The 110,868-nt window shown below is 67.5% G+C and carries 105 protein-coding genes and 2 riboswitches (1 of these 107 cut by a window edge); of the genes, 50 read left to right on the top strand and 55 right to left on the bottom strand.

Annotation, left to right across the window (positions count from 1 at the left end):
- The 3 genes from ACIQC9_RS01270 to ACIQC9_RS01260 all read left to right on the top strand — a co-directional run.
- A protein-coding gene (locus ACIQC9_RS01270; RefSeq protein ID WP_400611800.1) for a serine hydrolase domain-containing protein crosses the window boundary here: on the top strand, positions 1-787 show its 3' portion. Its footprint begins 329 nt before the window's first position; only the last 787 of its 1,116 coding nucleotides appear in the window; the start codon falls outside the window, past its left edge; the stop codon is at positions 785-787.
- A gap of 35 nt (positions 788-822) precedes the next feature.
- Positions 823-1,629, top strand: coding sequence for an extensin family protein (locus ACIQC9_RS01265; protein WP_400611799.1), 807 nt, complete (start codon positions 823-825; stop codon positions 1,627-1,629).
- 159 nt (positions 1,630-1,788) lie between these two features.
- Positions 1,789-1,992 (top strand): cold-shock protein, encoded by a 204-nt coding sequence (locus ACIQC9_RS01260; protein WP_400611798.1) that lies wholly within the window; start codon positions 1,789-1,791, stop codon positions 1,990-1,992.
- A gap of 1 nt (position 1,993) precedes the next feature.
- Here ACIQC9_RS01260 and ACIQC9_RS01255 read toward each other — a convergent pair whose 3' ends face one another.
- Positions 1,994-2,962, bottom strand: coding sequence for a DMT family transporter (locus ACIQC9_RS01255; RefSeq protein ID WP_400611797.1), 969 nt, complete (start codon positions 2,960-2,962; stop codon positions 1,994-1,996).
- 50 nt (positions 2,963-3,012) lie between these two features.
- On the opposite strand from ACIQC9_RS01255, the gene hemF reads away from it, so the two are divergent.
- Positions 3,013-3,882 (top strand): oxygen-dependent coproporphyrinogen oxidase, encoded by an 870-nt coding sequence (gene hemF, locus ACIQC9_RS01250; RefSeq protein ID WP_400615339.1) that lies wholly within the window; start codon positions 3,013-3,015, stop codon positions 3,880-3,882.
- Here the strand turns inward: hemF and ACIQC9_RS01245 are convergent.
- Both ACIQC9_RS01245 and ACIQC9_RS01240 read right to left on the bottom strand, forming a co-directional pair.
- Complete coding sequence (locus tag ACIQC9_RS01245; RefSeq protein WP_400611796.1) at positions 3,879-4,610, bottom strand: type 1 glutamine amidotransferase; 732 nt, start codon at positions 4,608-4,610, stop codon at positions 3,879-3,881. The two genes, hemF and ACIQC9_RS01245, sit on opposite strands and share 4 nt — an antisense overlap.
- 49 nt (positions 4,611-4,659) lie before the next feature.
- Positions 4,660-7,164 carry an ATP-binding protein gene (locus tag ACIQC9_RS01240; protein ID WP_400611795.1) on the bottom strand — a complete coding sequence of 835 codons (2,505 nt, stop codon included), beginning with the start codon at positions 7,162-7,164 and terminating at the stop codon, positions 4,660-4,662.
- 98 nt (positions 7,165-7,262) lie between these two features.
- Between ACIQC9_RS01240 and ACIQC9_RS01235 the strand changes: the two genes are divergently transcribed.
- On the top strand, positions 7,263-7,562 hold the full coding sequence (locus tag ACIQC9_RS01235; RefSeq protein ID WP_400611794.1) for an antibiotic biosynthesis monooxygenase family protein: 300 nt from the start codon (positions 7,263-7,265) through the stop codon (positions 7,560-7,562).
- Here the strand turns inward: ACIQC9_RS01235 and rlmJ are convergent.
- Entirely contained in the window at positions 7,559-8,377 is an 819-nt protein-coding gene (gene rlmJ, locus ACIQC9_RS01230; protein ID WP_400611793.1) for a 23S rRNA (adenine(2030)-N(6))-methyltransferase RlmJ, read from the bottom strand. The genes ACIQC9_RS01235 and rlmJ overlap by 4 nt on opposite strands.
- Before the next feature lie 151 nt (positions 8,378-8,528).
- Between rlmJ and ACIQC9_RS01225 the strand changes: the two genes are divergently transcribed.
- The 3 genes from ACIQC9_RS01225 (at position 8,529) to ACIQC9_RS01215 (ending at position 10,562) form a co-directional block, all read left to right on the top strand.
- Positions 8,529-9,530: a DNA topoisomerase IB gene (locus tag ACIQC9_RS01225; protein ID WP_400611792.1), complete on the top strand. Its 1,002-nt coding sequence runs from the start codon at positions 8,529-8,531 to the stop codon at positions 9,528-9,530.
- 75 nt (positions 9,531-9,605) lie between these two features.
- Positions 9,606-10,112, top strand: coding sequence for a thermonuclease family protein (locus ACIQC9_RS01220; protein WP_400611791.1), 507 nt, complete (start codon positions 9,606-9,608; stop codon positions 10,110-10,112).
- A 99-nt stretch (positions 10,113-10,211) separates the two neighbouring features.
- On the top strand, positions 10,212-10,562 hold the full coding sequence (locus ACIQC9_RS01215; RefSeq protein ID WP_400611790.1) for a hypothetical protein: 351 nt from the start codon (positions 10,212-10,214) through the stop codon (positions 10,560-10,562).
- 6 nt (positions 10,563-10,568) lie between these two features.
- Here ACIQC9_RS01215 and tdh read toward each other — a convergent pair whose 3' ends face one another.
- A complete protein-coding gene (tdh, locus tag ACIQC9_RS01210) occupies positions 10,569-11,603 on the bottom strand; it encodes an L-threonine 3-dehydrogenase (RefSeq protein ID WP_400615338.1) in 1,035 nt (344 codons plus the stop codon).
- A gap of 362 nt (positions 11,604-11,965) precedes the next feature.
- Between tdh and ACIQC9_RS01205 the strand changes: the two genes are divergently transcribed.
- Positions 11,966-12,295 (top strand): hypothetical protein, encoded by a 330-nt coding sequence (locus ACIQC9_RS01205; protein WP_400611789.1) that lies wholly within the window; start codon positions 11,966-11,968, stop codon positions 12,293-12,295.
- Between the two features lie 9 nt (positions 12,296-12,304).
- Here the strand turns inward: ACIQC9_RS01205 and ACIQC9_RS01200 are convergent, their stop codons facing one another.
- From ACIQC9_RS01200 to ispH, 3 genes are all read right to left on the bottom strand, one after another.
- The gene (locus tag ACIQC9_RS01200) at positions 12,305-13,495 is read right to left on the bottom strand and encodes a glycine C-acetyltransferase (RefSeq protein ID WP_400611788.1); all 1,191 of its coding nucleotides are present in this window, start codon (positions 13,493-13,495) and stop codon (positions 12,305-12,307) included.
- Between the two features lie 64 nt (positions 13,496-13,559).
- A complete protein-coding gene (locus tag ACIQC9_RS01195; RefSeq protein WP_400611787.1) occupies positions 13,560-14,450 on the bottom strand; it encodes a DUF4232 domain-containing protein in 891 nt (296 codons plus the stop codon).
- Positions 14,451-14,504: 54 nt separating this feature from the next.
- Positions 14,505-15,470 (bottom strand): 4-hydroxy-3-methylbut-2-enyl diphosphate reductase, encoded by a 966-nt coding sequence (gene ispH / locus ACIQC9_RS01190; protein WP_400615336.1) that lies wholly within the window; start codon positions 15,468-15,470, stop codon positions 14,505-14,507.
- A gap of 153 nt (positions 15,471-15,623) precedes the next feature.
- Between ispH and ACIQC9_RS01185 the strand changes: the two genes are divergently transcribed.
- Genes ACIQC9_RS01185 through ACIQC9_RS01175 form a run of 3 tightly spaced genes read left to right on the top strand, consistent with a single transcriptional unit; the run spans position 15,624 to position 19,160 of the window.
- Positions 15,624-16,322 carry a Tat pathway signal sequence domain protein gene (locus tag ACIQC9_RS01185; RefSeq protein ID WP_400611786.1) on the top strand — a complete coding sequence of 233 codons (699 nt, stop codon included), beginning with the start codon at positions 15,624-15,626 and terminating at the stop codon, positions 16,320-16,322.
- A complete protein-coding gene (gene argS / locus ACIQC9_RS01180) occupies positions 16,322-18,124 on the top strand; it encodes an arginine--tRNA ligase (protein ID WP_400611785.1) in 1,803 nt (600 codons plus the stop codon). Before ACIQC9_RS01185 ends, argS begins: the two co-directional genes overlap by 1 nt.
- A gap of 31 nt (positions 18,125-18,155) precedes the next feature.
- Positions 18,156-19,160 (top strand): adenosine deaminase, encoded by a 1,005-nt coding sequence (locus ACIQC9_RS01175; RefSeq protein ID WP_400611784.1) that lies wholly within the window; start codon positions 18,156-18,158, stop codon positions 19,158-19,160.
- A gap of 50 nt (positions 19,161-19,210) precedes the next feature.
- Here the strand turns inward: ACIQC9_RS01175 and ACIQC9_RS01170 are convergent, their stop codons facing one another.
- A complete protein-coding gene (locus ACIQC9_RS01170) occupies positions 19,211-20,245 on the bottom strand; it encodes an alpha/beta hydrolase (protein ID WP_400611783.1) in 1,035 nt (344 codons plus the stop codon).
- 115 nt (positions 20,246-20,360) lie between these two features.
- Positions 20,361-20,456, top strand: a riboswitch (glycine riboswitch).
- 3 nt (positions 20,457-20,459) lie between these two features.
- A riboswitch (glycine riboswitch) is annotated at positions 20,460-20,542 on the top strand.
- Between the two features lie 54 nt (positions 20,543-20,596).
- On the opposite strand from ACIQC9_RS01170, the gene gcvT reads away from it, so the two are divergent.
- Genes gcvT through gcvPB form a run of 5 tightly spaced genes read left to right on the top strand, consistent with a single transcriptional unit; the run spans position 20,597 to position 25,533 of the window.
- Positions 20,597-21,715, top strand: a complete 1,119-nt coding sequence (gene gcvT / locus ACIQC9_RS01165) for a glycine cleavage system aminomethyltransferase GcvT (protein WP_400611782.1) — start codon at positions 20,597-20,599, stop codon at positions 21,713-21,715.
- A gap of 20 nt (positions 21,716-21,735) precedes the next feature.
- Positions 21,736-22,101 (top strand): glycine cleavage system protein GcvH, encoded by a 366-nt coding sequence (gene gcvH / locus ACIQC9_RS01160; RefSeq protein ID WP_400611781.1) that lies wholly within the window; start codon positions 21,736-21,738, stop codon positions 22,099-22,101.
- Positions 22,102-22,104: 3 nt separating this feature from the next.
- Positions 22,105-22,593: a hypothetical protein gene (locus ACIQC9_RS01155; RefSeq protein WP_400611780.1), complete on the top strand. Its 489-nt coding sequence runs from the start codon at positions 22,105-22,107 to the stop codon at positions 22,591-22,593.
- Position 22,594: 1 nt separating this feature from the next.
- Positions 22,595-23,941, top strand: a complete 1,347-nt coding sequence (gene gcvPA, locus ACIQC9_RS01150) for an aminomethyl-transferring glycine dehydrogenase subunit GcvPA (RefSeq protein ID WP_400611779.1) — start codon at positions 22,595-22,597, stop codon at positions 23,939-23,941.
- Between the two features lie 14 nt (positions 23,942-23,955).
- Complete coding sequence (gcvPB, locus tag ACIQC9_RS01145; protein ID WP_400611778.1) at positions 23,956-25,533, top strand: aminomethyl-transferring glycine dehydrogenase subunit GcvPB; 1,578 nt, start codon at positions 23,956-23,958, stop codon at positions 25,531-25,533.
- A gap of 6 nt (positions 25,534-25,539) precedes the next feature.
- On the opposite strand, the gene ACIQC9_RS01140 is transcribed toward gcvPB, so the two are convergent.
- The gene (locus ACIQC9_RS01140; protein WP_400611777.1) at positions 25,540-26,154 is read right to left on the bottom strand and encodes a TetR/AcrR family transcriptional regulator; all 615 of its coding nucleotides are present in this window, start codon (positions 26,152-26,154) and stop codon (positions 25,540-25,542) included.
- A gap of 80 nt (positions 26,155-26,234) precedes the next feature.
- Between ACIQC9_RS01140 and ACIQC9_RS01135 the strand changes: the two genes are divergently transcribed.
- The gene (locus ACIQC9_RS01135; protein ID WP_400611776.1) at positions 26,235-27,158 is read left to right on the top strand and encodes an SDR family oxidoreductase; all 924 of its coding nucleotides are present in this window, start codon (positions 26,235-26,237) and stop codon (positions 27,156-27,158) included.
- A gap of 6 nt (positions 27,159-27,164) precedes the next feature.
- On the opposite strand, the gene ACIQC9_RS01130 is transcribed toward ACIQC9_RS01135, so the two are convergent.
- Entirely contained in the window at positions 27,165-27,866 is a 702-nt protein-coding gene (locus ACIQC9_RS01130) for an FkbM family methyltransferase (RefSeq protein WP_400611775.1), read from the bottom strand.
- A gap of 161 nt (positions 27,867-28,027) precedes the next feature.
- Between ACIQC9_RS01130 and ACIQC9_RS01125 the strand changes: the two genes are divergently transcribed.
- A complete protein-coding gene (locus ACIQC9_RS01125; protein WP_400611774.1) occupies positions 28,028-28,489 on the top strand; it encodes a DUF6789 family protein in 462 nt (153 codons plus the stop codon).
- A 65-nt stretch (positions 28,490-28,554) separates the two neighbouring features.
- On the opposite strand, the gene ACIQC9_RS01120 is transcribed toward ACIQC9_RS01125, so the two are convergent.
- From ACIQC9_RS01120 to ACIQC9_RS01065, 12 genes are all read right to left on the bottom strand, one after another.
- A complete protein-coding gene (locus ACIQC9_RS01120; RefSeq protein ID WP_400611773.1) occupies positions 28,555-29,067 on the bottom strand; it encodes a F0F1 ATP synthase subunit B in 513 nt (170 codons plus the stop codon).
- The gene (locus tag ACIQC9_RS01115; protein WP_400615334.1) at positions 29,067-29,612 is read right to left on the bottom strand and encodes a hypothetical protein; all 546 of its coding nucleotides are present in this window, start codon (positions 29,610-29,612) and stop codon (positions 29,067-29,069) included. Before ACIQC9_RS01115 ends, ACIQC9_RS01120 begins: the two co-directional genes overlap by 1 nt.
- Positions 29,613-29,745: 133 nt before the next feature.
- Entirely contained in the window at positions 29,746-29,970 is a 225-nt protein-coding gene (locus ACIQC9_RS01110; RefSeq protein ID WP_400611772.1) for a F0F1 ATP synthase subunit C, read from the bottom strand.
- Between the two features lie 48 nt (positions 29,971-30,018).
- The gene (locus tag ACIQC9_RS01105; RefSeq protein WP_400611771.1) at positions 30,019-30,792 is read right to left on the bottom strand and encodes a F0F1 ATP synthase subunit A; all 774 of its coding nucleotides are present in this window, start codon (positions 30,790-30,792) and stop codon (positions 30,019-30,021) included.
- Between the two features lie 7 nt (positions 30,793-30,799).
- Entirely contained in the window at positions 30,800-31,159 is a 360-nt protein-coding gene (locus tag ACIQC9_RS01100) for an AtpZ/AtpI family protein (protein ID WP_400611770.1), read from the bottom strand.
- A gap of 170 nt (positions 31,160-31,329) precedes the next feature.
- Positions 31,330-31,776 carry a hypothetical protein gene (locus ACIQC9_RS01095; RefSeq protein WP_400611769.1) on the bottom strand — a complete coding sequence of 149 codons (447 nt, stop codon included), beginning with the start codon at positions 31,774-31,776 and terminating at the stop codon, positions 31,330-31,332.
- A gap of 58 nt (positions 31,777-31,834) precedes the next feature.
- Positions 31,835-33,745, bottom strand: a complete 1,911-nt coding sequence (gene dxs / locus ACIQC9_RS01090; RefSeq protein ID WP_400611768.1) for a 1-deoxy-D-xylulose-5-phosphate synthase — start codon at positions 33,743-33,745, stop codon at positions 31,835-31,837.
- 105 nt (positions 33,746-33,850) lie between these two features.
- A complete protein-coding gene (locus ACIQC9_RS01085; protein ID WP_400615331.1) occupies positions 33,851-34,720 on the bottom strand; it encodes a polyprenyl synthetase family protein in 870 nt (289 codons plus the stop codon).
- A gap of 38 nt (positions 34,721-34,758) precedes the next feature.
- On the bottom strand, positions 34,759-35,106 hold the full coding sequence (locus ACIQC9_RS01080; protein WP_400611767.1) for a tRNA-binding protein: 348 nt from the start codon (positions 35,104-35,106) through the stop codon (positions 34,759-34,761).
- Entirely contained in the window at positions 35,106-35,354 is a 249-nt protein-coding gene (locus ACIQC9_RS01075; RefSeq protein ID WP_400611766.1) for an exodeoxyribonuclease VII small subunit, read from the bottom strand. The genes ACIQC9_RS01080 and ACIQC9_RS01075 overlap by 1 nt, the downstream gene beginning before the upstream one ends.
- Positions 35,355-35,534: 180 nt before the next feature.
- The gene (locus ACIQC9_RS01070) at positions 35,535-36,188 is read right to left on the bottom strand and encodes a histidine phosphatase family protein (RefSeq protein ID WP_400611765.1); all 654 of its coding nucleotides are present in this window, start codon (positions 36,186-36,188) and stop codon (positions 35,535-35,537) included.
- A gap of 36 nt (positions 36,189-36,224) precedes the next feature.
- Positions 36,225-37,145: a histone deacetylase family protein gene (locus tag ACIQC9_RS01065; RefSeq protein WP_400611764.1), complete on the bottom strand. Its 921-nt coding sequence runs from the start codon at positions 37,143-37,145 to the stop codon at positions 36,225-36,227.
- Between the two features lie 63 nt (positions 37,146-37,208).
- Here ACIQC9_RS01065 and ACIQC9_RS01060 point away from each other — a divergent pair, with 63 nt between their 5' ends.
- From ACIQC9_RS01060 to ACIQC9_RS01050, 3 genes are read left to right on the top strand one after another with little or no spacing between them, the layout of a single operon-like run.
- On the top strand, positions 37,209-37,736 hold the full coding sequence (locus ACIQC9_RS01060; protein WP_400611763.1) for a GNAT family N-acetyltransferase: 528 nt from the start codon (positions 37,209-37,211) through the stop codon (positions 37,734-37,736).
- Between the two features lie 14 nt (positions 37,737-37,750).
- A complete protein-coding gene (locus tag ACIQC9_RS01055; protein ID WP_400611762.1) occupies positions 37,751-38,929 on the top strand; it encodes a VWA domain-containing protein in 1,179 nt (392 codons plus the stop codon).
- Between the two features lie 32 nt (positions 38,930-38,961).
- Entirely contained in the window at positions 38,962-39,459 is a 498-nt protein-coding gene (locus tag ACIQC9_RS01050; protein ID WP_400611761.1) for a hypothetical protein, read from the top strand.
- A gap of 57 nt (positions 39,460-39,516) precedes the next feature.
- Here the strand turns inward: ACIQC9_RS01050 and ACIQC9_RS01045 are convergent, their stop codons facing one another.
- From ACIQC9_RS01045 to ACIQC9_RS00985, 13 genes are all read right to left on the bottom strand, one after another.
- Positions 39,517-39,702: a CsbD family protein gene (locus ACIQC9_RS01045; protein WP_400611760.1), complete on the bottom strand. Its 186-nt coding sequence runs from the start codon at positions 39,700-39,702 to the stop codon at positions 39,517-39,519.
- 86 nt (positions 39,703-39,788) lie between these two features.
- A complete protein-coding gene (locus ACIQC9_RS01040; RefSeq protein ID WP_400615329.1) occupies positions 39,789-40,232 on the bottom strand; it encodes an NUDIX domain-containing protein in 444 nt (147 codons plus the stop codon).
- Between the two features lie 23 nt (positions 40,233-40,255).
- Positions 40,256-41,302, bottom strand: coding sequence for a sensor histidine kinase (locus ACIQC9_RS01035; protein ID WP_400611759.1), 1,047 nt, complete (start codon positions 41,300-41,302; stop codon positions 40,256-40,258).
- Positions 41,299-41,724, bottom strand: a complete 426-nt coding sequence (locus tag ACIQC9_RS01030; RefSeq protein WP_400611758.1) for a response regulator — start codon at positions 41,722-41,724, stop codon at positions 41,299-41,301. Before ACIQC9_RS01030 ends, ACIQC9_RS01035 begins: the two co-directional genes overlap by 4 nt.
- Positions 41,721-43,247, bottom strand: coding sequence for a CHASE3 domain-containing protein (locus ACIQC9_RS01025; protein ID WP_400611757.1), 1,527 nt, complete (start codon positions 43,245-43,247; stop codon positions 41,721-41,723). The genes ACIQC9_RS01030 and ACIQC9_RS01025 overlap by 4 nt, the downstream gene beginning before the upstream one ends.
- Before the next feature lie 573 nt (positions 43,248-43,820).
- The gene (gene flhA / locus ACIQC9_RS01020) at positions 43,821-45,911 is read right to left on the bottom strand and encodes a flagellar biosynthesis protein FlhA (protein WP_400615327.1); all 2,091 of its coding nucleotides are present in this window, start codon (positions 45,909-45,911) and stop codon (positions 43,821-43,823) included.
- 13 nt (positions 45,912-45,924) lie between these two features.
- Positions 45,925-46,839 (bottom strand): class A beta-lactamase, encoded by a 915-nt coding sequence (gene bla / locus ACIQC9_RS01015; protein WP_400611756.1) that lies wholly within the window; start codon positions 46,837-46,839, stop codon positions 45,925-45,927.
- 2 nt (positions 46,840-46,841) lie between these two features.
- Positions 46,842-48,236 (bottom strand): sigma-54-dependent transcriptional regulator, encoded by a 1,395-nt coding sequence (locus ACIQC9_RS01010; RefSeq protein ID WP_400611755.1) that lies wholly within the window; start codon positions 48,234-48,236, stop codon positions 46,842-46,844.
- Between the two features lie 37 nt (positions 48,237-48,273).
- The gene (gene fliN / locus ACIQC9_RS01005; protein WP_400615325.1) at positions 48,274-48,591 is read right to left on the bottom strand and encodes a flagellar motor switch protein FliN; all 318 of its coding nucleotides are present in this window, start codon (positions 48,589-48,591) and stop codon (positions 48,274-48,276) included.
- Positions 48,592-48,602: 11 nt separating this feature from the next.
- Complete coding sequence (locus tag ACIQC9_RS01000; RefSeq protein WP_400611754.1) at positions 48,603-49,244, bottom strand: flagellar assembly protein FlbE; 642 nt, start codon at positions 49,242-49,244, stop codon at positions 48,603-48,605.
- On the bottom strand, positions 49,244-50,278 hold the full coding sequence (fliG, locus tag ACIQC9_RS00995) for a flagellar motor switch protein FliG (protein ID WP_400611753.1): 1,035 nt from the start codon (positions 50,276-50,278) through the stop codon (positions 49,244-49,246). The genes ACIQC9_RS01000 and fliG overlap by 1 nt, the downstream gene beginning before the upstream one ends.
- Entirely contained in the window at positions 50,278-51,915 is a 1,638-nt protein-coding gene (gene fliF, locus ACIQC9_RS00990; protein ID WP_400611752.1) for a flagellar basal-body MS-ring/collar protein FliF, read from the bottom strand. Before fliF ends, fliG begins: the two co-directional genes overlap by 1 nt.
- A gap of 113 nt (positions 51,916-52,028) precedes the next feature.
- Positions 52,029-52,886, bottom strand: a complete 858-nt coding sequence (locus tag ACIQC9_RS00985) for a hypothetical protein (protein WP_400611751.1) — start codon at positions 52,884-52,886, stop codon at positions 52,029-52,031.
- 57 nt (positions 52,887-52,943) lie between these two features.
- On the opposite strand from ACIQC9_RS00985, the gene ACIQC9_RS00980 reads away from it, so the two are divergent.
- From ACIQC9_RS00980 to ACIQC9_RS00970, 3 genes are all read left to right on the top strand, one after another.
- Positions 52,944-53,294, top strand: a complete 351-nt coding sequence (locus ACIQC9_RS00980; RefSeq protein ID WP_400611750.1) for a DUF1491 family protein — start codon at positions 52,944-52,946, stop codon at positions 53,292-53,294.
- Positions 53,295-53,412: 118 nt separating this feature from the next.
- Positions 53,413-53,793: a hypothetical protein gene (locus ACIQC9_RS00975; protein WP_400611749.1), complete on the top strand. Its 381-nt coding sequence runs from the start codon at positions 53,413-53,415 to the stop codon at positions 53,791-53,793.
- Between the two features lie 68 nt (positions 53,794-53,861).
- The gene (locus ACIQC9_RS00970) at positions 53,862-55,433 is read left to right on the top strand and encodes a hypothetical protein (protein WP_400611748.1); all 1,572 of its coding nucleotides are present in this window, start codon (positions 53,862-53,864) and stop codon (positions 55,431-55,433) included.
- Here ACIQC9_RS00970 and ACIQC9_RS00965 read toward each other — a convergent pair.
- Positions 55,430-55,570: a hypothetical protein gene (locus ACIQC9_RS00965; protein ID WP_400611747.1), complete on the bottom strand. Its 141-nt coding sequence runs from the start codon at positions 55,568-55,570 to the stop codon at positions 55,430-55,432. The two genes, ACIQC9_RS00970 and ACIQC9_RS00965, sit on opposite strands and share 4 nt — an antisense overlap.
- Before the next feature lie 144 nt (positions 55,571-55,714).
- Between ACIQC9_RS00965 and ACIQC9_RS00960 the strand changes: the two genes are divergently transcribed.
- The 4 genes from ACIQC9_RS00960 to ACIQC9_RS00945 all read left to right on the top strand — a co-directional run bounded on the left by ACIQC9_RS00960 (position 55,715) and on the right by ACIQC9_RS00945 (position 60,673).
- Positions 55,715-57,346 (top strand): peptide chain release factor 3, encoded by a 1,632-nt coding sequence (locus ACIQC9_RS00960; RefSeq protein WP_400611746.1) that lies wholly within the window; start codon positions 55,715-55,717, stop codon positions 57,344-57,346.
- Positions 57,347-57,429: 83 nt separating this feature from the next.
- The gene (locus tag ACIQC9_RS00955) at positions 57,430-58,911 is read left to right on the top strand and encodes a DUF1570 domain-containing protein (protein WP_400611745.1); all 1,482 of its coding nucleotides are present in this window, start codon (positions 57,430-57,432) and stop codon (positions 58,909-58,911) included.
- 80 nt (positions 58,912-58,991) lie between these two features.
- Positions 58,992-59,333 (top strand): hypothetical protein, encoded by a 342-nt coding sequence (locus ACIQC9_RS00950; protein ID WP_400611744.1) that lies wholly within the window; start codon positions 58,992-58,994, stop codon positions 59,331-59,333.
- Between the two features lie 95 nt (positions 59,334-59,428).
- Positions 59,429-60,673, top strand: a complete 1,245-nt coding sequence (locus ACIQC9_RS00945) for a hypothetical protein (protein ID WP_400611743.1) — start codon at positions 59,429-59,431, stop codon at positions 60,671-60,673.
- Positions 60,674-60,677: 4 nt separating this feature from the next.
- Here the strand turns inward: ACIQC9_RS00945 and cysQ are convergent, their stop codons facing one another.
- Entirely contained in the window at positions 60,678-61,463 is a 786-nt protein-coding gene (gene cysQ / locus ACIQC9_RS00940) for a 3'(2'),5'-bisphosphate nucleotidase CysQ (protein ID WP_400611741.1), read from the bottom strand.
- Positions 61,464-61,553: 90 nt separating this feature from the next.
- Between cysQ and chpT the strand changes: the two genes are divergently transcribed.
- The 4 genes from chpT (at position 61,554) to ACIQC9_RS00920 (ending at position 65,445) form a co-directional block, all read left to right on the top strand.
- Positions 61,554-62,210, top strand: a complete 657-nt coding sequence (gene chpT / locus ACIQC9_RS00935) for a histidine phosphotransferase ChpT (RefSeq protein ID WP_400611739.1) — start codon at positions 61,554-61,556, stop codon at positions 62,208-62,210.
- A 106-nt stretch (positions 62,211-62,316) separates the two neighbouring features.
- Positions 62,317-62,688 carry a PleD family two-component system response regulator gene (locus ACIQC9_RS00930; protein WP_400611737.1) on the top strand — a complete coding sequence of 124 codons (372 nt, stop codon included), beginning with the start codon at positions 62,317-62,319 and terminating at the stop codon, positions 62,686-62,688.
- A gap of 3 nt (positions 62,689-62,691) precedes the next feature.
- Positions 62,692-63,507, top strand: coding sequence for a CheR family methyltransferase (locus ACIQC9_RS00925; RefSeq protein ID WP_400611735.1), 816 nt, complete (start codon positions 62,692-62,694; stop codon positions 63,505-63,507).
- A 69-nt stretch (positions 63,508-63,576) separates the two neighbouring features.
- Positions 63,577-65,445 (top strand): M28 family peptidase, encoded by a 1,869-nt coding sequence (locus ACIQC9_RS00920; RefSeq protein ID WP_400611733.1) that lies wholly within the window; start codon positions 63,577-63,579, stop codon positions 65,443-65,445.
- Here the strand turns inward: ACIQC9_RS00920 and ACIQC9_RS00915 are convergent.
- A complete protein-coding gene (locus ACIQC9_RS00915) occupies positions 65,442-66,434 on the bottom strand; it encodes a hypothetical protein (protein ID WP_400611731.1) in 993 nt (330 codons plus the stop codon). The two genes, ACIQC9_RS00920 and ACIQC9_RS00915, sit on opposite strands and share 4 nt — an antisense overlap.
- Positions 66,435-66,675: 241 nt before the next feature.
- On the opposite strand from ACIQC9_RS00915, the gene recA reads away from it, so the two are divergent.
- From recA to alaS, 3 genes are all read left to right on the top strand, one after another.
- The gene (gene recA / locus ACIQC9_RS00910; RefSeq protein ID WP_400615323.1) at positions 66,676-67,758 is read left to right on the top strand and encodes a recombinase RecA; all 1,083 of its coding nucleotides are present in this window, start codon (positions 66,676-66,678) and stop codon (positions 67,756-67,758) included.
- A gap of 212 nt (positions 67,759-67,970) precedes the next feature.
- A complete protein-coding gene (locus tag ACIQC9_RS00905) occupies positions 67,971-68,444 on the top strand; it encodes a hypothetical protein (protein ID WP_400611729.1) in 474 nt (157 codons plus the stop codon).
- Positions 68,445-68,520: 76 nt separating this feature from the next.
- On the top strand, positions 68,521-71,190 hold the full coding sequence (alaS, locus tag ACIQC9_RS00900; RefSeq protein WP_400615321.1) for an alanine--tRNA ligase: 2,670 nt from the start codon (positions 68,521-68,523) through the stop codon (positions 71,188-71,190).
- On the opposite strand, the gene ACIQC9_RS00895 is transcribed toward alaS, so the two are convergent.
- Together ACIQC9_RS00895 and ACIQC9_RS00890 are read right to left on the bottom strand one after the other, a co-directional pair.
- Positions 71,187-71,738: a DUF2939 domain-containing protein gene (locus ACIQC9_RS00895; protein ID WP_400611727.1), complete on the bottom strand. Its 552-nt coding sequence runs from the start codon at positions 71,736-71,738 to the stop codon at positions 71,187-71,189. The genes alaS and ACIQC9_RS00895 overlap by 4 nt on opposite strands.
- Before the next feature lie 120 nt (positions 71,739-71,858).
- A complete protein-coding gene (locus ACIQC9_RS00890) occupies positions 71,859-73,076 on the bottom strand; it encodes an NADP-dependent isocitrate dehydrogenase (RefSeq protein WP_400611725.1) in 1,218 nt (405 codons plus the stop codon).
- A 51-nt stretch (positions 73,077-73,127) separates the two neighbouring features.
- Here ACIQC9_RS00890 and ACIQC9_RS00885 point away from each other — a divergent pair, with 51 nt between their 5' ends.
- Genes ACIQC9_RS00885 through ACIQC9_RS00870 form a run of 4 tightly spaced genes read left to right on the top strand, consistent with a single transcriptional unit; the run spans position 73,128 to position 75,617 of the window.
- Positions 73,128-73,394, top strand: a complete 267-nt coding sequence (locus ACIQC9_RS00885) for a hypothetical protein (protein WP_400611723.1) — start codon at positions 73,128-73,130, stop codon at positions 73,392-73,394.
- Positions 73,391-73,603, top strand: coding sequence for a DUF2945 domain-containing protein (locus tag ACIQC9_RS00880; protein WP_400611721.1), 213 nt, complete (start codon positions 73,391-73,393; stop codon positions 73,601-73,603). Before ACIQC9_RS00885 ends, ACIQC9_RS00880 begins: the two co-directional genes overlap by 4 nt.
- A 2-nt stretch (positions 73,604-73,605) precedes the next feature.
- Entirely contained in the window at positions 73,606-74,706 is a 1,101-nt protein-coding gene (locus tag ACIQC9_RS00875) for a DUF1176 domain-containing protein (RefSeq protein ID WP_400611719.1), read from the top strand.
- Entirely contained in the window at positions 74,703-75,617 is a 915-nt protein-coding gene (locus ACIQC9_RS00870; protein ID WP_400611717.1) for an NAD(P)/FAD-dependent oxidoreductase, read from the top strand. The genes ACIQC9_RS00875 and ACIQC9_RS00870 overlap by 4 nt, the downstream gene beginning before the upstream one ends.
- A gap of 85 nt (positions 75,618-75,702) precedes the next feature.
- Here the strand turns inward: ACIQC9_RS00870 and ACIQC9_RS00865 are convergent, their stop codons facing one another.
- Complete coding sequence (locus ACIQC9_RS00865) at positions 75,703-75,858, bottom strand: hypothetical protein (protein WP_400611715.1); 156 nt, start codon at positions 75,856-75,858, stop codon at positions 75,703-75,705.
- A gap of 99 nt (positions 75,859-75,957) precedes the next feature.
- On the opposite strand from ACIQC9_RS00865, the gene ACIQC9_RS00860 reads away from it, so the two are divergent.
- The gene (locus ACIQC9_RS00860; RefSeq protein ID WP_400611713.1) at positions 75,958-76,869 is read left to right on the top strand and encodes a LysR substrate-binding domain-containing protein; all 912 of its coding nucleotides are present in this window, start codon (positions 75,958-75,960) and stop codon (positions 76,867-76,869) included.
- Here ACIQC9_RS00860 and ACIQC9_RS00855 read toward each other — a convergent pair.
- The 6 genes from ACIQC9_RS00855 to ACIQC9_RS00830 form a co-directional block, all read right to left on the bottom strand.
- A complete protein-coding gene (locus ACIQC9_RS00855) occupies positions 76,866-78,695 on the bottom strand; it encodes a M61 family metallopeptidase (RefSeq protein WP_400611711.1) in 1,830 nt (609 codons plus the stop codon). The genes ACIQC9_RS00860 and ACIQC9_RS00855 overlap by 4 nt on opposite strands.
- A 92-nt stretch (positions 78,696-78,787) precedes the next feature.
- Positions 78,788-80,842 carry a cell cycle histidine kinase CckA gene (gene cckA, locus ACIQC9_RS00850; protein WP_400611709.1) on the bottom strand — a complete coding sequence of 685 codons (2,055 nt, stop codon included), beginning with the start codon at positions 80,840-80,842 and terminating at the stop codon, positions 78,788-78,790.
- An 86-nt stretch (positions 80,843-80,928) separates the two neighbouring features.
- Entirely contained in the window at positions 80,929-82,020 is a 1,092-nt protein-coding gene (locus ACIQC9_RS00845; RefSeq protein ID WP_400615318.1) for a Glu/Leu/Phe/Val dehydrogenase, read from the bottom strand.
- Positions 82,021-82,307: 287 nt separating this feature from the next.
- The gene (locus tag ACIQC9_RS00840; protein WP_400611707.1) at positions 82,308-83,333 is read right to left on the bottom strand and encodes an alpha/beta fold hydrolase; all 1,026 of its coding nucleotides are present in this window, start codon (positions 83,331-83,333) and stop codon (positions 82,308-82,310) included.
- Positions 83,330-83,935, bottom strand: coding sequence for a uracil-DNA glycosylase family protein (locus tag ACIQC9_RS00835; protein WP_400611705.1), 606 nt, complete (start codon positions 83,933-83,935; stop codon positions 83,330-83,332). The genes ACIQC9_RS00840 and ACIQC9_RS00835 overlap by 4 nt, the downstream gene beginning before the upstream one ends.
- Entirely contained in the window at positions 83,919-84,239 is a 321-nt protein-coding gene (locus ACIQC9_RS00830) for a DUF3253 domain-containing protein (RefSeq protein WP_400611703.1), read from the bottom strand. Before ACIQC9_RS00830 ends, ACIQC9_RS00835 begins: the two co-directional genes overlap by 17 nt.
- Before the next feature lie 82 nt (positions 84,240-84,321).
- Here ACIQC9_RS00830 and ACIQC9_RS00825 point away from each other — a divergent pair, with 82 nt between their 5' ends.
- Complete coding sequence (locus ACIQC9_RS00825; RefSeq protein WP_400611701.1) at positions 84,322-84,753, top strand: PaaI family thioesterase; 432 nt, start codon at positions 84,322-84,324, stop codon at positions 84,751-84,753.
- On the opposite strand, the gene ACIQC9_RS00820 is transcribed toward ACIQC9_RS00825, so the two are convergent.
- A complete protein-coding gene (locus ACIQC9_RS00820) occupies positions 84,754-85,329 on the bottom strand; it encodes a TetR/AcrR family transcriptional regulator (RefSeq protein WP_400611699.1) in 576 nt (191 codons plus the stop codon). It lies immediately after the preceding gene.
- Positions 85,330-85,496: 167 nt separating this feature from the next.
- Here ACIQC9_RS00820 and ACIQC9_RS00815 point away from each other — a divergent pair, with 167 nt between their 5' ends.
- The 3 genes from ACIQC9_RS00815 to ACIQC9_RS00805 are packed head-to-tail and all read left to right on the top strand — an operon-like array spanning position 85,497 to position 91,376.
- Positions 85,497-86,690, top strand: a complete 1,194-nt coding sequence (locus tag ACIQC9_RS00815; RefSeq protein ID WP_400611697.1) for an efflux RND transporter periplasmic adaptor subunit — start codon at positions 85,497-85,499, stop codon at positions 86,688-86,690.
- 4 nt (positions 86,691-86,694) lie between these two features.
- A complete protein-coding gene (locus ACIQC9_RS00810) occupies positions 86,695-89,940 on the top strand; it encodes an efflux RND transporter permease subunit (RefSeq protein ID WP_400611695.1) in 3,246 nt (1,081 codons plus the stop codon).
- Complete coding sequence (locus tag ACIQC9_RS00805; protein ID WP_400611693.1) at positions 89,940-91,376, top strand: efflux transporter outer membrane subunit; 1,437 nt, start codon at positions 89,940-89,942, stop codon at positions 91,374-91,376. Before ACIQC9_RS00810 ends, ACIQC9_RS00805 begins: the two co-directional genes overlap by 1 nt.
- Here the strand turns inward: ACIQC9_RS00805 and ACIQC9_RS00800 are convergent, their stop codons facing one another.
- Complete coding sequence (locus ACIQC9_RS00800) at positions 91,377-93,224, bottom strand: hypothetical protein (RefSeq protein ID WP_400611691.1); 1,848 nt, start codon at positions 93,222-93,224, stop codon at positions 91,377-91,379. It abuts the gene before it with no gap.
- Positions 93,225-93,343: 119 nt separating this feature from the next.
- Positions 93,344-94,495, bottom strand: a complete 1,152-nt coding sequence (locus ACIQC9_RS00795; protein ID WP_400611689.1) for a glycoside hydrolase family 105 protein — start codon at positions 94,493-94,495, stop codon at positions 93,344-93,346.
- A 140-nt stretch (positions 94,496-94,635) separates the two neighbouring features.
- On the opposite strand from ACIQC9_RS00795, the gene ACIQC9_RS00790 reads away from it, so the two are divergent.
- Both ACIQC9_RS00790 and ACIQC9_RS00785 read left to right on the top strand, forming a co-directional pair.
- Positions 94,636-97,515 (top strand): TonB-dependent receptor, encoded by a 2,880-nt coding sequence (locus ACIQC9_RS00790; RefSeq protein WP_400611687.1) that lies wholly within the window; start codon positions 94,636-94,638, stop codon positions 97,513-97,515.
- 52 nt (positions 97,516-97,567) lie between these two features.
- A complete protein-coding gene (locus ACIQC9_RS00785) occupies positions 97,568-98,827 on the top strand; it encodes an alginate lyase family protein (protein ID WP_400611685.1) in 1,260 nt (419 codons plus the stop codon).
- A 4-nt stretch (positions 98,828-98,831) separates the two neighbouring features.
- Here ACIQC9_RS00785 and ACIQC9_RS00780 read toward each other — a convergent pair whose 3' ends face one another.
- Positions 98,832-99,593 carry a FadR/GntR family transcriptional regulator gene (locus ACIQC9_RS00780; RefSeq protein WP_400611683.1) on the bottom strand — a complete coding sequence of 254 codons (762 nt, stop codon included), beginning with the start codon at positions 99,591-99,593 and terminating at the stop codon, positions 98,832-98,834.
- Positions 99,594-99,673: 80 nt separating this feature from the next.
- On the opposite strand from ACIQC9_RS00780, the gene manD reads away from it, so the two are divergent.
- Together manD and ACIQC9_RS00770 are read left to right on the top strand one after the other, a co-directional pair.
- Positions 99,674-100,924, top strand: coding sequence for a D-mannonate dehydratase ManD (gene manD / locus ACIQC9_RS00775; RefSeq protein WP_400615316.1), 1,251 nt, complete (start codon positions 99,674-99,676; stop codon positions 100,922-100,924).
- A gap of 10 nt (positions 100,925-100,934) precedes the next feature.
- Positions 100,935-101,783: a DUF4861 family protein gene (locus ACIQC9_RS00770; RefSeq protein WP_400611681.1), complete on the top strand. Its 849-nt coding sequence runs from the start codon at positions 100,935-100,937 to the stop codon at positions 101,781-101,783.
- 60 nt (positions 101,784-101,843) lie between these two features.
- Here ACIQC9_RS00770 and ACIQC9_RS00765 read toward each other — a convergent pair whose 3' ends face one another.
- The 3 genes from ACIQC9_RS00765 to ACIQC9_RS00755 form a co-directional block, all read right to left on the bottom strand.
- Positions 101,844-105,647 carry a LamG-like jellyroll fold domain-containing protein gene (locus tag ACIQC9_RS00765; RefSeq protein WP_400611679.1) on the bottom strand — a complete coding sequence of 1,268 codons (3,804 nt, stop codon included), beginning with the start codon at positions 105,645-105,647 and terminating at the stop codon, positions 101,844-101,846.
- A 279-nt stretch (positions 105,648-105,926) separates the two neighbouring features.
- Positions 105,927-107,222, bottom strand: coding sequence for a cation:proton antiporter (locus ACIQC9_RS00760; RefSeq protein WP_400611677.1), 1,296 nt, complete (start codon positions 107,220-107,222; stop codon positions 105,927-105,929).
- Between the two features lie 153 nt (positions 107,223-107,375).
- Positions 107,376-108,962, bottom strand: a complete 1,587-nt coding sequence (locus ACIQC9_RS00755; protein WP_400611675.1) for a ShlB/FhaC/HecB family hemolysin secretion/activation protein — start codon at positions 108,960-108,962, stop codon at positions 107,376-107,378.
- A 146-nt stretch (positions 108,963-109,108) separates the two neighbouring features.
- Here ACIQC9_RS00755 and ACIQC9_RS00750 point away from each other — a divergent pair.
- The coding region (locus ACIQC9_RS00750) for a FecR domain-containing protein (RefSeq protein WP_400611673.1) at positions 109,109-110,868 on the top strand (1,760 nt) is incomplete at its 3' end.

Genomic DNA, 110,868 nt, shown 5'->3' with positions numbered 1-110,868 from the left:
GACACTGGCCGAGGTTTTCCCGGATCTGACTATCGATCCCGCGCTCCAGCCCGTGACCATCGACGACCTGCTGTGCCATCGCTCGGGGATTTCGGATCGCGATGTGATGACGCGCGAGGTCCTGATCGCCGGGCATCAGGACCAGCGCCCGACGCGTCAGCAGCGCATCGACTTCACCGCAATGGTGCTGGACAAGACCCCGACGGGAACGCGGGGAACCTTCAGCTATTCCAACGCCAACTACGTTCTGGCCGGCGCCGTCATCGAGCGGCTGATCGATCGCCCTTGGGAAGACGCCATCAAGGCCGAGGTGTTCGATCCGCTGGGCATGGCGTCTGTCGGTCATGGGGCGCCGCAGGGGGATCAGCCGTGGGGCCACCGCCTGATGGGCGAGACCATGGGCGCGGTCGACCCGGCGCGCGGCGCCGATAACCCGCCGGTCTTCGGGCCGGCGGGACGCATGCATATGACCGTCGCCGACTATGCGAGGTTCCTGCACCTCTATCTGACCCAGGGCGGCGGCCTGATCCGGCCCGAAGCCTTGGCGTATCTGACGACGCCGCCCGAGGGCGCGCCGCCGCCGTACGCCTATGGCTGGGGAGTACGAGCCGATCCGGCGCTCGGGGCCACACTCGGGCACGAGGGCTCCAACACCATGTGGCACGCGATCGCTCAGGTCGCGCCCGACAAGGGACTGGCCGTGCTGTGCATCGCCAACGAGCGCAGCAAGGGCGGCCCGGCCAATCAGGCGCTGGCCCGGAGTCTGATGACGCTCTACGCCGCCTGAGGGAGCGGATCGCGGCTCCAGGCTTTACCGTATGAATGAGCCGCGAAATCGCTGATCTCTGGAGTGGCGGCGTCAGCGTGGCGCTGGGCGCCTGCGCCGTGTTCGCCCTGATCGACGGGCTGGCTCCGCCCCAGGACCTGCCGTGGACGCCGCTGGACATCCGTCATCCGATCGGCGCCGCGACCGAAGCGCGCATCAGCAAGTTCGAGCTCTCGCGCGCCGAGAGGCCCGAGGTTGTCGAGGTCAGGACCGATGACTGCATGCGTCGCCTGCGGGAGGCCGGGGTCGAGGTCCAGCGCGCCGAAGACCTGAATGACGGCGGCTTCTGCATCGTTCAGGGCGCGGTCCGCATCGCCGGAGGGGACGTTACGCCCATCGCACCGGCCGACAGCCCCATGCAATGCCCGCTCGCGTTGCGATATGTGATCTGGGACCGACAGGTGCTGCGACCGGCAGCCCAGGCCATGGGATCGGAGCTTGCGTCGGTGCAGAGCTACGGCACCTATTCCTGCCGGCGCATCTATGGCTCGACCGAGAGCGCGGACCGGCCCAGCGAGCATGCCCGGGCCAATGCGCTGGATGTCGGATCGGTCACCCTGAAGGACGGCAGAACCATATCCGTGCTGGACGATTGGGATGGTCAAGGGCCCGGCGGCGCCCCGGCCGCCATCTTCCTGCGACAGGTGCGGGACGGCGCCTGCCGGCTGTTCTCGACGGTGCTGACGCCGGACTACAACGCCGCCCACGCCAACCACCTGCATCTGGATGGCGCGCCCCACAGCCTCTGCGCCATGGGACCTTCGCCCGAGGAGCGCCGGAGGCTGGAGGCGAAAGCGGGTTGACCGGTCCGGCTTTGCGGTGGAGAACTTCGTCCCGCAGTCCGGATTTCGCGCGGTCTCCACCCCCGTGCTCGCTGGTTCGATGAACGAGCTTGTCCAGATGGGCTGACGGATGACCCCGTCGGGGCGTCCGCCTGGAAAGCGCGTTTACGGAGACGCATTATGGCGACCGGCACGGTCAAGTGGTTCAACCCGACCAAGGGTTTCGGCTTCATCCAGCCTGATGGCGGCGGTCAGGACGTTTTCGTCCACATCACCGCTGTTCAAAAGGCAGGCCTCCAAGGCCTCGATGAAAACGCCAAGGTCGAATACGAGCTGGAATCCCAGCGCGGCAAGACGTCGGCGGTCGACCTGAAGGTTCTCTGACCTAAAGGTCCGCCTTCGCGGATACGACGGGCGCGGCGGCTTCGGCTTCCGCGCCCGTTTTGCGTCTGGAGGACCACTGGGCCAGAACGACGGCGGCCAGCACCACCGCGCCGCCGGCCAACTGGATCGGCGTCAGCGTCTCGCCGAAGATGCGCCAGCCCAACAGGCCCGCCACGACTGGCTGAACGAGAATGGTCACGGCCGTCAGCGCGGCCGGCAGCCGGCCCAGCGCCCAGGCCACGCCGCCCTGTCCGGCCACATGCACCAGTCCCAGTCCGATGCAGGCAGCCCACCCTGCCGCGCCCAGCGGAACGATCTGCTCGCGCATGATCAGGGCGGCCAGCAGCATCAGCGGAATGCCGGCCGCCGTGGACCACAGCATCACCTTCTGCGCCGTCGCCGCCCGGCGGGCGCGCTGGATGGCGAGGAAATAGCTGGCGTACCAGACCGTCACCGAAAGGGAGAGCATATCCCCCAGCAGGGTCCGGTCCCGCGCCGCGCCCTCGCTCGACGCCCCTAACGCCATCGCGGCGGCGCCCGCCATCGCCAGCACGAGCGCCAGCAGGAACAGGTTGCGCGGCCGCTCTTTCAGCACCAACCACGCGAAACCGGTGACCACCACAGGCGTCAGATTGCACAGCACCGTAGCGTTGGCGACCGAGGTCAGGACCAGCCCGTAGTGCCAGAAGCTCATGTCGAGCGCGAAGAACAGACCCGCCAGCAGCATCCAGGGACTGGGATGGCCGAAACCGCCCTCCCCTGCGGCGCCCGAGCGAGCGGCGAGGATGGTGAGCAGCGGCAGGGCGAACATCAGCCGCCACAGCCCCGCCGCCGCCGGTCCCGTCTCGGTCAGGCGCACCAGTATGGGCGCGAGACCCAGCACACTGGCGGCGGCGACGAGAACAAGCAGTGCGGTCAGACGCGAGGTCGGCATGACGCCGGTATAGGCCGCATCACCCCGCGGCGTCATCGGCGCTTCTCGCCTACGCGCCGAGGGATTAGAGGAGCCGCATGAGCGATGTGACCACCGATCCCCTTGCCCTGAAGCAGGCTGAGACCCGGGCCTGGTTCGAGACCCTGCGCGACCGCATCCACGCCGGTTTCGAGGCGCTTGAGGACGCGGCCCCCGCCGACCTGTTTCCCGGCGAACCCGGCCGCTTCGTCCGCACGCCATGGACGCGGCCCGAGGGCGGCGGCGGGGTCATGGGCATGATGCACGGCCGGCTGTTCGAAAAGGTCGGGGTGCACGTCTCCACCGTCCACGGCGCCTTCCCGACCGACTACGCCAAGTCGGTGCCCGGCGCGGCAGAAGATCCGCGCTTCCACGCCACCGGCATCAGCCTGATCTGCCATCCGGTCAGTCCGCGCGTGCCGGCGGTGCATATGAACACCCGCTTCATCTCGACGACCCGCAGCTGGTTTGGCGGCGGCGGCGACCTGACGCCCGTGCTGGATGTCGACCGTCGGCAGGACGCCCCGGACACCGTCGATTTCCACGCCGCCATGAAGGCCGCCTGCGACGCCCACGATCCGGACTGGCACGCGAAGTTCAAGGCCTGGTGCGACGAGTATTTCTTCCTGCCCCACCGCAACGAGCCGCGCGGGACCGGCGGCATCTTCTACGACCACCACGACAGCGGCGACTACACCCGCGACTTCGCGTTCACCCGCGACGTAGGGGAGGCCTTCCTGCGCGTCTATTCCGACATCGTCGCTCGCCGGATGGCCGAGCCATGGACAGCGGAAGAGCGTGAGGAGCAACTGGTGCGGCGCGGCCGATATGTCGAGTTCAATCTGCTCTACGACCGGGGCACGATGTTCGGGCTGAAGACCGGCGGCAACGTCGACTCGATCCTCAGCTCCATGCCGCCGGTCGTGAAGTGGCCCTAGATGCCTGAGCCCGCGGCTTCATCCGGCGGCGGGATCAGCCCGAGGAAGCGGCGAATCCAGACGGCCATCAGATCGCGATCATTGGGCCGGCGCAGGCTGTCGATGGCCTGATCGGCCAGCGTGTCCGGAATGCGCTTTCCCCGCCGCCCCTCGACCAGCGCGGCGGCGTAGGCGGGCTGGAACTCCGGATGACATTGGAAGCTCATCGCGTCGTCGCCCCACGCCAGACCGGCATAGGGGGTGAAGGCGCTGCAGGCGATGACGCGGGCGTCCGAAGGAACGTCCAGCACCTGATCCTGATGGGAAACGGGGATCGAAACCGTCCGCGCGCGCGGATGCATCCACGTCTCTTCGGACACGACATCGTAGGTGTGCAGACCCACGCCCCAGCCCTTGTCGGACTTCTCGACCCGCGCGCCAAAGGCATGGGCCATGATCTGGTGGCCGAAGCAGATGCCGATCAGTCGCGTCCGCCCGCGCGCCGCCTTCAGCCAGTCCGTCAGAGGTCTGATCCACGGCAGGTCGTCATAGACCCCCGCCGCCGAGCCGGTCACGATCACGCCTGCGAAGGATGCGGCGTCGGCCGGCAGCTGGCCCTCCTGCACATCGAACCGGACCGTCGCCACGCCCTCGCCGAGCAGCGCCCGAAACCGCGCCGGATAGTCGTCGAAGGCGTCGCGCAACGCCTCTGGCGGGCGGCCGGTCTCAAGGATGGCGATGCGGGTCATGCGGTCTCCTCTCCCCGACATAGGGGTCAAGGCCACCATGGAAAAGCGTTCAGGCCGCCTCGAGGTCCGTGTCCGCAGACAGGACCCGGCCGATCGCCGCCATCAACGTCGCCAGTGTGATCGGCTTGGACAGGTGCCCGTCCGCCCCTGCGGCGCGCCCCTGCTCGACATGTTCGGTCAGGGCGTTGGCGGTCAGCATGATGATCGGCGTGCGGGCCAGATCATGCTCGGCCTCGTGCGCGCGGATCGAGTGGGTGGCGGTCAGGCCGTCCATCACCGGCATCTGCATGTCCATCAGCACGACGTCATAACCACCGCCCCTGAAGGCGTTCAGGGCCTGCAGACCGTCCTCGACGGCTTCCAGCTCCATGTCCGTAGCGCCAAGCATGATCTCGACCACCTTGCGGTTGGCGGGGTGGTCGTCGGCAAGCAGAATCCGCAGCGGCCGGTCCTCGACCTCGGCCACGTCCGCGCTCTCGATCTCCGCCACCGCCGCGTCCGTGCGCGGGAGTGGGATGTCGAAGAAGAAGACCGACCCGGTCCCCGGCGCGCTCTCGCAGTCCAGTTCACCGCCCATCAGGGTGACCAGCGCCTGGGAGATGGCGAGCCCCAGTCCGGTGCCGCCGTAGCGACGGGTGATCGAGCCGTCGGCCTGCTGGAAGCGCTGGAAGATGCGCTTGCGCTGATCCTCGTCGAAGCCGACGCCCGTATCGCGCACCTCGAAGCGAACGCGGTCGTCGCCGACCGCGCGCACGATCAGGCTGACCGAACCCTTACTGGTGAACTTCAGCGCATTGCTGATCAGATTGGCCAGCACCTGACGCAGGCGGATTGCGTCGCCTTCGACGGCGCCGTCCAGTGCGGCGTCCATGTCTACGACCAGATCGACGCCCTTGTCGTCGGCCCGGGCGCGCCACAGGGCGCCGATGTCGTTCACCGCCTGACGCAGCACAAAGACCGTCGGCTCCAGACTGACCTGCCCCGCCTCGATCTTGGCGCTGTCCAGAATGTCGGAAAGCAGCCGCTCCAGCGTCGCACTGGAGGACCGGATCAGCTCGATCATCTCATGCTCCTGCGGCGCCAGATCCCGGCGCGCCAATGCATCCGCCATCGACACCACGCCGTTCAGGGGCGTGCGGATTTCGTGACTCATATTGGCGAGGAACTCGCTCTTGGCCCGGTTCGCCTCCTCGGCCTTGCGCTGGGCGAGCTTCAGCCGCCGGCCCTGCCGCATCTGCCACCAGACGACGCTGCCGGCGCACAGCAGGAAAATCACCCCGATGCCCATGATCGCGCCCTGCAGGCGGGTGTTGGCGCGGGCGGTCTCCAGCTGGGCGCGGCGCTGGTCCAGCTGCTGCTGCATGTCGCCGGTGACCTGATGGATGCCCGAGCTGAACCCGCGGGCGTCCGCGATCTGCTCCTCACGCATGTGAGACCGCAGAAGGCGGTAAGCCTCGCTTGCGCGACCTTCGGCGAACAGAATTTCCGCCTCGACATGAGCCACGTCCGAAGCCTGACCGACATTTCCGGCCAAGGCGCGATAGGCGGTCAGATCGCGACGGGCGCCCGCGAGGTCGCCGGTCTGTGCCCGCGCGATCGCCCGCAGCGGCAGGATGTCCATGGCCAGAAACGCCGCGTCGCCAAAGTCCTCGCCGAACGGCGCAAGGCAAGCCAACACCGCGCCCGGCATGGACCGGGCGTCCGCCACCATGGCGCACAGGCTGCTGTCATAGACCTTGAGCGACGGTAGATCCGACCGCCTCGCCGATCGGTGGTGAGCGGTCCAGAACGCCTGGGCGTGTTCCAGATCGCCGACCCGCACGGACATCTTGGTCAGATTGTACAGACTGTCGAAGTCGGGGCGCGGATAGGCGGGGTTGGAATAGTCGATCTCGAACTTGCGGAAGGCGGCGGTCGCGCCCTCGATGTCGTCCAGATCCTTCAGTCCCATGCCGACGACTTCCCAGATGCCGGCGCGCGCCGTGGCGGCGTAGGGATCGACGGCGGGAATGTCGGCCTGCGCCCGGGTGAGCATCTGCAGACCCTCGCCGACACGGCCCTGATCCATCAGGGACAGGGCCACCAGACGGGCGGCGTGGGCGCGCACGAACCAGTCGTGGTCATCGCCCAGATAGGTACGCATGTCGCGGGCGACGGCGACCTCGCCCTGATCGTAGCGAATGGTCAGGGTGTTCAGGCGCGCGATATCGGCATAACGCTTGTCGCCCTGCCGTGCGGCGCCCTCCGCCAGCCGCTGGTTCCAGATGGCGGAGTCCGCGAAGTCGCCCTGGTTCAGGACGGTCCAGGTCACGTGATAGAGCCGGTTCAGCCCCTCGCGATCCTTGCGGACCATGGCGGCCTCACCGAAGGCGCGTAGGTCGGCGAAGCTGGTCGCGGCGGCGCGCTGCTCGACGAAGCGCGCCAATTGCACGGCTTCGGCCGACGAAGGCGCGGCGGCGGCGGGATTGTGAACCGGCGGGGCCGCACTCACCGGGGCGGCGATGAGCATCACAAGGGCCGCCAGACCCGTAAGGACGAAACGTAACAACGACATGCAAAGCCCAACTTGAGCATTCGTCGTTACCCCAGAGATGTTGAACAAGGCTTAGCACGCGCGAGACGGCGTCATACGGATGCGCTACAGGGCCGCGCATGTCCGAAGATCCCGTCGTCCTGATTAACGTCTATCGATGCGAACCAGAGCGGCAGGCGCTGCTGATGGAACATCTCGCGGTCATGGTCCGCGCCCAGAAAGATCTGGACGGCTTCATTTCGGCCACGCTGCACCGGGGCCTGAACGGCAAGGTCGCGGCAGTGCATGCCGTCTGGGGGTCGCGGGACGAGTGGAAGGCGATGGCCCGCCATCCGTCGGTGGTTGAGGCGATGGAGCCGATCATGGCCATCGCCACCTTCGAGCCGCACCTCTACGAGCCCGGCGAGGTTATCGACTAGGTCGTCCAGACCTCGGCCCGGGCGCCGGCGTCGCCCAGCGTGTTCGCGACCCAGCCGCAGATTTCACTCGCTGCGGCCTCCGCGCCCGCAGGCGGGTTCAGCACCACCATCGTGCAGCCGTTCATCTTCATCGGATTGGCCAACGGCCGCAGCCGCGCCTCGGCCACCAGTGCGCCGTTCACGCCCGATTGCGACAGGCGGCGCAGGAAGCCGTCGAACGTTTCCATGTCCTTCAACGGCGTCCAGATGGCGACCGTGGCGCGGGCGTCCTGACGCGCGACGGCGGCCCCGACGTCTGCGGCGCGGATGTAATCGTCCGGGCGTTCGAATGGCGGATCGATCAGCACCAGTGCGCCCGGCGTCTTCCTCGCCTCGACCGCCGCCTGATCGAAGCCGTCGCCGCCGCGCGCCGCTGCGCCGGCGAAGGGCGCCAGCGCTTCGGTCAGCAGGTCCAGCACCGGCGGGTTCAGTTCGTAGCCGACATAGCGGTCCTCAGCTCTCAACCGGCCCGCGGCCAGCAGCGGCGACCCCGGATAGAGGGTGGTTGCACCCCGCGGGTTCAAGGTCCCGACCTCTTCCGCCAGCGCCTCGATAAGCGGTGGCCGTTCCGCGGCGCTCATCAGCCGCGCGATGCCGGCCTCGGCTTCACGCGACCGCGTCGCATCGCCGGTCAGGTCATAAACGCCGGCGCCCGCGTGAGTGTCGATCACCGTCACCGGTCCGGCCGCCTGTCGTCGCTCCAGCAGCCACAGCAGAAGGGCGTGTTTGACCAGATCGGCGAAGTTTCCCGCGTGGAAGCTGTGGCGATAGTTCATGAGGGTCGTGTCGCGGTGCGCGACGCGTCGGTCAAGCCCGTGGAACCTGCGTGGCGGCGGCGCCGTTGCCCAATCCCGACAGGAGCGCCGAATTGGTCTTTCACGACAAATGGAACGAAAGGTTGCGGATGACCCTCCGCGACGCCGGCGCTTGAGCGACGCTTCACTCTCCGACATTCCCAAGGGCCTGACATGGTGCAGCGACGAGCGGCCGGGTCTGAAGCGAACGGCGGCCAGGTCTGGCTTCACCTATCACGACCAGCACGGCGACCTGATCTGCGATGAGAAGGTGCTGGACCGCATCCGCATGCTGGCCATCCCGCCGGCGTGGACCGACGTCTGGATCTGTCCGCGCGCCTCAGGCCATATCCAGGCCACCGGCCGCGATGTGAAGGGCCGCAAGCAGTACCGCTATCACAACGACTGGAGCAGCCACGCGTCGGAGACCAAGTTCGAACGCCTGCCCGCCTTCGCCCGTGCTTTGCCGAAGCTCCGTCGCAAGGTCGAGGCCGACCTCGCCAAAAGGGGAGCGTCGAAAGAGAAGGTGCTGGCGACGGCGGTGAGGTTGCTGGAGCTGACGCTGATCCGGGTCGGCAATGCCGAGTACGCAAAACAGAACCGCTCCTACGGCCTGACCACGCTGAACAAGCGGCACCTCGAAGTGGACGGGGCGGCCCTGACCTTCGCCTTTCGCGGCAAGAGCGGCAAGGATCATGAGGTCAAGGTGCGCGACCGCCGGCTGGCGACCCTTGTGCGCAGCCTTCGTGAGTTGCCCGGTCAGCAACTCTTCAAATACCGCACGGCCGACGGGGATCTGTGCCCCATCACCTCGGACGATGTGAACGCCTACATCCGCGAGGCGATGGGCGATCAGTTCTCGGCCAAGGATTTCCGCACCTGGGCCGGCACGGTCTCGGCGGCGCGGGCGCTGCGCGAAATGGACGAGCCGACCTCCGCCACCGATGCGAAGCGAAAGATCACCGTTTGCGTGAAGGCGGTCTCCGGCCTGCTCGGCAATACGCCGACGGTATGCCGCGCCTCCTACGTCCATCCGGCGGTGTTCGAACTGTTCGAGGCTGGCAAGCTGAGGGCGGCCCTGCCGGGCGCCGAAACGGCCGGCTTCGAGAAGGCGCTGATCCGGCAGCTGGCCTGAAACCTGACGCGAACCTGACCGCGTCCGCACACGGATCATTCAGATATCAGCGTGCACAGTGCGGGGATGGCGCACGTGCTTCCATTTCCGCGCGAAGCTTTCCGGCTGGATATCAGCCGCCGGACGCAGGCCGTCGTCGTGGGCGTTATCGCCGTCGTCGCCCTGATCGCCCTGCGTCTGACCCTTTCGCCTCCCGTCCCCGCCATGGCCGCACCTCTGCCGGCCGCCTCGGTGGAAACCGTCGCGCCAGACCTGATCGGCCCCGCACGCGTTGTCGATGGAGACCGGCTCTGGATTGAGGGCGTCGAGGTTCGCCTCTCCGGCGTCAACGCCTTCGACCTGACCCAGACCTGCGGAGACGTGGAGTGTGGGGTCGAAGCTCGCCGCGCCCTGCACCGTATGATCGCCGACCGCACCGTCACCTGCCTTGAGGCCGACGCAGGGACGTTCACCTGTTCCGTGGACGGCGTGGACATCGGCGGCGCCCTGATCCGGGGAGGTCACGCCATGGCGGATGGTCCGATGTACCACAACGCCGAGATCGCCGCCCGCGCCGACCAGACCGGCGCTTGGGCCAGCTGACCTCGACTTCCGACGGCATCTGAGAGATAACGCCGGTCGTTCACGCAATCGGGGGGATTGTCGATGGGTGTTTCAAACGCATTTTTGCGCCTTGGCGTCGTGGCTCTGATCGTCGGGGTCGGTCTGGGCATGTGGATGGGCGCGAACGAGGACTTCACGCTCCGGCCGATCCACGCGCACATCAATCTGGTCGGCTGGGCGTCGATGATGTTGATGGGCTTCTTCTACCGGCTGCTGCCACAGGCGGCGGGGCGGCTGGCGTGGATCCAGCTGGCCGTCTTCACGCTCGGCTTTATCCTGATGATGACCGGCCTGTCGGCCATGCTGCTGGGCAATGAGGCCCTGCTGCCCCTGCTTCTGGCCGGCGAGCTGCTGACCGGGCTGGGCATTCTGATGTTCGCGGTGATCCTGTTCCGGGCGACCGGCGGACGCGAAGTCGCGCCCGCCTGATCCCGGTCAGGCGGCCCAGTCCAGCACGACCTTGCCAGACTTGCCGGCCTTCATGACCTCGAAGCCCTTCTCGAAGTCCTGATACGGCAGCTGGTGGGTGATCAGCGGCTGCAGGTCCAGCCCGGCCTTCAGCAGACCCAGCATCTTGCGCCAGGTCGTGAACATCTCGCGCCCGTAGACGCCCTTGATAGTCAGGGCCTTGAGGATGATCGCACCCCAGTCCGTTTCCATCGGCTTCGATGGAATGCCCAGCAGCGCCATGCCGCCGCCCATGATCAGCGTGTCGACGCATTGTTTGAAAGCGATCGGCGAGCCCGACATCTCCAGCGCCACGTCGAAGCCGACCTTCAGGCCCAGCTCGTGCATGACGTCCTTGAGGTCTTCCTTCGTGGTGTTCACCGTCCGAACGCCCGGCGCGACCTTCTGGGCCAACTCCAGACGGAAGTCGTTGATGTCCGTCAGAACGACGGTGCGCGCGCCCGCGTGACGGGCCACGGCGGCGGCCATCATGCCGATCGGCCCTGCGCCGGTGACCAGCACGTCTTCGCCAAGCAGGTCGAACTGCTGGGCCGTGTGCACGGCGTTGCCGAACGGATCGAGGATCGAGCCGATCTCATAGGGTACGTCGTCCGGCAGCTCGATGACGTTGAAGGCCGGCGCCACGACGTATTCCGCGAAGGCGCCCTGACGGTTCACGCCGATGCCGCGGGTATCCGGGTCGAGGTGAAAGTGCCCGGCGCGGGCGGCTTCGGAGTTCAGGTCGATGACATGCCCCTCGGCCGAGACGCGCTGGCCGACCTTCAGGCGGCGATCCACATCCTTGCCGATCTGGACGATCTCGCCCGAGAACTCGTGGCCGGTGATCATCGGCACGGGGACGTTCTTCCGAGACCACTCGTCCCAGTTCCAGATGTGGATGTCGGTCCCGCAGACGGCGGTCTTGTGAACCTTGATCAGGACGTCCTCGTCGCCCGGCGTCGGGATCGGCGCGTCGATCAGCTCCAGCCCTTCGGCGGGTTTCGTCTTGGCCAGGGCCTTCATCGTGTCGGTCATCGTTCGCTCCCGTCGAGGCGGGTGTCCCGCCGTTCGTTGGCGCACGGCATAGCGCACTACGGCCAGACCTCAAGCGTCACCTTCCGTGATGGGGGTGAACCGGCACCGCCGTCGAGGGTTAACGCCCCATGGCGCAGCCCCCATCTCCTGACTTCCCACGGCCCCTCGCCCTGCTGTGCGTCGCCGTGCTTTTGGCGGCCTGCGAGAATAGCGGAGAGGCGAGCGAGACAGCGGAAGGTCGGCCGTCTGAGGAACATGTAGCGGCCACCGCCCCGACACCGCCCGCCGAGGCTGCTCCACCATTATCCAAACCCGCGCCATCACAGCCCGCATCGACGGACGGACTGCCGTTGATACCGGGGGTCTATGTACTGACCGGCTCATCATGCGCCAGCCCCGCCAATGCAGGCTTCCGCGTCTTCGACGGGCGCGGCATCAGCGGCTCGGCGACGCGCGCGTGTCGTTCGACGGTCCGCTCCAGCGATGGAGAGGCCTACCGCGTAGACCAGTCCTGCGAGGACACCTACAGCGGTCAGCGCACTACGGCGGCGCAGACGATCCGCATCCCCGACCCGCAGTCTTTCACGCTTGTGGAGCAGGGCGAGACGGCAATGAGTTTCCGCCGGTGCCCCACGGGCGAAGCGCCCGACTATCTTGAGGAGATGGTCGCGGCCGACTGACGTCGCGTGTCAGATAACGCCCAGCTCCTTGCCGGCGGTCGTGAACGCAGCGACCGCTTGATCGATCTGTTCAAAGGTGTGCGCCGCAGACATCTGGGTGCGGATGCGCGCCTGACCGCGCGGCACCACAGGGAAGCTGAAGCCAATGACGTAGACGCCCAGCTCCAGCGCCCGCGCCGCGAAGTCCTGCGCCAGCCTGGCGTCGCCCAGCATGACCGGAATGATCGGATGCTCGCCCGGCAGCAGGTTGAAGCCGGCCTCCGTCATGGCGGTGCGGAAGCGGCGGGCATTGGCGAACAGCTGCGTCCGCAGGGCGTCGCCCTCTTCGCCCGAGGCGATGCGGATGGCCTCCAGCGATGAGCCGCAGACGGCCGGCGACAGGGCGTTGGAGAACAGGTACGGCCGCGCCCGCTGCTTCAGCAGTTGCACAACGGGTCCGGTGGCGCAGATAAAGCCGCCCATAGCCCCGCCCAGCGCCTTGCCGAAGGTGCCGGTCACAAAATCGACCTTGACCCCGCAATGCGAGAAGGAGCCCCGGCCCCGCTCGCCCATGAAGCCGGTGACGTGGCAATCGTCGACCATGATCAGGGCGTCATACTGGTCCGCCAGCGCCCGCACCTGATCCAGTTTCGCGACATAGCCGTCCATCGAGAAGGCGCCGTCGGTGGCGATGATGATGTCGCGCGCGCCGTCGGCCCGGGCCTGCTTCAGCTGGGCTTCCAGATCGGCCATGTCCGAGTTTGCGAACCGGTACCGCTTCGCCTTGCACAGCCGCACGCCGTCGATGATCGACGCATGGTTCAGGCTGTCCGAGATGATCGCGTCCTCGGCCCCGAACAGCGGCTCAAAGAGGCCGCCGTTGGCGTCGAAGGCGGCGGCGAACAGGATGGCGTCCTCGAAGCCGAGATAGTCGGCGATCCCACGCTCCAGCTCCTTGTGGATTTCCAGCGTGCCGCAGATGAAGCGAACCGAGGCCGTGCCCGCGCCCCACGTCTGTTGCGCTCTGATCCCCGCCTGCACGACGCGCTCGTCTCCGGCGAGACCGAGGTAGTTGTTGGCGCAGAAGTTCAGCACCTCGCGCCCGCCGACCTTGATCACCGGGCCCTGCCGGGAGGCAATGACCCGTTCGGGCTTTGTCAGGCCCTGGGCGTCGATGTCGGCGAGTTCCGCGGAGACGCGGTCATGAAATGTCGCTGTCATGGGCGCTCCGCTACGCGGTTTTCGCCCGCGTTTGAACCCCCGTCATCGTGGCCCGATCCCGTCATCAAGCCACAGGTTCGGGCGCCGCGACCTTCGGCTCGGCCTCCGACCGGAACGGCGTCACGTCCATGCGACCGCCGCAGGGCGTCAGCGCCTGATCCAGTAACAGCGGAGCGGTATCTCCCGGCGCGATCACGCGGATGCGGGTCGCGGAAGGGCAGACGCGCTCGCCCTCGCCTTCATGCGGCACGACGGTCCAGGCTACATCGAAGAAGGCCTTGCCCTGCGGCGCAAGCTCGACGGGCTGGGGCGACTGACCGGAGCGCAGGTAGGACCAGAGGGCCTGATCGGCGCGGATGGCGGTCAGGTCGCGCCCCTGCCGGTCCTGCAGGGTCACCTTGGGATAGCCCGTGAGGCTGCACGCCTGCGCGCCGAGGTTCTGGACGCCGACGATGGCGATGCGGTGCCCCATTCCGGCGTCCCCGCCTTCGGCCGAAAGGCGCAGCTGGGGCCCCTTGCACGGCGGGTTGACGGCGTTAGCGGCGGCGGCCGGCAACGGAGCGGGCTCCGGTTTGGCGGGGGCGACGTCGGGCGCGGGGCGGCTGCAACGTTGCAGCACCACCGGGTCGGCCTCAAGATTCTCCGGCACGCGGGCCAGCACCGCCGTCTCTTCGCCATTCCGGACCGCCGTGCGCCATTCCAGCTCGGTCCCGGCGTAGCGCGCGCCGGACGCAGTGGTCAGGGCGTCGAGCCGCTGGGTGCGGCCCTTGTAGGCGACTTCCGCCGTAGTGGCGTTGGGATAGGCCACGGCGATAATCGCCCCGCTTTCGCACGTATAACTGGCCTGAACAGCCGGCGCCGGCGTTGGCTCAGGTTGGGGCGGCGCCTCCGCCGGCCGATTGCAGGCGGCGAGGGCCAGGGTGCTCGCAACGATGACCTGAAGACGACGGCTCATGACTCACTCCCGCGACATCCTTCCTCAACGCCGGGATACGGCGAAGGTTCGCGGTCAGGCCGTCAGGACGCGCGGCAGCTTGAAGGTCACGGTCTCGCGCGCGCCGTCGTCCTCCACCACCTCGGCGTCAAAGCGGGCGCGAACGGCGTCGACCAGATCCTCGATCAACTGCTCGGGCGCAGAGGCCCCGGCAGTGATGCCCAGCGTCGAAACGCCGTCGAACCAGCTCCAGTCCACCTGCCCGGCGTCGTCCACCAGACGGGCGTCGCGAGCTCCGGCGCGCAGGGCCACCTCGACCAGACGCACCGAGTTGGACGAGTTCTTGGACCCGACCACCAGCACCAGATCGCAGCCTTCGCCCAGCCGCTTGACCGCTTCCTGTCGGTTGGTCGTCGCGTAGCAGATGTCTTCCTTGTGCGGGTCCGGCAGCTCCGGAAATCGGCGCTTCAGGGCCGCCAGAATGCCGGCGGTGTCGTCGACCGACAGCGTCGTCTGGGTGGCGTAGGCGAGAGGCGTGTCGCCCGGCCGCTCGAACACCTCGGCGTCCTCGATCGTCTCGATCAGGCTGATCGCGCCTTGCGGCAGCTGGCCCATCGTGCCGACGACCTCGGGGTGGCCGGCGTGGCCGATCAGAAGGATGTGGCGGCCCGCCGCGTGATGACGCTCCGCCTCCACATGGACCTTGGACACCAGCGGGCAGGTGGCGTCGAGGAACAGCATCTCCCGCGCCCGTGCCGTCGCGGGCACCGACTTGGGCACGCCGTGGGCCGAAAACACCACCGGCCGGTCGTCCGGACAGTCGTCCAGTTCCTTGACGAAAACCGCGCCCGCGGCCCGCAAGCGTTCGACCACATGGCGATTGTGCACGATCTCGTGGCGCACATAGACGGGGGCGCCATACTTCTCCAGCGCACGCTCGACGATCTGGATGGCGCGGTCGACCCCGGCGCAGAAGCCGCGCGGCGTGGCGAGGCGCACTTTCAGGGGCCGGCGCGGCGCGATGGGCTGGTGGATCGTCATCGCGCGCAATCTAGTCGTTCCGGCCGTCCGCCGCCACACGTCCGCGCGCGGAATGCCGGTTTGCCGCGCCTCGCTTTAGCCGCTATCAGCGGCGAGCGTTCGCGCGGCGTCGGGCTGGCGTCGCGCACCCCTGTCTTCTGGAAGAGCCTCTCGATGCGTCGCGTCCTCACGGTTTCCCTGGCCTCGGCCCTCGCCGCCCTGTCGATGGCGGCCTTCGCCGGCGACGCCGAGGCGCAGTCACAGCAGCGACGTCAGGACCCGTCCGGCCGGGGCGAGAACGCCGACGGCAGTCAGGCGAACGAACGCGAGCGCGCGCCCCGTTTCGCGCCGCTGCGCCGTCGCGCCAACGCCGGCCCCTGCCCCTATGTGAAGATCCTGTACGACGCCGCGCGCTACGTCGAACTGACCGGCGACCGGGTCAACGCCCAGAACGTGGGCTTCACCGGCGAGATCGAAGGCCTGACCTCGGACTGCGCCTACCAGTCCGACGATCCCATCACCGTCCAGACCCGCGTCCTGTTCAACCTCGGCCGCGGCCCGCTGGCCCAGGGCGACCAGCGCACCTATCGCTACTGGATCGCCGTGACCGAGCGGAACAAGGCCGTGCTGGCCAAGGAATATTTCGACCTGCCGGTGACCTTCGACGGCGCCCGCACGACGATGGTGACGCAAGACCAGACCATCGTGATACCGCGCGCTGAAGCCACCACCAGCGGCGACAACTTCGAAATCCTGGTCGGCTTCGACGTGACGCCCGAGATGGCCGCGTTCAACACGTCCGGCAGCCGCTTCCGCGTCAACGCCGGCACCACCGCCCCGGCCGCTGCCCCGGCCCAGCCCCCCGCGCAGTAATGACCGATCTGAGGACCGAACTGGGCGAAGCGGCCGCCGCCGCCTTCGCCGCCGAAGGCGTGGACCCGTCGCTGGCGCGCGTAACCGCGTCCGACCGGCCCGATCTGGCCGATTTCCAGTCCAACGGCGCTCTTGCCGCCGCCAAGGCGCTGAAGGCCAATCCGCGCGAGCTGGCGGGCAAGGTCGCCGCGCGGCTTGAGGGCGACCCGCGTCTGTCGTCGGTCGAGATCGCCGGGCCCGGCTTCATCAATCTGAAGGTCTCCGACGCCGCGCTGGCGAAGCGGGCGGCCGAGGTCGCGGAGGACGCGGATCATGCGGGTGCTGCCGTCGTCGCCGACCCCCGTAAGGTCGTCATCGACTACGCCGGCCCGAACGTGGCCAAACCTATGCACGTCGGCCACCTGCGCTCGTCCATCATCGGCGAGAGCCTGAAGCGACTGTACCGATTCCGCGGCGATCAGGTCTGGGGCGACGCCCACTTCGGCGACTGGGGCTTCCAGATGGGCCTGCTCATCGTCGCGCTCGCCGACGAAGGAACCGCCGACGCCTTCATGGCCGACGGCGACGGCCCCTTCCCGACCGAAAGCCCGGTCACGCTCGAGGACCTTGAGCGGCTCTATCCGACCGCCGCCGCGCGCGCCAAGGAAGACCCCGCCTTCCGCGACCGCGCCCGCAAGGCGACCGCCGAACTGCAAGCCGGCCGCGCCGGCTTTCGCGCCCTGTGGGCCCACTTCGTCACCGTCAGCCGGGGCGCGCTGCAACGCGAGTTCGGCGCACTGGGCGTCACATTCGACCTGTGGAACGGGGAATCAGACGCCGATCCCCTGATCCCCGGCATGGTCGAGGAACTGCGTGAGAAGGGCCTGCTGGTCGAGGATGACGGCGCACAGGTGATCCACGTCGCCCGCCCCGGCGAGACCCGCAAGAAGAAGCTGCCCAACGGCTCGGTCATCGAGGCGCCCAGCCCGCCGCCGCTTCTGGTCGTCTCGTCCGAGGGCTCGGCCATGTACGGCACGACCGATCTGGCCACGATCAAGCAGCGCCGCCGCGATCAGGATTTCGACCTCGTCCTCTACGTCGTCGACGAACGGCAGGCCGAGCATTTCGAACAGGTGTTCCGGGGCGCGTACCTCGCCGGCTACGCCGCGGAGGGCCAGCTGGACCATCTCGGCTTCGGCACCATGAACGGGCCCGACGGCAAGCCTTTCAAGACCCGCGCGGGCGGCGTGCTGAAGCTGCACGACCTGATCACCCAGGCGACCGACAAGGCGCGCGAACGCCTGCATGAGGCGAAGCTGGGCGAGGACCTGTCGCCTGAGCAATTCGAGGACATCGCGCAGAAGGTCGCCGTCGCCGCCCTCAAGTTCGCCGACCTGTCGAACAGCCGGACTACCAGCTACATCTTCGACCTCGACCGCTTCATGAGCTTCGAGGGCAAGACCGGCCCCTACCTGCTGTATCAGGCCGTCCGCATCAAATCCCTGCTGCGCCGCGCCGCCGAACAGGGCGTGACGCCGGGCCCGATCCTCATCGCCGAACCGGCCGAACGCGATCTGGCCCTGACGCTGGACGCCTTCTCGCAGGCCGTGACCGAGGCCTACGACAAGAAGATGCCGCACGTCGTGGCGGAGCACGCCTACCGCCTCGCCCAGTCGTTCTCGAAATTCTACGCCGCCTGCCCCGTGCTGGTCGCGCCGGATGAGGCGACCAAGGGATCGCGTCTGGCCCTTTCGAAGGCGGCGCTGGATCAGCTGGAGACCGCCCTGACCCTGCTGGGCATCGACACGCCGGAGCGGATGTAGGCTAGACTGGCGGCTCTTCCCGGAGCGCCTCATGTCCCTCGACGCCTACATCGCCGGCTTGCCCAAGGCCGAATTGCACCTTCACATCGAGGGCTCGCTCGAGCCGGAGTTGATGTTCGAGCTGGCGCAACGCAACGGCGTCGCCATTCCGTTCGACAGCGTCGAGGCGGTCCGCGCCGCTTACGACTTTTCGAACCTGCAGGACTTCCTCGACATCTATTACGCGGGCGCCAACGTCCTGCTGACGCGGCAGGATTTCGAGGATCTGGCCTTCGCCTATTTCCAGCGCGCTGCAGCGGACAACGTGCGCCACGCTGAAATCTTCTTCGACCCACAGACCCACACCGATCGCGGCGTGCCCTTCGGCGTGGTCGTCGAGGGCCTGATCGCCGGCATGGACCGCGCGAAGGCCGAACTGGGCGTCACCAGCGGCCTGATCCTCAGCTTCCTGCGCCACCTGACCGAGGAGGAGGCCTTCGCCACCCTGGAGATGGCCAAACCGTATCTGCACCACTTCATCGGCGTCGGGCTGGACTCGTCCGAGGTCGGGCATCCCCCGTCGAAGTTCGTCCGCGTCTTCGGCGCCGCCCGAGAGCTGGGCCTGAAACTCTGCGCCCACGCTGGCGAAGAGGGACCGCCGGCCTATGTGCACGAGGCGCTGGACCTGCTGCATATCGACCGCGTGGACCACGGCAATCGCTCCATGGAAGACGAGAGCCTGATCGAGCGTCTGGCCGCCGAGCAGATGACCCTGACGGTCTGCCCTCTGTCGAACCTGAAGCTCTGCGTCGTCGACGACCTCAAGGACCACCCGGTCCCCGAGATGCTGCGCCGCGGCCTGCACGTCACCCTGAACTCGGACGATCCCGCCTATTTCGGCGGCTATGTGAACGCCAACTACGCAAAGCTGGCCGAGGCCGTGGGCCTGACCCGCGAGCAGGTGACCCAGATCGCGATCAACAGCTTCGAGGGCAGCTTCCTCGGCGACGCCGACAAGGCCGCCCGCATCGCTGAGGTTAAGGCGTACGCGACATAGAAAAGGGGCTCGCCCGAAGACGCGCCCCTTCCTTCGCTTCTAACCCGGACTCAGATCGGCAGGATCGCCGTCCCGAACGCGCGCTTCAGCTCATGCGCCGCAAAGGTCTGCGCCGCCGCGGCGTCTGGCACCACCAGACCCATGCCGAAGAACTCGTGCGTCGAGCCGTTGAAGGTCTTGTGCCGCACGTCCACGCCGGCGGCTTCCAGCCTCTCGGCCAGTTGCTCGCCCTCGGTGCGCAGCGGATCGATCTCGGCCAGAATGACCGTTGACGACGGCAGGCCCGCCAGATTGGCCGCGCCCACCACGTTCACGCGCGGGTCGGCCGTCTCGCTCTGGTCGTTGAAGGTGTGCTTCACGAACCATTCGATCATCGGCTTGTTCAACGGCTTGGCGTTGGCGTTCTCGATATAGCTTTCATTGTTCAGGTCATTGCCGACCAGCGGATAGACCAGCACCTGATGCATCGGCGCCTGCAGACCCTGATCGCGCGCCGCGATCGAGACGTTGATGGCCAGATTGCCGCCCGCGCTCTCGCCCATCACCGCCACCTTGCGGGGGTCGCCGCCGATCGACTGGGCGTTGGCCAAGGCCCACTTCCAGGCTGCGACCGCGTCATCGTGGGCGGCAGGGAATTTGTTCTCGGGCGCCTGACGGTAGTGAACTGACAGCACCACCACATTGGCGAAGCGCGATACGCCCCGCGGGCCGCCGTCATAGACGTCCAGATCGGCGATCACAAAGCCGCCCCCATGGAAGTAGACGACCAGCGGCTTCAGGTCGTCGCTGTCGAGGTTCGGGCTGTAGATGCGCGCCTGCAGCGGGCCAGCCGCGCCGTCGATGATGATGTCACGGGTCTGGATGCCCAGCGTCGGGTCTTCGTCCTTGACCGTGTCGCGCAGGATCTTCTGCACGGCGTCGGTCGGCGTCGGCTGGTGACGCGCTTCCTCTGGCGACAGCGTCTCGATCGGCTTGCCGCCTAGCCCGGCCAAGGTGTCCAGCACCTTCTGCATCATCATGTCGGGCTTGCCCGGCGTTGTGCGCGGCTGGTCGTCGTTGCCGAAGATCTTGTCGAGGATAGACATGGAAGAGGTCTTTCGTTTTCAGGGAGTTGTCACGAACTGCCCAAAGAACCGCATCGCCCGGCCCTTGTTCCGTACGCCACAGCTTGACTTGGAGAGGGAGTCGGGGCCTTTGGGCCTCGCTCTCGCGGGAGAGATCGGGCCGTTCCGGCGGTCCGGAGCCGAAGGCGCAACCGCCCCGGAAACGCTCAGGCAAAAGGACCGCGAAGCACTCGGACGCTGGAAAGCAGGCTTCGGCCTCGCCGACGGAGCAAGGCGCCTCGAAAGGGTCGCCGAAATCTCTCAGGCTTCAGGACAGCGGGGGCGCGAGGACGGCGGAGCTTTCCGCATCAACACGCGACTGCGAGAGTCTGAATGGCCGACGAACAACTGAAGACCACCCCGCTCAACGCCGCGCATCGCGCGCTGGGCGCCCGCATGGTCGGCTTCGGCGGCTATGACATGCCGGTCCAGTACGAGGGCGTGCTGGCAGAGCATCGCTGGACCCGCGAACACGCCGGCCTGTTTGACGTCTCCCACATGGGCCAGTGCAAGATCACCGGCAAGGACGCCATCGCCCAGTTCGAGCGCTTCGTGCCGGGCGACTATGCGATCCTGAAGGAGGGCAAGCAGAAGTATTCGCTGCTGCTGAACGCCGAGGGCGGCATCCTCGACGACCTGATGGCGGGCAAGCCCGACCACGACGGCCTGTTCGTCGTCGTCAACGCCGGCAACAAGGAGGCCGACTTCGCCTTCCTGCAGGCCAGCCTCGAAGGCGACGCGAAGCTGACCGTTCTGGACGACCGCGCCCTGATCGCCATTCAGGGGCCGGAAGCCGCCGAGGTCATCGCGACGCATGACGACATCCTGCTGGAACTCGGCTTCATGGACGTCGCCCGGGTGAGGCTGTTCGGCGTCGACTGCTACATCTCCCGCTCGGGCTACACCGGCGAAGACGGCTTTGAGATCTCGGTGCCGGCCGCCGACGCCGAGCGCATCTGGAACACCCTGCTGGAAGACGCCCGCGTCAAGCCGATCGGCCTCGGCGCCCGCGACAGCCTGCGCCTCGAGGCCGGTCTGCCGCTGCACGGCCACGACATTGATCCCGACACCAGCCCGGTAGAGGGGGCGCTCAACTTCGCCCTGTCGAAGTCGCGCAAGGAGCGTGCTGACTTCAACGGCGCCGACCGCATCCTGAAGGAACTGGCCGACGGCCCGTCGCGTGTTCGCATCGGCCTGCACGTCAAGGAAGGCGCCCCGGCCCGTGAAGGCGCCGAGATCGCCGACGCGGACGGAAACGTCATCGGCAAGGTCACCTCGGGCGGTCCGTCCCCCACGCTGGGCCACAACATCGCCATGGGCTACGTCCCGCCCGCATTCGCAGCGCTGGGCACGGATCTGAAGGTCATCGTGCGCGGCAAGCCCGCCGCCGCCGAGGTCGTCGCCATGCCCTTCGTCGCCCAACGCTATTACCGCAAACCCAAGGCCGCCTGACGGCTTCCCGGAGAACTGAGATGCGCTTCACCAAGGATCACGAGTGGGTAAAGGTCGACGGCGACATCGCCACCGTCGGCATCAGCAAGCACGCCGCCGATGCGCTGGGCGACGTGGTGTTCGTCGAGACGCCGGAAGCCGGCAAGACCGTCTCGAAGGGCGACAGCTTCGCCGTGGTTGAGAGCGTCAAGGCGGCCTCGGATGTCTACGCCCCGGTCGCCGGTGAGGTGGTTGAAGGCAACGCCGCCCTCGCCTCTGCTCCCGAAACCGTCAACGCCGATCCCCAAGGCGAAGGCTGGTTCGCGAAGATCAAGGTCAGCGACGCCAGCGAGATCGAGGCCCTGATGGATCAGGCCGCCTACGACCAGTACCTCACCACGCTCTGAGCCATGGCGCGCTTCGCCCTGTGGAAGTCGGACCTGTCTCCGCCTGCGGACCACTTCGAGGCCGCGGTGCGGGAGGTCGTGGCCGATTTCGGGGCAACCTGGCTGGAAGACGACGAGGACTTCGACCTGCGTCTTCGCGACGGCACGGGCATCGAGGTGTGGTTCCATGGAGATGACGATGGCGTCGACATCGTGCTGGCCGCGCCTCATGAGGGCGCCTTGGAGTTGATCCATGCCGTCGCGGATCGGACCTGCTGTTTCACGGTCGGAGATCGTAGTTCTTCCGCGCGTAGCCTGACGTCGACCGGCGGCGTTCGGCCCGAAGACCACGCGGACCTTACGGATATGGACCCGCCTGTGGACCGCAGGGCGTTCATCGAGTGGATGCGAGCTGAAATGACCGGGAAATCTCCGGCGCCGCAAGCTGGCGGCCGTAGCAAGAGTTCACCATGGCAGCGGCTGTCCGACGCCCTGTTCGGAAAAGAGATGTAAGATGCGCTACCTCCCCCTGACCCCTGACGACCGCGCGGCGATGCTCGCCGCCATCGGTGCGAAATCGATCGACGACCTGTTTGTGGACGTGCCGCAGGCGGCGCGCCGTGACGGCTTCGTCGACCTGCCTCGCGTGGCAGGCGAGCTGGAGGTCGAGCGCGCGCTCGGCGCCATGGCGACCAAGAACGCGGCCGCCGGTTCGGTGCCCTTCTTCTGCGGCGCGGGCGCCTACAAGCATCACGTCCCGGCAACGGTCGACCACATCATCCAGCGGTCCGAGTTCCTGACGAGCTACACGCCCTACCAGCCGGAAATCGCCCAAGGGACGCTGCAGTATCTCTACGAGTTCCAGACGCAGGTCGCGAACCTGACCGGCATGCCGGTGGCCAACGCCAGTCTCTATGACGGTTCGACCGCCATGGCCGAGGGCGTGCTGATGGCGACCCGCGTGACCCGCCGGAACAAGGCGGTCATCTCGGGCGGCGTACATCCCCACTACGTCCGCGCCACCGAGACCGTGGTCCATGCCGTCGGCGTCGAGACCGAAGCCCTGCCGGCTGCCGTGGACGCCGAGGCTGACGTGATCGCGAAGATCGGTCCGGACACCGCCTGCGTGGTCGTCCAGACCCCGAACGTCTTCGGAACAGCCACCGACGTGACGAAGATCGCCGAGGCGGCGCACGCCGCCGGCGCCCTGCTGATCGTCGTGGTGACCGAGGCCGTATCGATGGGCCTGCTGAAGTCGCCGGGCGAGATGGGCGCAGACATCGTCGCGGCGGAGGGCCAGTCGATCGGCAACGCGCTCAACTTCGGCGGTCCCTATGTCGGCCTGTTCGCCTGCCGCGAAAAGCTGATCCGCCAGATGCCGGGCCGCCTGACGGGCGAGACCGTGGACGCCGACGGCGAGCGGGGCTTCGTCCTGACCCTGTCGACGCGCGAGCAGCACATCCGGCGCGACAAGGCGACGTCGAACATCTGCACCAACTCGGGCCTCTGCACCCTGGCCTTCACCATCCACATGAGCCTGCTGGGCGAGACGGGGTTGCGCAAACTGGCCCTGCTGAACCACGAGAAGGCGCTGGCGACCCGCGACGCGCTCGCCGCCATTCCGGGCGTCGAGGTCCTGACCCCGCGCTTCTTCAACGAGTTCGCTGTGCGGCTGCCGAAGAACGCGGCCGAGGTCGTCGACACCCTCGCCGGCCATCACATCCTCGCGGGCGTGCCCTACAGCCGCCTCGCGCCGGAAGCCGGCATGGACGACGTCCTGCTGGTCGCGGCGACCGAGACCACACTGGATCACGACATCAAGTTCCTGGCGGCCGTGCTCGCCAAGGTTCTGGCGGCCTGAGCGGAGACGAGACCATGAGCACCATGAACACCGTCGGCCGTCCCACCGCCCCCAATGCCGTGGACCACGACTACAAACACCCGACCCTGACCGGCGGCCGCGGCCTGCTGCAGAACGAGCATCTGATCTTCGAGAGCGACGGCTGGGGCAAGACCGGCGTCGACCTGCCGGAGCCGAAGTCTGACGGCGGCGATCTGGGCGATCTGGTCCGCAAGGATCCGATTGGCCTGCCCGGCCTCAGCGAACCCGAGGCCATGCGCCACTATGTGCGGCTGTCGCAGAAGAACCACGCCATCGATCTGGCCATCTATCCGCTGGGATCGTGCACGATGAAGCACAACCCGCGCCTGAACGAGAAGATGGCCCGCCTACCGGGCTTCTCGGACATCCACCCGCTGCAGCCGATCTCGACCGTTCAGGGCGCGCTGGAGCTGATGGACACCCTGGCCCACTGGCTGAAGACCCTGACCGGCATGCCCGCCGTCGCCCTGTCGCCCAAGGCCGGCGCGCACGGCGAGCTGTGTGGCCTGATGGCCATCCGCGCCGCCCACGAAGCGTCGGGCCAGCATGAGAAGCGCCGCAAGGTGCTGGTGCCGACCAGCGCCCACGGCACCAACCCGGCCACCGCCGCCTTCGTCGGCTACACCGTCGTGGAAGTGGCCCAGACCGACGACGGCCGCGTGGACGTGGCCGATCTGGCCGCCAAGCTGGGCGACGACGTCGCCGCCATCATGGTGACCAACCCGAACACCTGCGGCCTGTTCGAGCGCGACATCCTCGAGATCAGCCGCCTGACCCACGAGGCGGGCGCCTATTTCTACTGCGACGGGGCCAACTTCAACGCCATCGTCGGCCGGGTCCGCCCCGGCGACCTCGGCGTCGACGCCATGCACATCAACCTGCACAAGACCTTCTCCACGCCCCACGGCGGCGGCGGTCCGGGCGCGGGTCCGGTGGTGCTGTCGGAAGCGCTCGCGCCCTTCGCCCCGGCTCCGTGGGTCGTGCATGACGACAACGGCTACCGGCTGGTCGAACGCGAGGAAGACGAGGCCGCCCAGGCCTTCGGCCGCCTGTGCGCCTTCCAGGGCCAGATGGGCATGTACGTCCGTGCGCTCAGCTACATGATGAGCCACGGCTCCGACGGCCTGCGTCAGGTCGCCGAGGACGCCGTCCTGAACGCCAACTACATCAAGGCCCGCCTGTCGGACCTGATGAGCCCCGCCTTCCCCGACGGCCCCTGCATGCACGAGGCCCTGTTCGACGACGAATGGCTGAAGGGCACGGACATCACCACGCTCGACTTCGCCAAGGCGATGATCGACGAGGGCTTCCACCCGATGACCATGTATTTCCCGCTGGTCGTCCACGGCGCCATGCTGATCGAGCCGACCGAGACGGAGTCGAAGCAGGAACTGGATCGCTTCATCGAGGCGATGCGGGCTCTGGCCGGCGCGGCCAAGGCTGGCGATGTCGACCGCTTCAAGGGCGCCCCGTTCCACGCTCCCCTGCGTCGTCTGGACGAGACCCGCGCCGCCCGGTCGCCCATCCTGCGCTGGACCGCGCCGGAAGGCTCGAACATCGCCGCGGAATAGGAAGGGTCAGGCCTTCTGACCCGCCACCTCGCGCAGGGTGGCGAAAGCCGCCCTGCCGAACACCTCCGGCGCCTCATCGCCGCTGGTCAACCAGGCCTCAGTGCTGAGCTTCAGAATGCCGATGGCGGCTGACGCGGCGACGCGGCAGGCCAGATCGGTCTCGGGCAAGCCCTTCCGGCGACACAGCGCGGCCGCCAGCACCCGCTCGACCTTTTCGTACTTGGCCTGATCGCCGGCGGCGAGCGCCGGCGTGTCCTTGATCAGCCGGGCCAGCGCCCTCGCCTGCGGATCGCGATGATCGCGCGCCATATCGAGGAAGGCGTTTTCCACCATCAGTAACAGCGGCTCGTCCGCAGGGCGGCCCTCGATCGCCGCAGCAACGAGATCCGGAAAGTCGGCCTTGGTGGAAAAGACGATCTCTTCTTTGGACTCGAAATAGTGGAACAGGCTGCGACGCGAGACACCGGCCGCCCCGGCGATCTCGTCCAGCGTTGTCGCCTCGAAGCCCTGCCTCAGGAACAGGCTGATCGCCTCGGACTGGATCCGCGCATGGGTCTCCGCGCGTTTGCGCTCACGCAGGCCCGCCGATCCGAAAGAAATCTTTTCTTGCACGTCTTGCATATTTGCATTGAGTGCAGATATTGCAACTCAAGCCCTCTCCACGCCGACGCCCGGCGATGACTCAGCAAAGGATACCGGACATGGCGAACTGGACCACAACAGATATTCCCGACCAGTCGGGCAAGCTGGCCGTCGTGACCGGGGCGACCGGCGGGCTGGGTCTGGAGACCGCGCTGGCGTTGGCGGGAGCCAGCGCCGAGGTGATCCTCGCGGCGCGGAATCCTGACAAGGGTCGCGACGCCCTTGCACTGATCCAGCGCCGCCACCCGCAAGCGAACGTCCGGTTCGAGGGTCTCGATCTGGCCAGCCTCGCCTCAATCCACGCCTTCGCTGAGCGGATGCTTGCGACGGGGCGGCCCATCGACATCCTGATCAACAACGCCGGCGTCATGGCCCTGCCGAAACGGCGGACGACGGCGGACGGGCACGAGATGCAGTTCGGGACCAACTACCTGTCGCACTTCGCCCTTACGGCGCGCCTTCTGCCGCTGCTGAGCGCCGCGAGAGCTCGCGTGGTGCAACTCTCCAGCATCGCCCACAAGGAGGGCCGCATCCGCCTCGACGACCTGAACTATGAGAATGGCTACCTTGCATGGCCGGTCTATGCCCAATCCAAGCTGGCCATGCTGATGTTCGCCCTTGAACTGCAAAGGCGCAGCGACGCCAATGGATGGGGCCTGACCAGTGTTGCCGCCCACCCGGGCGTTTCCCGCACGGACCTCGTCTCGAACGGCTATGTGCTGGATGGAGGCGGCCTTTCCGCATGGGCCAGCCGCACCCTGGTGAACCTGCTCGGCCAGTCGGCGGCCGACGGCGCCCTGCCCATCCTGATGGCGGCGACCCTGCCTGATGCGAAACCGGGCGAATACTACGGCCCGCAGGGCTGGCAGGACCTGAAGGGCCCGCCCGGACCGGCATCCATGCGGTCTCAGGCGCGGGACGCCGACGTTGCGGCCAGACTCTGGACCGCCTCGGAACGGCTCACGGGCGTCGCCTTCGCCTGACGGTCGTCAGGTCGGCGTGAACAGGAAGTTGTTGCTGTAGCCGGGTTCCTTCCAGAACCGCTCGCCCGTCGCGTTCTGGTGCACAGCGAGGTCGAACTCCGACACTGGTCTCAGCGTCTTGCCGACGATGAACTGGCCGGCGTAGCCCCGCGCCTCCAGATGCCGGAAGCAGTCGAACACCGAGCCGGTCCGCAGATGGCGCTGCTCGCATTCGAACAGGATCACCGGCCGATCTTGCGTCAGAATGCGCTCGGCCCCCTTGAACACATCCAGCTCCGCGCCCTCGACGTCGACCTTGAGCATTCTCAACCGGTCCGACGGAGCGAAATACTCATCCAGCGACACGACCGGGATCTCGACCGTCTGCGCGCCGTCGATGGGCCGCAGGCTGGCCTCGGGCGAGTTGGTGGACGGCAAGTAGAACTTCAGGACGCCCGTGTGGTCCGACACGCCCGTCTGTTCGATGATGACGTTCTTCATCGGCACGGCCGCGACCGCGGTGCGCAGATAGTCCGCCAACCCCGTCTGCGGCTCGAAGGCCACGACCCGGCGGGCCCAGCGCGACATCCAGTATAGATAGCTGCCCTTGTTGGCCCCCACGTCGCAGGCCAGATCATCGGGACGGGTGTGCCGCCGGATCAGGGCCAGCTCAGCGGCCTGATCGGCCAGACGCGCCCGGTGGGCCCGCCAGAGGAAACGCGCTTTCATCGGCCTTCTTATACAGGCCCCGACCCGGCTCGCCAGACGGCCCTTTTGGCGGCCTCCCAACGCCGCGCACGTCAATGTGAACCGCGGCTCGCGTAACAGGCGTATGCTCCTGCCTGCGTAATCAAGAACCGAAACAGGCGTTGGGAGGCGCTTTGGTCATGATGTCACGCGTACAAAAGGGCCTCGTCGCCGGGTTCGCCGCAACCGCGGTGGTCTCCGTCATCGAGGCGGTAAACATGATGGTCGGCCATTGGGCGGTCGCTTTTCCCCAACTGCTCGCCGTCATTCTTCAGAACCCCGACAACCTCGTCCTTGGCTGGGCCGCGCACATCGTCGCCGGCATGGGTCTGGGCGCCGCGTTCGGGGTGCTTTGTCCAAGACTGCCGACGGACACGCCTGAATCGAAGGGCATCCTGTTCGCCGTCGGGGCCTTCATCCTGATGGGCCTGATCGTCGCGCCGATTGGCGGGGCGGGCATGTTCTTCATGCGGGCCGGCTTCGGCACACTCGCCTGGATGATCGCCAGCCACGCGATCTTCGGAATCGTGCTGGGCAACGTCTATGGACGGCTTGTTCAACGGGACAAGCATCACCACCCGATCGGGGCGGCTCCGGCCCACTGATCGACCACGAAAAAGGGCCCCAGGCGAGATGCCGGGGCCCTGTTCGATTTCAATCTCACGCCTGATCAGTTCAGGCGCGTTCCCAACTGGCTGATCGCGGCGTCCAGAAGCGGATCGCTGGACTGACTGGCCGTACGGGCGGTCAGGATGGCCTGGGCGTGCTGCGCGGCCAGATCGGCGGCGGCGGCCTTCACCTCGGCGGCGGCTTGCGCCTCGGCCTGGGCGATGCGGCGTTCAGCCAGCGCCTGACGGCGAGCCAGCGACTCTTCCAGCTTGGCCTTGGACTCTTCCTCCATCCGGCGTGCATCGGCCTCGGCGGCCTTCAGCATCTCGGCGGCCTGAGCCTCGGCGTCGGCCTTCTCCTGACGGATCTGGGCCAGCAGCGCTTCGGCCTCGGCGCGCAGACGGGCGGCCTCATCCAGATCGCCCTGGATCTTGGCGGCCTTGGCGTCGAGCGCGCCGCCGACCATTTTCAGGGCGCCCGAGGCCACGACGATCACGAAGAAGGCGATCAGACCGACGGCGACCCAGAGCTCCGGGTTTGCCGCGTCATAGAGGTGGGGATTGAAGAATTCCATCAGGCGACGCCCTTCAGTTCAGCGGCGGTCGGGGCCTTGCCCGTCAGGCGCTCGACCATGGCGGATGCCGTGTCGGATGCGATGGAGGAGACGTTCGACATCGCCGCATCGCGGGTCTTGCCGATCGCTGCCTCAGCCTGTTCGATCCGGGCGTTGACGACGGCTTCCTCGGCCGCAGCGCGGGCGTTGGCCTGTTCGGTGACGCGCGCCTTGGCGGCCTCGGCGGTCGCGCGGGACGAAGCGCGGGCGTCCGCGACTTCCTTCTTGGCGGCCTCGGCCTGGTTCGCGGCTTCCGCCTGAACCTGACGCGCGGCCTCGACCGCGCCGGAGATGGTCTGCTCGCGCTCGTCGAACACCCGGCGCATGCGCGGAGCGAAGATCTTGGCGATCAGGAAGTACAGAACCGCGAACAGGAAGACCAGGTAGACGATCTGGCCCGCCCAGTGTTCGAACTGGAACTGCGGAAGACCGCCGGATTCGTGCTCGCCGCCGTGCGCGACTTCAGTCGTCGCGTGCGCGGCTTCAGCCGGGGTCTCCCCCAGCATGGGCTCGGTCGAGCCTGCAGGAATCGGAACGGAAGGCGTGTGGGTGGCCATGAGGTCGGTCGCTGTTCGTTGTGAGCTGCGAACGGCGGGCGGAACGTCCGGGGACGCCCGCGCCGCCGTCAGCGGATCGGGATTACGAGATCCAGATCAGGATGCCCATGACGAAGGCCAGGATGCCCAGGGCTTCGGCGAGGGCGGCGCCAACGAACAGGTTACCGACCTGCGAGGCGGCGGCCGACGGGTTGCGCAGGGCGCCCGCGACGAAGTTGCCGAAGATGTTGCCGACGCCGATGCCGGCGCCGATCATGCCGGTCATTGCGATGCCGGCGCCGATGAGCTTGGCGGCTTCTGCTTCCATGGTTCTAAGTCCTAGTTGGTGTGGGTTGGAAGGGTGATCAGGTCGGGCCTAGTGGCCATGACCCAGATTAACGACGTCGTTCAGGTAGATGCAGGTCAGAACGGCGAAGACGAAGGCCTGAAGGAAGGCCACAAGGAATTCCAGCGCCGTCAGGCCGACAGTCATGCCCATCGACAGCGGGAAGATCAGGACGCCGAACCAGCCGGCGCCGCCGATGACCGCCGTGGCCACGAAGCCGGCGAAGACCTTCAGCGCGATGTGTCCGCCCATCATGTTGCCGAACAGACGAAGCATCAGGGTGATGGGGCGCAGCAGGAACGAGAAGAACTCGATCAGGCCCACGACCGGGCGCATGACCAGCGGCGCGCCGGTCGGCCAGAACAGCGAGAAGAAGCCCAAACCGTTCTTCACGAAGCCGACGATCAGCACCAGACCGAAGGTCAGGACCGCGAACGTGGCGGTGACCGCCAGTTGCGAGGTCGCCGTGAAGCTCAGGAACATGCCGAGGATGTTCATTCCGAGAATGAACATGAAGATCGTGAAGACGAACGGGAAATACTTGCGACCGTCGTGACCGATGATCGAGTCCGTCATGTTGTCGATCATGCCGAACAGGGTCTCGCCGACGGCCTGCATACGACCCGGAACGACCTTGGCGCCCGAGGTGACCAGCGTCAGGAAGCCGACGACCAGCACGAAGCCGATCGTCATCGCCAGATGCGAATTGGTGAAGGCGAGATCGACCGGCCCGAGGCCCGGCAGGGTCACATCGGGAAGGTCCACGATCTTCTGGATCTGGAACTGATGAAGCGGATCGGCCATCGAACCCTTAGGTGTCTTCGTCTTCGTCGAAGGGCACAGCCTGCGGCTGGACCCCGGATTTTTGCGCCTCGGCCATGATGCGTTGCGCCGTGCGCCACGCCATCCAGACAGAGAGGGCGAAGCCCAGCAGGACGCCGCCGATAGTGCCCACCGGCGTGGTGCCGGCGAAATAGTCGATCCCGAAGCCGATCGCGAGGCCTACGAGAACACCGCCGAACAGGTCGGCGATGATCCTCCAGGCCTGACCGGCCGCCTTCTGTCCCGCCAGCTCCTGAGCCAGCTGGGACTGATTGCGCGCCTCCAGATCGGATGCACTGCGATTGAGACGAGTGATCGCCTCTTCGCGCGATTCCGGTGGCAGGGACATGGCGGCCTCAGCGCTCCGACACGAATGTCAGAGGGGGTCTGAATTCGGCGCGGAACCTATAGGCGCGACCCCCGAAGGTCAAGGCGCGCAGGACAACTCTCAGACCGTTGATTCAGAAGGAAAAATCAACGCATCCAGACAGATGCGGCAATACGGCCCCAAGTGAGTCGTCAGGAGCCCGGCGCAAGCGGCGCGGTCTGCACCGCCGGGGCGGGGGCCGCCGTAGCCGGAAGCGCCGCTTCCTGCGCGTCCTGACAGCGGTGTCCGGCGTAGAGGCCGTTCAGATAGTACCAGCGATTCTCCACCGCCTTGGCCTCCGCCTCCTTGCGCTCGCGCTCAGGCGCGGTCAGGGCGTCGCCGGCCGCGGTGGCCAGTCCGACGCCCGGAATGATCATCGCGGCGCCGGCGCGGGCGACACCGCCCAGACGGCCGAACACCGAGCCGGCGGGCTCCCGGCCCATGGTCTGGCTCAGCTGGGCCGCCTCGTCGGAAATCTGGACGCAGGTCAGGGCGGCGTCGGTGTCACGCATGACGCCGGCCGGCGAATTGGCTTCCTGCGAAAAGGCGGGAAGAGCCATGGCCGCAAGGGCCAGGGCGAGCGGGATTGAAGACTTCATAGATCTACCTCCTCCCCACCGTCGGGGTGGAAACGAGGATGGAGCGGATAGGGTTGCTTCAGGCCCTGACGGCGCGGCTCGCCTCGACTCCGAGCGCCTGCAGCGCGGCGGCGGCGATATGGTCGGCGTTCAGGCCGGCCGTGGCGTACATCTTCTCGGGGCTGTCCTGATCCTGGAAGATATCCGGCAGATGCAGGGTGCGGATCTTCAGGCCCGCATCCAGCGCGCCCTTTTCCGCCAGCATCTGAAGCACGAAGGCGCCGAAGCCGCCCATGGCGCCCTCCTCCACCGTGATCAGGCATTCGTGCTCGCGGGCCAGACGCAGGATCATGTCCTCGTCCAGCGGCTTGGCGAAGCGGGCGTCGGCGACGGTGGCCGAAACCCCGCGCGCGGCCAGCGTCTCGGCCGCCTTCAGCGATTCCTGCAGGCGCGTACCCAGCGACAGGATGGCGACCGCCGTCCCTTCGCGCACGATCCGGCCCTTGCCGATCTCCAGCGGGACGGCCAGTTCCGGGATCTCCACGCCCACGCCATCGCCGCGCGGATAGCGGAAGGCGCTGGGGCGGTCGTCGATCTCCAGCGAGGTCGCGATCATTGCGGCCAGATCCGCTTCATCTGCGGCGGCCATCAGCACCATGTGCGGCAGGGCGCCCATGTAGCCGATGTCGAACGACCCGGCGTGCGTGGCGCCGTCGGCCCCGACCAGACCGGCGCGGTCCATGGCGAAGCGCACCGGCAGCTTCTGGATCGCCACATCGTGGACGACCTGGTCGTAGCCGCGCTGAAGGAAGGTCGAATAGATGGCGCAGACCGGCTTCATCCCGTCCGCCGCCAGACCGGCGGCGAAGGTCACGGCATGCTGCTCGGCGATGCCGACGTCATAGGTGCGGTCCGGGAACGCCTGACCGAACAGGTCCAGCCCGGTGCCCGACGGCATGGCGGCGGTGATGGCGACGACCTTGGGGTCCAGCCCGGCCCGCTTGATCAGCTCTGTCCCGAACACCTTGGTGTAGCTGGGCGCGTTCGAGACGGCCTTGGACTGCTTGCCCGAGATGACATCGAACTTGGCGACCGCGTGAAGCTTGTCCGCGCTGGATTCGGCAGGCGCGTAGCCCTTGCCCTTCTGGGTCACGACGTGGACCAGCACCGGGCGATCGGTGATGGCGGCGGCGTTCTTCAGAATGGGGACCAGATTGTCCATGTCGTGCCCGTCGACCGGCCCGACGTAATAGAAGCCCAGCTCTTCGAAGAAGGTGCCACCGACGATCATGCCGCGGGCGTATTCCTCGGCCTTGCGCGCCGCGTTGCGGAACGGGCGGGGCATGTGTTCGGCGATGGTCTTGCCCAGCTTGCGTACGCTGCGATAAGCGCCGCCCGAGACCTGTTTGGCCAGATAGGCGCTCATGCCGCCCACCGGCGGGGCGATCGACATGTCGTTGTCGTTCAGGATCACGGTCAGCTGGCCATTGGTGGCCTCGACCGCATTGTTCATCGCCTCATAGGCCATGCCGGCCGACATCGAGCCGTCGCCGATCACGGCCACGACGCGGTTGGTCTCGCGCTTCTGGTCGCGCGCGGCGGCGAAGCCGAGGGCGGCGCTGATCGAGGTCGACGCGTGGGCCGCGCCGAACGGGTCGTATTCGCTTTCGGACCGCTTGGTGAAGCCTGACAGCCCCCCGCCCTGACGCAGGGTGCGGATGCGATCGCGCCGCCCGGTCAGGATCTTGTGCGGATAGCACTGGTGGCCGACGTCCCAGATCAGGATGTCCTTCGGCGTCTCGAACACATGATGCAGCGCCACAGTCAGCTCGACCACACCCAGACCCGCGCCGAGGTGGCCGCCCGTCTGGCTGACCGCGTCGATCGTCTCGGCCCGCAGTTCCTCGGCCAACTGCTTCAGCTGGGCGATGTCGAAGCCCCGCATGTCGGCGGGCAGCTTCACCTGATCGAGAAGAGGGGTCTGGGGCATACGGGGATTTAGAACCTAAGCCTTTGGTCTTCCAACACGCTCTAGACCATTTCGCTGCATCGCGGGTCGGCGGTCAGTGGAGGGGCGATCCAGTTTCGGTGCAGATCAGGAGCGGCGCTCTAGCACATAATCCACACTGGCCCGGAGGATTTCCGCATCCGGACCGAAGGGATCCAGATGCGCCCGGGCCTGATCGGCCAGATGCGCGACCCTCTGCCGCGCCTGATCGACCCCCAGCAGGGTGACCAAGGTCGTCTTGCCTTGGGCCGCGTCCTTCCCGGACGCCTTGCCAAGAACCTCCGCGTCGCCCTCGGCGTCCAGCAGGTCGTCGACGATCTGGTAGGCCAGACCGATATCGTGGGCGAAGCTGGTCAGGGCCTGACGATGGCTTTCGCGGGCGTCGGCGATGATCAGCGGGATCTCGAAGGCGTAGTTGAACAGCGCGCCGGTCTTCAGCCGCTGCATCCGCGCCACGCCGCCCAGATCGTCGCGCACGCCCAACAGGTCGATCATCTGGCCGCCCGCCATGCCCCGCGCGCCCGACGCCATCGACAGCCGCGCCGCCAGCTCGCAGCGCACCGCCGGATCGTCGTGGGTGTCCGGGTGCAGCACGATGTCGAAGGCCGCCGTCTGTAGCGCGTCTCCCGCCAGAATGGCCGTCGCCTCGTCATAGGCGCGATGCAGGGTCGGCCGGCCCCGCCGCATGTCGTCATTGTCCATCGCCGGCAGGTCGTCGTGCACCAGACTGTAGGCGTGCACGCACTCCAGCGCACAGGCGGCCCGCAGCACGGTGCGCTCGTCGATATCGAACAGATTGGCCGCTTCCAGCGCGAAGAACGGCCGCAGCCGCTTCCCCGGCCCCAGCGCGGCATAACGCATGGCCTCGGTCAGCCGCGATTCCGGCCCGTCCGCGCGCGGCAACAGTTCATCCAGCGCCACGGTGACCAGATCGGCCACCTCGGCCACCCGATCGATGACGCCCTGCTCAGGCGAGTTGGCGGCGAGCGGCTGGGTCAGAACAGCCTCCCGCCGATGGGCAGGTCGCGGTCCACGCCGACCAGCACGACCTCGCCGTTCTCGTCGGGAAAGCCAAGTGTCAGCACCTCGGACCTCACCGGCCCGATCTGGCGCGGCGGGAAGTTGACCACGGCCGCCACCTTACGTCCCACCAGCTCTTCCAGCGTGTAGTGGACGGTGATCTGGGCCGACGACTTCTTCACCCCGATCTCCGGGCCGAAGTCGATGGTCAGCTTGTAGGCGGGCTTGCGCGCCTCGGGGAACGGCTCGGCCTTGACCACCTGCCCGACCCGGATATCGACCTTCATGAAGTCGTCGAAGCCGATCTGGTCGGCGACGGTCATCAGGTGAATTCCGCCGGCTCGACGCCCCGCGCCGCGCCGTCGGGGCCGACGACAATCTTCTCGACCCGCAGCTGGGCGGCCTTCAGCCGCTCTTCGCAATGCGCCTTCAGCCGCGCGCCCTCTTCGTACAGGGCGATCGATTCCTCGAGCGGCGCCTGCCCGGATTCCAGCTTCTGGACGATCTGCTCCAGACGCTGCAGGGCGTCTTCAAAGCTCAGGTCGGCGGGGATTGTGGCGGTATCGGTCATGGCGCGCGACCCTAGAGGGGGTGCGAACTCGCTTCAACGGGGAACCGACGCCCGCCTCGCCGTCATCCTCGGACTTGATTCGACGATCAGAGGTTCCGACGCTCGGTCTTCATCGTTTCGCAGCCAGCTTCCGCTGCGTCTGATCCTCCGGTCAAGCCGGAGGATGACGAATGGAGGGCGCTACCGCTTCTCGTAGCGGCGCTGGCTCCAGTATCTGAAGCCCTGATTGTGAACCAGCTTCCAGCCGTCGGCCTTCAGACGCCGGCCGACCATGTGGTTGAAGTAGCCGTGCGCCAGAACCAGCACGTCCTGCCCGCTCTCGGCCCGGGCGATCAGCGACTGGGCGGCCTTTTCAGCGCGAGCCTCAGCCTGAATCCGGGTTTCCTGCCCTTCATGGTGGTTGAAGGCATGCCACCAGAAGCGGGCCACGGCGCCCCAGTATTTCGGCGGCAGCTTGAACCACGAGGGGAAGTGCGGCGGTGGCAGGGGCGCCTCGATGAACAGGGCGTCCGACACGACCTCGCGTCCGGCGGCGGCGGCGGCGGCCGTCTCCATCGCGCGGGGGCGGGTCGAGGAATAGATGGCCCCAGCGCCGGCGGCGGTGGCCAGCAACTCGGGCGGCGGGGTCTGGCCGGCGCGCAGACCCCCGACCTCATACTTCGCCCACCAGTCGCGATACTGGTCCGACGTCAGCACGCATTTGCGCGACAGGGCCGGCTCGCCATGGCGCGCCAGCACGATCGCGCCGGGACGCGTGGCGACAACCGCCGAAGCGCGCGAAATCGGCGCGGCGGCAGGCTCATCAGACAGGGATTCGCGGGCAGGCGACGACATCAGCGACGAGGCGGAAAAACCATTCTGGTCCAGCCTCTAGTCCTCCCCCAAAGCCTTCACGTGGGCGGCCGCCGAACGGCCGAGCCCCTCTAGGTCGTAGCCGCCCTCGAGCGACGACACAACCTTGCCGCCGCAGCACGATCGCGCGACCTCGATCACCGCCCGGGTGGCCCAGGCGAAATCCTCGGCCTCCAGCGACTGGTGCGCCAGCGGATCGCGACGGTGGGCGTCGAAGCCGGACGAGATCAGGATCAGGTCCGGATCGAAGGCCTGCAACGCCGGCATCAGGCCGCCGGAGAAGGTCGCCCTCCATGCTTCCCGCGCCGCGTGGGGTGGCACGGGCGCATTGACGATATTGCCCACGCCGATCTCCGACGCCGCGCCCGTGCCGGGATAGAGCGGCATCTGATGGATCGACCCGAGGAAAAGGCTGCCGTCGGCCTCGAACGCCGCCTGGGTGCCATTGCCGTGGTGCACGTCGAAGTCGATGACGGCGACCCGCGCCATGCCCTCCGCCTGCGCCACCCGGGCGGCCACGGCGACATTGGAGAACAGGCAGAAGCCCATCGCCTGATCCGGTTCGGCATGATGCCCCGGCGGACGCACCGCCGCGAACGCCCGCGCCGTCTCGCCCCGCGCCACCGCCCGCACCGAATCCACCACCGCTCCGGCCGCCAGCCTCGCCGCGCGGACGCTTCCGGGCGACAGGACGGTGTCGGCGTCCAGTTGGTTGAACCCGCTCGCCGGTGCGGCGGCGAGCAGTCGGGCCACATATTGTTGCGGGTGCAGCCGCTCCAGATCCTCGACCGTCGCCTCGGTCGCGGCGCGTCGGTCCAGATCCAGCCCGGCGTCCTCCAGCGCATCGAGCACGGCCTTCAGACGCTCGGGGCTTTCCGGATGGCCGAGACCGGGCTGGTGGGCCAGCATGTCGGGATGGGTGAACAGGGCGACGCTCATGCCCACAGACTAGGGCCCGTCCGGTCTCTTGTCGCGCCCCGACGCACGGCCTAGGTGCGGAGAATGACCGACGTGCTGATCCGCCCCGCGACCGCAGACGACGCCACCGCCCTGGGAGAGCTGGGCCGCCAGACCTTCGTCGATACCTTCGTGGCGGGGTTCGCCATCCCGTATCCGGCCGACGACCTCGCCGCCTTCCTCGACGCCAGCTTCAGCCCCGAAGCCACCGCCAAGAAGCTGAAGGAGCCGGGCGCCGCATGGTGGGTCGCCGAACGCGAGGGCCGCCTGCTGGCCTTCGCCAACGCCGGCCCCAACACCCTGCCCCACCCAGACGGCCGCGCCAGCCATGCCGAGTTGCGTCGGCTGTACGTGTCACAAGACGCTCAGGGGCTGGGTTTGGGCACGAAGCTGCTGGCCCTGTCTCTCGACTGGATGGAGGCCCACACCGACGGCCCACTGTGGATCGGCGTCTGGAGCGGCAATCACAAGGCGCAGAAACTCTACGCCGCCCACGGCTTCGAGAAGGCCGGAGAATACCAGTACCCGGTCGGCCGCTGGCTGGACGACGAATTCATCCTGCGGCGCGGATAGGATAGCCTCGGGCCATGCTCCTTCCCTTCTTCACCGCACTGCGCGACGCCCGGGTGCCGGTGTCGATGAAGGAATGGCTCCACCTGATGGAGGCCATGGACAAGGACGTCGCCGGCCGGCGGGTCGATGATTTCTACCACCTGTCCCGCGCGGTTCTGGTCAAGGACGAGAAGCACTACGACCGCTTCGATCAGGTGTTCGGCAAGGTATTCGCGGGCGTCGAGACCATAGGCGCGGGCGAGGACCTGACCACCGACCTGCCCGAAGACTGGCTCCGCCTGCTGACCGAGAAGTACCTGACCGACGAGGAGAAGGCCCAGATTGAGGCGCTGGGCGGGTTCGACAAGCTGATGGAGACGCTGAAACAGCGTCTGGAGGAGCAGGAGGGGCGGCACAGCGGCGGGAACAAGTGGATCGGCACCGGCGGGACCAGTCCCTTCGGTCACGGCGGCTACAATCCCGAAGGCGTTCGCATCGGCGGCCCCGGCAAGCATGGACGGGCGGTGAAGGTCTGGGAGAAGCGCGAATACCGGAACCTCGACGATCAGGTCGAGCTGGGCACCCGCAACATCAAGGTCGCCCTGCGCCGCCTGCGCCGGTTCGCGCGACAGGGTGCGGCCGACGAACTGGACATGGACGCCACCATCGACGGCACGGCGCGTCAGGGCTGGCTGGACATCCACATGCGGCCCGAGCGGCGCAATACGATCAAGGTGCTGCTGTTCCTCGACATCGGCGGCTCGATGGATGCCCATGTGAAGATGTGCGAGGAGCTGTTCTCGGCCGCCCGCACCGAGTTCAAACACCTTGAGTTCTTCTACTTCCACAACTGCCTCTACGAGGGCGTCTGGAAGGACAATCGCCGCCGTCACACCGAGCGCACCCCGACGTGGGAGGTGTTGAACAAATACCCGGCCGACTGGCGCGCGATCTTCGTGGGCGATGCGACCATGTCCCCCTATGAGGTGACCATGCCCGGCGGATCCGTCGAGCACTGGAACGAGGAAGCCGGCGCGGTCTGGCTGAAGCGAGCGACGCAGCAGTGGGACCGCGTGGCGTGGCTGAACCCCTCGCCGGAGCGGTACTGGAGCTATTCCGCGTCGGTGGGGCTGGTCCGCGAGCTGGTCGACGAGCGGATGTATCCGTTGACGCTCGAAGGACTTGAGAAGGCGATGCGGGCTCTGGCGAAGTAGGCTAGGGTCAACCCTGCCGAGGAGGGCCCCTCATGCTGACCGCCGTCTTGTTCTCAGTATTTCTCCAGCAGACGCCGCCGGCGATCGTCTGGAGCACGCCCGTGGAGCCGGTGGCTGAGGCGCCCGCCGCTCCGCCGCCGGTGATCCCGGAATGGGCGCGCAGCGATCCTTTCGGCTATGAGCGGTCCGAATGCAGCCCGCTGATCCGCAAGTCTGATGAAAGTCTGGAGGCCTGCCAGTCACGCGTGCGCGTCGCTCTGGCGGCCAATCTCGGCACGTCGACGCCCGATGGACTGAGGCCGCAGGATGCGTCCGATCAGTGTCGACAGGTGACGACGGATGGGCGTTTCGGGATGGACTGCGCCGCCGCCGTGCGTCGCGCGCCGTCTCCGAGCATGCCGCAAGAGCGGCGCTGCGAAAGTCGCCCCGTCGTTCTGCCCGGCGGTGGAACAGCCTTCAACGAAGTCTGCGAACGCCGCCCGACGGACGAACCGGAAGGCCTCCGCTTCCGGCTTGGGGGTCAGGATTGACATGCAAACGCCGCGCCCCTTGCAGGACGCGGCGCTCGGCAGTCACGTGATCGTCGACTAGTCGCGCTTGTCGCCGCGCAGGGTATCCTTGATGCCGCCGACGGTGTTTTGCACCTTGCCTTCGACCTGATCGGCGCGGCCTTCGGCTTTCAGTTTTTCATCGCCGGTGACCTTGCCGGCGGCTTCCTTGATCTTGCCGCCCATGTTTTTGGCGGCGCCTTCGATGCGATCGTTGTCGGGCATGAGATGCTCCTTCGATGGCGACGCCGGGACGGCGACGCTTCGGGAGAGAAGCGAACGGGCAAGGCCCCGCGTTCCGTATGGTGAAGCTACGGCGTGCGCCGGAGCCACGCCGCGACCGCCCAGGCGTGGGCGTCATGGCGAAGTTCGTTCAGCGCCGTGTGAGGATGCAGCCAGACCAGCTCATGATCCGCCTCGACCTTCGAACCGGGATCGATCGACAGCATCTCCGCGATCCAGAAGCCGCCGCGATTGTTGATCGCCTGACCGTCGGACTTGCGGAAAAACTGGGCCGCCTCGGCGATGCGGGTGAAGGGCCGCACCGTCATGCCCGTCTCCTCGACGAACTCGCGGGCGACCGCCTGCTCCTCGGTCTCGTCGCCGTCGATCGCCCCGCCGGGCAGGTCGTAATAGCTGGCGTCCCCACGATCGACGCGCACGCAGGCGATCTTGCCGTCATGGAACACCAGTCCGAACGCGGTCGGACGGTCCTTGTAGGTCAGGGTCGGATCGGGAAGGCCGAACTGCAGCATGGGGACGATAACGCGCAAGCGGCCTAGAGGTCGAAGGCCAGCCGGGCGCGCACGCCCTTGTGGCCCTGATCGAACTCGACGGCCGAGCGCAGGCCCGAAGCCATGGCCGAGATGATCTTGCCGCCCAGACCGGTGCCCTTGACGGAGCCGTCGCCCATGCCGGGCCCATCGTCCTCGACGGTCAGAAGCGCACGGCCGTTTTCGTCGGGCTGCAGGATCACGCGGATCTCTCCGCCCTGACCGGGGGCATAGGCGTATTTCACAGCATTGGTCACCAGCTCGGTCACCACCACGCCCAACGACACCGCCTGATCGGTCGAGACGAACATCGGCTGGACCTGCAGGTTGATGCGCGGCGATCCGGCGTCCGGACCGACGGACTTGCCCAGCTCGTCGATCAGACCTTCAAGATATTCGTCCATCGCGACGGTCGACATGTCGCTGGAGGTGTAGAGCCGGCGGTGCACATGGGCGACGGCCTCGATCCGGGCCTGCGCTTCTTTCAGGGCCGCGCGCGCGCCGTCGTCCGTCAGATGTCGCTGCTGCAACGACATGAAGCTGGACACCAGCTGCAGCGAATTGCCCACGCGGTGGTTGACCTCGCGCAGCATGGCCTCGGCCCGGTCACGGGCCAGACGGACCTGCTCCTGCGCTTCCGCATTCGCCTTCTCCAGCCGGCGGCGATGCAGGGCGTCTTCCAGCGCGTTGCGCAGCAGGGCGGTGAAGTCCTCGCTGACGTCCTTGATAACATAGTCGGCCGCGCCGGCTCTCAGCGCCGCCACCGCGATCCGGCCTTCCTGCGCGCCGGTCACATAGACGACGGGCGGGGCGTCCGGCAGGGCCTGAATGTCGGGCAGAACGTCCAGACCGTCCCGGCCCGGCATATAGTGGTCCAGCGCCACGACATCGAAATCGGCCGCGCGCTGGGTGAGAATCTCCAGCCCCGCGTCGCCGTCCGGCGCGCAGGTGACGGCGTAGCCGTGACGCCCCAGCTCCTTCTCGACCAGCCGCGACAGGCCGCGGTCATCGTCGACGTAGAGCAGGCGAATGCCGCCTCCGGTTTGGCTCACTCGATCTCCGGCGCCTGCATGACCGACAGGAAGAGACCCAGCTGGCGAATGGCGCCCGCGAAGCTCTCATAGTCGACCGGCTTGGTGATGTAGACGTTGCAGCCCAGATCGTAGCAGCGCTGGATCTCGACCTTGTCGTCCGTGGTGGTCAGCACCACCACCGGCGCGCGGCGCAGGCGCTCGTCGCCCTTCACCTTGGCCAGAATGTCGGTGCCCGACATGTCCGGCAGGTTCAGATCCAGCAGGATCAGCAAAGGCCCGTTGGCCTTGACCTCGTCGCTGAACAGATAGTCCAGCGCGCTGGATCCGTCGGCGAAATGGGCGATGTCGTTGGCGATGTTGGCGCGGCGGATGTTCTTCTCGATCAGGCGCGCATGGCCCAGATCATCCTCGACCATCACGATCTTTACGGCGCTACTCATTCAGACTCTCCGGCGACGGCCTCGACGCTGAGGCGTGTGGGGAATTCCAGTATGAATGTCGAGCCCTTGCCGAGTTCTGACTCGACCGAAATCTCTCCAGCCAGCCGGCGCACGCTGTTGCGCACGAACGCCAGACCCAGACCCTCGCCCGGCCGGTCCTGACGGCCCGAGCGGCGGAACAGCTCGAAGATGCGCTCATGGTCACGGTCGGAGATGCCGCGGCCGTTGTCGGCGATGCGATAGACGACCCGATCCTCGACCACCCTGCCGGACACCGTCACCCGGCCCGGCCGCGCGGGGTCCAGATATTTGACGGCGTTGTCGACCAGATTGCCGAAGATCTGCTCCATCGACAGGCGGTCGCTCTCCACCTCGGGCAGGCTCTCGACGACGATCTCCGCGCCCTGCGCGTCGGTCTGGTGGTGCACGCTGTCGGCGATGCCCTGAACCATGGCGGAGACGTCCAGCCTCTCGGCGACCAGATTGCGCCGGCCCTCCCGGGACAGCTTCAGGATGGCGTTGATCAGCCGGTCCATCTTCTCGGTCGAGGCGCGGATGAAGCCGATGGCCTCGGGCATGTCCTCGCGCACGGCGGTGATCACCTCGGCGTCGACTTCCCTGCTCTTCTCGGCATCCCGGATCGCGGCGTCCACCACCCGACCCGCGGCCTCCAGCTCGGAGGTGTAGCCCATGACGTTGACCAGCGGCGCGCGCAGGTCATGGCTGACGATGTAGGCGAAGCGCTGGATTTCCTCGTTCGCGCGCGACAACTGGGCCGTTCGGCCGCGGACCTCGTCCTCCAGCCCGGCGTTCATGCGATCCAGCGCCATCCGCGCCGTCTGGATCTCGCCGACGTAGCGCCGGACCACGATGATGCTGATGCCAGCGAGCACCAGAATCAGCAGCCCCGCGATGCCGTTGGACACGACGGTGATGGTTGCGGTTCGCTCCGACTCGCGCGTCCGGAACTCCAGTCGCTGGCCTTCCACGGCCTCGATCGCCGCGACTTCTTCCCGCACCGTGTCCATCAGGCCCTTGCCCCGGCCGGCGCGGACCAGTTGCACGGCCTCGCCGATGCGGCCCATCCGGGTCAGGTCGATCGTCCGCTGCAGCTCGGCGTTTTTCTCTCGCGCCGCCGCGGTCAGCCGGGCCACGTGAGGCGACAGCTCCGGATCCGCCGCCGCCAGCATCTCCAGCTCCCTGATGTGTTCCGGCGCCTCCGCCACGGCCTCGGTGTAAGGGCGCAGGAAGTCCAGACGGGACGACAGCAGGAAGCCCCGCTGTCCAGTCTCCGCGTCCAGCAGAGAGATCAGCACCGTCCGTGACGCCCGCCGAATGGCCTGCGAATGCTCCACCCGGTCGTTGAAGGCGGCCGTCCGCTGCATCATCACGAAGGTGGTCAGATTGATCGCCAGCAGCAGTGCGATCGCCACCGCCATGATCGCCACCACCGACCGCCCCAGCGTCGGCGTGCGCACGAAGTGCATGAAGGCCGAGAAAGAGGGTCTGAACACGCGAGGCATCGCGGCGAAGCTTTAGCGTGGCCCGCGCGCGTGTCCAGCGAACTCGCCGAACGTCGCGATCAGACCGAGCCGATCGTACTCTGCGCGAACGTTTTCGCCTCGACGCGCACACCCTTGTCGAATCTTCATCGCATCAGCGAACCCACCGGCCAAATCGCGAGTCAGGATGTCAGATCAGATATCGAGGGGGCTTCCTATGCGCATAGCTTTCGTATCGTTGGTCGCGGCCATGATGGCCGTTAGCGCGGCTTCAGCACAATCGCCGGGCGCGCCGCCGCAGCGGATGTCCCCGCCGCCCCTTACCAACCCTATGGGCAACATCAATACGGAGATGGCGCGACAGCAGTCCTTCCGGGAAGACCAGACTGGCGCCGACTTGCGGGCCCGCCGTCAGCAACAGGAACGCGACCGGGTCTCTATGGAGCGCGCCGAACGACTGGCGGCTCTGGTCAATGCTGGCCGATGTGACGAGGCTCACCGGACCGCCTTGGCTGAGCAGGACACGGCTATGGCCCGGCGCATCGCTACGGTTTGTAGTGGCGGCGAATAAGGGGCGAACCCTCGAGCGTTGGCCTACACCGAGCCGATCGTCCGCAGCCGCGCCTTCGGATGCACCTCGTTCTGGCTCATGACCACCGTCTGGCCGCGGAAGCGTTCGATGATCGAGCGGACATATGGCCGGATCTGCGGGCCGGTCAGCAGCACGGCCGTTTCGCCGGACATGGCCGCGCGTTCGAACACGTCGCGGACGGCGCGGATGAAGTCCTGCAGTCGCGACGGCGCCATGGCCAGCTGCTTGTCCTCGCCCTGCCCGACAAGGCTCTCGGCGAAGGCCGATTCCCACTCCGGGGACAGGGTGACGATCGGCAGGGCGCCGTCCTCGCCCTTGTGCTGCCAGCACAGCTGACGGGCCAGACGGGCGCGGACATGTTCGACCAGCGTGGTCACCGACGTCGTATGCGGGGCGGCCTCGGCCAGACCTTCCAGAATCGCGCCCAGATCGCGGATCGACACCTTCTCGCGCAGCAGGGTCTGCAGCACCCGTTGCAGGGTCGTGACGGTGACCACCGACGGCACCAGTTCGTCGACCAGCTTCTTCTCTTCCGGCCCCAGTTCCTTCAGCAGCTTCTGCACCTCGGCATAGGACAGCAGCTCGGCCATGTTCTCCTTAAGGATCTCGGTCAGGTGCGTGGTCAGCACCGTCGACGGATCCACCAGCGTGTAGCCGCGGAAGGTCGCCTCCTCGCGCAGGCCGTCGTCGATCCAGGTCGCCGGCAGGCCGAAGGCGGGCTCGCGCACATGTTCGCCCGGCAGCTCGACCTGACGGCCGGCCGGGTCCATGGCCATCAGCCCGCCCAGACGCACCTCGCCCTGCCCGGCCTCCATCTCCTTGATCCGGATGGCGTAGGACTGGGTGCCCAGACGCATGTTGTCGAGGATGCGCACCGACGGCATGACGAAGCCGTACTCCTGCGCCAGCGACCGGCGCAGCGCGCGCACCTGATCGGTCAGGCGACGGCCCTCCAGATCGTTGATCAGCGACAGCAGGGAATAGCCCAGCTCGATCTTGACCTCGTCGATGGTCAGAGCGGTCGAGATCGGCTCCTCGACATCTTCCTTCGGCCCGCTGGCCGTCTGCGCCAGTTCGGCCTCGGTCGGCTTGGGCCGCAGCCGCTCGCGACCCAGCTTCCACGCCATGAAGGCTGCCCCGACCGACAGGGCCGCGAACGGGATCAGCGGCATGCCCGGAATCAGGCCGATCAGGGCCGAGGCCGCCGCGACGACGCCCAGGCTGACCGGGTTGGTGGCCAGCTGCGCCACCAACGCCTTGTCCGCCGTGCCCTCGACGCCCGCCTTCGACACCAGGAAGCCCGCGGCGATCGACACGATCAGGGCCGGGACCTGCGTCACCAGACCGTCGCCGACGGTCAACAGCACATAGGTGTTGGCCGCCTCGCCGACCGGCAGACCGTGCTGGATCACGCCGATCAGGATGCCGCCGATCACGTTGATGAAGGTGATGATCAGGCCCGCCACGGCGTCGCCGCGCACGAATTTGGACGCACCGTCCATGGCCCCGAAGAAGGTGGATTCCTGCTCCAGCTCCTTGCGACGGAGCTTGGCGGTGTCCTCGTCGATCAGGCCGGCGGACAGGTCCGCGTCGATCGCCATCTGCTTGCCCGGCATGGAGTCCAGGGTGAAGCGGGCGCTGACCTCGGCGATCCGGGTCGAGCCCTTGGTAATGACGACGAAGTTCACCACCAGCAGGATGGCGAAGATGATGATGCCGATGATGAAGCTGCCGCTCATCATCAGGGTGCCGAAGGCCTGGATCACCTGACCAGCGGCGTCGTGTCCCTCGTGGCCATGGCTCAGAATCAGGCGCGTCGACGCCAGGTTCAGGCCCAGACGATACAGGGTCGCGACCAGCAGGACGGTCGGGAAGATGGCGAAGTCCAGCGGGCGCTTCATCATCAGCGCCGTCATCAGGATCAGCACGCTGCCGGTGATCGAGATCGCCAGCAGCATGTCCAGCAGGAACGACGGGACCGGCACGATCAGCAGCAGAACGATGCCGATCACGCCGATCGCCATGAAGACTTCGCCGCGCGCCAGCCAGCCGCGCATGTCCGACGCGGTCGGCCGCGCCATGCCGTCCTTCATCAGGATCGGGGCGTCAGTCATGGCCCAGCGCCTTCAGAGACGCGCGGGTCGCCTCGGCGATGACGGCGTCATTCGCCTCCTCGCTGGTCGCGCGGGTCGCATGATAATAGGCGGCGACGACCACGGGCTTGCCCGCGGGCGGGTACAGGATGCCGATGTCGTTGGTCGGGCCATAGCCGCCGGTGCCGGTCTTGTGCGCCACGCGCCAGCCGGCAGGCACGCCGGCCTTCAGGCGGTTCGCGCCGGTCGGCGAGGCGAACATCCAGCCCAGCACCTTGTCCTTCGACGCCGCCGTAAGGGGCGAGTCCGTGTTCAGGAACAGGCGCTGCAGGTTCTTCACGGACTGCGCGGGCAGGATGGTGTCCTTGTCCCCGTCCAGACGGTTCATCTCGGGCTCGAACCGGTCGACGCGCGTCGTGTCGTCGCCCAGCGAGCGGTAGAAGTCCTGCATCGCACCCAGCCCGCCGCCGGCTTTCAGCAGCAGGTTGGCGCCGGGGTTGTCGCTGACCTCGACGATGGCCTGCATCAGGCGATCGACGCTGAGGCTCGACCCCACCGCCGGCTCGGTCACCGGAGCATGGTTAATCATGTCGGCCCGGGTAATCGGGACCATCCGGTCCGCCTGTTCCTGTCCCGCCTGAATGCGGATCAGGGTGGCGGCGGCCAGATACATCTTGAAGGTCGAGCAGTAGACGAAACGCTCGCCACCGCGCCACTCGACGCTGCGTCCTGTCGCGGTGTTCAGCGCCACGAAGCCCAACCGCCCGCCGTTACGCGCCTCGATGCCCGAAAAGTCGATCGGATCGGCGGCCACCGTCGGGCGCGCCGGCTGTTCGGCCGGCTTCGGCGGCGTTTGCGGCGAGCAGCCCATGACGCCCAAGGCGCCGAGGCTGGTCAGGACGCTTCTGCGGTCCAGTCCGGATGTCATGTTCAGGCCGCATATCCCGAGGCGGCGACGCCGGACTGCGGGGCCGGGATGCTGGTTCCCTCGTCGGCGTATTCGTTCAGCTTGTTACGCAGGGTGCGGATCGAGATGCCCAGAATGTTCGCCGCATGGGTTCGATTGCCCAGGCAGTGGTTCAGGGTGTCGAGGATCAGTGTCTTTTCCATCTGCGCCACCGTCTGGCCTACGTGGGCGCGGGTGACGACATCCGCGACATGAGCCGCCCGGCCGGCGAAGCCGGTGTCCGCCGCCGCCACGCCGTGCGAGCCCGCGCCCAGCGGCTGACCATCCGGCAGGCGGATGGCCTCGACGTCGATCTCGGGTCCTATCGCCAGCAGCACCGCGCGGTGCATCGCGTTTTCCAGCTCGCGCACGTTGCCGTTCCAGCGATGCGAGACCAGCGCGCGGCGGGCCTCGGCCGAGATCGGCCGCACCGGCACGCCGTTGGCGGCGGCGTATTTCTTGACGAAATGCTCGGCCAGCACGGCGATGTCTCCCGGCCGCTCGCGCAGGCTGGGCAGGCGCAGGTTCACGACGTTCAGGCGGTACAGCAGGTCTTCGCGGAACGAGCCTTCGGCCACCGACTTGGCCAGATCGCGGTTGGAGGTGGCGATGATGCGGATGTTGACCGGCACCGGCTTGTTGCCGCCGACGCGATCGATCACCCGTTCCTGAATGGCGCGCAGCAGCTTGGCCTGCAGGCGGACGTCCATTTCGGAGATTTCATCCAGCAGCAGGGTGCCGCCGTCGGCCTCCTCGAACTTGCCGATGCGGCGCGCCATTGCGCCGGTGAAGGCGCCCTTCTCGTGACCGAACAGCTCGGATTCCAGCAGGTTGTCGGGAATGGCGGCGCAATTGACGCTGATGAACGGACGGTCCGCGCGCTTGGAGCCCGCGTGCAGATAGCGCGCCATGACTTCCTTGCCGACGCCGCTTTCGCCGGTGATCAGGATCGAGGCCTCCGAACGCGCGACCTGATCGGCCAGCTGGATCACCGCCTTCATCGACGGATCGGCCGAGATCATCGGACGCTCGTCATCGGCGACCGCCGACAGCACCGCCGCGATCAGGTCCGCCTCCGGCGGCAGGGGGATGAATTCCTTTGCCCCCGCCCGGATGGCGTTGGCGGCGTCCGTGGCGTCGGCGTCGACCCCGCAGGCCACCACCGGCACGTGGATATGCTCGTTCTCGTTCGAGGCGATCAGGGCGGCGATGTCGACGCGATAGTCGACCATCAGCAGGTCCGCGCCCTGTCCCCGGCGCAGTTGCTCCGTCGCCTGATCGCCGCGCTCGACGTGATGCACCTTGGCGCCGTGCGCCATGGCCATCTTCACCGCCGTCGCCAGCTGTCCGCTGAGCCTGCCAACCACCAGAAGCCGCATGGGTCTTCTCCTCTAATCTCTTACAGACGGTCGCCGGTCAGGCGCCCTTGTCCTCGGTCTTGATGATTTCCGTCATGGTCACGCCCAGCCGGTCCTCGACGACGACGACCTCGCCGCGGGCGACCAGCCGGTTGTTGACGAAGATGTCGATCGCCTCGCCCACCTTGCGGTCCAGCTCCAGCACGCTGCCGCTCTGCAGCTTCAGCAACTGGGCCACCGTCATGTGCGACTTGCCCAGAACGGCCGAGATATTGACCGGCACGTCGAACACCGTGGCCAGATCACCGGCCGACTTCTCCCCGCCCTCGTCGCCCGGACCCGTCGGGTTGGAGTCCTGAAATTCCTCCAGAGCCATGGTGTCGGACATCAGACGGTCCCTTCGTTAAGCGGTTCGGCGTGGCCGGCCTCGGACGCGAGGGCGGATCGCAGGGCGTCGTTCATGCGAGTGAAGGCCTCGTCCGCATCGAAGGCGGCGCGGCCATCGGCCCACTCCAGCTGGAAGGCGGACAGGGGACGGTTCGGCTCCTCGCGGAAGGCGACCACGCCGGAAAAGCCGGCGTCGGCGCACAGCCGTTCGAGGCGAGCGCGGCTTTCGTCGGTCAGGTCGCTGGTCCGGATGACGAGCCGAGGCGAGGCGTCGATCTCCTGCCCCAGCGCTTCCAGCGCCGTGCGCAGCGGTCCCTCGGGAAAGCGTTCCAGCGCGGCGCCGGCGACGACACGCGCGGCGGTCAGGGCCAGTTCGGCGGACTGTTCGCGATGCTGATGCGCCACCTGCGTCAGTGTCGGGATGGCCGAAGCCACCGCCTGACTGATGGATGACAGAGCCATCGCCTGCACGCTCTCGATCTCGGCCAGGGTCGCCGCGCGGGTCTCGACGCGGGCCTCGGCCACCATCGCCTCGACCTCTCCGGGCGAGTAGGCGCGCTTCATCGGACGGAATTCGACCGACCGCACCACCCCTCCGGCGGCGTCGAACTCGGTGTCGAAGGCGAAAGGACGACTGTTCATCAGTAGATCAACTCGTCATCGCCGCCCTGGCCGACCAGCATGATCTCGCCCTTGGCGGCGAGGTCCTTGGCGACCTGGACCATGGCCATCTGCGACTGGTCGACGTCCTTCAGACGGACCGGGCCCATGCCCTCCATGTCCTCGCGCATGATCTTGGCTGCGCGCTCGGACATGTTGGAGAAGAACATTTCGCGCAGGCTCTCCGAAGCTCCCTTCAACGCCAGACCCAGCTGGTCCTTCTCGACCGCGCGCAACAGGGTTTGCACCCCGCCCGGATCCAGCTTGGACAGGTCCTCGAAGACGAACATCAGCGCCCGGATGCGTTCGGCCGATTCGCGGTTGCGCTCTTCCAGCGCGCCGATGAAGCGGGCCTCGGTCTGGCGGTCGAAGCTGTTGAAGATGTCCGCCATCATCTCGTGGCTGTCGCGCTTGGACGTGCGCGCCAGATTGGACATGAATTCGTTGCGCAGGGTCTGCTCGATCTTGTCCAGAATCTCGCGCTGGACCGGCTCCATGCGCAGCATCCGCTGCACGCATTCCAGCGCGAAGTCCTCGGGCAGGCTGGTCAGCACGCGGGCGGCGTGGTCCGACTTGATCTTGGACAGCACCACCGCGACCGTCTGCGGGTATTCGTTCTTCAGATAGTTGGCGAGCACGGCCTCGTTCACGTTGCCGAGCTTGTCCCACATGGTGCGACCCGCCGGACCACGGATCTCCTCCATCATGCCTTCGACGCGGTCGGACGGCAGGAAGGCGGCCAGCAGTTTCTGGGTCTGTTCGAAGCTGCCCATGACCGAGCCCGAGCCGCTCATGCCCGAAACGAACTCGACCATCACGTCCTCGACGACCTGCGAGGTCACCGTGCCCAGCGCGGCCATGGCCTGCGAGACTTCCTTGATTTCTTCCTCGTCCAGCCCCTGCCAGAGCTTGGCGTGGTCCTCGCCGAGCGAAAGCAGAATAACGGCGGCCTTTTCAGGCCCCGTCAGCTTCTTGGCGTCCTCAACCGCCGCCTTCTTGTTCAGCAGCCTCGCCATCAGCCTTCATGCACCCAGCTGCGCAGGATGGCGGTCGACTCGTCCGGATGCTTCTCGACGAACTCTGCGACCTTGCGGACCGAGGAGGCCTTCACCTGTCCCTCGATGCGGGCGATGTCGAGCCGCTGGTCCATCTCCGAAGGCGGCAGCATCAGGTTCGAGCCGCCCATGGGATCGGCGCCGGCGACCATGCTGGTCTGCAGATGCGTCACCGGTACGCCGCCGGCGCCGGCCAGCTGCGGCGACCCGCCGCCCGACGCCGTCTTCAGCAGCGGACGCAGCACGAAGAAGATCAGCAGGATGCCCGTGATCAGAAGCACCAGCAGCTCGACGCCGCGCATGATGTCGTTCTTGGTGAAGTCGAACAGCGACGACTTGGCTTCCTCGCCGCCGACCACCGAGGCGTCGCGATTGAAGCGCATGGCCGTCACCTGCACCGTGTCGCCCCGATCCGCATTGAAGCCGATGGCCGCCTTGACCAGCGCGTCGATCTTGGCGCGATCCTCTTCCGAAACGGGCGCATAGGTCGGCTCGCCATTGCCGCTGGCGGGCGGGGTGTATTTGCCGTCGACCACCACCGCCACGGCCAGCTTCTTGATCTCTCCGGCTTCCTTCACCGTGGTCGTGGTGGTGTTCGAGATCTCGTAGTTGGTCGTCTCTGTATTCTGGGTATCGCGCGAGCCCTGCGGCGTGGCGTTGGGCGCCTGGCCGCCGGGGATGTTGTTCGTCGCGGTCGCCCCACCGTCCGGCACGCTGGTCGTGTCGGAGCTTTCCGAGCCGTTGGTCGAGGTCGAGCGGACGACTTGCCCGTCCGGATCGAACTGCTGCTGCTGGGTGGTCTGGCGGCTGTGGTCGATTTCGGCGGTGACCTGCACGCGGGCCGCGCCCACGCCGACCACGCCCTCGACGATGTCCTTGATGCGAGCCTGCAGCTGGGCCTCGGTCTGGCCGCGCGCTTCCTCCGCCGAGGCGGCGCTGAAGCCGTCGCCGTCGGTGCCGGCCGCCAGCGTGCGGTTCGAGGTATCGGTCAGGGTGACCTTCTCGGGTTTCATGCCCGGCACCGAAGAGGCGATGACGTTGCGGATGGCCTGAACCTGCGCGCCCGACAGCTGTCCACCCGTGACGCCCACCACGACGGCGGCCGTCGGTTCGGCCGAGGCCGTCTGGAACAGCTGACGCTCGGGCATGGCGATCATGACCCGCGCGGAGTTGATGCCGCGCATCGACTGGATGGTCCGCGCCAGCTCGCCCTCAAGCGCCCGCTTGGCGTTCATGTTCTGCTGGAACTCGGTCTGGCCCAGCACCGACTGGTTGTCGAAGATTTCGTAGCCGACGCCGCCCGAGGTCACGAGCCCCTTGCCGGCCACCAGCATGCGCGCCTCGCCGACCTGATCGCGGCTGACGAAGATGGTCGAGCCGTCGCCGCGCGAGGAATATTTGATGCCCGCCTGATCCAGCGCGGCGGTGACTTCACCGGCCTCGCGCAGATCGAGGTTGGAATAGAGCAGGGCGTCGGGCGCCTCGCCGATACGCAGCATGACGGCGACCAGCACCGCCGCGACGCCGGCGGCTACGCCCAGCACCACGGTCAGACGACCGATCCCGAACCTCTGCAACGCCGCCGTAAAGCCGCCCACGCGTTCCCGCCCCAAAGCACGCGGGAACACTGAACCGGCCCGCTAGGCAGAAACTGCCGCCTGCGTGGTAAACGGGTCGTTAAGGAGCATCTTAAGAAGCGGACTTCAGGGCTTTAAAGCATGCCCATCGCGAGGAAGGCCCGCCCGGCTGCGAAGTCTCCGGCCTCGAACCGGGCCGTGGCCACGGTGCCGTCGCGGAACAGGAACTCGACCGCGAACGCCTCGCGCGGGTCCAGATGCTCAAGCCGCGTCGCCGCCTCGACCGGGAACCGCCACGCCTCGCCGGCGCGCCGCCCTTCGGCCAGAAGGGACAGGTCGGCGGAACGCTGGCCCGTCGACCAGACGCTGGTCCGCAGGCTTTCCGGCGCCGTTGCGTCGCGCGACAGCCACGGCCGCGGCGACCGGGCGCGATCGCGCATCACCAGTCGAGCCGCATAGGGCCGGGGCCTGCCGACGAACGACACCACCGCCGTCAGCTCCGACGCGGCGCCCTGTCCGGCATATCCAAACGAGACCGGCGAAGCGCCGACCACCGTATTCTGCACCAGCCGCCAGCTGGCGTTCTCGCGACCGGCCCGGTCCGCCAGCCACGACTTGTCCTGCCCGGGGAAGGTCATGCGCGACGTGCGCGACCAGCCCGAGAACGCCTGTTCCACCCGACCGCGCACCACCTGCAGGTCCGCGCTGTCGCAGGCCACGGACCGCGCCCGCGCGCGGGCGCGCGCCGCAGTCTGGCTGAGCGTCGCCATGCTGGCGCCCCCGCGCAGCTGGGCGCCGCGCGCCTGCGCCGTCGCCGCGTTCAGCGCCGAGGCCAGCTCGGGCCGGAACAGGTTGCAGCGCTGGTTGGCCGCCACCACGAAGGCGCGCTCGTAATAGGCGTCGGCGTTCGCCCACGACAGCGTCGGCGCGGCCAGCAGGCCGATCGCCAGCAACATTGCCTGGGTCTTTCGAAGCGTTGCGCCTATCCTCATGCGCATCACTCATAGCCGCGACCCGTTCCGGTCCGGTTTCCGAGCAGGGTTACTGATTTGCTTCTCTCCAGCGACCTGTGGGTCTCGGCCCTGATCCGCCGGGCGGAGCTCGGCGGCGCCTTCGCCACCGTCTCGCGCAAGGGCGACGCCCGCGGCGGCACTGTCATCGTCAAGGCCTTCGACACCTCCACCCGGCAGGCCCGCATCTATACTGAGGCCTTCGGTCCGGACGGCGAGCGTCTGTGGCTGCAACCTGTCGAGAACGACATGGAGAGCGAGCTCGACGCCTATATACAGCGCCAGATCGGCTACGACCCCGACCTGTGGGTGGTCGAGATCGAGGATCGGCAGGGCCGACACTTCATCACCGAGAAGGTCGCCGGCCAATCTGCGTCATCGGAGGGTTAACGGCCGCGCCGCCGGTCGTGAATCCTTAACGACGTTCGGGAACGGAACCTCAAGCGCCTCGCGATAGTGTCCATGACAACGGGCCGACATGAGCCCGCGTGATGGTGGGTGTTCGTCGATGCTGTTTCTTCTCAACGACGTCGTGTTCGATCTGGCCGAGACCTGCCCGGTCCCGGCTCATGACGCACGCCGTTTCGAGAAGCTGGGCTTCGACTATGTGATGGAGCTGGGCTGCCAGCTCTTCTCCGAAGACCCGATGCTGCACCAGAACGATCCGGAACGCGCCCGCCGTCTGGCCTGGCTGATCCATGATCGCTCGCCGGACGTGAACGCCGCCCTGTTCGCCGCGCCGGAGCCCGGTTGCAATCCCGATCTGGTCGAGCCGCAGTTCTGCGCCCTGCCCGCGCCGATCATGAAACAGCTGAAAACCCGCGCCTCTCGCGGCAAGCTGGACGCCGTCGCCGCCGACAAGGCCGTATGGATGCGCATGGCGGCCTGACCGCTCGCAGACTCTTGCCCATCGAACGATGACCACTCTAGGCTGTCTCCTCTCAGGAGGGCGCAGCCATGATCCATCGATTCTTCAGAACGGCTGCGGCCGCGCTCGTGGCGGCTGTCGTCCTTCCGGCGACGCCCGTGCTCGCCGAGTGGAAGCGGGCCGAGAGCCAAAACTTCGTCGTCTATTTCCAGTCCAATGAGACCGAGCTGCGCCGCTATGTGCGCAATCTCGAGTTCTACGACTATTTCCTGCGCCGCCAGCTGGGCTTCTCGGACGGCGCCCAGCCTCGCCGCAAACTGCCGATCTATCTGGTCAGAAACCTCTCCGGCCTGAGACAGGTGCGCGACAGCGGCCCCTACGTCCGCGGCACCTACTTCCCCGCCGGCGAGGATATCTTCGCCACCGCTATCCAGACCCGCGAGCAGGACTTCCTGCTGCACGAGTATTTCCACCACTTCAGCTTCCAGTTCGGCGCCGGCGCCGCCTATCCGCCATGGCTGATCGAGGGCGTCGCCGAATATTATATGACGGCCGAGCTGGGCGACGACACCGTCGTCATCGGCGGCGCCAACGAGGACCGGGTCAGCACCCTGTTCAACATCGAATGGCTGCCGCTCGAGGACCTGATCACCAAGCGGTACAATGAGCTGCCGGACGTCCGGAAGGCCAGCTATTATCCCGTCGCGTGGTTGATGACCCACTGGTTCTTCAGCACCCCCGAGCGTCGCGCCCAGCTCAATCAGTACCTCACTGCGATCCAGTCCGGAGAACCGCCGGCCGCGGCCATGGAACGCGCGACCGGCATGACGCTGGGCCAGCTTCGCGCGCGGCTCGCCGACTATCGCACGCTCAACCGCATGACCTACACCGTGCCGTTCGAGGATCCGCAGATCACCATCACCACCCTGCCCCGGTCCGCGGACGACCTGCTGCTGCTCGGGCAGAGGCTTAAGGTCGGGGTCACGGCGGAGCAACGAGCTCCTCTGGCCGCACAGATCCGGCGGCTGGCCGCCCGCCATCCCGACGATCCCTTCGCCATGCTCCAGCTCGGCCACGCCGAACTGCATTTCGGGAACGCCGAGGCCGGCGAGGCCGCCCTGACCCGCCTGCTGGAAATCCAGCCGGACAACGTCGAAGCCCTGCAATATATGGCCGCACGATATGTGCAGCTGGCCGAGGAGCGGCCGGACGAGCAGATCGCCCTGCTGCGCCGTGCGCGCGAATATCTGACCCGCGCCTACGCCGTCGATGAAAACGCCTACCGGACGCTGGAACTGCTGGCCCAGTCGCGTCAGGCGGCGCCGAACTATCCGAGCGAGAACGATCTGGTCACCTGGGACCGCGCCTTCGTGCTGGCGCCGCAACTGGCGGCCATCCGCCTCGGCTATTCCAGCGCCCTGATGCGGGCGGGCGAGTTCGATGAGGCTGTGCTCAAGCTGACGCCGCTGGCCAATGCGCCCCACGGCGGACCGGCTGCCGAGGCGGCCCAGACGCTGCTGGAGCGGGCGCGCCAGAACCTGCCGCCCCTTTCGGATGCGGAACTGGAAGCGGCGGCCGAAGGCTCTGAGGCGCCGCCCGAGCCCGGGCCGGGCGAGGGCGAGGGCGAGGGGTCAGCCCCTCCGCCCCAGCCGGCGACCTAGACCAGGGTGTTGAACACCAGGTGCACGGCGATCGCCGCGGCAGTGATCACCCCGAAGCCGGCGATCAGATAGAGGCAGGGATGAAGACTGCCCTCTGTACGGGGGGCGTCGGACCGATGGGGGTCGAGAAGGGCCATGACCGTTCCTTGTGTTTCCAAGGCGGCGCCCGATTGCGTGACCGGTCGTCTCGCCTGAAAGGACGATGACTCCAAAACCCCTTCTTGGCGAGGGGATATTCGCACGGGTGACTTTCGCGGGCTGAACCGCTAATCGCCGCCGCCATGTCGAAGCTCACCGTCGAACAGGAGGCCCTGCGCCGCAGGACCTTCGCCATCATCGCCCACCCCGATGCGGGCAAGACCACCCTGACCGAGCACATCCTGCTGGCGGGCGGCGCCATTCGCGCGGCCGGCGCGGTTCGGGCGCGGGGCGAGAACCGCCGCACCCGCTCGGACTGGATGAAGATCGAGAAGGAGCGCGGCATCTCCGTTTCCGCGTCGGTCATGACGTTCGAGCACGACGGCAAGATGTTCAACCTGCTCGACACCCCGGGCCACGAGGACTTCTCGGAAGACACCTACCGCACCCTGACCGCCGCGGACTGCGCCATCATGGTGCTGGACGCCGCCAAGGGCATCGAGCCGCAGACACTGAAGCTGTTCGAGGTCTGCCGCCTTCGCGACATCCCGATCATCACCTTCATCAACAAGCTGGACCGCGAGGCACAGGACCCGATGGCCCTGCTGGACGACATCGCCTCCCGCCTGCAGCTGGATCCCTCGCCCGTCTGGTGGCCCGCCGAAAGCGGCAACCGCCTGCGCGGCATGGCCGAGATCGGCACCGGGCGCTTTCAGCCCTACACCCGCAAGGTCGCCGGCTCCGATGAAGACCCGGATCATCCCGCCCCCTTGCCCCTGTCCGACGCCGCCGCCTTCTTCGAGGGCGCCGAGCATGCCGACATGAGCGACGCGCTTGAATTGGTCGAGGGCGGCTACAAGCCGTTTGACCATCAGGCCTTCCTCGAAGGGCACATGACGCCCGTGCTGTGGGGCTCGGCCCTGCGCCACTTCGGCATCGACGAACTGCTGAAGGCCATCGGCGACTGGGCCCCGCCGCCCAAGGTCATGAAGGCCCAGAAGGCTGCGCCGCCCGAGACCCGCAACGCGCCCGAACCGGTCGATCAGGTGGTCGAGCCGGGCTCGAACGAGGTCACCGGCTTCGTCTTCAAGGTCCAGGCCAACATGGATCCCAACCACCGCGACCGCATCGCCATGTTCCGCATGGCCTCTGGCAGCTTCAAGCGCGGCATGAAGCTGAAGGTCCAGAACACCGGCAAGTCGCTGTCGGTGAATGCCCCGATCATGTTCTTCGCCTCCGACCGGGAACTGGCCGAGGACGCCTTCGCCGGTGACGTGATCGGCATTCCGAACCACGGCGTCCTGCGCGTCGGCGACAGCCTGTCGGAAAGCGGCATGATCCGCTTCGCCGGCCTGCCCAACTTCGCGCCGGAAATCCTGCAGCGGGTTCGGGTCAAGGATCCGCTCAAGGCCAAGCACCTGAAAAAGGCCCTGGACGGTCTGGCCGAGGAAGGCGTCACCCAGCTGTTCCGCCCCGAACTGGGCTCTGACTTCATTGTCGGCGCCGTCGGCCAGCTGCAGTTCGAGGTCATGGCCGACCGTCTGGGCGAGGAATACGGGCTCGAGGTCATCTTCGAGGCCTCGCCCTACGCCGAGGCCCGCTGGATCAGCGGCGACAAGGCCGACATCGAGGACTTCATGGGCAAATACCGCGGCCAGATGGCCTCGGACATCGACAGCGACCCGGTGTTCCTGGCCAAGTCCAGCTGGGAGACGGGCTACGTGGGTGAACGCTTCCCGAAGGTGCGCTTCCTGAAGACCAAGGAACGCGGCTGAATCAGGTTTGGACGGATTTCGCTCTGGCGAACCGTCACGGAAAGTCGCTACCAAAGGTCTGTTCAACCTGAGGGCTTTGCGTGTTGCGTACCGTTCTGCTTGCCGGCGTTCTGGCGTCGATGTTCGCAACCCCGGCGCTCGCCGACTGGCGCAAGGCCGAGACACAGCATCTCGTCGTTTACGGCGACGGGTTCGAACGGGATTTGCGCGACTACGCGGTCCGGCTTGAGCGGTTCGACCATCTGCTGCGGACGCAGCTCTCTGTCCCGAACACGCCGGGCGAGATGAAGCTGCCGGTCTATCTGGTGTCCAGCCGACGAGAGCTCGAGCAGGTGAATGGAGGCCTCCCGACAAACGCGGCAGGCTTTTACAGCGCAAATTTCCGCGACGTTCGCGCCGTCGCGATCGCCGGAGAGTGGGACGCGGCGCTGTTCCACGAGTACGCGCACCATTTCATGCTGCGGAATGCACCGGGCTGGTACCCGTCGTGGCTCGTCGAGGGCTTTGCTGACTTCTTTATGACCGCAAGCCTGGACGAGCGCGGGCAGGCCGAGATCGGCAAGCCTGAGCGAGCCCGCATCATGGCCCTCCACAATGTTCGCTGGCTGCCGATGGAACGTGTCCTGTCGCCATGGTCGCCGTCCAACATTGGTCCGGATGACCGGCACGCCGCCTACGGACAGGCATGGCTGTTCACCCACTGGCTCATCACCAGCCCCGAGCGGTTCGGCCGGTTGAACGGCTATCTGCGCGACACCAGCGCGGGAATGAATGTCGCCGAGGCCGTGCAGGCCAACTTCGGCATGTCGACCGACCAGTTGGAACGCGCCCTAAAGACCTATCTGAACGCCGGCATCCGGCACGCGGAGATCACCATTCCGGGCGTCGCGCCGGACGTGACCGTGTCGAGCCTGCCCGACAGCGCAGACGACGCCCTGCTGCTCTACGTCAACCTCAGGGACGGGGCGCCGCGCGCCGAAGGGGCGACGCTGCTGACCCGGGCGCGAGCGCTCTCCGCCCGCCGGCCGAATGACCCCTTCACCCGCCTGACGCTGGCCCGGGCCGAAATCCTCTTCGGCGATCCCTCCGCCGGCGAAGCGGCGCTGACGCCCGACCTCGAAGCGAACCCAAACGACGTCGAGCGCCTGCTTCTGATCTCGGACGCCCGGATCACGGCCGGGGAGAAGTTCGAGGACCCAGCCGAGCGCGAACGCCTGTATCGGCAGGCCCGCGGCTTCCTGCAACGCGCCTATGCCGCTGATCCCAACGATCATCGGGTCTATCAGACCATCGCCCACAGCCGCCGGTTCTCACCCGACTATCCGACGGAGAACGATGTCGAGCTCTGGCGCCGCGCGGTGGCCATTGCACCGCAGATCGCATCCAACCGTCCGGTGGCGGCCGAAGCCCTGCTGAAACACGGGCGCTACGAGGAAGCCGACGCCATCATCCGACCGCTGGCCAGCAACCCTCATGGCGTCGAGACGCCGGATCGGCTCCAGCGAATTCTCGACGACATCGCCGCCCAGCGCAACGCCGCTTCGACAGCCCCGCCCACCTCCTGACGCACGACGGTCTTTCCCCTGTCGCGCGAGCGTGGTTTGGTAGGGATCGAACGACGCGGGGGCGTGTCGTGGAGACTTCTATGCTGTGGATGGCCCTCATGGCCGTGATGCTTGGGGACGCGCAGACCGCGCGGCCCGAGCCGCTGCCCTATGAGGAAACCGTCCGGTGCGCCGGCCTGACCCAGGCGGCCTCCGAACTGGAGGGCGGCGAAAGCGCCGAAGGACGGGCCCTGTCCGACGCGGCTCTGTACTGGTCCCTGACCGCCGCGCAGGCCGGCGTATCGGTTGGCCGGACGGCGACGATGGCCGAGGCGGACCAGACCCGCGCCCGCATCCGGGCCGTCCGTGAACTGACGGCCAACGACGAAGCCGCCCGCGCCAACCTGCAACGCTGCCGCGCCCGCACGCCGCATCTCGGTTGATCCACAGCAAAGTCGAACCACCCGGGCGGCCCCGCGTTTGCTTCCTCGGGAGCAGGGACGCATCTTCGTCCCCAACCGGGACGGAGTCGGCGCCCATGTTCGAGTTTGGTCGTGATCTGAGAAAGCTGTTCGAGCGGGCGCGCGAAAGCGACGACCTCGGCTGGCTTGAACTCGTCGCCGCCAACCTCGTCGAAACCGAAGCCCGGAGCCTGTCGATCGACGCCGGGCGGGTGTCCTGCGCCAAACCCTTCGATGGCTGGATGCGCGCCTCGACCCTGTGGCGCGAACACGCCCGCCGCACAGGCTTTCGCACCAGTCTGGACCGCGCGGCGGGCTCGGCGTCCGACGCCGGTCGTCACGCCTCCACGCCCGATCAGAGAGCCGCCGCTGCGCTCGAGGCGCTGGAACTCCGGCTGCTGACTTTCGACCTGTTCGGCGGTCCGGAGCGGCTACGCACCGCCGAGATCGATCTGTCGGGAATCGAACCGCAGCGGCAGCCCACGCGGGCATGGGCGGGTTCGCTCAAGGGCCGGTTGACCGCGCGTCAGGCCCGCCTGAACGGCGACCCCGCCGCCCTACGCGACGCTGCGGCCGTCCTTGATGACGCTGTCGCCCATTCGCGCGGACTGTCCCGGACCATGGTCAGCGACCTGCGGCTGGAACGGGCGGCGCTGTCGCTCGAGATCGGCCTCATGCATCGGGACGTCGCCCTGCTCGATCGCGCCGGCCGCGACCTGCGCGCGATGGTCGAGGACGCCGCGCCTGAGCAACGTCCCCTGACCCGCGCCCGCGCCCTGACGCTGGCCGCCGCCGGTCTCAGCGCGCTCGCCACGCTCGCCGGAGACGATGGCGCCGTGCTGAACGGCCGCGCCCTGTTCGACGCCGCCGCAGACCAGTTCACCCCGGACCACAGCCCGCTCGACTGGGTCGCGATCCAGCTTGCCCGCGCCGAGGACGGCCACACGGCCCTGTCCGTCATGATCCAGAGCGAGGCCCTGACCCTCGAGTCCGGCCTGATCCTCGGCGCGCTCGCCCGCGAACGGCGCACCAGCATCGAGGTCGCGCTCGCCGAGGCGACCCGCGACATCCAGGGTCTGGCCACCCTCGCCGTCATGATCAAGGCGCGCCTGCTGCATCCGTCGATCGCACCGATCGACTGGGCCGGCGAGCAGATCGGCCTGATCCGCATCGCCCGCGCCCGCGCCCGCCTGACCGGCGTCGAGCCGGCCGCGATCGGACTGATGGCCGCCGAGGCCGCCCTGACCGCACGCGAGCAGGGCGCGATCCTGCTGGCGGAAAAAGCCGAGAGCGCCGTTCTGGAACAGCACGCCTCCGCTTGAGGCCCTAGCCGCCCAGAGCCACGAACGCGCCGTTGGCGAAGCACGACTTGCCATAGGCCAACGGCTTGCCGTCCTCGGCGAGGACGCGACCGCCTGCGGCCTCAAGCACCGCCTGCCCGGCCGCCGTGTCCCACTCCGAGGTCGGTCCCGAGCGCGGATAGGCGTCGAACCGCCCCTCGGCGATCAGGCAAAACTTCAGCGACGAGTCCGTCCCCTGCCACTGCACGCAGCCGTGCCGTGAGGCCAGTCGTCTGGCCTCCTCGTCGCTCATGCTGTGGCTCAGCAGGGCGGTGGGCGCATCCGGCCGCTGACGCACCCGGATCGTCTGCCAGCTCTCGCCAAACCGACGGCGCTCGGCGCCCTTGCCCGGCGCGACGCTCCGCCAGGTCGTCGCCGTCGCCGGGGCCACGACCACTCCCGCCACCGGCGCGCCGTCATGGATAAGGGCGATGTTGACGGTGTAGCTCTCGCGCCCCTCGACGAAGCCGCGCGTGCCGTCCAGCGGATCGATCAGCCAGAACCAGTCCGCCGCCTGGGCTGGCAACCCGTCCGCCGAGGCCGCCTCTTCCGCCACCGCCTGAATGTCGGGATACGCCGCCGCCAGTCGCTCGAGGATCAGCGCCTCCGCCTCGCGGTCCGCCTGCGTCACCGGACTGTCGTCGCCCTTGCGCTCGGCCACCACGCCCGAGCGCCAGTAGGGCAGGATCACCCGCGCCGCGTCCTCGGCGATGTCTGCCAGAGCTTCGGTCAGGGCGCCCGAGGCGAGGTCGGCGGTCAGTCTGTTGCTCATCCGGGTGCGGATAGACCATCCGCACGGTTTCACGAACCGGCAAATCAGGTCACCGTTAACCCGCGCATCGACTGTGACCCGCAAGGCCCAATGACCGACACCGTTCCTTCTTCCGACCTGCCCGACGGCCAGGCGCTGGCCGCCCTCGTCGCCGGCAAGCTGTGCCACGACTTCATCAGCCCGGCGGGCGCCATCTCGTCCGGTCTGGACCTGCTCAGGGACCCGACGGCGCAGGACATGCGCGATGACGCCATGGGCCTGATCGAGGCCAGTTCGAAGAAGATGATCGCCTTGGTCAGCTTCGCCCGCGTGGCCTTCGGCGCCGCGACTTCGGCCGAACGTTTCAGCGGCGCTGAGCTCAAGGTTCTGGTTGAAGGCATGACCGAGGGCGGCCGCGCCGTCGTTGACTGGCGCGTTGACGAGGCTGACTATTCCAAGCCGCAGGCCCGCGCCCTTGTGAACCTCGCCTATCTGACCGCCTCGGCCCTGCCGATGGGGGGAACCGCCGTCGTCTCCAGCCGCCGCGAGCACGACCATCTGGTTTTCGAAGGTCTGGCGGAAGGCGCCCGGGCGCGTCTCAAGGGCGAGGCGATCTCGGGCCTTTCCGGCAAGCCGCTGGAAGAGGGCCTGCCGGGCCAGTGGATCCAACCCTACTGGCTCTGGCTGACCGTCGACGATGCGGGCGGAACCCTGACCACCCAGGTCGAGGACGGACGGGTCTCCCTGACGGCGAGGATGCCTAACTAAAGTTAGGCCGGTTTCAAAAGGCCTCGTTAACCGGACTGCCGCCATTATTACAGAACGCGAATGCAAATGCCGATTGTGAACGCGCACTCGTGAGTGGAACCCAGAGTTGACCCCCAGAACCTGCCTGATCGTCGATGACAGCCGGATCATCCGGAAGGTCGCGCGCCGCATCGTCGAGGGCCTGGGCTTCGAGGTGGACGAGGCCGCCGACGGCGCCGAGGCCCTGTCGTTCTGCGCCGGCGTCATGCCCGAGGTCATTCTGCTGGACTGGTCGATGCCTGTCATGGACGGCATGACCTTCCTGCGGCGCCTGCGCGAGTTCCCCGGCGGCATGGCCCCCAAGGTTCTGTTCTGCACCATCGAGACCCGCGCCGATCGCATCGCCGAGGCGCTCGAGGCGGGCGCGGACGATTACGTCATGAAGCCGTTCGACGGCGAGATCCTGCAATCCAAATTCGCTGAAGTGGGGGCCGTCTGAGCCATGTCCCCGGACGATTTCGATCGCCTGCAGTCGCTGATGTCCTCCCGTACGGGGGTCCGGCTGACGCGCGACCGGATGAAGCTGGCTGAACATCGTCTCGGCCCCGTGGCGCGCCGTGAGGGTTTCACCTCCGTCGACGCCATGCTGACCGCCCTCTGGGCCAAGCCTGTCGCGTCGCTCGGCTGGGGCGTCATCGAGGCGCTGTTGAACCCGGACACCTGGTTCCGTCGCGATCGCGTCAGTTTCGACACCTTCAGCCGCGAGCTGCTTCCCGCCCTGTCGACCGCCCGCAAGGGCGCGCCGGTCGCGGTCTGGTCCGCCGGCTGTTCGACCGGTCAGGAGGCCTGGTCCCTCGCCATCGCCGCGCTGGAGGCCGGCGTCCCGGCAGAGGTCACCGGCACCGACCTGTCCCAGCGCGCGTTGGAGAAGGCCCGCTCCGCCACCTACACCGGCTTCGAGATCCAGCGTGGGCTGAAGGCCGAGACCATGCTCCGCTGGTTCGACCAGAGCGAGGACTCCTGGACCGCCAAGCCCGAGGTGCGCAGCGCTGTCCGCTTCGCCCGCGCCAACCTGCTGGACGCGCCGACCGACGATTTCCGCTTCGACGTCATCTTCTGCCGCCACGTCCTGCCGGACCTGGAGCCGGCCCGTCGGGCGTCGGTGCTGGAGAACCTCGAACGCCGGCTGCTCGACGACGGCTGCCTGTTCCTCGGTCCGGACGAAACGCTGGACGGCGACAGCATCGCCTTCCGGCCCGTCGCCGGCCGCAAGGGCCTGTTCGTCAAATCCCCATCGGCCATCCGCCGCGCGGCCTGACGGCCTTCGTCAGTCAGGTGACGGCCGCCCGCTGACGCGATAGCCTCCCGCCAGCATCAGGGGGCGCTTATGCGGTTGATCGGGCTGTTGGTCTCTCTGGCGATGGCTCTGGCCCTCGCCGCCCTCGCACTGCAGTCGCCGGCGCCGCGCCCGACTGACGCCCCGGCCACCGCCTTTTCGGCGCAGCGGGCCATGGCCGACATCCGTGCGATCGCCCAACGCCCCCACCCCGTCGGCTCGCCCGACCACGCGCGCGTCCAGAGCCATCTGCTCGAACGAATGCGGGCGCTGGGCCTGCAGGTCTCGACCCAGACCGGTCCCCTGTCGCCGGGCGCGGTCCAGCGCCTGACCGAGGCGGACGGAGACCCGCAGGCGGCGGCGTTCAGCGCGACCAATCTGATCGGCGTCCTGCCCGGCCGCAGGCCCCGGCTGCCTGCCGTCATGCTGACCGCCCATTACGACACCACCACCCGTTCGCCCGGCGCGGCGGACGACTCCACCGGCGTCGCGGCGGTGCTGGAGGCGGTCAGAGCCATCCGCGCTCGCGGCCCGGCCGACCGAACCCTCGTGGTCCTGCTCAGCGACGCCGAAGAGTTGAACCTCGACGGCGCCCGCATTTTCTGGAGCGACCATCCCCTGCGCGACCGCATCGGCGCCGTGGTCAATCTGGAGGCCCGGGGCGGTGGCGGGCGCGCCATGATGTTCGAGACCGGTCGCGGCAACAGCGAGACCGTCGCCCTGTTCGCCGATCGCGCCGGCCGCATGGACGGCGGCGTCACGTCCAATGCGCTGGCTGTTTTCGTCTATGAGCACATGCCCAACGGCACCGACTTCACCGTGCCCAAGGAACGCGGCGTTCAGGGCCTGAACTTCGCCTTCATCGGCCGACCGGATCAGTATCACAGCCCCGCCTCGACCGTGGCCGCCCTCGATATCGGCAGCGTCCAGCATATCGGGAGTCAGGCGCTGGAAAGCGCCGACGCCCTGCTGCGGGCCGATGCCCTCCCCGCCGCCGGCGCGGACACCGTCTATTCCGACCTCTTCGGCCGCGTGATCGTCAGCCATGCGCCGGCCGCCGGCTGGCTGATCCTGATCGCCGCGCTGGGGCTGCTGGCCGCCGCCGGCTGGCGCGCACGTCGCCTCGCCGGACTGACCTTCGCCGACGCCGGTCGCGGCATGATCGACGGCGTCTGGTTCCTGACCACCGGACTGGTCGCGGCGCTCGGCGTCCGCCTGCTGGGAGGTCCGCTCCCCGCCCGTAACGGCGCGGAATACTACGCCCTGCTCGGACGCCTGCCGTGGCTCGAGATCGCCGTCGGCCTCGCGGTGCTGGGCGTCCTTCTGGCGCTGCTGGCCGGACGCACGCGACCGCACCGGATCGTTCAGGCCGGAGCGATCGCCCTGCTGACGCTGACGACCCAGATCCTCGGCCCCATAGACGTCGTCATAATCGGCGCTGGCGTCATCGCTGCGGGCCTGTCGCTGTTCCCCGCCCTGTCGGCCCGCTCGACGTGGGGTGGATGGAGCGGCGCGATCCTGCTGATCCTTCTGTTCGGCCTGCTGGCCCAGACGTTCGCGCCCCAGACCGCCTTCCTCTTCTTGTGGCCGGCCCTGCTGGCGTCGCTCATCGCGGCCGTGGCCGCCTGGCTTGATCCGGGCCTGACCCGCCGCGGCGCGATCATCCCTATCGCGGTCGGGGTGCTGCTCGGCGTCGGCTGGCTGCTGACGCTGGCCCATCCGGTCTTCCTCGGCATCGGCATGGACATCCCGGGCGCGCTGGCCCTTCTGGGCCTGATCGGCCTCGGCTTCGTCCGCCCGCTCAGCCCGGAGCGCGCCTTTGCCCGCCCCGTGCTGATGGCGTCGCTGGCGCTTCTGGTTCTGGGCGGCGCGATCGCGATGTGGAGCCAGATGGCGGTTCCGGTCGTGACCCTGGGCTAGCGCCGCACGCTGGTGATCGCCTGCACGATGCCGGCGTTGTACCCCCGGTAAGCATCCCGGACGAGGCCTTCCCAGACCGGCAGATCGACCACGACCGCGTCCCCTCGCGCCCGCTGCACCGCCTGATAGTTGGCGTCGACCGTAGTGGAGAACGAAGGCCCCGCACGGACCGCCGCCCCGCCCTCGACCACCTGCGCGAACGGGGTGTTCGAGAACACGTCCGCCCGCGGCGCGAAGCTGCCGGGCGTTCCCAGCCCGACCCGCGTCGTCCTGTAGGCCATGACCGGCGAGGTGCTCAGGACGCCGAGCGCCACATTGCCGCTGGCCCGCGCCGCGCCCCCGAACATCCCGCCCCGCGCCGCCTCCATGCGCGCGAAGTCGATGGTCAACGAGGGCGCCAGCACGACGCCGTTGACCGTCTCGGGCCGCCGGTTGAACGGCTGGATCGCGGTGATCGCGCCGATCTGTCCGGATATCCCCATCGTCGACCGCAGGGTGCGGAAGGCGTTCAGCGCCGGCGCCGCCTGCGGCCCGACGGTGACCCAGCCCTTGCGAACGCTGGATCCGATGGTGATCCCCGGCCCGATGCCGCTGACTTCCATATTGCCCGGGATTTCCTCGAAGCCCGCCGCCTGCGTCATGGCGCGGGTCTCCTCGATCGACATCAGCGACAGGCCCGCCGCCTCCATCTGCCCGCGCAGATCGGCGTAGGCCTCGTCCGCCAGCCGCCGCAGCGTCGCCTCGTCCACCCCCTCCAGCACCATGGCCAGCCGCGTCCGCGCGCCGATACTGACGACCGAGGTCGCCTGCTGCGAGGTGATGAAGTTCACATGATAGGTCGGGATCGCGTACCGCTCGCCCACGACCACGCCACGATGCTGGCCCGTCATCTGGATGGTCAGCGGTTCAGCCAGCGCCGCGTTCAGCGGCGCGGCCGCCAGAAACAGGGCGAGCGCGGATGCGGCAAGCGCGCGGCGGGTCATCGTCATGTCAGGATCCTCCCCAGATCAGGAGAACAATGGTCGTTCAAGCCGCTGACACGCACTGACGGAAGCTGACGCGGCCCGCCTACGTCAAAAACGGTCGTATCGCGGACGAATGTTCTGTTTGGATGACGAGAACATATTGGCAACCGGAACAAACCGTGCACATATCCCGTCTCACAGGGAGCGGGTCCAGGCGGGTCTCTCCCGGAAGCTGATGGGAATCATGGCAAGGGAGAGTGGCAAGGTGGCAGCGCAGGCGGCATTGAAATTGGTAGGCAAGGAAGACGGCGACAAGCAACGCGCCCTCGAGGCGGCGATCGCCCAGATTGATCGCGCCTTCGGCAAGGGCTCGGTGATGAAGCTCGGCAAGGGCGGGGTCGCCGATGTGATCCCCTCGGTCTCGACCGGTTCGCTGGGCCTCGACATGGCCCTCGGCATCGGCGGCCTGCCGCGTGGTCGGGTGATCGAGGTCTTCGGGCCGGAAAGCTCCGGCAAGACGACCCTGGCCCTGCACACCGTGGCCGAGATCCAGAAGGCCGGCGGCACCGCCGCCTTCGTGGACGCCGAACACGCGCTTGACCCGGGCTACGCCCAGAAGCTGGGCGTCAATCTGGATGACCTGCTGGTCTCCCAGCCCGACACCGGCGAACAGGCGCTCGAGATCGTCGATACTCTGGTGCGCTCCGGCGCCGTGGACATCGTGGTGGTCGACTCCGTCGCGGCGCTGACGCCCCGCGCCGAAATCGAGGGCGAGATGGGCGACAGCCTTCCGGGCCTTCAGGCCCGCCTGATGTCGCAGGCCCTGCGCAAGCTGACCGGCTCGATCAACAAGTCGCAGTGCATCGTCCTGTTCATCAACCAGATCCGTCACAAGATCGGCGTCATGTACGGCTCGCCCGAAACGACGACGGGCGGCAATGCGCTCAAGTTCTACGCCTCGGTCCGTCTCGATATCCGCCGCACCGGCGCGATCAAGGATCGGGACGAAGTGGTCGGCAACACCACCCGCGTGAAGGTCGTCAAGAACAAGGTCGCCCCGCCGTTCCGCGAGGTCATCTTCGACATCATGTACGGCGAAGGCATCTCCAAGCTGGGCGAGATCATCGACCTCGGCGTCAAGGCCGGCATCGTCGAGAAGTCGGGCAGCTGGTTCTCCTACGACAGCCAGCGCATCGGTCAGGGCCGCGAGAACGTCCGCAACTTCCTCAAGGAAAACCCGGACATCGCCGCCTCGATCGAAAAGGCCGTCCGCGCCTCGACGACCAAGATCGCCGACGAACTTCTGGGCACGCCAGAGCCTGACGAAGGTCAGGACCTCGAAGGCTGATCCGGACGATCCGGACGCATCGGACGCTTCGGACGGTGTATTCGCCGTCCTGACCGTCGCCCCCTTCTCCGGCCGGGTCCGCGCGACCCGCCATCCGACCCCCGCGCGGGCCGGGCCGGAGCGGCCGCCTGACCTCCCCCGGTCAGGCGGCCCTTTTCGTTCTGACTTGCCCTCAGGGCTGCAAGGGACGAGCGTGATTTCCGGAGAATCTCATGACCCGACCACCGAACGGATTTCTGTCCACGGCCCTGCTGGCCGGTGTCGTCGCCGGCGCACTGGATATCGCCGCAGCGGTTATCCAGAATGGTCAGGTGACGGCCCAGGTCGTCTTCCAGTCCGTCGCTTCCGGCTGGCTCGGCGCCGAGGCCTATCGTGGCGGCTGGTCCACGGCCTGGCTCGGGCTCGCGTCCCACTTCGCCATGATGTTCGGCATCGCGGCCATTTACGTCTTGCTGGCCATGATGCTGCCCTTCCTCCGCCGCCACTGGCTGGTCTCGGCGGCGCTCTGGGGCGTGCTGGTCTGGGTCGTGATGACCTGGGTCGTGGTCCCGCTGTCCGCATCCCCCCTGCCCTCTCCGGATATCGCGGCGGCGATCAGGGGCGTCCTCACCCACGTCTTCGCCGTCGGCCTGCCCATGGCGGCGATCGTTCGCTGGCGCATGGGCGGCGGCCACGAGTCCGTGTGATCACGGCCGGGTGATGCATTGGGGTCAAAAGCCCTATATGACGCCGGGTCTCCCCCAAGCCTGAATGCGTCCGACCATGGCCAGCCTGAACGACATCCGCTCGACCTTCCTGAACTACTTCGCGGCCGACGGGCACGAGAAGGTCCACTCGGCTCCGCTGGTGCCGCAGAACGACCCGACCCTGCTGTTCGTCAACGCGGGCATGGTGCCGTTCAAGGACTACTTCACAGGCGCCTCGACCCCGCCCTACCCGCGCGCCACCAGTTCGCAGAAATGCGTCCGCGCCGGCGGCAAGCACAACGATCTCGACAACGTCGGCTACACGGCCCGCCACCTGACCTTCTTCGAGATGCTGGGCAACTTCTCGTTCGGGGACTACTTCAAGGAACACGCCATCGATCGCGCGTGGAACCTCGTGACGAAGGACTTCGGCCTCGACCCGAAACGCCTGCTGGTCACCGTCTACATCGACGACGACGAGGCCTTCGACATCTGGAAGAAGGTCACCGGCTTCAGCGACGACAAGATCATCCGCATCGCCGGCTCGGACAACTTCTGGGCCATGGGCGACAGCGGTCCCTGCGGCCCCTGCACCGAGATCTTCTGGGACTACGGCGACCACGTCCCCGGCGGCCCTCCCGGCTCGCCCGATGAAGACGGCGACCGCTATGTGGAGATCTGGAACAACGTCTTCATGCAGTTCGAGAAAGAGAACGACGAGATCGTTCGCAAGCTGCCCAAGCCCTCGGTCGACACCGGCATGGGTCTGGAGCGGATGACCTCGGTGCTACAGGGCAAGAACTCGGTCTTCGACACCGACCTGTTCCAGACCCTGATCGCCGCCTCCGAAGACGCCACCTCGACCAAGGCCGAGGGTGACCGCGCCCCCAGCCATCGCGTCATCGCCGACCACCTGCGCTCGTCCGCCTTCCTCATCGCCGACGGCGTCACCCCGTCCAACGAAGGCCGCGGCTACGTCCTGCGCCGCATCATGCGCCGCGCCATGCGCCACGCCCACCTGCTGGGCGCTACCGATCCCCTGATGCACCGCCTCGTGCCGACGCTCGTCAACGAGATGGGTCAGGCCTACCCCGAACTGAAGCGCGCCCAGGCCTTCGTCGAGGATACGCTGAAGCAGGAAGAGATCCGCTTCCGCACCACGCTGGGCCGCGGCATGAGCCTGTTCGATCAGGCGACCCAGGGTTTCGAGGCGGGCGCAATGCTGGACGGCCAGACCGCCTTCACCCTCTACGACACCTACGGCTTCCCGCTGGACCTGACGCAGGACGAGGCCCGCCGTCGCGGCTTTTCCGTCAACGTCGACGGCTTCGAGGACGCGATGTCCCAACAGCGCGAGCGGGGCAAGGCCAACTGGAAGGGCTCGGGCCAGACCGCCAACGCCGGCGAATGGCTGTCCCTGCGCGACCGCCTCGGCCCGACCGTCTTCACCGGCTATGACGCCATCGAAGGCTCGGGCGAGGTTTTGGCCATCGTGCGCGCCGGCGAGTCTGTCGACGCGCTTGAGCCGGGCGACACCGCAGAAGTCCTGTTCGACCAGACCCCCTTCTATGGCGAAGGCGGCGGCCAGACCGGCGATCGCGGCGAGGTCGAGTGGACTGACGCTTCCGGCCAGCAGGGCTTCGGTATTGTGCTGGACGTCCAGAAGCACGCCGGCGGCGACCTCTACGCCCACAAGATCGAGATCGAGTCGGGGACCCTGACCATCGGGGCCCGCACCCAATTGCGCGCCCACGCCGAACAGCGCCTGACAACCCGCGCCAACCACTCCGCCGCACACCTCGTGCACGCCGCGCTGAAGAATGTACTCGGCTCGCACGTCGCCCAGAAGGGCCAGCTGGTCGACGCCGATCGCATGCGCTTCGACTTCAGCCACAACGCCCCGGTGACTGAGGACGAACTGGCCGCCATCGAGGCCGAGGTGAACGCGATCATCCGCCAGAACGTCCCGGTGACGACCCAGCTGATGAAGCCGCAGGAAGCCATCGAGGCCGGCGCCGTCGCCCTGTTCGGCGAGAAGTACGGCGACGAGGTCCGCGTGGTCACGCTCGGCCGCGCGCTGACGGGCGACAACAACGCTCCTTACTCTGTCGAACTTTGCGGCGGCACTCATGTGGCTCGCACCGGCGACATCGCCCTGTTCAAGGTCACGGCCGAGACCGGCATCGCTGCCGGCGTTCGCCGCATCGAGGCCCTGACCGGCGAGGCCGCACGCCAGTATCTGCTGGGTCAGGCCAGCGTCGCGAAGACGCTGGCGCAGGCCTTCAAGGTCCAGCCGTTGGACGTCCCCGCCCGCGTCGAAGCCCTCACCGCCGAGCGCAAGGCGCTGGAGAAGCAAGTCGCCGATCTGAAGAAGCAGCTCGCCCTGGGCGGAACTTCGGGCGGCTCGGCGGCTCCGGAAGAGATCAACGGCGTCAAGCTGATCGCCCGCGTGCTTGACGGCGTCGACGGCAAGGGCCTGCGCGGCGTGGCGGAGGACTTCCGCAAGTCTGTGGGCTCCGGCGTGGTGGCCCTGATCGGCGTCACCGAAGGCAAGGCGGCGGTCACCGTCGCCGTGACCTCGGACATGACCGGCAAGGTCAATGCCGCCGACCTCGCCCGCGCCGCTGTTCTGGCGATGGGCGGTCAGGGCGCCGGCGGCAAGCCGGACTTCGCCCAGGGCGGAGCGCCGGATGGCTCGAAGGCGGAAGACGGCCTCGCCGCCATCCGCGCCGCGCTGGCGGGCTAGTCCGCCAGCGTCAGGTCCACCGCAGCCAGCTTCCAGGCGAACAGCCCGCGCCGTTCCAGAATAAGCGCCAGCCGCTGATCGGGCTGGTCGCGGTCCGTCAGGGTGACGGCGAAGGCGTTCAGGCTGCGATAGCCCCAGGCCTGATGGATGTCGCTGCTGTCGCGGGCGTCGTCGGGTTCCGGCGGATCGGGCCGCGTTGGATCGGGCGCCTCGGCGGTCGTGACCATCATGGCCACGCCCTGTGGAGTGACCACCGTGTCCACTGCGCCCTCCAGCAGGCTCGGCGCCAGCATCATCGCCAGTCCGCCCAGATTATTGTCCTGGATGCGCGGGTCGCGCCGCATGCGAGTGATCAGCTCGGCGTTCAACTCGTCCTTCATGCTGGCCCGCAGCGCCGGGAAGTCGACCAGTTGCTCGATCCTGGCCACGTCCCTCGCCTTCGCGGCCTTGATCAGGGCCTGCGCCGTCAGGATCGGGGCCGCGCCCCACGCCAACACGATACAAGCGGCGACGGCCATGGCCGCGCCGAGCACAAGTTTCTTCTTCATCCGTCCCTCTGGCGTCGTAACGCCTTCCCGGGAAGAACGTGCCTCAATCCCCACGCCTTGTCGCCAACGAAAAGGGCCCGCCGGACGACCGACGGGCCCTTCGATCGCACGGCGGGGCGCCTAGGCGGCGGCCATTTCCTTCGTCAGGTTCTCGGCCACCTTGTCGAGGAAGCCCTCGGTGGTCAGCCAGCCCTGCTTGTCGCCGACCAGCAGCGCCAGATCCTTCGTCATGTGACCGGCCTCGACAGTGTCGACAACGACTTTCTCCAGCGTCTCGGCGAAGGTGGCCAGCTCGGCGTTGCCGTCCAGCTTGGCGCGATGCTTGAAGCCCCGGGTCCAGGCGAAGATCGAGGCGATCGAGTTGGTCGAGGTGGCCTCGCCCTTCTGGTGCTGGCGATAGTGACGGGTCACGGTGCCGTGCGCGGCCTCGGTCTCCATCACCTTGCCGTCCGGCGTCATCAGAACCGAGGTCATCAGCCCCAGCGAGCCGAAGCCCTGCGCCACCACGTCTGACTGCACGTCGCCGTCGTAGTTCTTGCACGCCCAGACGAAGCCGCCCGACCACTTGATGGCCGCCGCCACCATGTCGTCGATCAGGCGGTGCTCATAGGTCAGGCCTGCGGCCTTGAACTTGTCGGCGTACTCGGCGTCGAACACCTCTTGGAAGATGTCCTTGAACCGGCCGTCATACGCCTTGAGGATCGTGTTCTTGGTCGACAGATAGACCGGATAGTTGCGGTTCAGGCCGTAGCTGAAGGAGGCGTGGGCGAAGTCGCGGATCGAGTCGTCCAGATTGTACATGCCCATGGCGACGCCGGCGCCCGGCGACTTGAACACCTCGTGCTCGATCACGGCGCCGTCGTCGCCGACGAACTTGATCGACAGCGTGCCCGCGCCCGGCATCAGGAAGTCGGTGGCCTTGTACTGGTCGCCGAAGGCGTGGCGACCGACAACGATAGGCTGGGTCCAGCCGGGAACAAGGCGCGGCACGTTCGAGCAGATGATCGGCTCGCGGAAGACCACGCCGCCAAGGATGTTGCGGATCGTGCCATTCGGCGACTTCCACATCTTCTTCAGGCCGAACTCCTTCACCCGGGCTTCGTCCGGCGTGATGGTGGCGCACTTCACGCCGACGCCATGCTTCTGGATCGCCTTGGCCGCGTCGATCGTCACCTGATCGTCGGTGGCGTCGCGGTGTTCCATGCCCAAGTCGTAGTAGTCGAGTTCCAGGTCGAGGAACGGGAAGACCAGCTTGTCCTTGATCATCTGCCAGATGATCCGGGTCATCTCGTCGCCGTCGATGTCCACGATGGGGTTGGCGACCTTGATCTTGGCCATGCGTTTGCAGCCTTCTGTCCGGAGTGGGGAGTTGCGCGGGGTATAGCCGCCGTGAGCGCGCCGGAAAACCCCGCCCCGCCGATCGTTCACCATGCCCCGAAAAAGTCACGCACGGTGAAGCTGAACGCCTCTGTGCGGGTGTCGTTGAGAACCAGCATGTCGGGGATCATCAAGAAGACTGAAACCGGGGACGAGGAGCTTTTGCACCTGACTGATCGCTGGATCCTCGCCTTCTGCGAGACGCCGGTTCTGCTCGACGCGGAACTGATGCGCCGCGTGCTCGCTGATGCCGAAAGGCGCAGCGAGAGAGACCGATGACGGACAAGACCTTCAGGGCCGGCGAAACGGTAAAATGGGACCACAGTCAGGGCACGACGACCGGCAAGGTGGTGCGCAAACTGACCAGTCCGACAAAGATCAAGTCTCACAAGGTGGCTGCGTCGAAGGAGAATCCGGAGTATCTGGTCGAGAGCAAGAAGACGGGTGCGAGGGCCGCGCACAAGCCGTCGGAGCTTCGAAAGGCCTGATCATGATTCCTGGATTCGCCCGGTTGCTCGCCGCAGCCCTGACCCTTGGCGCAAGCGACCCCGCCGGGGCGTCGACCGCCGCCTCCGTCTCTGCGCCAGAGGTGCGTGAGTTCGGCGAGTGGCGGGCGGCTTGCGATAACGGGGGCCGATGCTTCGCCTGGACGGGATCGGACGCCGGCGCCTGGCTGATGGTCCGCCGCGATGCGGGCCCCGGCGGTCGGCCGGAAGTCCTTGCCGGCTTCGGTCCGGCATTCGACGAAACTTCGCCCGACGACATCGCCCTGCTGATCGACGGCCGCGAACAGCGTCTGGAATCGAGTGGTGAGAGAGGAGCCGCCCGCATGCCCGCCGCCGACACCCTTTCCGCCCTCGTCAGCATCGCAGCGTCGCGGGGCATGTCCCTGTCCGTGATGGACGAGGGCCCGGCGCTGCCGACGCGCGGCGCAACGGCCGCCCTGGTCTGGATTGACGAACAGCAGGGGCGTCTCGGCTCGACCACCGCCCTGGTCCGTCGCGGCGACCGTGGGCCGTCGACCGTGCCCGCGGCCCCGGCGCTGCCCGCTGTGAGCCCGGCCCGGCCCGTCGATCAAGGCCCTCTGGCCCGAGCCGCCGATCCGATGAACGGCGACGAGGCTACGACCATCCGCCTGCCCGAGGCCCTGGAAGCGCTCGCGACCGTGAAGGCCTGCCGGGCGGAAACAGCCGACAACGGGTATCTGCAGAAGGCCGTGCTGGCCGCACGTCTGGGCGACGACGTCCAGCTGTGGGGCGTGCCCTGCTTCAGCGGAGCCTATAACGCGGGCTATGATCTCTATCTGACCGACGGGCAGGGTCGGTCGCCGCGTCTGGCCGTATTCCCCGACTCGCAGGGCCGGCCGCCCGAAAGCGATAATTTCGGCGGCGAGGGGCTGGTCAATCCGGCGTACGACGCCCGCACCAACACCATCAGCCACTTCCCGCGCGCCCGTGGCATCGGCGATTGCGGGACCCGCCAGACATGGGCGTGGACAGGGGCAGCCTTCGCGCTGGTGGAAGAAAAGATCATGGGCGATTGCTGGGGCATCAATTCGGACCTGTGGCCCACGCGATGGCGCACGAGATGACGGACCCGGAGATCCTGATCGTCGGCGCTGGCCCGGCCGGGTTAACCGCCGCCAGCTATCTGGCGCGGTTCCGGCGACGGGTGCTGGTGGCCGACGGCGGAGCGCCCCGCGCCTGCTGGATACCGGTCAGCCACAACATGCCCGGCTTTCCCACCGGCATCACCGGCGACGCGATCCTCAAGCGGATGACAGAGCAGGCGGAGGAATATGGCGCCGTCATCGAAGCGGGACGGGTCGAGGCGATCACGCCGGACGGTCACGGTTTCCGGGCGCGCCTGAACGGGCGTGACCTGCATGTCCGGGCCGTACTTCTGGCAGTCGGGGTCGAGGACAACCACCCGCCCCTGCCCGGCGTCGAACGCGCGATCGAGCATGCGATCGTGCGCATCTGTCCGATCTGCGATGGCTATGAGGCGACCGACCGGAAGGTCGCGGTGATCGGCAAGGATCATGTGGGCGTGCGCGAGGCCGCATTCCTGAAGACCTACACGGACGCGGTGACACTGATCCACGTAGGGCCGCCGGACGCACTTGATGAGGCGTCGAAGGCGGAGGCCGCGCGGCTGGCTATCCCGGTGGAAATGGCGGATATCGAGGATGTCCGTCTGGAGGAGAACCGCGTCGTCGCCCTGTGCTGGGGCGGAGAGGATCGCAGCTTCGATCTCGTCTATTCGGCGCTCGGTACGCGGCCCAACATCGAACTGGCTCACGCGCTCGGAGCAGAGCTTGCGCCCGAGGATGGCCGACTGACGGTGGACGATCATCAGGCGACCAGCGTGCCTGGCGTCTATGCGGCCGGCGACGTCGTGCGGGGTCTGAACCAGATCGCGGTAGCCACAGCCGAGGCGGCGGTGGCGGCGACGGCCATCCACAACGCCCTGCGCGAGGCGGACGGCCGCACCGTGCGTTGAACGCACGGAACCCGGACTCGCGGCAGGAGGCGCCGGGGATCCGGGTCGGCTGATCCCGCAAGGGGATCGGGACCGCCGATTGGGGTCAGGCGGTCCGGTCGTCGCAGGGGCGGGCGGCCCAGGCGGTCACAACAGGCGCGTCGGGACGCAAGCGGCGACGCGCACGGGTGCGCCGCCACTGATCGAGGGCGGCCACCCAACCCCACGCGGTTTCCTTATGCTGGTGATGCACTTCTTCCATCTCGATCTCCTTTCTTCGGGCTTGCCGACACTGGAGAAGATGGGCTTGATAGCGGGCGGTCTCAAATCAGATCGCCGCGCTGTATCATAAGGCTTGCTTATGTCCGATCCGCTGGCCGGAATTCCCTTGGCTTCAATCCGGGTGTTCGAGGCGGCCGCGCGTCTGCGCAGCTTCACCCGCGCGGCCGAAGAGCTGGGCATGACGCAGGCGGCGGTCAGCTGGCAGATCAAGGCGCTGGAGGGACGGATGGGTCAGAGCCTGTTTCGCCGCCTGCCTCGCGAGGTCGTGCCGACCGAGGCCGGTGAGCGGCTGTCCAGCGCGGCGACCGAGGCCATGACCTTGCTGCGCCGGGCCATCAACGATGTGCTGGAGGCTGATGAGGGCGTCTTGTCGATCACCACACTGGCGACGCTGGCGACCCAGTGGCTGGCGCCGAAACTGGGGGCCTTCCAGCTGGCCAATCCGGATCTGGCCGTGAGGCTGGATACGGCGCCGCATCTGGTCGATCTGGCGCGCGAGAACTTCGACGTCGGCCTGCGCTCCGGCTCGGGCGACTGGCCCGGATTGGAGAGCGTGCGGCTGATGCCGAGCCTGTTCACCCCGCTGTGCAGCCCGGAAATGGCCGAGCGGCTGAAGCTGAAGGCGCCCTGCGATCTGGTCGACGCGCCGCGCATCGGCATGGAGAAGGAATGGGCGGCGTGGTTCGCGGCGGCGGATGTCGCCTCCGCTTCGTCGCGCCCGGCGTCGCGACTGACCGCCGACTATCAGGCGCTGGAGGTGGCGGCGGCGCTGGGCGATCAGGGCGTGGCGCTGGCCTCGCCTATCCTTTTCGCGCGGGAGATCGCCAAGGGACTGCTGGTCCAGCCCTTCGCCCAGACTGTCGAACTGAGCGCCGGCTACTGGCTGGTCTGGCCGCACGACCGGCGGCGGTCCCGCAAGATCGTGCGCTTCCGCGACTGGCTGGTCGCCGCGGCCAACGACGACCCGGCGATACAGGCGGCGCTGGCCTAGTCGCGGCCCAGCCAGGCTTCGCGGAAGGTGCGCTGGGCCCGGGTCAGCGTACCGCCGGCAGCCTCCACGCGCACGATCTCCAGCGTCGGATCGGCGACGGGCTTGAGGGTCGCGCGGCGTTCCTGACCGTTCTGGATGAAGACCAGCTCGACCTCGTCGCCCGGCTTCTGACGCTGCAGGGCCTGTGTCCAGTCGCCCTCGCTGTTGATGGGCGTGCGGCCGAGGCTGACGATCTCGTCGCCCCGCTCCAGACCCGTGGCGTAGAGCGGCGTCTCGGGCGTGGGCACGCTGGTCAGGGTGACGACCGGGCCCGAGGCCTGCACGGACGTCTGCCCCACCCATGCCCGCGAAGGCGAGCGCGGGCGCAGGATCAGGCCGGCCTTGGCCAGCAGGGGCGCGAAGTCAGGCAGGTCGCTGCCATTGACCGAGCTGGCGAAGAAGGCCTGCGCGAAAGCCTCATCACCCGACACCTCGGCCAGGGCGGCCCGCAGGTCGTCCGGCGTATAGGGTTTCTCGGTGATCCCATGCACCTTCCATAGCTGGCGCATGTAGTCGTCCAGCGTGGCGTCGAACCGGTCCCTCAGGGTCAGGTCCAGTGCGAGGGCGAGGACCGCCCCGTAGGTGTAATACGAGACGAAGACATTCGGATTGGTCGGGTCGATCGAGGTCGCGGCGTCGACGAACGGCGCCCGCAGGCTCATCTCCTGAGGCGAGCCATAGCGGCGGGCCGGCGAGTTCACCACGCCGTTCACATTCCCTGCCAGTTGCGCGAGGAAGGCGTCCGTCGTGGACTCGCCCGCGCGACGGATGGCCAACGGGCCAAAGTACTGGGTGAAACCCTCGGCCAGCCACAGCGACGGCGTCGGGTTGGCGCGCGTGAAATCGAACGGCTCCAGCTCCGCCGGGCGGATACGCTCAACGTTCCAGGCGTGGAAGAACTCGTGGCTCAGGGTGTTCAGCTGGCTGAAGTCGGCGGCGTACAGCGAGCGCGAGCCGCTGATGATGGTGGAGTTGCGATGCTCCATGCCGTCGCCGCTGGACTGGGGCATGTAGTCGGCGATGAAGGTGTAGGTCCCGAAATCGAAGTCGGGCACGTCGCCGAAGATGGCGATCTGCTGGTCGACGATCTTCTTGGCCTTCTCGGTGAAGCGATCCATGTCTTCGGCCGTGCCGGGATGGTGGACAGCCAGGCGGATGGTACGGGCCTGACCGCTGTCATCGACCTGCCATTCGCGCACGTCGTGGGCGCTGAGTTCGGTCGGGCTGTCCATCAGATACTGGAAGTTGGGCGCCGAGAAACTCATGGCGTCAGCGCCGGGCTTCAGCTGGGTCGCGACCTTCCAGTCAGGCGAAAACGGCTTGAAGCGTAGCTCGACCGGGCGGTCATCCAGCCCCCTCGCCCACATCAGGGTGGCCGGCATGTTCAGGTGGGCATGGGTCTCGTCGATCTGGGCGTAGGTGCCGTCCGTACGATCGCCGAACAGGGTGTAGGAAACGGTCACCGTCCCATCGTGGCCGGGGATCGTCCAGCCGTAGGGATCGGTGCGATCGATCGCGAGCGGACGACCCGCGCCATCAGCGGCTGAGACCGAATAGACGTTCTTGGCGAACTCATGGATCGCATAGCGGCCGGGCGAGGAGCGCGACATCTCCACCCGCAGCGGCTCCGACCCGACGCCGGTCCAGGTCGCGGTGATGCGCGCCTCATGGTGCACGGCGTTGTCGAAGCTGAGCTCGTAGCGGACCGGCGCCGCCTCCTGCGCGAAGGCCGGAGACGCGAGGGCCGCCAGCGCAACGCCCGCCAGAACCAGATTCCTCTTACGCATACCCGCTCCCTTTCGCCGGACTTTCCCGCTGGATCGACCCTTATCGAAATCCGTGCGTCCGCGTGCGGGGAGCGAGATTAAAAATCGGACATCTATTCCGGGCGAAGCTGCTGCTTGACCCGTTCGGCGAGGGTCTTGATGTCCAGCGGCTTGGGCAAGAAGGACACGCCGACCTCGTCCTGAAGCAGGTCGGAGAAGTCGCTTTCGGCATAGCCCGAGATGAACATCACCGGCGCATCGCCAAGGAAGGGCCGGGCCTTCTTGAGCAGCGAAGGGCCGTCCAGACCGGGCATGATCACGTCCGAGATCATCATGTCGATCTGGCCGGCGTGAAGCTCGGCCAACTCCAGAGCCTGCTCGCCGTCCTCCGCCTCGATCACCTCATAGCCGCGCTGGCGCAGCAGCTTGGCCGCGATACCGCGTACGGCGGCCTCGTCCTCGACGAACAGGATGCGGCCGGCGCCGGACAGGTCGCGGGGCGCCTTGACCACCTTCTCGATCACCGGAGTCTCGGCCAGTTCCGCCTCGCCCGCCTCGGGCAGGAAGATGCGGAAGGCGGCGCCCGAGCCTTCAAGATTGGCGACATTGATGTGGCCGCCCGCCTGTTCGACGATACCGTAGACGGTGGCCAGCCCCATGCCGGTGCCCTCGTTCACCGCCTTGGTCGTGAAGAAGGGCTCGAAGATCTTGGCCAGCAGTTCGGGCGGCACGCCCGGGCCGGTGTCCGACACCTCGATCAGGGCGACCGCGTCGGTTGGTGAACTGGCCCAGCCCATCTGCCGCGCCTCGTCGGCGGACAGGCGTCGGGTCTTGATGGTGACCACGCCCGAGCCCGGCTCGACCACGCCGCGCATGGCGTCGCGGGCGTTGACGGCCAGGTTCATGACCGCGGTCTCGAGCTGGCTCTTGTCCGCCAGCACAACAGGCAGATCGCGGCCGTAGTCGGTCTCGAGCCGTACATCCTCGCGCAACAGGCGACGCAGCAGGATGGCGAACTCGCCCACCAGTTCGCCGAGATCCAGACGCTCGCGCCGCACCGTCGATTTGCGCGAGAAGGCCAGCAGCTTGCGCACCAGATCGGCGGCGCGGATGGCGGTCTGGCGGATCTCGTTGAGGCCCTCGTAGGAGGGATCCCCCACCGGATGACGCTCCAGCAGGCCCGAGAGCTGCAGCTGGATGGCCGTCAGCAGATTGTTGAAGTCGTGCGCCACGCCGCCGGCCAGCTGGCCCACGGCCTGCATCTTCTGGGCCTGCGAGAGCTGCAGCTCCATGGACTTCTGCGCCGAGACGTCGAACAGCCAGATGCGGCGGGCCTCGCCTTCCGGCGCGACGTAGAGGTGCAGCATCCGGTCCGGATAGGCCCGGGCGACCAGCTCGATCGGACCGGACGATCCGGCGGCCAGCGCCGTGCGCGCCTCGTTGACCCCGGACGGCTCGAACAGATGGCCGAAGGCGGCGTCCCGCGAAGCGCTGGGTCCGGTCAGGATGGCGAGCGCCGGGTTGGCGTCATCGACCTTGCCGGCGAACAGGTCCTCACTGGCGATGACGGCCGAGCCGAAGGGCGCTCCGGCGGCCATGGCCCGGCTCTCGGCGGGGTTGGACATCGACGCGGCCTGCCGGTCGCCGTTGACCGGGGCGGCGATCTCGACGTCCTGCACAGCGCGGACCAGGAAACGGGACTCGCCGGCCAGTGCGATCGTGACTTCCTGCTCACGCTCGCCGATCAGGACGATGGCCCGCCCCTGCTGGCCCGCGCGAGCCTGCGCGAAGGCCATGTAGAGGGCGGCGGCGGATTTGCCCTTGGGCAGGCTGGTGGCGGCCCCGTTGGCCTCGCGCCACGCGCCGTTGAAAGCCAGAACCTGACCGCTGGCCCAGACAAGGGCGGCGGGTTCCGTCAGGGCGTCGAGCATATCGATGGCGGCGTCCGTCGTCGGGCGGACGCGCTCGCCGCGCAGAAATGCAAACAGGCCGGTCAGGGCTATGGTCCCGACGGTGAAGATCAGCACCAGACTGGGCGCGCTGGTGGGATCTGCGCGGAAAGCCGGATACGCGAGGCCCCCCACGGCCGCCACGAAGCCGAGCGCCATGATCAGCAGCATCGGATCGAAGCCGGTCTTCCGGGGAGAAACCCTGGCGATGTCGGTCATGGCGCCTCGGCCCGAATCAAGACGGGGAACATGGCGCATGATGAGGCCTGAAGGCGGGCGGAGCGAATCCACCCGCATTCTGACATTCAGGCCGCTTTCAGCACCTCGCCACGGGCTTCGCGGGCGGCGTTTATGCGGGCTTCGGCGATGGCGTCAGCGATCTCGTGGGTCGGGCGCTTTTCAGCGACCGAGCGGTCGAGAACCTCCTCCAACGTCTCCATGAGGCGCGACAGCTTGGTCTCGACCCATGCCGAGTCATAGGCGCCGCCAGTCTGGCGGGCGCGCATCTCGGACGCGACGTTGATAATGCCGCCGCCGTTGACGACGTAGTCCGGCGCGTACAGCACGCCGCGTTCGAACAGGGCCTGACCGATATCGGCCGTGGCCAGCTGGTTGTTGGCGGCGCCGACGACGGCCTTGGCCGTGATGCGATCCAGCGTTTGCGGGTTCAGCGTCGCACCAAGCGCGCACGGGGCGTAGATGTCGGCCTTGACGTCATAGATGGCGTCCGGCGCCACGATCTCGGCATTGGTGCGGGCGGCGACCTCGGACAGCAGGGCGGTATTGACGTCCGTCATCACCAGCTTCGCGCCGGCGGCGTGCAGCTTGTCGGCCAGATAGCCGCCGACGTGACCGATGCCCTGCAGGGCGATGGTCAGGCCGGTCAGGTCGTCCTGCTTCCACAGGCGGCGGGCAACGGTCAGGGTGGAGCGGTAAACCCCCTCGGCAGTCACCGGCGACGGGTCGCCCGAAGCTTCAGGGCCGTCGTTCAGGCCAAGCACATAGGGGGTGACCTTGCGGGCTTCGGCGATGTCGGAAACCGACACCCCTACGTCCTCTGCGGCGTAGTAGACCCCGCCCAGCGTATCGACGGCGCGGCCGAAGGCGCGGAACAGTTCCGGCGTCTTCCCGGCGCGGCTGTCGCCGATGATGACCGACTTGCCCCCGCCCATTTCCAGGTCAGCGACGGCGTTCTTGTAGCTCATGCCCTTCGACAGGCGCAGCACGTCCTCCAGCGCTTCGGCGGCGGAGGCATAGTTCCACATACGCGTGCCGCCGCAGGCCGGGCCGCGGGCGGTCGAGTGAACAGCGATAATCGCACGCAGGCCGGTCTTTTCATCAAAGACGGCGTGAACGCCTTCGTGGTTCGCGAATGACGGCGAATCGAACAGCGTCATGCTCATGATCGTCTACTCCCGGGGTAATTTATTGTTGCCGGCCAGATACGCCCCGCGCCTTAGCATCGCAAGCATGGCGGTTTGATGATCGCTGACGGTTTTTCAGTCGCCGGCGGGCAGGCGTCAGGCGCGCGCCTTACGCTTGGCGCGGCACAGGTCGCACCATTCCCGGTTCTCATAGCGACGGTCCGGCCGCCAGCGATGGCGGCAGCGGATTTGTCGGACAATCCTGGCGAGCAGACTGAACACGGGCGGTCTCCTGCCCGGGGAAAAGCTGCGCGTCAATTTCAATCCGCAGCTTTTTCGTCGCCCAGCGCCGGCAGGACCGGTCCTGCCCCGGACGGCAGGGGCGCGGCGGAATCGCGCACCCAGGCGAGCGCGTCCCGATAGATGACCTCGGCCTGCAGGTCGCGGTTCAGGATGTGCCAGCCGTTCGGGTAATAGGCCGTGCGGAATCCGGGCCGATCGCCTGCCCGCTCCAGCGCCAGCCGCATCGGCCGCTTCTGCACCACATTGTCACGACCGCCATACATCAGGAGCGTCGGCGCGCGGACCTGACCCAGCTTGACCGTCGCGCTCTCCATCAGATCAACCAGTCCGTACAGGGCATCGAAGCGCGGCGCGATGATGCTCGCCGGGTCGCGGCCGGTCCGGTAGAGCTCGACCATGTTGTCCGAGGCCAGCCGTTCGCGGACGATCCACGACGGCGGCTCGATCGTCTTGTCCCCCATCAGCCCGGCGGCGAGACGCAGGCTGTAGCGGTTCAGCGGGTCCTGACTGGACCAGCCCCAGACCGCCGGCCCCATCAGGATCACACCATCAGCGTCGGGCGGATCGTCGGAGGCGAACGCCGAGATGGCGACGGCGCCGCCCATGCTTTCGCCGGCAACAAATAGCGGAACGCCCGGATGCGCCGCACGCGCCAGACGAACGGCGACGCGCAGATCCTGCGTCATGCGCGCCTCTCCGGGCCAGACGCCCTTGCCGGGCGCCTCGCCGAATCCGCGCTCGTCATAGGCCCAGGTCTCGACCCCCTGCTCGGCCCACCAGGCGCCGGCGAGGCGGAAGGAGGCGCGACTGTCGTTGACGCCGTGCAAGGCGAGGATGACGGCGGTCGGAGGCTGGCCTGAGGTCGGGGCCCAGCGCGCCAGAGGCAGGCGAGCCCCGTCGTCCATGATCAGGGCGTCGCCCTCGACAGCAGGACCTGCGAAGCCTGGTGGCGGCGTCATGGGCGACTGCACCAACGGCGTGGCGCAAGCGGCCAAGGCTGTGGCGGCGGCGAGCGCGGCTGTCCGGAGGGCGCTTCGGATCATGGGGCGAGAATGCCCGAGACCCGCTCGCGAAGATACGGGACGACGTCGGCCTCGAACCACGGATTCCTGCGAAGCCACGCGGTGTTGCGCCATGACGGATGCGGAAGGGGCAGGATGGCCGGGGCGTACTCACGCCATGCCCGGACGGTCTCGGTCATATTCGCCTTCGCCTGCTCGCCCAATGCCCAGACCTGCGCATAGCCGCCGACCAGCAGCGTCAGTTCGACATCGGGCAGCTCGGCTAAAAGCTGCGGACGCCAGAGCTCGGCGCACCTTCGGGGCGGCGGGTAGTCGCCTCCCTTGGGAGCTGTGCCCGGATAGCAGAAGGCCTGCGCGGCCACGCCGAGGCGGTGATCGGCGTAGAAGGTCTCATAGTCGACGCCGAGCCACTGGCGCAGACGATCGCCGGACGGATCGGTGAACGGCAACCCGCTTTCATGCACGCGACGGCCCGGCGCCTGTCCGCAGATCAGTAGCCGGGTCTCTGGAAAGACCCGCACGACTGGACGCGGCGTATGCGGCAGATGGCCAAGGCAGGCCCGGCAGGCGCGGATGTCGGCGAGGACCGCATCCAGACCGGTCGCGTCAGGCGAAGTCGCCATCGTCCTCAACAGCGGGCGGCAGCGCCGCCAGCGCGGCGGCAGTCTCGGCATCGGTCGGAAGCCTGAGACGGATCACGCCCTTGACCGCGTTGGGATCAACGGCCTTGCCCTTCTTGGTGATGGTCAGCCGACCCTGACGCATCAGCCCAACAGCCACGGCCTTCACCTTGGGCAACATGCGCTGCCATTGTTCGGGCTGCAGCTCCTTGGCCACGTCGGACGGTTCAATGCTCTTGCCGCCGACGTTCTTCGGGTCTGCCTTCGCCAGTTTTTCGAAAATGGCGGCTTCGATGGGATCGCTCATCGCGCCTATATGCTGCATTGCGAGAGCGATAAGAAGGCGCCCGGCTCAAGTCGCCTGGCGCGCAGTAGCCCACGAGGATGTCATGGTCGCCAAAATCACCGTCGCCGAGGGCGAGTTCGCCGGCTGGCAGACCTACGACCTGCACGGCACCTTCGATCAGGTGGTGGGCCCCTTCTATTTCAAACCCGACCCTGATGGCCGGATGCGCTGCGCCTTCCGCGCCGAGCCGAAGCATATGAACGCGGGCCATCGCATGCACGGCGGCTGCCTGATGACCTTCGCCGACATCGCCATGTTCCAGACGGCCTATCAGGAGATGGAGGGGGCGTCGGGCGTGACGGTCCAGCTGGATTCCACCTTCGTCGACGGCGCCTATGTGGGCGAACTGGTCGAGGCGACCGGTCAGGTGATCCGGGCGGGCAAGAGCCTGATCTTCGTGCGTGGCCAGATCCAGACCGGCGAGCGCATCCTGATGACCTTCTCGGGCGTCATCAGAAAGTTCGAGCCGCGCTGATCAGAGACGGTCGTCGATAATGCCCTGAAGCACGCCGCCCATACGCTCGGCCATGACTTCGCACTGGTCGTTCGAAAAGCCGAAGCCACCGGTTACCTCGCGGCTCACAGCCATACCCATGATGAAGGCGGCGGCCATCCGCGCGCTGACGGCGCCGTCAGCACCACCGACCCAGGCCGCGAAAGGGCCGTAGAACCTTTTACTGGCGCTGCGCTGGACGATTTCCATGGCTTTTGTGGAGGAGATCGATCGCAGCAGGATCAGCAGGCCCTTGAGCTTGGTTTCGCTCTTGCGCTCGAAGATCACTTCGCGGGCGACCCGTTGTCCGAAGGTCGATCGATCGCCCCCCATCAATGCGCCGCCGTTGTCGCAGCTTTCGAGAACGGTCTCGAACAGCTCTTCCTTCGAACCGAAATAGCGGGAGACCAGCGCCGCATCGACGCCGACATCGCGGGCGATGTCGCGCATGCCCACGTCGTCGTAGCTTTCGCGCGAAAACCGCTCAAGCGAAGCCGTCAGAATGGCCGCCCGGGTGGCTTCAGCGTTACGCGGTCGCGGCGCGACGGGACAAAACAATATGTGATCTCCGAATAATCCCTAAAATCCATATGGCTTTGTCAACGGTCGTTGACAAGCGGCTTGGCGATCACCATTAAGTCACCGGGCGTTGACTACCGGCTTCCTCCCCGTTCGCCATGGTCGACAGAGACAGGGATTTTCTCCCGATACGGAGACTGGTGGCCATGCGCACCGTTAAACTTGTGGCCGCGTCCGCGCTGATCGCGGCCGCGCTCTATGGCTGTTCCCCCAAGAGCGAGGCGCAAACGCCTCCGGCTCCGCAGGTGACGGTGGCGACCCCGCTGGTCCGGCAGGTGCAGGACTGGGATGAGTTCACCGGCCGGTTCGAGGCGGTCTCGACCGTCGACGTCCGGGCCCGTGTGGGCGGTTACGTCTCCGGCGTGCACTTCCGCGACGGCGACTATGTTCAGCGCGGCCAGCTGCTGTTCACCCTCGACCCGCGCCCGGCGCAGGCGGCGCTGGCCTCGGCCCGCGCCCAGCTGTCTCAGGCTCAGGCCCAGCTGACGCTCGCCCAGACAGAACTGGATCGGGCCCAGACGTTGCTGGCTTCGCAAGCTGTGTCGCAGGCCGAGTTCGACACGCGTCAGGGCGCGCTACGCACGGCGCAGGCCAATATCGCCGCCGCCAACGCCAACGTCCGCGCCCGTCAGCTGGACGTGGAGTTCACCCGCGTCGTCGCCCCCATCTCGGGCCGCGTGTCGGACCGCCGGGTCGATCCGGGCAATCTGGTGGGCGGCGGTTCGTCGGCTGCCGACGTGCTGACCACCATCGTCTCCAGCGCCCCGATCTACTTCGTCTTCGACGGCTCCGAAGCCGTGCTGCTGAAGTACCAGCGTCAGGCCCGTCAGGGCGCGGCGCCGATCCAGGTCCGCCTGCAGGACGAGTCGACCTACAGTCGCTCCGGCACGCTGAACTTCACCGACAACGCGGTCGACACGGCCTCGGGCGTCATCCGCCTTCGGGCAGCGATCCCCAACGCCGACGGCTTCCTGAAGCCCGGCATGTTCGGTCAGGCCCGTCTGGCCGGCGCCGGCAACTATCAGGCGATGCTGGTGCCCGACGCCGCGATCGCAACCGATCAGGCCCGCCGCGTGGTGCAGGTCGTCAACGCCGACGGCACGGTCACCTCCAAGCCGGTCCAGACCGGGCCTCTGGTCGACGGCCTGCGGGTCATCCGTTCCGGCCTCGCCGCGAACGACCGGGTCATCATCGCCGGCGGCCAGCGCATCCAGGCGCCCGGCATGAAGGTGCAGGCGCGCAACGGCCGCATCCAGCCGACAGCCGCCGCGCAGCAGGCCTCCGCTCCCGTGACCCAGGCCGCTCCGGCCTCGAGCGCCACCTTCGCCGTGGGCGACTGATCCTATGAACATCTCCCGCTTCTTTATCGACCGGCCGATCTTCGCGGCCGTGATCTCGGTGTTCATCACCCTGATCGGGATCTTCGCCTATCCGCTGCTGCCGCTCTCGCAGTATCCGGAGATCGCGCCGCCCACGATCAGCATCAACACCGCCTATCCGGGCGCCTCGGCCGAAACCATGGCCGAGACCGTGGCGGCTCCGATCGAGCAGGAGGTCAACGGCGTCGAGGGGATGCTGTACCTGTCCTCGTCCTCGACCTCGGACGGCACAGTGGCGATCACCGTGACCTTCCAGCCCGGCACCGATCTGGATGCCGCGCAGGTGTTGGTCCAAAACCGCGTGGCGCTGGCCGAGCCCCGCCTGCCTGAACAGGTCCGTCAGATCGGCGTGACCGTGAACAAGCAGGAATCCGGCTTCCTGATGATTCTGGGACTGACCTCCCCGAACAGCGCGCTGGATAACGACTACATCGGCAACTACGCCCAGTCCGTGCTGCGCGACAGACTGCTGCGCATCGAGGGAGTCGGCGCCGTGCAGGTGTTCGGCGGCGGCAACTATTCGATGCGGGTCTGGATCGACCCGGCCAAGGCCGCCGAGCGCGGCCTGACCGGAACCGACATCGTCGCCGCCCTGCGCGCCCAGAACGTGCAGGCCGCGGCCGGCGCCATCGGCCAGCCGCCCTTCCCTACCAACGCCTCCGCCTTCCAGCTGCCGGTGCAGGTGCAGGGCCGTCTGAGCGATCCGAACGAGTTCGCCAACATCGTCATCAAGAGCGATGCTGAAGGCCGCGTGACCCGCGTCCGCGACGTGGCGCGCGTCGAACTGGGCGCACAGGACTACGGCATCAACGGCTATTTCGACGGCCAGCGCGGCGTCGGCATCGCCATCATCCAGCAACCGGGCGCCAACGCGCTGGCCACGGCCGAGCGGGTGCTGGATGAAGTCGAGGCGATCAAGGCCGAACTGCCGCAGGGCATGTCGGTGCAGAACGCCTACAACCCGACGGAATTCGTCGCGGCGTCGGTCGAGTCCGTGCAGCACACCCTGTTCGAGGCCGTCATCCTCGTGGTCATCGTGGTGCTGGTCTTCCTGCAGACCTGGCGTGCGGCGCTGATTCCCATCGTGGCCATTCCGGTGGCTCTGGTGGCGACCTTCGCGGTGCAACTGGCGCTCGGGTTCTCGATCAACTCCCTGAGCCTGTTCGCCCTCGTTCTGGCCGTCGGCATCGTCGTCGACGACGCCATCGTCGTGGTCGAGAACGTGGAGCGTTACATCCGCGAAGGGCTGACGCCCAAGGAGGCGGCCTATCGTTCGATGCAGGAGGTGTCCGGCGCCCTGATCGCCATCGGTCTGGTGCTGGTCTCGGTGTTCCTCCCGACCGCCTTCGTGCCGGGTATTCCTGGGATCTTCTATCGCGAGTTCGCGGTGGTGATCTCGACCGCGGCCGTCGTCTCGCTGCTGGTCTCGCTGACGCTGTCGCCGGCGATGGCCGCGCTGCTGCTGAAGCCGCACAAGGAGCATGACACGCATCGCAAGCCCGGCCTGTGGGGCTCGGTCGTCTATTATGTCGGCTTCGGCGGACGGAAGTTCAACGAAGGCTTCGACTGGCTGTCGGACAAATACGGTCGCCTGACCGCGCGTCTGGTGCGGATGGTCGCGGTCGTGCTGGTCGTCTACGTCGGCATGCTGGCGCTGACCGGCTGGCGTCTGATGGACACGCCTTCGGGCTTCATTCCGGAGCAGGACCAAGGCTTCCTGATCGGCGTCGTGCAGCTGCCCCCGGGCGCCTCGCTCGAGCGCACCGAGGCCGTGATGAAGCGCGCGTCGGAGACGATCAAGAACACCGAGGGCGTCGAGGGCATGGTCGCCTTCGCCGGTCTGGACGGCACCAGCTTCTCGTTCGGTTCCAACGCCGCGACCATCTTCGTCCGTCTGGACGCCTTCGACGATCGCAAGAGCGCCGAGCAGAGCGCCGCGGCTCTGGCCGGCGCGATCACCGGGGCGACAGCGGGCATCGAGGAAGCCAACATCTTCGTCATCGCCCCGCCCGCGGTTCAGGGTCTGGGCAACGGCAACGGCTTCCAGCTGATGGTTCAGGACACCGGCGGCGCAGGCTATCGCGCGCTGGAAGGCGCCACCTTCGCCATGATGGGCGCAGCCGCCCAGGCGCCGACGCAGGTGCAGCAGGTCTTCTCGACCTACAACACCGGCTCGCCTCGCATCGCCGCCGACGTCGATCGCGACAAGGCGCTGATGATGGGGGTCCAGCCGTCCGACGTGTTCAACACGTTGGGGGTCTATCTGGGCTCGTCCTACGTCAACGACTTCAACTATCTGGGACGGACCTTCCGGGTGACGGCGCAGGCGGAGCCGACGGCGCGCGACGACATCGCCGACATCGCCAACCTGCAGACCCGCTCGGCCTCCGGCGCCATGGTGCCGATCGGCTCGGTCGCCAACCTGCGTGAGGACTCCGGTCCAGCGCGGATCGTCCGCTACAACCTGTTCCCGGCCGCCGAGCTTCAGGGATCGGCCGCCATGGGCGTCTCGTCCGGGCAGGCGATCCAGACCATGGAGCAGATGGCCCAACAAACCCTGCCGCCCGGCTTCTCCTATGAGTGGACCGGTCTGGCGTTGCAGGAAAAGGAAGCGGCCGGCGGCGCGATCGGGGTATTCGCCCTGGCGGTGGTCTTCGTCTTCCTGGTGCTGGCGGCCCAGTACGAAGCCTTCACCCTGCCTCTCGCGGTCGTGCTCATCGTGCCGATGTGCATTCTCGCGGCGATGATCGGGGTCAACATCCGAGGTCTGGACAACAACATCCTGGTCCAGATCGGGCTTGTGGTGCTGATCGCGCTGGCGGCCAAAAACGCCATCCTGATCGTCGAGTTCGCCAAGCAGAACGAGGACGAGGGACTGAACCGCTGGGATGCGGCGGTGCAGGCCGCACGGACCCGCCTGCGTCCGATCCTGATGACCTCGTTCGCCTTCATCTTCGGCGTCGTGCCGCTGATGCTGGCCACGGGTCCGGGCGCCGAGATGCGTCAGTCGCTGGGCACGGCCGTGTTCTCGGGCATGCTGGGGGTTACCCTGTTCGGCCTGATCTTCACGCCGGTCTTCTACGTCGCCATGCGCTGGGTTGCGTCGAAGATGCCCAAGGAGCCGCAGAAAGAGCGGACCATCCCCACCACGGGCGGCCTGCCGCCGCATGAAGCCGAAGCGGCCGGTACGGCCCGCTCGGGAGACGCCTGATGACTGTTAGACCCCACCTCCGGTTCCTGACCGCGACCGCCGGCGCTGCGCTTTTGCTCGCCTCGTGCGCGGTCGGGCCGAAGGCGCCCGATGCGACCCTTCCCCCCTCCGCGTCGGGCGCCTTCATCGGCTCGCAGTCGGCCGCCGTGTCTCCGGATACGGCGCGCGACGACTGGTGGCGGCTGTACGCCGATCCGACGCTGGACGGACTGGTCCAGCAGGCGCTGACCAACAACAACGAACTGGAGGCCGCGGCCGCCAACCTGCGCCGCGTCCGCGCCGCTCTGGGCGAAGCGCGCGTCGGCCGGTTCCCCGGCACGACGACAAGCGCGGGCTATCAATACGGCCGTCCCTCGGCTGCGACCGTGCCCGGCCTTCCCGCCGGCACGACGGCGGACGAGGGTGAGACCTATGACGTCGGTCTCGACGTCTCCTACGAGGTCGATCTGTTCGGCCGCGTGGAGTCGACCATCCGCGCCGCCCGCGCCGATGCTGACGCCGCCGCCGCCGCGCTGGACATCGTCCGTGTCACGGTCGCCGCCGAGACCGCCCGCGCCTATGCTGACGCCTGTTCGGCCAACGCCCAGATCGCGGTCGCACAGCGTACGATCGAGCTGCAGTCCAACACCGTCGATCTGACCCAGCGCCTGCTCGACGCCGGCGCCGGCAACGGGCTCGACACCTCGCGCGCCCGCGCCGCGCTGGAAACCACCCGCGCCAGCCTGCCGCCGCTGAACGCCCAGCGGGACGGCGCGCTGTTCCGGCTGGCCACCCTGACCGGCGTGACCCCGGCCGAGGCCAGCGACGCCGCGCGTCAGTGCCAACGCCCGCCACAGCTGACCCAGCCGATCCCGGTCGGGGACGGCGCCGCGCTTCTGGCCCGCCGCCCGGACGTGCGTCAGGCCGAGCGCAACCTCGCCGGCGCCGCCGCCCGCGTGAACGTGGCCACGGCTGATCTCTTCCCGCGCATCAGCCTAGGCGGATCCGTCGGCTCGACCGCGCTGGACGCCGGCGACCTCGGCGATGATTCGTCGTTCCGCTTCAGCGTGGGTCCGCTGATCAGCTGGTCCTTCCCGAACGTCTTCGCCGCGCGGTCCCGCATCGAGCAGGCCAGCGCCAGCTCGGACGCCGCGCTCGCGACGTTCGACCAGACGGTTCTGGTGGCGTTGCAGGAGACCGAGACCGCCCTGTCCAACTACGCCAACGAACTGGACCGTCGCTCGGCTCTGCAGTCGGCGAGGGATCAGGCGGCGAACGCGGCCCGCCTGTCGCGACTGCGCTTCGATGCGGGCGCGGACAGCTTCCTGACTGTGCTGGACGCGGAGCGGACACTCGCTTCGGCTGACGCCCAGTTGGCGGCGTCGGATGCGCTAGTGACCACCTACCAGATCGCCCTGTTCAAGGCTCTGGCGGGCGGCTGGAGCGAAGCCGTCTGATCAGGATCGGAAGGCCAGTCGCCAGCCGATCCGTCCTTCGGCTCCCGTAATGCGGCCCGTGCAGCGCACGACGGTCGCATAGGGCCCGACGGGGGTCCGGTAGGCCGGTGCGTCGGGCTCGACAGCGCGACAAGTCAGACCGACCGCGGTGAACCTCTCGACCTCGCCACCGGCGAAGCGGATGCCGTCCGGCCCTGCCTGCGCGCCGTAGGAGAAGGTCGCGAACTCCAGATCGACGTCCGCGCCGGTCTGACCGGCCGCCAGGGTGATCACGTCCGAGCGCTCGACGGACTTGGTGCGAAGTTCGAACCGCGTGCTGGCCGCGGCGCGGGCGTCCCGACGCGGCGCGTTCTCGCCCATCAGGTCCATCTCGTCCTGCCGGTACTCGACGACCACGCCATCGGCCTGTTCGTCGACGCGCACGTCCCGGAACCAGCTCAGCGGCTGCAAAACCGCGCCGTCCGCCAGTGTCAGCCGGGGGACCAACTGCGGGAAGGTCGCGTCCGCCGATCCCGAAAGCACCCCCGGTGAGAAGGGCGCCGGGTAATAGGGGTTGTTCATATGCTGCCCCGGCCCGCCGTTGATCAGGGGCAGGCCAACCAGGCGATCTCCGTCTCGCCATGTCACCAGCAGACGATCGAACTCGCCGCGTGAGAACCATGTCACCGTCGAACGGGGCAGACCGCCGAGCCAGTGCGCAAAGCCCGCATCGGGCGCCTGATCCTGATAGCCCGCCCGGTTCCACAGGGCGTTGGTGTAGTAGAGCTGGTGCGACAGGCTGAGGTTCTCGCCAAGGATCCGGTGCTTGCCGCGATAGGCGTCGGTCTTGCGGCCATGATCCCACAGGTTGACCGAGCCCGTTCCGCTATCCAGCCAGAAGTCCGCGTATCGAGCCGTGATGCGCGACGAGAAGGCGTAGGCCATCCGCTCTTCCTCGTCGGTCAGGATGTCCAGCGCCGCCGCGGCGGTCAGCACCTCGAGGAAGGCGGTCTCGCCATAGGTCCCGATGCTGCGGCCATACTCGAAGCCCTCGCCGCGCAGGTTGAAGCGCGGCAGCAGCAGATCGACCGACCGACGCAGCCATGTCCGCACTTCCGGCGGCGGCTCCACGCCCGTCTCGATGAAGCGTTGGGCGATCTCGCCGATCAGAAGGACGCTGTAGCGATCGAAGCGCCCTTCCCCGTCGGTCTCGTCAGCGAAGCCATACTCGCCAGAATAGCGCCGGAAATGATCCAGCGTCCGCGCCAGCAGGGCCTCACTGCCCGAAGCGTCTTCCCACCCGAGCAGGAACCGCAACCGCGCGATGCTGAAGGCCACCCCGTAGTAGTTGTTGGGCAGGTTGATCAGAGTCAGGTCGTCCTGCCGCACGAACCCCCGCCAGTCGAGCCGCTCCCGCAGGCGCGCCAGCGTGGGCGCCGACACCGCCTGATCGAGCAGGCCTGCGTCGTGAAGCTGATGCAGGGCGGAGACGTAGTAGTAGATGCCCCAGGTCTCGTTTTCGTCCTCAAGCGTCAGGTCGGCGAGCCGGCGGAAGCCTGCCAGATAGCGCTCGCGCCGAGGGTCGCCCTCGGGGGCGGACAGGATGGCGTGGGCCAGACCGATGGCGATCTTGCCGGGCAGGAATTTGTCGTTCGCCTCGAAGACCCGGACGCCGTCCAGTTCCATCTCGCGTCCGTCGACGATGAGCCGGTCCAGCAGGGCGTCCATCTGGGGCGTGACCCGATTGGCCAAGGTCGCGTTCATGGCGGGGGCTGTCTGGTAGATCGCACCGCGTTCGGCCTGCGCCGAGGCGACCCCCGCAGTCGCCAGAGACAGGGCCGCCGCACAGAGCGTCGCGGAACGGATCATGCGGAAGCTCCCGGGAAAGGCGGGCGACCGGATCGAGGACCCGGCCGCCGACAGTTGGCTGTTCTGGAGAGAACAAAGCCCGGCGACCGTATCAGGTAAGACCACCTGCGCAACTGGCCTTACCAATTATTCCGCTTCGACACTTCAGCGGCGGCGAACAGGTAGGCGCCGACACCGTAAAGCTGGGTGTCCTCGGCATGGACCTGATCCGGCGCGTACCCAACCTGCTGAACCCAGCCGAGCCGACCGTCCGACTGAACGGCGTGTTCGAGGGCAGACCAGCCCTTCCGCACAGCCGAGCGCGTGGCCTCATCAGTCAACAGCCCCCGGTTCACACCCCATGCGAGGCCGTAGGTGAAGAAGCCGGTGCCGCTGGTCTCGGGCGGGCCGCCGGGGTCCAGCAGGGAGACGGGCCAGTAGCCTTCGGCGCCCTGCAAAGGAATGATCGCCGCCGACATCTCGCGATACAGTTCCACGAAACGGGCGCGCCGGGGATCGTCTTCTCCGAGGCTATCGATGATCTTGGCTATGCCCGCGTAGGTCCAGCCGTTGCCGCGGCTCCAGAAGACCTTGCGCCCGCTTTGGCCCGGTTGCCCGATGAAGCGGCTGTCGCGATAGAACAGGTGTTCCTCGCGGTCATAGAGAACGTCCGTCGCCGCCCAGAACTCCTTGTCGGCGTGCGCCGCGTAGCGATCATCGCCCGTCAGGCGGGACAGCTCGAACCACACAGGCGGAGCCATGAACAGGGCGTCACTCCAGCACCACCGGACCTGACAGGGCCGATCGCCCGGCGCGTCCTCGAAGATCAGCGAGACGTCCGACGGCGCGGCCAGTACGGCGTCGAACCGGGCGCGAGTGGGGGCCAGACGATCAGCCTGCGCGGCGCCGGATGTCCGCGCAGCCGACCACACCCAAGCCTGACCGATGGCGTCGTCGTCGGCATGTCTCGGCCGGTCGCCATAACCCCACGCCTGCGCCTCGCCATGGCCTTCGATCGCCTGCGCGTAACGGGCGTCTCCGGTCGAATCGGCGAAGGCGGCCAGCCCGGCGAAGAAGGCGGCCTGGATCCAGTCGGTCGGATCCGCCGTCTGCCGCTGGAAGGTGCGCACATAGTCGAACCGGTCCATGTGCGCGAGCTGCCAGTCCGCCGCCCGATGCGCCTTGGCGAGGTCGATCGTCGATGCGGCGGCTGGTCTATCTGCCTGCGCCGCATTGGCGGGCGGCGCGGACACTGCAATCAGACCGGCGGCGATGACGCACACTACTCTCATAAAACCCTCCCGTGGCTGACCACTTCGGGCCAGTTTTGATATTTGGCCTGACCAATCTTGTCACCGGTGTCAAAATTGGTCTAGCCTGCGACGATAGGACATCCGGTTTACGGGTGCGAGGGAAGCTCCAGGGGGAATTCATGTCGAACCATCACAGCCTGCGTACCATCTTGCTGGCCTCGGCCGCGATCGTCACCGCCACGTCCGCCGCCGCCCAGGACGCCGCGCCTGAGGCGGCCGCCTCGCAGGAGCCGACCACCGTCGACGAGGTCGTCGTCACAGGCCTGCGCGCGACCCAGCGCAACTCCATCGCAGTGAAGCGCAACTCCGCCGTCATCGTGGACGCCATCGTCAATGACGAGATCGGCTCCCTGCCCGACAACTCCGTGGGCGATACGTTGGAGCGCGTGACCGGCGTGACCGCCGACCGCTTCAAGGGCAACGCCAACGAACTCTCGGTCCGTGGTCTGGGCCCGACGCTGTCCTTCTCGACTTTCAACGGCCGCGAGGTGTCGACCGCCGGCCCCGACCGCTCGGTCGCCTTCCAGCAATTTCCGTCCGAGCTGGTCAACGGCGTGCTGGTCTACAAAAGCCAGCAGGCGGACTTCGCCGAGGGCGGCATCGCCGGCGTCATCGACCTGCGCTCCATCCGTCCGCTAGAGGCGCGCCCGCGTCTGCAGTTCGAGTATCGCGGCGTCTATCAGGAGAAGGACGCCGCCATTAACGGCCGCGACGGTCTGGGCTATCGCGCCAACATCTCGTGGACCAACCGGTGGGAAGACACCGGCATCGGCGATATCGGGCTGAGCATCGGCTACCAGCGTCAGGACCAGGCCGCGCCCGAGGACTACTACACCACCAACTCGGCCTTCATTCCGTGCAGCACCGATGCGGCGAATCCGAACCTGATCACCGGCACGGCGGCCGCCCAGACGGCGGCCGGGACCAGCTTCAACTGCGCCCTGCGTCCATCGCTCAGCGCCGCCCAGCAGGCGGGCACGACCCTGTCGCCGCTGTACTTCGCCACCACCTCGCGGACCTTCCGCCAGATCTCGACCAGCGAGGTTCGCGACGGCCTGATCGGCGCCCTGCAGTGGCGCCCGAACGATCGGCTCGATTTCACGGCGGACGCCCAGTACTCGAAGCGCTCCAGTCTTGAGGGCCGCAACCAGCTGGCCATCACCGAGGCCGCGCGCGGCATCGAGCCCCTGATCATCGGCGGGTCGGGCAACGGCTACAGCGACGGCGCGCTGATCAGCTACACCGGCAACTCCAACCTCGAGATCCAGCTCGAGAACCGCCTGCGCGAAGAGGAGTATATGGGCGGCGGCCTGTCCGGTCGCTGGACCGGCGAGCGGCTGACGATCACCGGCGACATCTCCTATTCGGAGTCGCACCGGACCGAGCTGCAGAAGGCCACCAACATGCGGTCGCCGCGCCGCGTGGTCTATACGCTGGACGCGACCGACGACGTGGTCCCGACCGTCGACTTCGTCGGCTTCGACATCACCGACCCGGGCGCCTTCCTCGTCACCGCTCCGGCCTCAAACACTAACTACGCCCGCTATCGCCTCGTCACGGACCGCCGCGACGAGATCGCTGCGGCCCGGATCGACAGCGTCTACGAATTGGGCGACGGCTTCTTCAAGACGCTGAATCTGGGCGTCCGCCACTCCGAACACACCCGCCGGACCGACCTGAACAACAACGCAGACGTCGCCATCCCCATCGCCCGCGACGGTCTGACCGCCGCGCAACTGGTGGCGCAGGCCAACGCCGACTGTCGTGTCGACTACCCGTCGTCCGACTTCATGTCGGAATCCTCGACCAACATCCGCAGCTGGGCGACGTTCGACAACGACTGCCTGTTCCGGGCCTACACCGGCCGCGACAGCAATCCCCTGCTGGCCGACTCGCGCGGGCCCGAGGACATCAACGTCAAGGAGACGATCAGCGCCATCTACTGGATGACCAGTTTCGGCGGCGACCTGCAGGCCATCCCGTTCAGCGGCAACTTCGGCGTTCGCTACGTCCGCACCGAGGTGGACTCCCGCGGCTATCGCTCCGCCGTGACCGTGACCCCGTCGGTGGGCGGCGCGGCGGCGACCATCGTCACCGTGCCGGGTACGCTGAGCGAAATCCGGGGCACGGGCGAGTACGACTACTGGCTGCCCAGCGTGAACCTGAACTTCGATCTCAACGACCGGACCCGCCTGCGCTTCGGCGGCTCGCGCGCCATCGCCCGCTCGGGGATCGAGGACTTCAACGTCGGCATCAACCCGGTCCCGGACACCACCGCGACGACCGTGCAGGGCGTGCTGGCCAACTCCCAGACCGGCAACCCGAACCTGAAGCCGCTGGACAGCTGGAATCTGGACGCCTCGCTGGAGTTCTACCTCAACGAGGACACGGCCTTCTCGTTCGCAGTCTATCGGAAGTGGATCAAGAACGCCTCGTTCGACGCGGTTCAGCCCTTCACCACTTCCATCATCGCCAACGGCGTCGAGACCACCTTCAACGCCGTCGCCCCCGCGAACGACACCGAGCAGCGCAACCTGCAGGGTCTTGAGGTCACGGCCAGCACCGCCTTCTCGTGGCTGCCCGGCCTGTGGTCCGGACTGGGTGCGAGCGCCGGGTACAACTACGCGGACGCCGACTTCGAATTCCCCGATCCCTCGACCGTCGCCCCCTATGTCGAACCGGCCAACCTGCGCGGCCTGTCGCGGCACAACGGCAATGCCTCGGTCTTCTGGGAAGGCGCCGGCCTGCAACTTCGCGCCGCCTACCGCTATCGCTCGGACTATTCCAAGCCGAACAGCAGCACGAACCGCAGCGTACGCGGCTCGGGCATCCTGAACCTGTCGGCCCAGTACGACCTGACCGACAACATCCAGCTGAAGTTCCAGGCGCTGAACGTCACCAACGCCCGGGACATCATGTTCAAGCCCGGATACGACGCCATCACCGAGGTCAGCGAGAGCAATCCGCAATACTACTTCGGCGTTCGCTTCCGGTATTGACGCCAAGCACCGCCCGTCGGGACGCGGTCCCGGCGGGCGGATCGGACCTCTCATGAAGCGCCTGATCGCCACATCCCTCGCGGCCCTCCTTCTCGCCTCCGCCGACGCGGCCGACGCCGCGCCCCGGTGCGAAGGCTCCGAGGGTTACGCCGCCGCCTTTGACGGCCGCCGCACCTTCCTCTGGCGGCCCGACTGGCTGGCCGTGACCAAGGCGCGCGTCGAGCGGGGCGACGCATCGCTGCAGCCGGCTTGGGCTGCCGTGAAGACGCGGGCGGACGCGGCGCTTAATCGCACGCCCTATACCGTGGTCGACAAGACCATGACGCCGGCCAGCGGCGACAAGCACGACTATATGAGCATGGGGCCCTATTGGTGGCCGGACCCGTCGAAGCCGGGCGGCCTGCCCTATGTCCGGCGCGACGGCCAGTTCAATCCCGACCGCCTGACCAACGCCTTCGACGTCTCCGACCTTGAGGAGATGAGCCAGGACGTTCAGGCGCTGGCGCTGGCCCACTATTTCACCGGCGACCGACGCTACGCCGACAAGGCGGCCGAGCTGCTCCGCGTCTGGTTCTTGGCGCCCGACACGCGGATGAACCCCAACCTGAACCACGGACAGGCCGTGCCCGGCGTCGTCTCGGGTCGGGCCGAGGGCGTGATCGACGCCCATCGCCTGATGAAGGTGGTGGAATCCGTTGGACTGATCCAGCCGTCCGGCGCGCTGGCCGACACGGATCTGGAGGGCCTGCAGAACTGGTTCGGCGAGCTGGTGACATGGATGGCGACCAGCCCCATTGGCCGCGAGGAGCGGGCGGCGGAGAACAACCACGGCCTCTACTACGACACCCTGATCACCCACTTCGCCCTGTTCGCCGGACTGGACGATGTCGCCCGCACGGTGACCGAACGCGCCGCCACCCGACGGCTGGCGACGCAGATCGATCCGGACGGCAGCCTGCCGCGCGAACTGACCCGGACTCGGTCGCTGCACTATTCGACCTGGACCCTGACCGCGGCGTTTGATCTGGCCGATCTGGGCCGGTGCGTAGGCGTGGACCTGTGGAGCTATCGCACCGAAGACGGCCGGTCCTTGCGCGCTGCGGCGGACTTCCTCGCGCCGTGGGCGGGGCGGGAGCAGGAATGGCGCTGGCGCGAACTCGACAAGACCGAGACGCTGGGCCTCTACGAGGTGTTTCAGCGGGCGGCGTGGGCCTGGAACGAGCCGTCATTCGCTCAGAAAGCCGCCCTTTACGCCGGACGCAACGCCGAGCTGGACCTGAACCTGCGGGTGCCGCCCTATGCCGGCGACTGACGCCTCAAATGGCCGTGCGGCGCGCCATTTCCTTGCGGCGCGCGGCGATGTCGTTGCGGGCGCGCTCCATGGCCTCAACCTCGGTCGCGGTCAGGATGTCGTCGATCACGTGGCCGAGGTGCAGGCGCATGGCCTCCCGCGCCTGTTGCGCATCCCGGGCTTTCAGGGCGTCCAGAATGGCGCGGTGATCCTCGATCAGCGGCCGGACGCCGACCGCCCTCGCCCGCTCCAGCATCGCCGCGCACAGCGGCGAGCGGTAGCGCAGGTCCCACAGGTTCTCGACCACCATCACCATAGCCGAGTTCCGGGTCGCCTGCGCGATCGCGACGTGAAAGCGCCGGTCCGCCGCCTCGCCCGTGAAGCCGCCGTAGGCGTTCTCGTCGATCATCTGCAGCAGGATGGCGTCCAGCTCGGTCAGTTCGTCGTCCGTAATTGTGGTCGCGGCCAGCGCGCAGGCCTCGCCTTCGAACAGGCGGCGGGCCTCGGTCAGCTCGAAGGCGCCGATGTCCAGCTCCGGCGCGGGCGCGTCCGGGCGGGCGTTGGTGACGTAAACGCCCGAGCCCTGACGGGTCTCGACGAGTCCCCGGATCTCAAGCGCGATCATGGCCTCCCGCACCGTGGGGCGGCTGACGCCGAACTCCTCGGCGAGGTCTCGTTCGGACGGCACGCGGTGGCCGGGCCGGTAGCGCCCCTGCTCGATCGCCGCCGCTATGGCGGTGGCGACCTGCTGATAAAGCTTTCGGGTGTCTGCCGTGGAAGTGGTCATGCCGAAACGAGTGTAGTGTTCCGCCGCTGGTCAGGCCAGCCCGAGCAGCGGCCACAGACTGGTCAGATCAGATGAACGACATGTCTCCGCTAAAGCCCGCCCCGACGAAAGCCGGCGCCGCCCTGCCCATCACCGGGGCGACGGTGGTCGTGACCTGTCCGGGTCGCAACTTCGTCACCCTGAAGATCACGACGGCGGACGGCGTCTATGGTCTGGGCGATGCGACGCTGAACGGGCGCGAGATGGCGGTGGTCGCCTATCTGCAGGACCACGTCTGCCCCTTGCTGATCGGCAAGGACGCCCACCGGATCGAGGACATGTGGCAGTTCCTCTATCGCGGCGCCTACTGGCGCGGCGGCCCGGTCGGCATGACGGCCATCGCCGCGGTCGACGTCGCCCTGTGGGACATCAAGGCCAAGGTCGCGGGCCTGCCGCTGTACCAGCTTCTGGGCGGGGCGTGCCGCGAGGGCGTCACCGTCTATGGCCACGCCAACGGCGAGACGATCGCCGACACCATCGCCGAGGCGAAGCGCTATCAGGCGATGGGGTATAAGGCTGTAAGGCTGCAGACCGGGGTGCCGGGTCTGGCTGACACCTACGGCGTCTCGGCCGACAAGATGTTTTATGAGCCTGCCGCGGCCGGCCTGCCCCAGGAAAGCGTATGGTCAACCAACGCCTACATGCGCGTCGTCCCGGAACTGTTCGCCGCCGCGCGGGAGGAGCTGGGCTGGGACATCGAGCTGCTCCATGACGTGCACCACCGCCTTACGCCCATAGAGGCCGGGCGGCTGGGCCGGGACCTCGAGCCCTTCCGGCCCTTCTGGCTGGAGGACGCGACCCCTGCGGAAAATCAGGCCGCCTTCCGCACGATCCGCCACCACACCACCACGCCGCTGGCGGTGGGCGAGATCTTTTCGTCGATCTGGAGCTGCAAGCAGCTGATCGAGGAGCAGCTGATCGACTACGTCCGCGCGACGGTGGTTCACGCCGGGGGCATCAGCCACCTGCGCAAGATCGCCGCGCTGGCGGACCTGTATCAGGTCAGGACCGGCTGCCATGGCGCGACGGACCTGTCGCCCGTGTCTATGGCGGCGGCGCTGCACTTCGGCATGTCTGTGCCGAACTTCGGCCTGCAGGAATACATGCGCCACACGCCGGAGACCGACGCGGTCTTCCCGCACGCCTACAGCTTTGATCAGGGCATGCTTCATCCCGGCGATACGCCCGGTCTGGGGGTCGATCTGGACGAAGATCTCGCTGCTGCGCATCCCTATCGCCGCGCCTATCTGCCGGTGAACCGGCTGGAAGACGGGACGATGTTCAACTGGTGAGGACGGACGCATGAACCTGACCCGTCGAGAGGCTGTGACCGGCGCCTGCGCCCTGCCGCTCGCGGCCGCCGTTCCACAGGACGCGCCCGCCGCCGTCGCCCGCGTGGCGCCCGATCGGTTCGACGATCTGATGTGGGAGAACGACCGAGTCGCCTACCGCATCTACGGCGCCGCGCTTGAGGCGAAGGAACCGCCGTCGGGTTCCGGCATCGACGTCTGGGCCAAGCGCGTCCGGCGCCCCTTCATGGATCGTCAGCTGGCCTCGGGCCGCTATCATGAGGATCAGGGCGAGGGGCTCGACTTCTACGACGTCGGCCGCAGCCGTGGCGCGGGCGGGCTGGGCGTCTGGTACGACAACAAGCTCTGGACCTCACGCAACTATCGCAATCCTCGCATCGCCGAGAGCGGCGGAGACGTCGCCCGCTTCTCCGTCGACTACGCCCCGTGGCCGGTTGATGTGATCCGCAATGTCTCGGAGACCCGCAGCATCGAGCTGCGCACCGGTTCCAGCTTCATGAACCTGACCTCACGCATCCGGTCGAACACGCCGGACCCGCTGATCATCGGACTGGGCATCTGTAAGCAACGGAACGCGCAGGGATCGGGCCGGGTCGTCAAGGGACCGGGGCTGCTCACCTTCCACGAACCTGACGACCCCGCCCACGGCGCCCTGAGCCTCACCATCATCGCGCCGACGGCTCTGGCGATCGGCCACGCCGAGGACGCGGAAAACCATCTGCTGCTGATTCAGATCACGCCGGATCAGCCTTTCACCTATCAAGTCGGCAGCGCATGGAATCGGGGGCTGGATTTCCAGAGCGCCGAGGCGTGGGACACCTACGTGTCCGGACGGCGCTGAGTCTGGCCGGCGCAATCCAGACTGGCGTCCCTTTGCCGGCTACGTTCGGCAGCACCTGTCTCAGCGTATCGGAAGCCGGACGATGTTGTTGGCCCGGCTGATCTCCTCGGGGTCTCCGTCCAACATGAGGCGAACGCGCGCGTCGGCGGGGATCGATCGTGGGAGCCTCAGCCGGACGACTGTGGTCTTCGGCGTCAGATCTTCCGGCGCCGCGATGGGGCCGAACGGACCTTCGGCGAACACAACCCCGTCCGGGCCTTCGACCCTGACGCGCCCGGACGGCGTCGCCACGCCGCCGAGGCTGTGAACTGTGACGGACACGGCGTCGCCGCGCCGGAGGATGTCTGCAAGGCCAATCCCTACATCCGGCCGCGTAGCCATGGGCGTCCCCGCCTCTTCCAGTGCGAACTCAAGCACGCTGGCGCCCGGGGCAAGAGTGACGGAAACCGCGTCATCCGGGCCAAAGTCGATCGTGCCGGTTTGCGGAACATCCGCTCGATCGTCGCCATCGGCGTCGCCCCCCTGTGAGAGCCGCCAGCGCCCGGGCGTGACCTCGCCGCCGGCGATCGAGGCTGCGACCGGATGGGAGGCCGTGTTCCAGACCACGACGCGGAAACCGTCTCGCGCCGGTTCGCGCACCAGAACGGCCACCTGTACGGCGTCTTCGGGATCCTGGAACCGCCAGCTGATGCGGTGTCCGGGTACGATGCGGTTCCGCGCGAGAGCGACCCCGCCGAGCCGCGCCCGCTGAAGCTGGTCGGACGGAAGTTCGACGCGATCGCTCCACCAATGGTCATCGGTCTGCATCGCCATGCGCACGGACGCGTAGTGGATGTCCGCCGCGTACAGGCGTTCGAGAGGCTCCCGATCGCCGGTTTCGGCGGCGGCGACCGTCAGGGCTTCGGACGAGGCTCCCGGAAGCGCGGCTGCACGGACGAGGCGCTCGTTCCAGTCCAGCCTGCCGAGATCGCGTCCCAGGTCACTGGTGATCCCCGACCATCCGGCGGAGCCGGGCTCGCCCATGGGCCCCAGGTAACGGGCGTCCCCGGTCCAGCGCCAGGCCGACCAGAGCAGCATGTTGGTCGGCCCAAGGCCGGTTCCTCGCTCCGCGTCGGTCGTCCAGTTGATCTCCGCCGGCCAGACCGGCGCGCCCTCCGGACCCGCCTTGCCGTGGGCGACGAACCCGTCTGCAAGCTCCAGCAGAAGGCGACGGAGCCTGGGCGAACCGTTGTAGTCGACCAGCGCCATGCCCGGATGAAGGATCAGATGGGATTGCCCCTTGGACCAGTCCCAGGGCGTGTCGCGTGCGATGACCGACCCGCTGAAATAGTTGGAGACGATGTGCCGGTGTCCGGCGGCGTTGATCGCGGTCAGATCGTCATACCGCCGCGCGGTCGCCATCAGCCGTTCAACGGACTGGGGATCGCCACGTCGAAGCAGGGCGAGCTGACTGATGGCGTTTACGCCCTCCTCATAGACGTGCAGTTCGTCAGTCTGGATCGTACCCAGACCGTTGGTCCACATCCCGTTGCGATAGCTCGCCTCCACAAGCCCCGCGACCGAGGCGGTGAACTTGTCCGGATCCACCCCCATAAGCGCCGGACCGACCCACTGGTTGGTCAGGTCGACATCGTCGGAAATACCGCCGCCGAACTCGCCGTCGACCTGCCGGTTGTCGATCCACCAGTTGACGAATTGTCTTACCAGCTTCAGGTCTTCGGTCTGCCGGAAGGCCCACAAGGGAACGCCGGGCGGCGGCTCAGGCTGGGTGAACGGCGGCAGCGGCTGGGACGTGTTCCATTCGCTCCAGTAAGACCGACCCACGGTGTTTTCAGGATCCACGCGCAACAGGTCCGTCAGGTCGCGATAGAACTGGTCGAACAGTCCCAGATCGCGCGTGATCTGCCGTTCCTCCACCAGAAAACCGTAGGAATCCCGAATCTGCATCTCGCGATCCGCAACATGCTCACGCCGGGCTTCGTCCCGGCTCTTGAACACCATACGGACCCCCATCCCGTCGAGATCGGAGGCGGTGAAGTCGAAGCTGGACGCCGCGATGGTCAGGTACAGGCTCTCATCGTCGGCGAGGATGCGGTCGCGTGTATCGAGAAAGACGGTGCGCGCCTCGCCTGGCCGGACGCTGACGTTGACGTCCAGCAGATCGCGTAAGGCCCAGGTGGGATCCTTGACCCGGATATTGAGCGAAACCAGACCGTCGCGCCCGGGCCGCACGTCGAGCGCCGGGATATCGAGAACGATCCCGTCCAGACCGCCGGCCTCCTGGAAGCTGAGGGTCGGAACGTTGCGGATGAGCGGGCCGCCCGGACGTCCGCGGCGGAAATCGATCGGGACAACGATATGGGCCAGCGGTCTCTCGCCACGCAGGGCCGTTCGTCGCGGCGCTGTCGGGGCGCTGGCAGGGACCGCGGCCAGCGTGTCGCGCTCCTCTGCCGGGTGCCGACCGTTGATGAAGGCCGTCAGACCGTCGACGGCCACATAGCTGGGCTCGACGCCTGCGCGGACGACATAGGGATAGTCGCCGATCCCGGGAGGCGGCGAACCGGCAGTCACATTGTAGGCCCCGATCTCCTGGATCGGGGTTTCGGGGCTGGTGTTGACGAACCGGAGCGCACCGCCTTCGCCGCCGGGCGTCCGCGTCGTGGTGCGCTCGGCGCCCGCCGGACGCGATGCGAGAAGCCGCGCCGGCGTTGTATCGACGACCCGACCGGACTCGAGTATCGCCTCGACACGGGACAGCCGTCCATAGGCGGCGCCCTGTATCTCGATCTGGTTCCAGGGCTCGTCCGGCAGAAACCAGGTCGCTGACCGCCCGCCCATGGAATAGACGTTCCAGTCCGGCAGGGTGAAATAGTCGTCGCGACCCGGAAGGCGGGAGCGGTTGTAGAGGCCCGGCCAGGTCGTTTCCCGCACGCCGTCATTGCCCTTCCACATCCGTTGGGCCACGTCGCGCTGCTCGGTGAACTCGACACGCCGGATGCGGGTTTCGGGGTCGGCCAGATACGGTGCGGAGCCTTGGTCGAAGCCGTATCGATGGCTCCACCCGGCGCGCCAGTCGCCATCGCTGTCAGATGTAGCGACAGACGGAGAAGGCGCCCCCGGATCCCGGCTCGCGATCGCTGTCGCCTCGGCGTCCGAGAGGGCGTGGTCGTAGATCCTCAGGTCGTCGTAGTCCGAACCGCGGGTAAAGCTGTAGCGACTGTGAACCTGGATCGGCGCAACGATCCGTCCAGCCGTTCCGAACTGGTCCAGCGCGGCGTCAAGGACCGCCGGGGTTCGCGTCTCCGAAACGCGTTGGCCGTCGATATGCAGGACCACCCCTTCGGTTTCGTCCCAGCTGAACGCGATGTGCCGCCAGGCCTCGGGCGACAGGGCCTCGGGCAGGTCGTAGGACACCCGGATGCGGCCGAGGTTCCGATCGGTTACGAACGCTTCAAACCCACGCCCATTCCAGTCGATGCGCAGGAAGGTCATGTCCCAGCTCGAATGGTTCGCGTAGCCGACCCGGAAGAGCACGAAGGGCGTGGGACCGACCGGATATCGGGACCGCCAGTCGAAGGCGACGGCGCCGCGCGACGCGTAGATGTTGTCGGGCGCGCGCCAGGCGAGCTGCTGGTCGTCCGTGCCTTCCAGATAGCCGCCGCGCGCACCACCGGTCGTGCGGATAGACACCTTGTCCGCAAACGTAGGTTCGGCCTGGCCGGCCGCGTAGTCGGCTTTCAGGCCACTGTCGGCCGTCATGTGAAACAGCAGACCGTCAGTACGGGGCGCCCCGTTCTGGGCGTGAGCGGCTCCGGCCGCTCCCGCGATCAGAACAGCAGCGATGGCGCGTTGCACGATGGACATGGCTTCCTGATCCCTGTGCCGATCTCCGTCGGCGCAACGACATGACACCGGTGTCTGGAGGTCGCGTCAAGCGCCTCTTCAGGATGATGCGTGATTGCCCGGGTCCGTTATGAAGCACACGCGGTGAGCGCGAGCCTCAACAGCCTTCGGCCTTGACGGCCTGCAGAGCCGATTGAGGGCGCCGAAATATCCCGTTGAAGACCGGTTTGCGCCAGCGCGCAGGCCGCGCCGAACTCGCCCTGCGTGCGGTCTGCTGCTCGACAGAAGCAAAATGCGAAGTCAGGCCGACGCCCCTCGCCCCGACGCACTGGCGTCGACCCCTTCCGCTTCCGCGTCGGGATCCCTGCCCTGACTGCGATCGAACCATCTCATCACCGGCGTGACCGTAATCCCGTGCAACAGGATCGACATCAGACAGACCAAGCCGACGATGGCCCAAAGTCGGTCCCCGCCCTCGAATGGCGCGGCGTTCAGGCCATAGGCGAGATAGTAGAATGAACCCACGCCCCGGATCCCGAAGAAGGCCAGGATCAGCTTCTCGCGCATTGGCCGCCGCCAGCCGATGAAGCCGACCATCCCGGCCAATGGCCGCACCACCAGGACGATGGTCACCGCCACGATCACGTCCAGCGGCCTCAGCGGCGCCAGCAAGCCTGACGCCAGCGCGCCGCCGAACAGCACCAGTACGACCATCATGGCCATCCGTTCGATCTGCTCGATGAAGTCGTGCATCTCGACGTGAAAGTCGTGATCCCGGTCCGCATGCCGGAACGCCAGCGCCGTGATGAAGACCGCCAGAAACCCGTAGCAGTGCAGCATCTCCGTCACCGAGTATGAGAGGAAGGTCGCCGCCAGTACTATGAATCCGTCCCGGGTCGCCGCCAGTCGCGTCCGTGAAGGGCCGGCGAAGGTCAGCCAGCCGAACAGCCAGCCGATCGCCCAGCCGATGCCCAGCCCGGCCCCGATCTCCCACAGCACGCTGACCGTCAGCCAGTGTCCGAACCAGTCGTCCCTCTGGCCGGCCGCGACCAGCGCCAGAGCGATGGCCAGGTTCACGAACGGAAACGCCAGACCGTCGTTCAGCCCCGCCTCGGACGTCAGGCCGAAGCGGACCTCATCCTCTCGTCCCTCGCGCGGCGCCCCGACCTGTATGTCCGAGGCGAGCACCGGATCGGTCGGCGCGAGGGTTCCGGCCAGCAGGATCGCCCCGGCCAGGCCCAGTCCCAGCACCGTCCAGCCCAGCAGGGTGATCGCCACCACCGACAGTATCATCGTCACACCCAGCAGCCGCCAGGTCACACCCCATCGCCTCAGGTTGAAGATCCGGTCGATCTTCAGACCCGCCCCCATCAGAGCGATGATCACAACGAATTCGGTCAACCGCTCGGTGATCGCCGGAAAGGTCTGCGGCAGCGGATCAAACCCCACCTGCGGCAGGCTGAACAGCGCGGCTCCGAGGATCACGCAGACGATAGGCAATGACAGCGGCGCACGCCGGAAAACGAGCGGCAGCCAGGCCACCAGCGCAACCAGCGCCCCCACCACGAACAAGATCAGAATATAGGAGTCGGGCATGGCTCTCCGGGCGATTAACGCAGCGACATCCCCGTAATGCGGCAACGACCTCCGGGTTACCGACGAACACGCCACGCGTTCTGGATCGCGCCAGACGCGGAACGGAGGCCATGGCCGGTCAGCCCGAGCTTCGGCTGAGTCAGCAGAAGACGCCTAGAACTGTTTGGACAGGGAGACGAACGTGCGCCAGCCGTTGTCGGTCTCGGTGTAGGGGATCCAGTCGAGGGGCTTGGCGAGTTCCAGCTTCACGACAACCTGCCCTGCGAGGGTGACGCGAACGCCGGCGCCGGCGGTGGAAAGCTCATCGGAGCGCATGCCGCCCCCGAAATCGTAGTTCGAGACCGAGGCCGCATCGTAGAAGGCGAAGACTTGCAGGAACTCTACAAGGCGAGGCTCGGGATCCCAGCCCAGCCGCATTTCGACCATTGCGGCGACGGCTCGATCTCCGCCGACCTCACCGTAGTTGTAGGCGCGACCGAACGTCGGCCCGCCAACAAAGAACTCCTCGGAGTTCAGGAGAGGATCGCCCGACCACTGCGCCGCCATCTCCCCGTAGACGCCGACGTACCGCCCGAGGTCATGGTAGCCCCAAAGGTTCAGGTTGACCTTGGTGAAGACGGCGTCGGCGTCGTTTCGCGTCAGGGTCGGTGCGTTCTCAACTGTGGCGCCGAAGGCGTCGAGACCCTGGGACACCTGCAGGCTGCCCGAAACATAGCCCTCGTCCATCCGGTACTGGCCGGCGAGCGACACGCGCGCGACGGTGAGGTCCTCATCGTTGAGGCCAGTCAAGACGAACGTCTGCTCTACATGCCGCACATCCAACCCCGCATTGAGCCAGAGGTTTTTCCGACGCGAGCGCATGAGGGGCTGGGCGTAGTTGGCGCTGAAGGCGTGGCTGCGTCCGCTCAGCCAGCTGTTCGTGGCTCCGGGCGGGGCATCGGTGCTGTAGCCCGAGACGGCGAACCGAAGTCGGCGCCCTTCACCGAGCGGGGTCGAGTAGGCCCATTCCGCTGACGTCAGTTCGTCGGGCTGTTCAGGCGTGGTCAGTGTCGAAAACGTCAGCTGGTCGCCAGGCGTGATCACCGTGTTCAAACTGGCGGTCAGATAGGCCTGCCACGGACCCTGGGCGTCGGAGCCCCGGTTCTCAAGATAGGCGCCGGCGGAGGCGCGATCGAGGTCCGTCTCGACGACAAGATTGTGTCGCGCCGGATCGCCAAGAACCGGCTCAAGGCGGCTCTTCAGGGTGACGCCCGGGAAGTCGGACGCCAGCGCAAGGCGCCGGTCGAACTCGTCAATCGTCAGCGGACGGCGGTTCGCCAGCGGCTGGAGCACCGAACGGACCGCGTCAGCGCCCGCGCCGTCCACGGAGATCTGATCGACAAAGCCTTCATAAACGACCAGCGTCGCGGCTCCGCTTCGCCCGTTATGCGGAGCCACGACCGCGCGGGTCAGGAAGTAGCCGTCACTCCGATATTTGTGCGTCACCGCCGTCGCGATGCGCACCAGGTCATCCACGCTGACGCGACGCGCCAGGTCATCCTGGTAGAGGGGCGCAAGGTCGGCGAGGGGATAGGCGGTCACACCCTGGATTGTCAGTCCTGTCAGAACGAAACAGTCACCAATGCAGTCCTCCGAGACATCTTGCGCAGCGACCGAGGAAGCGGAGGCGCCACATATAGAAATTGTAACCGCTGCTCCGAGTAATAGCAGTTTGGAATAACTTGCTGTTGACTTCAACATGCGCAATGTCGGCTACCGTACATAAGGATTTCTCTGATCTAACTCCTTCACGATTCGAGTGAACTTCTCATTAAGGCCGTTGTTTAAGCGGCTGGAAGCCTCGCCCCGCCTAACAGTGGCGCTGGATTTTTGGGGAAGGGCTTTCAGTGACCAAATTCCGCCTGCTTCTGCTCGCGTTCGCGCTCGTGATCGTCGTATCCCCGGTCTCGGCTTTCGCCGCCGACTGGCGACTGCGTGAGGTCAGCGGCGCGGTCCGTGTGGCCGCTCCCGCCCGGGAAGGCGCGGCGGGCGTTGCGGGTCAGGTCCTCCCTGTCGGCACCAGCATCACGACAGGGGGCAACGGCCGCGCGGTTCTGACCAACGGGGAGCAGCGTATCGTTATCGGCCCGAACAGCCGGACGACGCTGGCGCCCGAGGCGGGTGGTTTCACCCGCATTCTCCAGGATCTCGGCTCGGCCCTTTTCCAGGTCGATCGCCAGCGCCAGCCTCACTTCCGTGTCGACACGCCCTTGTTGGCCGCAGTGGTGAAGGGCACCACCTTCACGGTCAGCGTCGAGCCGGAGGGCGACGAGGTCCACGTCGCTGAAGGTCTGGTCGAGGTGCGCGCCAACAACGGCAATGCCTCCGGAGATGTGGCCGCAGGCGCGACGGGCGTCGTCTCGCGCGCCCAGCCTTCGTCCGTCGAGGTCTCCAGCCCGGGCGCGGCCGTTACGATTGAAACCGCTTCGCTTGTCGTCGCGGCCATCGACTACAAGGACGTGACCGGAGGATTGGTCGAGAATCCCCCTGTCGTTGTTGCGGCGGCGGCCACGCCGGCCGCAAGCACCCCCGCGCCCGCCGCATCGCCGGTTTCGACGGCGACGACCGGCGCCGCCCCCGCAGGCAGCGGCTCCGGTTCCACGGGCTCAAGCGGAGCCGGGACGGCAGGCGGCGCGAATACGGGCGGCGGGTCGCCGGCGGGCGGCGTCAACGCCGGAAGCGGCGGAGCCGCTCCCGGCAAGGGCGGAGCCCCGGGCGGTCCCGGAAATGGGGGCGCCCCCGGCGGGCCTGCGAACGGCGGACCGGGCGGACCGGGCGGACCGGGCGGACCGGGCGGACCGGGCGGAGAGAACGGCGGCGGCTCGGGTAAGGGTCCCGGCAATGGCGGCAATCCGGGAGGGCCCGGACATGGCGGACCCGGCAACGGCGGCGGAAGTCCTGGCGGCCCCGGCAAGGGCGGCAATCCCGGCGCCGGCGGGGGCGGTAATCCCGGTGGTGGAGGCGGCAACGGCGGCAACCCGGGTGGACCCGGCCACGGCGGGCCCGGCAACGGCGGCGGAAACGGCGGCAATGGCGGCAGCCCGGGTGGCCCCGGTCACGGCGGGCCCGGCAACGGCGGCGGCGGTAACGGCAACGGCGGCGGCAATCCCGGCGGTGGACCCGGCAACTCCGGGGGCAACCCTGGCGGCGGAACCCCCGGCGGCGGAAACGGCAACGGCGGCGGAACCCCCGGCGGCGGAAACGGCAACGGAGGCGGCAACCCCGGCGGTGGAAACGGCAATGGCGGCGGAACCCCCGGCGGCGGGAACGGCAACGGCGGCGGCAACCCCGGCGGTGGAAACGGCAATGGCGGCGGCGGAAACGGCAATGGCGGCGGAAACCCCGGCGGTGGAAACGGCAATGGCGGCAACCCGGGCGGACCCGGCAATGGCGGACCCGGCGGCGGAAACCCCGGCGGTGGAAACGGCAACGGCGGCGGCAACCCCGGCGGCGGAAACGGTAATGGCGGCAACCCGGGCGGGCCCGGCAATGGCGGACCCGGCGGCGGCAATCCCGGCGGTGGAAACGGCAACGGCGGCGGCAACCCCGGCGGCGGAAACGGTAATGGCGGCAACCCGGGCGGGCCCGGCAATGGCGGACCCGGCGG

The sequence above is a fragment of the Brevundimonas sp. NPDC092305 genome (assembly GCF_044755415.1).
Lineage (GTDB): Bacteria > Pseudomonadota > Alphaproteobacteria > Caulobacterales > Caulobacteraceae > Brevundimonas.
Note: the sequence above shows the minus strand (reverse complement) of the source record. Positions and strands in the feature narration are given on the sequence as shown.

What these genes read in the sequence shown, in the direction of transcription:
- ACIQC9_RS00880 (WP_400611721.1), top strand. Translation starts at nt 73,391, where the DNA reads ATGACGGACAAGACCTTCAGGGCCGGCGAAACGGTAAAATGGGACCAC.
- chpT (WP_400611739.1), top strand. Translation starts at nt 61,554, where the DNA reads ATGACCGACACCGTTCCTTCTTCCGACCTGCCCGACGGCCAGGCGCTG.
- ACIQC9_RS00810 (WP_400611695.1), top strand. Translation starts at nt 86,695, where the DNA reads ATGAACATCTCCCGCTTCTTTATCGACCGGCCGATCTTCGCGGCCGTG.
- ispH (WP_400615336.1), bottom strand. Translation starts at nt 15,470, where the DNA reads ATGACGATCCACCAGCCCATCGCGCCGCGCCGGCCCCTGAAAGTGCGC.
- ACIQC9_RS01065 (WP_400611764.1), bottom strand. Translation starts at nt 37,145, where the DNA reads ATGAGCGTCGCCCTGTTCACCCATCCCGACATGCTGGCCCACCAGCCC.
- ACIQC9_RS00925 (WP_400611735.1), top strand. Translation starts at nt 62,692, where the DNA reads ATGTCCCCGGACGATTTCGATCGCCTGCAGTCGCTGATGTCCTCCCGT.
- ACIQC9_RS01125 (WP_400611774.1), top strand. Translation starts at nt 28,028, where the DNA reads ATGTCACGCGTACAAAAGGGCCTCGTCGCCGGGTTCGCCGCAACCGCG.
- ACIQC9_RS00915 (WP_400611731.1), bottom strand. Translation starts at nt 66,434, where the DNA reads ATGACGATGACCCGCCGCGCGCTTGCCGCATCCGCGCTCGCCCTGTTT.
- ACIQC9_RS00840 (WP_400611707.1), bottom strand. Translation starts at nt 83,333, where the DNA reads ATGATCCGAAGCGCCCTCCGGACAGCCGCGCTCGCCGCCGCCACAGCC.
- ACIQC9_RS01030 (WP_400611758.1), bottom strand. Translation starts at nt 41,724, where the DNA reads ATGAGTAGCGCCGTAAAGATCGTGATGGTCGAGGATGATCTGGGCCAT.
- ACIQC9_RS01195 (WP_400611787.1), bottom strand. Translation starts at nt 14,450, where the DNA reads ATGAGCCGTCGTCTTCAGGTCATCGTTGCGAGCACCCTGGCCCTCGCC.
- ACIQC9_RS00780 (WP_400611683.1), bottom strand. Translation starts at nt 99,593, where the DNA reads ATGACCACTTCCACGGCAGACACCCGAAAGCTTTATCAGCAGGTCGCC.
- ACIQC9_RS01055 (WP_400611762.1), top strand. Translation starts at nt 37,751, where the DNA reads ATGCTCCTTCCCTTCTTCACCGCACTGCGCGACGCCCGGGTGCCGGTG.
- cckA (WP_400611709.1), bottom strand. Translation starts at nt 80,842, where the DNA reads ATGACCGACATCGCCAGGGTTTCTCCCCGGAAGACCGGCTTCGATCCG.
- ACIQC9_RS01175 (WP_400611784.1), top strand. Translation starts at nt 18,156, where the DNA reads ATGTCCCTCGACGCCTACATCGCCGGCTTGCCCAAGGCCGAATTGCAC.
- ACIQC9_RS00875 (WP_400611719.1), top strand. Translation starts at nt 73,606, where the DNA reads ATGATTCCTGGATTCGCCCGGTTGCTCGCCGCAGCCCTGACCCTTGGC.
- gcvPA (WP_400611779.1), top strand. Translation starts at nt 22,595, where the DNA reads ATGCGCTACCTCCCCCTGACCCCTGACGACCGCGCGGCGATGCTCGCC.
- ACIQC9_RS00800 (WP_400611691.1), bottom strand. Translation starts at nt 93,224, where the DNA reads ATGATCCGTTCCGCGACGCTCTGTGCGGCGGCCCTGTCTCTGGCGACT.
- ACIQC9_RS00960 (WP_400611746.1), top strand. Translation starts at nt 55,715, where the DNA reads ATGTCGAAGCTCACCGTCGAACAGGAGGCCCTGCGCCGCAGGACCTTC.
- ACIQC9_RS01095 (WP_400611769.1), bottom strand. Translation starts at nt 31,776, where the DNA reads ATGAAGTCTTCAATCCCGCTCGCCCTGGCCCTTGCGGCCATGGCTCTT.
- alaS (WP_400615321.1), top strand. Translation starts at nt 68,521, where the DNA reads ATGGCCAGCCTGAACGACATCCGCTCGACCTTCCTGAACTACTTCGCG.
- ACIQC9_RS00920 (WP_400611733.1), top strand. Translation starts at nt 63,577, where the DNA reads ATGCGGTTGATCGGGCTGTTGGTCTCTCTGGCGATGGCTCTGGCCCTC.
- gcvT (WP_400611782.1), top strand. Translation starts at nt 20,597, where the DNA reads ATGGCCGACGAACAACTGAAGACCACCCCGCTCAACGCCGCGCATCGC.
- gcvH (WP_400611781.1), top strand. Translation starts at nt 21,736, where the DNA reads ATGCGCTTCACCAAGGATCACGAGTGGGTAAAGGTCGACGGCGACATC.
- ACIQC9_RS00765 (WP_400611679.1), bottom strand. Translation starts at nt 105,647, where the DNA reads ATGTCCATCGTGCAACGCGCCATCGCTGCTGTTCTGATCGCGGGAGCG.
- ACIQC9_RS01050 (WP_400611761.1), top strand. Translation starts at nt 38,962, where the DNA reads ATGCTGACCGCCGTCTTGTTCTCAGTATTTCTCCAGCAGACGCCGCCG.
- ACIQC9_RS01200 (WP_400611788.1), bottom strand. Translation starts at nt 13,495, where the DNA reads ATGACAGCGACATTTCATGACCGCGTCTCCGCGGAACTCGCCGACATC.
- ACIQC9_RS00835 (WP_400611705.1), bottom strand. Translation starts at nt 83,935, where the DNA reads ATGGCGACTTCGCCTGACGCGACCGGTCTGGATGCGGTCCTCGCCGAC.
- ACIQC9_RS01110 (WP_400611772.1), bottom strand. Translation starts at nt 29,970, where the DNA reads ATGGAAGCAGAAGCCGCCAAGCTCATCGGCGCCGGCATCGCAATGACC.
- ACIQC9_RS00945 (WP_400611743.1), top strand. Translation starts at nt 59,429, where the DNA reads ATGTTCGAGTTTGGTCGTGATCTGAGAAAGCTGTTCGAGCGGGCGCGC.
- ACIQC9_RS01140 (WP_400611777.1), bottom strand. Translation starts at nt 26,154, where the DNA reads ATGCAAGACGTGCAAGAAAAGATTTCTTTCGGATCGGCGGGCCTGCGT.
- ACIQC9_RS00860 (WP_400611713.1), top strand. Translation starts at nt 75,958, where the DNA reads ATGTCCGATCCGCTGGCCGGAATTCCCTTGGCTTCAATCCGGGTGTTC.
- fliG (WP_400611753.1), bottom strand. Translation starts at nt 50,278, where the DNA reads ATGGCGAGGCTGCTGAACAAGAAGGCGGCGGTTGAGGACGCCAAGAAG.
- ACIQC9_RS00855 (WP_400611711.1), bottom strand. Translation starts at nt 78,695, where the DNA reads ATGCGTAAGAGGAATCTGGTTCTGGCGGGCGTTGCGCTGGCGGCCCTC.
- ACIQC9_RS00950 (WP_400611744.1), top strand. Translation starts at nt 58,992, where the DNA reads ATGCTGTGGATGGCCCTCATGGCCGTGATGCTTGGGGACGCGCAGACC.
- ACIQC9_RS00825 (WP_400611701.1), top strand. Translation starts at nt 84,322, where the DNA reads ATGGTCGCCAAAATCACCGTCGCCGAGGGCGAGTTCGCCGGCTGGCAG.
- ACIQC9_RS01130 (WP_400611775.1), bottom strand. Translation starts at nt 27,866, where the DNA reads ATGAAAGCGCGTTTCCTCTGGCGGGCCCACCGGGCGCGTCTGGCCGAT.
- argS (WP_400611785.1), top strand. Translation starts at nt 16,322, where the DNA reads ATGACCGATCTGAGGACCGAACTGGGCGAAGCGGCCGCCGCCGCCTTC.
- tdh (WP_400615338.1), bottom strand. Translation starts at nt 11,603, where the DNA reads ATGAAGGCCCTGGCCAAGACGAAACCCGCCGAAGGGCTGGAGCTGATC.
- cysQ (WP_400611741.1), bottom strand. Translation starts at nt 61,463, where the DNA reads ATGAGCAACAGACTGACCGCCGACCTCGCCTCGGGCGCCCTGACCGAA.
- ACIQC9_RS01040 (WP_400615329.1), bottom strand. Translation starts at nt 40,232, where the DNA reads ATGCTGCAGTTCGGCCTTCCCGATCCGACCCTGACCTACAAGGACCGT.
- ACIQC9_RS01025 (WP_400611757.1), bottom strand. Translation starts at nt 43,247, where the DNA reads ATGCCTCGCGTGTTCAGACCCTCTTTCTCGGCCTTCATGCACTTCGTG.
- ACIQC9_RS01235 (WP_400611794.1), top strand. Translation starts at nt 7,263, where the DNA reads ATGTCCGAAGATCCCGTCGTCCTGATTAACGTCTATCGATGCGAACCA.
- bla (WP_400611756.1), bottom strand. Translation starts at nt 46,839, where the DNA reads ATGACATCCGGACTGGACCGCAGAAGCGTCCTGACCAGCCTCGGCGCC.
- gcvPB (WP_400611778.1), top strand. Translation starts at nt 23,956, where the DNA reads ATGAGCACCATGAACACCGTCGGCCGTCCCACCGCCCCCAATGCCGTG.
- manD (WP_400615316.1), top strand. Translation starts at nt 99,674, where the DNA reads ATGTCTCCGCTAAAGCCCGCCCCGACGAAAGCCGGCGCCGCCCTGCCC.
- ACIQC9_RS01070 (WP_400611765.1), bottom strand. Translation starts at nt 36,188, where the DNA reads ATGTCGTCGCCTGCCCGCGAATCCCTGTCTGATGAGCCTGCCGCCGCG.
- ACIQC9_RS01120 (WP_400611773.1), bottom strand. Translation starts at nt 29,067, where the DNA reads ATGGAATTCTTCAATCCCCACCTCTATGACGCGGCAAACCCGGAGCTC.
- ACIQC9_RS01115 (WP_400615334.1), bottom strand. Translation starts at nt 29,612, where the DNA reads ATGCTGGGGGAGACCCCGGCTGAAGCCGCGCACGCGACGACTGAAGTC.
- ACIQC9_RS01075 (WP_400611766.1), bottom strand. Translation starts at nt 35,354, where the DNA reads ATGACCGATACCGCCACAATCCCCGCCGACCTGAGCTTTGAAGACGCC.
- ACIQC9_RS00865 (WP_400611715.1), bottom strand. Translation starts at nt 75,858, where the DNA reads ATGGAAGAAGTGCATCACCAGCATAAGGAAACCGCGTGGGGTTGGGTG.
- ACIQC9_RS01155 (WP_400611780.1), top strand. Translation starts at nt 22,105, where the DNA reads ATGGCGCGCTTCGCCCTGTGGAAGTCGGACCTGTCTCCGCCTGCGGAC.
- ACIQC9_RS00985 (WP_400611751.1), bottom strand. Translation starts at nt 52,886, where the DNA reads ATGAGGATAGGCGCAACGCTTCGAAAGACCCAGGCAATGTTGCTGGCG.
- ACIQC9_RS00905 (WP_400611729.1), top strand. Translation starts at nt 67,971, where the DNA reads ATGACCCGACCACCGAACGGATTTCTGTCCACGGCCCTGCTGGCCGGT.
- ACIQC9_RS01060 (WP_400611763.1), top strand. Translation starts at nt 37,209, where the DNA reads ATGACCGACGTGCTGATCCGCCCCGCGACCGCAGACGACGCCACCGCC.
- ACIQC9_RS00970 (WP_400611748.1), top strand. Translation starts at nt 53,862, where the DNA reads ATGATCCATCGATTCTTCAGAACGGCTGCGGCCGCGCTCGTGGCGGCT.
- ACIQC9_RS00795 (WP_400611689.1), bottom strand. Translation starts at nt 94,495, where the DNA reads ATGAGAGTAGTGTGCGTCATCGCCGCCGGTCTGATTGCAGTGTCCGCG.
- ACIQC9_RS00785 (WP_400611685.1), top strand. Translation starts at nt 97,568, where the DNA reads ATGAAGCGCCTGATCGCCACATCCCTCGCGGCCCTCCTTCTCGCCTCC.
- ACIQC9_RS01170 (WP_400611783.1), bottom strand. Translation starts at nt 20,245, where the DNA reads ATGTCTATCCTCGACAAGATCTTCGGCAACGACGACCAGCCGCGCACA.
- rlmJ (WP_400611793.1), bottom strand. Translation starts at nt 8,377, where the DNA reads ATGAACTATCGCCACAGCTTCCACGCGGGAAACTTCGCCGATCTGGTC.
- ACIQC9_RS01245 (WP_400611796.1), bottom strand. Translation starts at nt 4,610, where the DNA reads ATGACCCGCATCGCCATCCTTGAGACCGGCCGCCCGCCAGAGGCGTTG.
- ACIQC9_RS00805 (WP_400611693.1), top strand. Translation starts at nt 89,940, where the DNA reads ATGACTGTTAGACCCCACCTCCGGTTCCTGACCGCGACCGCCGGCGCT.
- ACIQC9_RS01260 (WP_400611798.1), top strand. Translation starts at nt 1,789, where the DNA reads ATGGCGACCGGCACGGTCAAGTGGTTCAACCCGACCAAGGGTTTCGGC.
- ACIQC9_RS00965 (WP_400611747.1), bottom strand. Translation starts at nt 55,570, where the DNA reads ATGGCCCTTCTCGACCCCCATCGGTCCGACGCCCCCCGTACAGAGGGC.
- ACIQC9_RS01010 (WP_400611755.1), bottom strand. Translation starts at nt 48,236, where the DNA reads ATGCGGCTTCTGGTGGTTGGCAGGCTCAGCGGACAGCTGGCGACGGCG.
- ACIQC9_RS01080 (WP_400611767.1), bottom strand. Translation starts at nt 35,106, where the DNA reads ATGACCGTCGCCGACCAGATCGGCTTCGACGACTTCATGAAGGTCGAT.
- ACIQC9_RS00830 (WP_400611703.1), bottom strand. Translation starts at nt 84,239, where the DNA reads ATGAGCGATCCCATCGAAGCCGCCATTTTCGAAAAACTGGCGAAGGCA.
- ACIQC9_RS01135 (WP_400611776.1), top strand. Translation starts at nt 26,235, where the DNA reads ATGGCGAACTGGACCACAACAGATATTCCCGACCAGTCGGGCAAGCTG.
- ACIQC9_RS00845 (WP_400615318.1), bottom strand. Translation starts at nt 82,020, where the DNA reads ATGACGCTGTTCGATTCGCCGTCATTCGCGAACCACGAAGGCGTTCAC.
- ACIQC9_RS00870 (WP_400611717.1), top strand. Translation starts at nt 74,703, where the DNA reads ATGACGGACCCGGAGATCCTGATCGTCGGCGCTGGCCCGGCCGGGTTA.
- dxs (WP_400611768.1), bottom strand. Translation starts at nt 33,745, where the DNA reads ATGCCCCAGACCCCTCTTCTCGATCAGGTGAAGCTGCCCGCCGACATG.
- ACIQC9_RS00760 (WP_400611677.1), bottom strand. Translation starts at nt 107,222, where the DNA reads ATGCCCGACTCCTATATTCTGATCTTGTTCGTGGTGGGGGCGCTGGTT.
- ACIQC9_RS01185 (WP_400611786.1), top strand. Translation starts at nt 15,624, where the DNA reads ATGCGTCGCGTCCTCACGGTTTCCCTGGCCTCGGCCCTCGCCGCCCTG.
- ACIQC9_RS00895 (WP_400611727.1), bottom strand. Translation starts at nt 71,738, where the DNA reads ATGAAGAAGAAACTTGTGCTCGGCGCGGCCATGGCCGTCGCCGCTTGT.
- ACIQC9_RS01045 (WP_400611760.1), bottom strand. Translation starts at nt 39,702, where the DNA reads ATGCCCGACAACGATCGCATCGAAGGCGCCGCCAAAAACATGGGCGGC.
- ACIQC9_RS01240 (WP_400611795.1), bottom strand. Translation starts at nt 7,164, where the DNA reads ATGTCGTTGTTACGTTTCGTCCTTACGGGTCTGGCGGCCCTTGTGATG.
- flhA (WP_400615327.1), bottom strand. Translation starts at nt 45,911, where the DNA reads ATGAAGGACGGCATGGCGCGGCCGACCGCGTCGGACATGCGCGGCTGG.
- ACIQC9_RS00790 (WP_400611687.1), top strand. Translation starts at nt 94,636, where the DNA reads ATGTCGAACCATCACAGCCTGCGTACCATCTTGCTGGCCTCGGCCGCG.
- ACIQC9_RS00755 (WP_400611675.1), bottom strand. Translation starts at nt 108,962, where the DNA reads ATGTTGAAGTCAACAGCAAGTTATTCCAAACTGCTATTACTCGGAGCA.
- ACIQC9_RS01255 (WP_400611797.1), bottom strand. Translation starts at nt 2,962, where the DNA reads ATGACGCCGCGGGGTGATGCGGCCTATACCGGCGTCATGCCGACCTCG.
- ACIQC9_RS01265 (WP_400611799.1), top strand. Translation starts at nt 823, where the DNA reads ATGAGCCGCGAAATCGCTGATCTCTGGAGTGGCGGCGTCAGCGTGGCG.
- fliN (WP_400615325.1), bottom strand. Translation starts at nt 48,591, where the DNA reads ATGGCTCTGGAGGAATTTCAGGACTCCAACCCGACGGGTCCGGGCGAC.
- ACIQC9_RS00815 (WP_400611697.1), top strand. Translation starts at nt 85,497, where the DNA reads ATGCGCACCGTTAAACTTGTGGCCGCGTCCGCGCTGATCGCGGCCGCG.
- ACIQC9_RS00770 (WP_400611681.1), top strand. Translation starts at nt 100,935, where the DNA reads ATGAACCTGACCCGTCGAGAGGCTGTGACCGGCGCCTGCGCCCTGCCG.
- ACIQC9_RS00975 (WP_400611749.1), top strand. Translation starts at nt 53,413, where the DNA reads ATGCTGTTTCTTCTCAACGACGTCGTGTTCGATCTGGCCGAGACCTGC.
- ACIQC9_RS00890 (WP_400611725.1), bottom strand. Translation starts at nt 73,076, where the DNA reads ATGGCCAAGATCAAGGTCGCCAACCCCATCGTGGACATCGACGGCGAC.
- ACIQC9_RS01105 (WP_400611771.1), bottom strand. Translation starts at nt 30,792, where the DNA reads ATGGCCGATCCGCTTCATCAGTTCCAGATCCAGAAGATCGTGGACCTT.
- ACIQC9_RS01100 (WP_400611770.1), bottom strand. Translation starts at nt 31,159, where the DNA reads ATGTCCCTGCCACCGGAATCGCGCGAAGAGGCGATCACTCGTCTCAAT.
- ACIQC9_RS01000 (WP_400611754.1), bottom strand. Translation starts at nt 49,244, where the DNA reads ATGAACAGTCGTCCTTTCGCCTTCGACACCGAGTTCGACGCCGCCGGA.